Source organism: Streptomyces sp. R818 (assembly GCF_056172735.1).
The window spans coordinates 1,584,052-1,694,359 of record NZ_JAOCNE010000003.1; the positions used below are offsets into that span (position 1 = coordinate 1,584,052).

At 70.6% G+C, this 110,308-nt stretch carries 118 protein-coding genes, 1 tRNA gene and 2 pseudogenes; 88 read left to right on the forward strand and 33 right to left on the reverse strand.

Going from position 1 to position 110,308, the window contains the following annotated elements:
• Window positions 1–488, reverse strand: a 488-nt coding sequence (locus tag N5I75_RS12290; protein WP_476676743.1) for a PfkB family carbohydrate kinase, incomplete at its 3' end; no start/stop codon positions are given.
• Window positions 489–640: 152 nt separating this feature from the next.
• On the opposite strand from N5I75_RS12290, the gene N5I75_RS12295 reads away from it, so the two are divergent.
• The 3 genes from N5I75_RS12295 (at window position 641) to N5I75_RS12305 (ending at window position 3,248) form a co-directional block, all read left to right on the forward strand.
• On the forward strand, window positions 641–1,567 hold the full coding sequence (locus N5I75_RS12295; RefSeq protein ID WP_476676744.1) for a sugar phosphate isomerase/epimerase family protein: 927 nt from the start codon (window positions 641–643) through the stop codon (window positions 1,565–1,567).
• A gap of 12 nt (window positions 1,568–1,579) precedes the next feature.
• Window positions 1,580–2,614 carry a helix-turn-helix domain-containing protein gene (locus tag N5I75_RS12300; RefSeq protein WP_476676745.1) on the forward strand — a complete coding sequence of 345 codons (1,035 nt, stop codon included), beginning with the start codon at window positions 1,580–1,582 and terminating at the stop codon, window positions 2,612–2,614.
• A gap of 433 nt (window positions 2,615–3,047) precedes the next feature.
• Window positions 3,048–3,248, forward strand: coding sequence for a helix-turn-helix transcriptional regulator (locus N5I75_RS12305; protein WP_476676746.1), 201 nt, complete (start codon window positions 3,048–3,050; stop codon window positions 3,246–3,248).
• Between the two features lie 124 nt (window positions 3,249–3,372).
• On the opposite strand, the gene N5I75_RS12310 is transcribed toward N5I75_RS12305, so the two are convergent.
• On the reverse strand, window positions 3,373–4,413 hold the full coding sequence (locus tag N5I75_RS12310; RefSeq protein WP_476677031.1) for a zinc-binding dehydrogenase: 1,041 nt from the start codon (window positions 4,411–4,413) through the stop codon (window positions 3,373–3,375).
• Window positions 4,414–4,543: 130 nt separating this feature from the next.
• Between N5I75_RS12310 and N5I75_RS12315 the strand changes: the two genes are divergently transcribed.
• From N5I75_RS12315 to N5I75_RS12325, 3 genes are all read left to right on the forward strand, one after another.
• A complete protein-coding gene (locus N5I75_RS12315; RefSeq protein ID WP_476676747.1) occupies window positions 4,544–5,494 on the forward strand; it encodes a PrsW family intramembrane metalloprotease in 951 nt (316 codons plus the stop codon).
• Between the two features lie 88 nt (window positions 5,495–5,582).
• Complete coding sequence (locus N5I75_RS12320; protein ID WP_476676748.1) at window positions 5,583–5,861, forward strand: heavy-metal-associated domain-containing protein; 279 nt, start codon at window positions 5,583–5,585, stop codon at window positions 5,859–5,861.
• Window positions 5,862–5,938: 77 nt separating this feature from the next.
• Window positions 5,939–8,233 carry a heavy metal translocating P-type ATPase gene (locus N5I75_RS12325; RefSeq protein WP_476676749.1) on the forward strand — a complete coding sequence of 765 codons (2,295 nt, stop codon included), beginning with the start codon at window positions 5,939–5,941 and terminating at the stop codon, window positions 8,231–8,233.
• A 479-nt stretch (window positions 8,234–8,712) separates the two neighbouring features.
• On the opposite strand, the gene N5I75_RS12330 is transcribed toward N5I75_RS12325, so the two are convergent.
• Window positions 8,713–10,014, reverse strand: coding sequence for a citrate synthase (locus N5I75_RS12330; protein WP_476676750.1), 1,302 nt, complete (start codon window positions 10,012–10,014; stop codon window positions 8,713–8,715).
• 199 nt (window positions 10,015–10,213) lie between these two features.
• A complete protein-coding gene (gene recD2, locus N5I75_RS12335; RefSeq protein WP_476676751.1) occupies window positions 10,214–12,511 on the reverse strand; it encodes an SF1B family DNA helicase RecD2 in 2,298 nt (765 codons plus the stop codon).
• Between the two features lie 73 nt (window positions 12,512–12,584).
• Here recD2 and N5I75_RS12340 point away from each other — a divergent pair, with 73 nt between their 5' ends.
• From N5I75_RS12340 to N5I75_RS12350, 3 genes are all read left to right on the forward strand, one after another.
• Entirely contained in the window at window positions 12,585–13,394 is an 810-nt protein-coding gene (locus tag N5I75_RS12340; protein WP_476676752.1) for an aminoglycoside adenylyltransferase domain-containing protein, read from the forward strand.
• A gap of 196 nt (window positions 13,395–13,590) precedes the next feature.
• A complete protein-coding gene (locus tag N5I75_RS12345) occupies window positions 13,591–13,866 on the forward strand; it encodes a hypothetical protein (protein ID WP_476676753.1) in 276 nt (91 codons plus the stop codon).
• A gap of 42 nt (window positions 13,867–13,908) precedes the next feature.
• Window positions 13,909–14,613 (forward strand): hypothetical protein, encoded by a 705-nt coding sequence (locus N5I75_RS12350; RefSeq protein ID WP_476676754.1) that lies wholly within the window; start codon window positions 13,909–13,911, stop codon window positions 14,611–14,613.
• 198 nt (window positions 14,614–14,811) lie between these two features.
• Here the strand turns inward: N5I75_RS12350 and N5I75_RS12355 are convergent, their stop codons facing one another.
• Window positions 14,812–15,573, reverse strand: coding sequence for a GntR family transcriptional regulator (locus N5I75_RS12355; protein WP_476676755.1), 762 nt, complete (start codon window positions 15,571–15,573; stop codon window positions 14,812–14,814).
• A 77-nt stretch (window positions 15,574–15,650) separates the two neighbouring features.
• On the opposite strand from N5I75_RS12355, the pseudogene N5I75_RS12360 reads away from it, so the two are divergent.
• From N5I75_RS12360 to N5I75_RS12370, 3 genes and pseudogenes are all read left to right on the forward strand, one after another.
• Window positions 15,651–15,925, forward strand: a pseudogene (locus N5I75_RS12360) (hypothetical protein); the annotation flags it as partial.
• Between the two features lie 609 nt (window positions 15,926–16,534).
• On the forward strand, window positions 16,535–16,837 hold the full coding sequence (locus tag N5I75_RS12365) for a hypothetical protein (RefSeq protein WP_476677033.1): 303 nt from the start codon (window positions 16,535–16,537) through the stop codon (window positions 16,835–16,837).
• 252 nt (window positions 16,838–17,089) lie between these two features.
• Window positions 17,090–17,302 (forward strand): DUF4287 domain-containing protein, encoded by a 213-nt coding sequence (locus N5I75_RS12370; RefSeq protein ID WP_476676756.1) that lies wholly within the window; start codon window positions 17,090–17,092, stop codon window positions 17,300–17,302.
• Between the two features lie 4 nt (window positions 17,303–17,306).
• On the opposite strand, the gene N5I75_RS12375 is transcribed toward N5I75_RS12370, so the two are convergent.
• Entirely contained in the window at window positions 17,307–17,879 is a 573-nt protein-coding gene (locus tag N5I75_RS12375) for a hypothetical protein (RefSeq protein ID WP_394433926.1), read from the reverse strand.
• Between the two features lie 248 nt (window positions 17,880–18,127).
• Here N5I75_RS12375 and N5I75_RS12380 point away from each other — a divergent pair, with 248 nt between their 5' ends.
• From N5I75_RS12380 to rbsD, 5 genes are read left to right on the forward strand one after another with little or no spacing between them, the layout of a single operon-like run.
• Window positions 18,128–19,171, forward strand: coding sequence for a LacI family DNA-binding transcriptional regulator (locus tag N5I75_RS12380; RefSeq protein ID WP_476676757.1), 1,044 nt, complete (start codon window positions 18,128–18,130; stop codon window positions 19,169–19,171).
• Entirely contained in the window at window positions 19,168–20,697 is a 1,530-nt protein-coding gene (locus tag N5I75_RS12385) for a sugar ABC transporter ATP-binding protein (RefSeq protein WP_476676758.1), read from the forward strand. Before N5I75_RS12380 ends, N5I75_RS12385 begins: the two co-directional genes overlap by 4 nt.
• The gene (locus N5I75_RS12390; protein WP_476676759.1) at window positions 20,687–22,633 is read left to right on the forward strand and encodes an ABC transporter permease/substrate-binding protein; all 1,947 of its coding nucleotides are present in this window, start codon (window positions 20,687–20,689) and stop codon (window positions 22,631–22,633) included. The genes N5I75_RS12385 and N5I75_RS12390 overlap by 11 nt, the downstream gene beginning before the upstream one ends.
• A gap of 49 nt (window positions 22,634–22,682) precedes the next feature.
• On the forward strand, window positions 22,683–23,627 hold the full coding sequence (locus N5I75_RS12395) for a ribokinase (protein ID WP_476676760.1): 945 nt from the start codon (window positions 22,683–22,685) through the stop codon (window positions 23,625–23,627).
• Window positions 23,624–24,013 carry a D-ribose pyranase gene (gene rbsD, locus N5I75_RS12400; protein WP_476676762.1) on the forward strand — a complete coding sequence of 130 codons (390 nt, stop codon included), beginning with the start codon at window positions 23,624–23,626 and terminating at the stop codon, window positions 24,011–24,013. Before N5I75_RS12395 ends, rbsD begins: the two co-directional genes overlap by 4 nt.
• Before the next feature lie 216 nt (window positions 24,014–24,229).
• On the opposite strand, the gene N5I75_RS12405 is transcribed toward rbsD, so the two are convergent.
• From N5I75_RS12405 to N5I75_RS12415, 3 genes are read right to left on the reverse strand one after another with little or no spacing between them, the layout of a single operon-like run.
• Window positions 24,230–25,075: a sugar phosphate isomerase/epimerase family protein gene (locus tag N5I75_RS12405; protein ID WP_476676764.1), complete on the reverse strand. Its 846-nt coding sequence runs from the start codon at window positions 25,073–25,075 to the stop codon at window positions 24,230–24,232.
• Window positions 25,072–26,229: a dihydrodipicolinate synthase family protein gene (locus N5I75_RS12410; protein WP_476676766.1), complete on the reverse strand. Its 1,158-nt coding sequence runs from the start codon at window positions 26,227–26,229 to the stop codon at window positions 25,072–25,074. The genes N5I75_RS12405 and N5I75_RS12410 overlap by 4 nt, the downstream gene beginning before the upstream one ends.
• Entirely contained in the window at window positions 26,226–27,383 is a 1,158-nt protein-coding gene (locus tag N5I75_RS12415) for a Gfo/Idh/MocA family protein (protein ID WP_476676768.1), read from the reverse strand. The genes N5I75_RS12410 and N5I75_RS12415 overlap by 4 nt, the downstream gene beginning before the upstream one ends.
• 196 nt (window positions 27,384–27,579) lie before the next feature.
• On the opposite strand from N5I75_RS12415, the gene N5I75_RS12420 reads away from it, so the two are divergent.
• Window positions 27,580–28,629: a LacI family DNA-binding transcriptional regulator gene (locus N5I75_RS12420; protein WP_476676769.1), complete on the forward strand. Its 1,050-nt coding sequence runs from the start codon at window positions 27,580–27,582 to the stop codon at window positions 28,627–28,629.
• A complete protein-coding gene (locus tag N5I75_RS12425) occupies window positions 28,619–28,993 on the forward strand; it encodes a hypothetical protein (protein WP_476676771.1) in 375 nt (124 codons plus the stop codon). Before N5I75_RS12420 ends, N5I75_RS12425 begins: the two co-directional genes overlap by 11 nt.
• A gap of 479 nt (window positions 28,994–29,472) precedes the next feature.
• Here the strand turns inward: N5I75_RS12425 and N5I75_RS12430 are convergent, their stop codons facing one another.
• Window positions 29,473–30,900, reverse strand: coding sequence for an alkaline phosphatase family protein (locus N5I75_RS12430; RefSeq protein ID WP_476676773.1), 1,428 nt, complete (start codon window positions 30,898–30,900; stop codon window positions 29,473–29,475).
• A 464-nt stretch (window positions 30,901–31,364) separates the two neighbouring features.
• Here N5I75_RS12430 and N5I75_RS12435 point away from each other — a divergent pair, with 464 nt between their 5' ends.
• The 4 genes from N5I75_RS12435 (at window position 31,365) to N5I75_RS12450 (ending at window position 36,244) form a co-directional block, all read left to right on the forward strand.
• Window positions 31,365–32,312 (forward strand): bifunctional helix-turn-helix transcriptional regulator/GNAT family N-acetyltransferase, encoded by a 948-nt coding sequence (locus N5I75_RS12435; RefSeq protein ID WP_476676775.1) that lies wholly within the window; start codon window positions 31,365–31,367, stop codon window positions 32,310–32,312.
• Window positions 32,313–32,341: 29 nt separating this feature from the next.
• Window positions 32,342–33,151: a sugar phosphate isomerase/epimerase family protein gene (locus N5I75_RS12440; protein WP_476676777.1), complete on the forward strand. Its 810-nt coding sequence runs from the start codon at window positions 32,342–32,344 to the stop codon at window positions 33,149–33,151.
• 463 nt (window positions 33,152–33,614) lie between these two features.
• Window positions 33,615–35,465, forward strand: a complete 1,851-nt coding sequence (locus N5I75_RS12445) for a glycoside hydrolase family 3 protein (protein ID WP_476676779.1) — start codon at window positions 33,615–33,617, stop codon at window positions 35,463–35,465.
• Between the two features lie 158 nt (window positions 35,466–35,623).
• Window positions 35,624–36,244: a hypothetical protein gene (locus N5I75_RS12450; RefSeq protein WP_476676781.1), complete on the forward strand. Its 621-nt coding sequence runs from the start codon at window positions 35,624–35,626 to the stop codon at window positions 36,242–36,244.
• A 51-nt stretch (window positions 36,245–36,295) separates the two neighbouring features.
• On the opposite strand, the gene N5I75_RS12455 is transcribed toward N5I75_RS12450, so the two are convergent.
• The 3 genes from N5I75_RS12455 to N5I75_RS12465 form a co-directional block, all read right to left on the reverse strand.
• Window positions 36,296–37,690 carry a S28 family serine protease gene (locus tag N5I75_RS12455; protein WP_476676782.1) on the reverse strand — a complete coding sequence of 465 codons (1,395 nt, stop codon included), beginning with the start codon at window positions 37,688–37,690 and terminating at the stop codon, window positions 36,296–36,298.
• A 115-nt stretch (window positions 37,691–37,805) separates the two neighbouring features.
• Window positions 37,806–38,225: a hypothetical protein gene (locus N5I75_RS12460; protein ID WP_476676784.1), complete on the reverse strand. Its 420-nt coding sequence runs from the start codon at window positions 38,223–38,225 to the stop codon at window positions 37,806–37,808.
• A 123-nt stretch (window positions 38,226–38,348) separates the two neighbouring features.
• Window positions 38,349–42,062, reverse strand: coding sequence for an ABC transporter ATP-binding protein (locus tag N5I75_RS12465; RefSeq protein WP_476676786.1), 3,714 nt, complete (start codon window positions 42,060–42,062; stop codon window positions 38,349–38,351).
• A 192-nt stretch (window positions 42,063–42,254) separates the two neighbouring features.
• Here N5I75_RS12465 and N5I75_RS12470 point away from each other — a divergent pair, with 192 nt between their 5' ends.
• From N5I75_RS12470 to N5I75_RS12485, 4 genes are all read left to right on the forward strand, one after another.
• Window positions 42,255–44,507 carry an ArnT family glycosyltransferase gene (locus N5I75_RS12470; protein ID WP_476676787.1) on the forward strand — a complete coding sequence of 751 codons (2,253 nt, stop codon included), beginning with the start codon at window positions 42,255–42,257 and terminating at the stop codon, window positions 44,505–44,507.
• 145 nt (window positions 44,508–44,652) lie between these two features.
• Complete coding sequence (locus tag N5I75_RS12475) at window positions 44,653–45,453, forward strand: endonuclease I family protein (RefSeq protein ID WP_476676789.1); 801 nt, start codon at window positions 44,653–44,655, stop codon at window positions 45,451–45,453.
• A gap of 44 nt (window positions 45,454–45,497) precedes the next feature.
• Window positions 45,498–45,743: a type II toxin-antitoxin system Phd/YefM family antitoxin gene (locus tag N5I75_RS12480; RefSeq protein WP_476676790.1), complete on the forward strand. Its 246-nt coding sequence runs from the start codon at window positions 45,498–45,500 to the stop codon at window positions 45,741–45,743.
• Complete coding sequence (locus N5I75_RS12485; RefSeq protein ID WP_476676792.1) at window positions 45,740–46,189, forward strand: PIN domain-containing protein; 450 nt, start codon at window positions 45,740–45,742, stop codon at window positions 46,187–46,189. The genes N5I75_RS12480 and N5I75_RS12485 overlap by 4 nt, the downstream gene beginning before the upstream one ends.
• Window positions 46,190–46,209: 20 nt before the next feature.
• Here N5I75_RS12485 and N5I75_RS12490 read toward each other — a convergent pair whose 3' ends face one another.
• Complete coding sequence (locus tag N5I75_RS12490) at window positions 46,210–46,500, reverse strand: hypothetical protein (RefSeq protein ID WP_476676794.1); 291 nt, start codon at window positions 46,498–46,500, stop codon at window positions 46,210–46,212.
• Window positions 46,501–46,816: 316 nt separating this feature from the next.
• On the opposite strand from N5I75_RS12490, the gene N5I75_RS12495 reads away from it, so the two are divergent.
• From N5I75_RS12495 to N5I75_RS12535, 9 genes are all read left to right on the forward strand, one after another.
• A complete protein-coding gene (locus N5I75_RS12495) occupies window positions 46,817–47,611 on the forward strand; it encodes a helix-turn-helix domain-containing protein (RefSeq protein WP_476676796.1) in 795 nt (264 codons plus the stop codon).
• On the forward strand, window positions 47,604–47,840 hold the full coding sequence (locus tag N5I75_RS12500; RefSeq protein WP_476676798.1) for a DUF397 domain-containing protein: 237 nt from the start codon (window positions 47,604–47,606) through the stop codon (window positions 47,838–47,840). The genes N5I75_RS12495 and N5I75_RS12500 overlap by 8 nt, the downstream gene beginning before the upstream one ends.
• Window positions 47,841–47,931: 91 nt before the next feature.
• A complete protein-coding gene (locus tag N5I75_RS12505; protein ID WP_476676799.1) occupies window positions 47,932–48,486 on the forward strand; it encodes an RICIN domain-containing protein in 555 nt (184 codons plus the stop codon).
• Window positions 48,487–48,657: 171 nt separating this feature from the next.
• Window positions 48,658–49,065 carry a WXG100 family type VII secretion target gene (locus N5I75_RS12510; protein ID WP_476676801.1) on the forward strand — a complete coding sequence of 136 codons (408 nt, stop codon included), beginning with the start codon at window positions 48,658–48,660 and terminating at the stop codon, window positions 49,063–49,065.
• A gap of 62 nt (window positions 49,066–49,127) precedes the next feature.
• Window positions 49,128–49,436, forward strand: a complete 309-nt coding sequence (locus N5I75_RS12515; RefSeq protein ID WP_476676803.1) for a WXG100 family type VII secretion target — start codon at window positions 49,128–49,130, stop codon at window positions 49,434–49,436.
• The gene (locus N5I75_RS12520; protein WP_476676805.1) at window positions 49,436–51,160 is read left to right on the forward strand and encodes an RNase A-like domain-containing protein; all 1,725 of its coding nucleotides are present in this window, start codon (window positions 49,436–49,438) and stop codon (window positions 51,158–51,160) included. Before N5I75_RS12515 ends, N5I75_RS12520 begins: the two co-directional genes overlap by 1 nt.
• Window positions 51,161–51,165: 5 nt before the next feature.
• Window positions 51,166–51,825 carry a hypothetical protein gene (locus tag N5I75_RS12525; protein WP_476676807.1) on the forward strand — a complete coding sequence of 220 codons (660 nt, stop codon included), beginning with the start codon at window positions 51,166–51,168 and terminating at the stop codon, window positions 51,823–51,825.
• Complete coding sequence (locus tag N5I75_RS12530; RefSeq protein WP_476676808.1) at window positions 51,822–52,130, forward strand: RNase A-like domain-containing protein; 309 nt, start codon at window positions 51,822–51,824, stop codon at window positions 52,128–52,130. The genes N5I75_RS12525 and N5I75_RS12530 overlap by 4 nt, the downstream gene beginning before the upstream one ends.
• Window positions 52,131–52,143: 13 nt before the next feature.
• The gene (locus tag N5I75_RS12535) at window positions 52,144–52,836 is read left to right on the forward strand and encodes a contact-dependent growth inhibition system immunity protein (RefSeq protein ID WP_476676810.1); all 693 of its coding nucleotides are present in this window, start codon (window positions 52,144–52,146) and stop codon (window positions 52,834–52,836) included.
• Window positions 52,837–52,872: 36 nt separating this feature from the next.
• Here the strand turns inward: N5I75_RS12535 and N5I75_RS12540 are convergent, their stop codons facing one another.
• Genes N5I75_RS12540 through N5I75_RS12550 form a run of 3 tightly spaced genes read right to left on the reverse strand, consistent with a single transcriptional unit; the run spans window position 52,873 to window position 56,301 of the window.
• Window positions 52,873–54,435, reverse strand: a complete 1,563-nt coding sequence (locus tag N5I75_RS12540) for a thiamine pyrophosphate-binding protein (RefSeq protein ID WP_476676812.1) — start codon at window positions 54,433–54,435, stop codon at window positions 52,873–52,875.
• Between the two features lie 22 nt (window positions 54,436–54,457).
• On the reverse strand, window positions 54,458–55,429 hold the full coding sequence (gene speB / locus N5I75_RS12545) for an agmatinase (protein ID WP_476676814.1): 972 nt from the start codon (window positions 55,427–55,429) through the stop codon (window positions 54,458–54,460).
• A gap of 44 nt (window positions 55,430–55,473) precedes the next feature.
• Entirely contained in the window at window positions 55,474–56,301 is an 828-nt protein-coding gene (locus N5I75_RS12550) for a nitrilase-related carbon-nitrogen hydrolase (RefSeq protein WP_476676815.1), read from the reverse strand.
• Window positions 56,302–56,499: 198 nt separating this feature from the next.
• On the opposite strand from N5I75_RS12550, the gene N5I75_RS12555 reads away from it, so the two are divergent.
• Window positions 56,500–57,303 (forward strand): phosphatase, encoded by an 804-nt coding sequence (locus tag N5I75_RS12555; RefSeq protein ID WP_476676817.1) that lies wholly within the window; start codon window positions 56,500–56,502, stop codon window positions 57,301–57,303.
• 411 nt (window positions 57,304–57,714) lie between these two features.
• Here the strand turns inward: N5I75_RS12555 and N5I75_RS12560 are convergent, their stop codons facing one another.
• The 4 genes and pseudogenes from N5I75_RS12560 to N5I75_RS12575 all read right to left on the reverse strand — a co-directional run bounded on the left by N5I75_RS12560 (window position 57,715) and on the right by N5I75_RS12575 (window position 61,489).
• Window positions 57,715–58,698, reverse strand: a complete 984-nt coding sequence (locus tag N5I75_RS12560; protein WP_476676819.1) for a cation diffusion facilitator family transporter — start codon at window positions 58,696–58,698, stop codon at window positions 57,715–57,717.
• 20 nt (window positions 58,699–58,718) lie between these two features.
• The gene (locus N5I75_RS12565; RefSeq protein WP_476676821.1) at window positions 58,719–59,606 is read right to left on the reverse strand and encodes an acyl-CoA thioesterase; all 888 of its coding nucleotides are present in this window, start codon (window positions 59,604–59,606) and stop codon (window positions 58,719–58,721) included.
• A gap of 35 nt (window positions 59,607–59,641) precedes the next feature.
• Window positions 59,642–60,799 carry an acyl-CoA dehydrogenase family protein gene (locus N5I75_RS12570; protein WP_399059322.1) on the reverse strand — a complete coding sequence of 386 codons (1,158 nt, stop codon included), beginning with the start codon at window positions 60,797–60,799 and terminating at the stop codon, window positions 59,642–59,644.
• Between the two features lie 100 nt (window positions 60,800–60,899).
• Window positions 60,900–61,489: pseudogene (locus N5I75_RS12575) on the reverse strand (SACE_7040 family transcriptional regulator).
• A gap of 160 nt (window positions 61,490–61,649) precedes the next feature.
• On the opposite strand from N5I75_RS12575, the gene N5I75_RS12580 reads away from it, so the two are divergent.
• The 10 genes from N5I75_RS12580 to N5I75_RS12625 all read left to right on the forward strand — a co-directional run bounded on the left by N5I75_RS12580 (window position 61,650) and on the right by N5I75_RS12625 (window position 74,755).
• Window positions 61,650–63,272, forward strand: a complete 1,623-nt coding sequence (locus N5I75_RS12580; RefSeq protein WP_476676823.1) for a carboxyl transferase domain-containing protein — start codon at window positions 61,650–61,652, stop codon at window positions 63,270–63,272.
• A 47-nt stretch (window positions 63,273–63,319) separates the two neighbouring features.
• Window positions 63,320–65,329, forward strand: a complete 2,010-nt coding sequence (locus tag N5I75_RS12585; RefSeq protein WP_476676825.1) for an ATP-binding protein — start codon at window positions 63,320–63,322, stop codon at window positions 65,327–65,329.
• Window positions 65,326–66,273, forward strand: coding sequence for a hydroxymethylglutaryl-CoA lyase (locus tag N5I75_RS12590; protein ID WP_476676827.1), 948 nt, complete (start codon window positions 65,326–65,328; stop codon window positions 66,271–66,273). The genes N5I75_RS12585 and N5I75_RS12590 overlap by 4 nt, the downstream gene beginning before the upstream one ends.
• A gap of 7 nt (window positions 66,274–66,280) precedes the next feature.
• The gene (locus N5I75_RS12595; protein WP_476676829.1) at window positions 66,281–67,435 is read left to right on the forward strand and encodes an acyl-CoA dehydrogenase family protein; all 1,155 of its coding nucleotides are present in this window, start codon (window positions 66,281–66,283) and stop codon (window positions 67,433–67,435) included.
• 162 nt (window positions 67,436–67,597) lie between these two features.
• Window positions 67,598–68,644 carry an ABC transporter substrate-binding protein gene (locus N5I75_RS12600; protein ID WP_476676831.1) on the forward strand — a complete coding sequence of 349 codons (1,047 nt, stop codon included), beginning with the start codon at window positions 67,598–67,600 and terminating at the stop codon, window positions 68,642–68,644.
• Between the two features lie 4 nt (window positions 68,645–68,648).
• On the forward strand, window positions 68,649–69,527 hold the full coding sequence (locus N5I75_RS12605; protein ID WP_476676833.1) for a siderophore-interacting protein: 879 nt from the start codon (window positions 68,649–68,651) through the stop codon (window positions 69,525–69,527).
• Window positions 69,528–69,722: 195 nt separating this feature from the next.
• A complete protein-coding gene (gene desA, locus N5I75_RS12610) occupies window positions 69,723–71,189 on the forward strand; it encodes a lysine decarboxylase DesA (protein WP_476676835.1) in 1,467 nt (488 codons plus the stop codon).
• Window positions 71,173–72,453 (forward strand): lysine N(6)-hydroxylase/L-ornithine N(5)-oxygenase family protein, encoded by a 1,281-nt coding sequence (locus tag N5I75_RS12615; RefSeq protein WP_476676836.1) that lies wholly within the window; start codon window positions 71,173–71,175, stop codon window positions 72,451–72,453. Before desA ends, N5I75_RS12615 begins: the two co-directional genes overlap by 17 nt.
• Window positions 72,450–72,986: a GNAT family N-acetyltransferase gene (locus tag N5I75_RS12620; protein WP_476676838.1), complete on the forward strand. Its 537-nt coding sequence runs from the start codon at window positions 72,450–72,452 to the stop codon at window positions 72,984–72,986. The genes N5I75_RS12615 and N5I75_RS12620 overlap by 4 nt, the downstream gene beginning before the upstream one ends.
• Window positions 72,983–74,755, forward strand: coding sequence for an IucA/IucC family protein (locus N5I75_RS12625; protein ID WP_476676840.1), 1,773 nt, complete (start codon window positions 72,983–72,985; stop codon window positions 74,753–74,755). Before N5I75_RS12620 ends, N5I75_RS12625 begins: the two co-directional genes overlap by 4 nt.
• A gap of 63 nt (window positions 74,756–74,818) precedes the next feature.
• Here N5I75_RS12625 and N5I75_RS12630 read toward each other — a convergent pair whose 3' ends face one another.
• On the reverse strand, window positions 74,819–76,489 hold the full coding sequence (locus N5I75_RS12630; RefSeq protein WP_476676841.1) for a beta-N-acetylhexosaminidase: 1,671 nt from the start codon (window positions 76,487–76,489) through the stop codon (window positions 74,819–74,821).
• A 155-nt stretch (window positions 76,490–76,644) separates the two neighbouring features.
• On the opposite strand from N5I75_RS12630, the gene N5I75_RS12635 reads away from it, so the two are divergent.
• Entirely contained in the window at window positions 76,645–77,535 is an 891-nt protein-coding gene (locus tag N5I75_RS12635; RefSeq protein WP_476676843.1) for a DUF4429 domain-containing protein, read from the forward strand.
• A 124-nt stretch (window positions 77,536–77,659) separates the two neighbouring features.
• Here N5I75_RS12635 and N5I75_RS12640 read toward each other — a convergent pair whose 3' ends face one another.
• A complete protein-coding gene (locus N5I75_RS12640) occupies window positions 77,660–79,234 on the reverse strand; it encodes a purple acid phosphatase family protein (protein WP_476676845.1) in 1,575 nt (524 codons plus the stop codon).
• 211 nt (window positions 79,235–79,445) lie between these two features.
• Between N5I75_RS12640 and N5I75_RS12645 the strand changes: the two genes are divergently transcribed.
• Both N5I75_RS12645 and glmS read left to right on the forward strand, forming a co-directional pair.
• A complete protein-coding gene (locus tag N5I75_RS12645) occupies window positions 79,446–79,703 on the forward strand; it encodes a hypothetical protein (protein WP_476676846.1) in 258 nt (85 codons plus the stop codon).
• A gap of 54 nt (window positions 79,704–79,757) precedes the next feature.
• Complete coding sequence (gene glmS, locus N5I75_RS12650) at window positions 79,758–81,575, forward strand: glutamine--fructose-6-phosphate transaminase (isomerizing) (protein WP_476676848.1); 1,818 nt, start codon at window positions 79,758–79,760, stop codon at window positions 81,573–81,575.
• 281 nt (window positions 81,576–81,856) lie between these two features.
• On the opposite strand, the gene N5I75_RS12655 is transcribed toward glmS, so the two are convergent.
• Window positions 81,857–82,381: a universal stress protein gene (locus tag N5I75_RS12655; RefSeq protein ID WP_398202863.1), complete on the reverse strand. Its 525-nt coding sequence runs from the start codon at window positions 82,379–82,381 to the stop codon at window positions 81,857–81,859.
• Window positions 82,382–83,514: 1,133 nt separating this feature from the next.
• On the opposite strand from N5I75_RS12655, the gene N5I75_RS12660 reads away from it, so the two are divergent.
• The 4 genes from N5I75_RS12660 to N5I75_RS12675 all read left to right on the forward strand — a co-directional run bounded on the left by N5I75_RS12660 (window position 83,515) and on the right by N5I75_RS12675 (window position 87,086).
• Complete coding sequence (locus tag N5I75_RS12660; RefSeq protein ID WP_476676850.1) at window positions 83,515–84,789, forward strand: GlxA family transcriptional regulator; 1,275 nt, start codon at window positions 83,515–83,517, stop codon at window positions 84,787–84,789.
• A gap of 88 nt (window positions 84,790–84,877) precedes the next feature.
• A complete protein-coding gene (gene orn / locus N5I75_RS12665; RefSeq protein ID WP_394433838.1) occupies window positions 84,878–85,480 on the forward strand; it encodes an oligoribonuclease in 603 nt (200 codons plus the stop codon).
• 122 nt (window positions 85,481–85,602) lie between these two features.
• Window positions 85,603–85,675: transfer RNA gene (locus N5I75_RS12670), tRNA-His, on the forward strand.
• Window positions 85,676–85,796: 121 nt separating this feature from the next.
• Window positions 85,797–87,086, forward strand: coding sequence for a site-specific integrase (locus N5I75_RS12675; RefSeq protein WP_476676852.1), 1,290 nt, complete (start codon window positions 85,797–85,799; stop codon window positions 87,084–87,086).
• A gap of 69 nt (window positions 87,087–87,155) precedes the next feature.
• Here N5I75_RS12675 and N5I75_RS12680 read toward each other — a convergent pair whose 3' ends face one another.
• The 6 genes from N5I75_RS12680 to N5I75_RS12705 all read right to left on the reverse strand — a co-directional run bounded on the left by N5I75_RS12680 (window position 87,156) and on the right by N5I75_RS12705 (window position 90,524).
• Window positions 87,156–87,668 carry a hypothetical protein gene (locus N5I75_RS12680; RefSeq protein ID WP_476676854.1) on the reverse strand — a complete coding sequence of 171 codons (513 nt, stop codon included), beginning with the start codon at window positions 87,666–87,668 and terminating at the stop codon, window positions 87,156–87,158.
• 172 nt (window positions 87,669–87,840) lie between these two features.
• Window positions 87,841–88,284: an XRE family transcriptional regulator gene (locus N5I75_RS12685; RefSeq protein WP_476676856.1), complete on the reverse strand. Its 444-nt coding sequence runs from the start codon at window positions 88,282–88,284 to the stop codon at window positions 87,841–87,843.
• 543 nt (window positions 88,285–88,827) lie between these two features.
• Window positions 88,828–89,442: a hypothetical protein gene (locus N5I75_RS12690; RefSeq protein WP_476676858.1), complete on the reverse strand. Its 615-nt coding sequence runs from the start codon at window positions 89,440–89,442 to the stop codon at window positions 88,828–88,830.
• A complete protein-coding gene (locus N5I75_RS12695) occupies window positions 89,439–89,906 on the reverse strand; it encodes a hypothetical protein (protein ID WP_476676860.1) in 468 nt (155 codons plus the stop codon). Before N5I75_RS12695 ends, N5I75_RS12690 begins: the two co-directional genes overlap by 4 nt.
• Window positions 89,907–89,940: 34 nt before the next feature.
• Complete coding sequence (locus N5I75_RS12700) at window positions 89,941–90,234, reverse strand: helix-turn-helix domain-containing protein (RefSeq protein WP_476676862.1); 294 nt, start codon at window positions 90,232–90,234, stop codon at window positions 89,941–89,943.
• Window positions 90,231–90,524 (reverse strand): helix-turn-helix domain-containing protein, encoded by a 294-nt coding sequence (locus tag N5I75_RS12705; RefSeq protein WP_476676864.1) that lies wholly within the window; start codon window positions 90,522–90,524, stop codon window positions 90,231–90,233. Before N5I75_RS12705 ends, N5I75_RS12700 begins: the two co-directional genes overlap by 4 nt.
• Window positions 90,525–90,789: 265 nt before the next feature.
• Between N5I75_RS12705 and N5I75_RS12710 the strand changes: the two genes are divergently transcribed.
• The gene (locus N5I75_RS12710) at window positions 90,790–91,242 is read left to right on the forward strand and encodes an XRE family transcriptional regulator (protein WP_476676865.1); all 453 of its coding nucleotides are present in this window, start codon (window positions 90,790–90,792) and stop codon (window positions 91,240–91,242) included.
• A 21-nt stretch (window positions 91,243–91,263) separates the two neighbouring features.
• On the opposite strand, the gene N5I75_RS12715 is transcribed toward N5I75_RS12710, so the two are convergent.
• Complete coding sequence (locus tag N5I75_RS12715) at window positions 91,264–91,707, reverse strand: XRE family transcriptional regulator (RefSeq protein WP_476676856.1); 444 nt, start codon at window positions 91,705–91,707, stop codon at window positions 91,264–91,266.
• A gap of 265 nt (window positions 91,708–91,972) precedes the next feature.
• On the opposite strand from N5I75_RS12715, the gene N5I75_RS12720 reads away from it, so the two are divergent.
• From N5I75_RS12720 to N5I75_RS12880, 33 genes are all read left to right on the forward strand, one after another.
• Window positions 91,973–92,266 (forward strand): helix-turn-helix domain-containing protein, encoded by a 294-nt coding sequence (locus N5I75_RS12720; protein WP_476676864.1) that lies wholly within the window; start codon window positions 91,973–91,975, stop codon window positions 92,264–92,266.
• Window positions 92,263–92,556: a helix-turn-helix domain-containing protein gene (locus tag N5I75_RS12725; RefSeq protein ID WP_476676862.1), complete on the forward strand. Its 294-nt coding sequence runs from the start codon at window positions 92,263–92,265 to the stop codon at window positions 92,554–92,556. Before N5I75_RS12720 ends, N5I75_RS12725 begins: the two co-directional genes overlap by 4 nt.
• Window positions 92,557–92,590: 34 nt before the next feature.
• Complete coding sequence (locus N5I75_RS12730; RefSeq protein WP_476676860.1) at window positions 92,591–93,058, forward strand: hypothetical protein; 468 nt, start codon at window positions 92,591–92,593, stop codon at window positions 93,056–93,058.
• Window positions 93,055–93,669 carry a hypothetical protein gene (locus N5I75_RS12735; protein ID WP_476676858.1) on the forward strand — a complete coding sequence of 205 codons (615 nt, stop codon included), beginning with the start codon at window positions 93,055–93,057 and terminating at the stop codon, window positions 93,667–93,669. The genes N5I75_RS12730 and N5I75_RS12735 overlap by 4 nt, the downstream gene beginning before the upstream one ends.
• Window positions 93,666–93,938: a hypothetical protein gene (locus tag N5I75_RS12740; protein ID WP_476676867.1), complete on the forward strand. Its 273-nt coding sequence runs from the start codon at window positions 93,666–93,668 to the stop codon at window positions 93,936–93,938. Before N5I75_RS12735 ends, N5I75_RS12740 begins: the two co-directional genes overlap by 4 nt.
• Before the next feature lie 565 nt (window positions 93,939–94,503).
• Complete coding sequence (locus N5I75_RS12745; protein WP_476676869.1) at window positions 94,504–94,875, forward strand: DUF6303 family protein; 372 nt, start codon at window positions 94,504–94,506, stop codon at window positions 94,873–94,875.
• A gap of 119 nt (window positions 94,876–94,994) precedes the next feature.
• Entirely contained in the window at window positions 94,995–95,297 is a 303-nt protein-coding gene (locus N5I75_RS12750; protein ID WP_476676871.1) for a hypothetical protein, read from the forward strand.
• Complete coding sequence (locus N5I75_RS12755) at window positions 95,297–95,830, forward strand: hypothetical protein (protein ID WP_476676873.1); 534 nt, start codon at window positions 95,297–95,299, stop codon at window positions 95,828–95,830. Before N5I75_RS12750 ends, N5I75_RS12755 begins: the two co-directional genes overlap by 1 nt.
• Window positions 95,830–96,147: a hypothetical protein gene (locus N5I75_RS12760; RefSeq protein ID WP_476676875.1), complete on the forward strand. Its 318-nt coding sequence runs from the start codon at window positions 95,830–95,832 to the stop codon at window positions 96,145–96,147. Before N5I75_RS12755 ends, N5I75_RS12760 begins: the two co-directional genes overlap by 1 nt.
• Window positions 96,144–96,419: a hypothetical protein gene (locus N5I75_RS12765; RefSeq protein WP_476676876.1), complete on the forward strand. Its 276-nt coding sequence runs from the start codon at window positions 96,144–96,146 to the stop codon at window positions 96,417–96,419. Before N5I75_RS12760 ends, N5I75_RS12765 begins: the two co-directional genes overlap by 4 nt.
• A complete protein-coding gene (locus N5I75_RS12770) occupies window positions 96,416–97,138 on the forward strand; it encodes a hypothetical protein (RefSeq protein WP_476676878.1) in 723 nt (240 codons plus the stop codon). Before N5I75_RS12765 ends, N5I75_RS12770 begins: the two co-directional genes overlap by 4 nt.
• On the forward strand, window positions 97,135–97,449 hold the full coding sequence (locus tag N5I75_RS12775) for a hypothetical protein (RefSeq protein WP_476676880.1): 315 nt from the start codon (window positions 97,135–97,137) through the stop codon (window positions 97,447–97,449). The genes N5I75_RS12770 and N5I75_RS12775 overlap by 4 nt, the downstream gene beginning before the upstream one ends.
• Window positions 97,446–97,994, forward strand: a complete 549-nt coding sequence (locus N5I75_RS12780; protein ID WP_476676882.1) for a hypothetical protein — start codon at window positions 97,446–97,448, stop codon at window positions 97,992–97,994. Before N5I75_RS12775 ends, N5I75_RS12780 begins: the two co-directional genes overlap by 4 nt.
• 39 nt (window positions 97,995–98,033) lie before the next feature.
• Window positions 98,034–98,723: a VWA domain-containing protein gene (locus N5I75_RS12785; RefSeq protein WP_476676884.1), complete on the forward strand. Its 690-nt coding sequence runs from the start codon at window positions 98,034–98,036 to the stop codon at window positions 98,721–98,723.
• Entirely contained in the window at window positions 98,720–99,010 is a 291-nt protein-coding gene (locus N5I75_RS12790) for a hypothetical protein (protein WP_476676886.1), read from the forward strand. The genes N5I75_RS12785 and N5I75_RS12790 overlap by 4 nt, the downstream gene beginning before the upstream one ends.
• A gap of 1 nt (window position 99,011) precedes the next feature.
• A complete protein-coding gene (locus N5I75_RS12795) occupies window positions 99,012–100,898 on the forward strand; it encodes a zinc finger domain-containing protein (protein WP_476676888.1) in 1,887 nt (628 codons plus the stop codon).
• Window positions 100,888–101,211, forward strand: a complete 324-nt coding sequence (locus tag N5I75_RS12800; protein ID WP_476676890.1) for a hypothetical protein — start codon at window positions 100,888–100,890, stop codon at window positions 101,209–101,211. Before N5I75_RS12795 ends, N5I75_RS12800 begins: the two co-directional genes overlap by 11 nt.
• Window positions 101,208–101,450: a hypothetical protein gene (locus N5I75_RS12805; RefSeq protein WP_476676892.1), complete on the forward strand. Its 243-nt coding sequence runs from the start codon at window positions 101,208–101,210 to the stop codon at window positions 101,448–101,450. Before N5I75_RS12800 ends, N5I75_RS12805 begins: the two co-directional genes overlap by 4 nt.
• Window positions 101,437–101,721, forward strand: a complete 285-nt coding sequence (locus N5I75_RS12810; RefSeq protein WP_476676894.1) for a hypothetical protein — start codon at window positions 101,437–101,439, stop codon at window positions 101,719–101,721. The genes N5I75_RS12805 and N5I75_RS12810 overlap by 14 nt, the downstream gene beginning before the upstream one ends.
• The gene (locus N5I75_RS12815) at window positions 101,718–102,191 is read left to right on the forward strand and encodes a hypothetical protein (protein WP_476676895.1); all 474 of its coding nucleotides are present in this window, start codon (window positions 101,718–101,720) and stop codon (window positions 102,189–102,191) included. The genes N5I75_RS12810 and N5I75_RS12815 overlap by 4 nt, the downstream gene beginning before the upstream one ends.
• Window positions 102,192–102,238: 47 nt before the next feature.
• Entirely contained in the window at window positions 102,239–102,841 is a 603-nt protein-coding gene (locus tag N5I75_RS12820; protein ID WP_476676897.1) for a hypothetical protein, read from the forward strand.
• A 31-nt stretch (window positions 102,842–102,872) separates the two neighbouring features.
• Window positions 102,873–103,202 (forward strand): hypothetical protein, encoded by a 330-nt coding sequence (locus tag N5I75_RS12825; RefSeq protein ID WP_476676898.1) that lies wholly within the window; start codon window positions 102,873–102,875, stop codon window positions 103,200–103,202.
• 56 nt (window positions 103,203–103,258) lie between these two features.
• A complete protein-coding gene (locus N5I75_RS12830; protein ID WP_476676899.1) occupies window positions 103,259–104,281 on the forward strand; it encodes a hypothetical protein in 1,023 nt (340 codons plus the stop codon).
• Between the two features lie 2 nt (window positions 104,282–104,283).
• On the forward strand, window positions 104,284–104,517 hold the full coding sequence (locus tag N5I75_RS12835) for a hypothetical protein (protein ID WP_476676901.1): 234 nt from the start codon (window positions 104,284–104,286) through the stop codon (window positions 104,515–104,517).
• On the forward strand, window positions 104,514–104,810 hold the full coding sequence (locus tag N5I75_RS12840) for a hypothetical protein (protein ID WP_476676903.1): 297 nt from the start codon (window positions 104,514–104,516) through the stop codon (window positions 104,808–104,810). Before N5I75_RS12835 ends, N5I75_RS12840 begins: the two co-directional genes overlap by 4 nt.
• Entirely contained in the window at window positions 104,807–105,253 is a 447-nt protein-coding gene (locus N5I75_RS12845; RefSeq protein WP_476676904.1) for a hypothetical protein, read from the forward strand. Before N5I75_RS12840 ends, N5I75_RS12845 begins: the two co-directional genes overlap by 4 nt.
• Window positions 105,250–105,591, forward strand: a complete 342-nt coding sequence (locus N5I75_RS12850; RefSeq protein WP_476676906.1) for a hypothetical protein — start codon at window positions 105,250–105,252, stop codon at window positions 105,589–105,591. Before N5I75_RS12845 ends, N5I75_RS12850 begins: the two co-directional genes overlap by 4 nt.
• On the forward strand, window positions 105,588–106,865 hold the full coding sequence (locus N5I75_RS12855) for a hypothetical protein (protein ID WP_476676907.1): 1,278 nt from the start codon (window positions 105,588–105,590) through the stop codon (window positions 106,863–106,865). The genes N5I75_RS12850 and N5I75_RS12855 overlap by 4 nt, the downstream gene beginning before the upstream one ends.
• 1 nt (window position 106,866) lies before the next feature.
• Complete coding sequence (locus tag N5I75_RS12860) at window positions 106,867–107,262, forward strand: hypothetical protein (RefSeq protein WP_476676909.1); 396 nt, start codon at window positions 106,867–106,869, stop codon at window positions 107,260–107,262.
• On the forward strand, window positions 107,259–107,471 hold the full coding sequence (locus N5I75_RS12865) for a hypothetical protein (RefSeq protein ID WP_476676910.1): 213 nt from the start codon (window positions 107,259–107,261) through the stop codon (window positions 107,469–107,471). The genes N5I75_RS12860 and N5I75_RS12865 overlap by 4 nt, the downstream gene beginning before the upstream one ends.
• Window positions 107,472–107,483: 12 nt before the next feature.
• Window positions 107,484–108,155, forward strand: coding sequence for a hypothetical protein (locus tag N5I75_RS12870; protein WP_476676912.1), 672 nt, complete (start codon window positions 107,484–107,486; stop codon window positions 108,153–108,155).
• 113 nt (window positions 108,156–108,268) lie between these two features.
• Window positions 108,269–108,763 carry a hypothetical protein gene (locus N5I75_RS12875; protein WP_476676914.1) on the forward strand — a complete coding sequence of 165 codons (495 nt, stop codon included), beginning with the start codon at window positions 108,269–108,271 and terminating at the stop codon, window positions 108,761–108,763.
• 104 nt (window positions 108,764–108,867) lie between these two features.
• Window positions 108,868–109,368, forward strand: a complete 501-nt coding sequence (locus N5I75_RS12880) for a hypothetical protein (RefSeq protein WP_476676916.1) — start codon at window positions 108,868–108,870, stop codon at window positions 109,366–109,368.
• Between the two features lie 8 nt (window positions 109,369–109,376).
• Here the strand turns inward: N5I75_RS12880 and N5I75_RS12885 are convergent, their stop codons facing one another.
• Window positions 109,377–109,589, reverse strand: coding sequence for a hypothetical protein (locus N5I75_RS12885; protein WP_476676918.1), 213 nt, complete (start codon window positions 109,587–109,589; stop codon window positions 109,377–109,379).
• A 116-nt stretch (window positions 109,590–109,705) separates the two neighbouring features.
• Window positions 109,706–110,308 (reverse strand): helix-turn-helix transcriptional regulator (locus N5I75_RS12890; protein WP_476676920.1); only part of this gene is annotated, 603 nt, incomplete at its 5' end.

Here is a 110,308-nt window from a genome sequence, read left to right on the forward strand (position 1 = left end):
GCGGAATCCGCCCGGTGCGCGAGAGCGCCGAGCGTCGCCGAGCGGCTGGGCTCCGCGCTCAGCCCCGTACCGGTCACCCAGAAGATCCGCGCGGAGCGCACCGCGTCGAGGTCCAGTTCGTCCGCCTCGATGGCCAGGTCGGGCGCCTTCGGACGGCGGTAGAAGTAGAGCGGGAAGTCGTCGGGGGGGAAGATTTCGCAGAAGGTGAGGGGGGTCGTCAGTTCCGGCACCGGTGTCACCCAGCGCGCGTCGACACCGAACCGGGCCAGTTCCTCGCGCAGGTAGTCGCCGAACGGGTCCCGCCCCGTACGGCTGATCGTGGCGGTGCGCAGGCCGAGCCGCGCCGCCGCGACCGCCACGTTCGTCGAGGAGCCGCCCACGAACTTGCCGAACGTGTCGACGTCCGCGAGTCTCCGGCCCGCCTGCAACGGATACAGGTCCACCCCGATGCGGCCCATGGTGATCAGATCGAACTCGTCCCGGGCCATGCGGTGTTCCCTCCGTGTCGTGTGCGGCAGAACCTCGGCAGCCTCGTGAGCCTCCTGCCAGATCTAGCCCGTGCCGGAGACCCTGTCAATGTTTTGTCCGGACATTCGGACCACGCCTTGACACCGTTCCGCCGCCCCTCAAGGCTTGCCCCATGACGACCAGGACGAAGAGGACGAACAGGACGACCAACCCCCGTATCCGCGTCGGCTCCGCCCCCGACTCCTGGGGCGTCTGGTTCCCCGACGATCCCCGTCAAGTCCCCTGGCAGCGTTTTCTCGACGAAGTCGCCGAGGCCGGTTACGAGTGGATCGAGCTCGGCCCGTACGGATACCTGCCCAGCGATCCGCGCGTCCTCGTCGAGGAGACCGGGCGGCGCGGGCTCAGCGTCTCCGCCGGCACCGTCTTCACCGGGCTGCACCACGGGCCCGCCGTCTGGGAGCGGACCTGGGAGCACGTCGCGTCCATCGCCGCCCTCACCCGCGACATGGGCGCCGCCCATCTCGTCGTCATCCCCTCCTTCTGGCGCGACGACAAGACCGGGGAGGTTCTCGAAGGGGACACGCTCAGCGCCGAGCAGTGGAGGCATCTCGCCGACGGCACCGAGCGGCTCGCCCGTGAGGTGCGCGAGCGGTACGGGCTCCAGGTCGTCGTCCATCCTCATGCCGACACCCATATCGACACCGAGGAGAACGTCGCCCGCTTCCTCGACGCCACCGACCCCGACCTCGTCTCACTGTGCCTGGACACCGGACATTACGCGTACTGCGGCGGCGACAGCGTCAAGCTGATCCGCACCTACGGAGAGCGCATCGGCTATCTGCATCTCAAGCAGGTGGACCCGGCGGTCCTGGCCGGGGTGCGTGAGCGCGGTACGCCGTTCGGACCGGCCGTGGCCGAGGGCGTGATGTGCGAACCGCCGCGCGGCGTACCAGAGTTGGAGCCCGTGCTCGCCGCCGCCGCCCAGCTCGACGTCGACCTCTTCGCCATCGTCGAGCAGGACATGTATCCCTGCGAACCGGAGCGTCCGCTGCCGATCGCGCGGCGTACGCGGGGCTACCTCAGGTCGTGCGGCGTGTAGCAGTATCGGTGGATGAGTTCTCGCACCACGAGTTCCTCAGCGACCCATGCCCGGATCACGGCCCGGCCGGCCGTCAGTCCCGCCGACCGTCCCGCCGCCCGGCCCGTCGTGCGGCCCCTCCGCTGCCCGGACGGCACCTGGGAGACCGCGTCCGCCCGGCCGCACCCCCGGCTGCGCCCCGGTGTCATCGGCTACCGCGGCTTCCGGCTCGACTTCCCCGGGCCGCGCGCCCGCCTGGAGGCGCCGATCGGCGCGGTGACGCTGATGCTCGGCTTCGAGGGGTCGGTGCGCATCACCGAGGCGACCGGCGGCTGGGTCGGGGTCCGCGACGGCAAGGCCGCCGGCGCCCGGCCCGCCGGGCTGCGCACGGCCGAGCTGTCCACCGTCCTGTCCGGCATGTCCACCACACCCGTACTCGGTGAGCACGACGGCCGGCTCGCCGGGATCGAGGTCCTGCTGACCCCCTGGGCCGCCTTCACGATCTTCCGCACCGCCCTGCACGAACTGTCCGGCTGGCGCGTGCACCCGGACGAGCTGGGCGCTCTCCCCGGCAAGGCGGCCTCCGATGAACTGGCTGAGCGACTAGGCGAGTTGTCCTCCTGGCGGGCGCGGTTCCATGTGCTCGACGAGACGCTCGCGCGCTGGCTGGCGTCCGGGCCGCGGTGCGCGAGCGGCACGGTGCACGCCTGGTACGCGCTCACGCACAGCGGCGGCTCCGCGCCCGTCTCGCAGATCGCCGAGCAGGTCGGCTGGGGCGTACGGCACCTGGAGAACCGGTTCCGCGAGCAGATCGGCCTGACCCCGAAGGCCGCCGCCCGGGTGCTGCGGCTGCAACGGGCCCGGCGCCTGCTCTGCGCCGGCAGCACCCAGGCCGAGACCGCGGCGGCCTGCGGCTACTACGACCAGGCCCATCTGAGCGGCGAGTTCAAAGCCATGACCGGGTGCACGCCCCGCGAGTTCGCCCGCGCGCGCGGCCTCCGTACCGATCCGGGCGGGCCGCCCGCCACGGACCGCCTCGCGGGCGAGGCCACCAGCCTCGTGCTGTGACACCCGAGCCGACCCGTCACGACCGCTCCAGCAGTGCGGTTTTCTCCAAGACCCGCGATCCGTGCTGACGGCACCCTTGTCCCTTCGGGCCACGCAACCGGGGGGATGCGGGGGATGGTGGGCCGGGCCGGATGCAGGGGGCCCGGCCCATCACGCATGATCCGCCCCTGGCCCTGATCAGTCGGGCACAGGGGCTTGTCTTCTGTCCCCTTCCGCGCCCGGGTATGCGCCCGCCGCGTGCCCCGATTGCTTCATTCGCGTAACAAACGCCCCTTTCCTGCTACACATGTCCCGCATACGCAGGTTCTGCGTCACAGGAGTCCCACAGGCCCTCCCCTCACCTCAAGACACCTCGTTCTCGGGTCGAAGGTGGGTGATCGTCGGCGGCCACCCCCGCGCCGCCGTCGCGACACCCGTCAGGGAGGAGCCACTGATGACCGACCGCAGGCTCTGGTCGTACAAGGAGATCGCCGCGCACATCCGGGTCCAGCCCGACACCGTCCGCTCCTACCGCAAACACGGCCTGCTGCCACCCCCCGACCACGTGGAGAACGGCAAGCCCTACTGGTACGCCGACACGGTCCGGGCATGGGTCGCCTCACGCCCCCGGAACCGCGACCGTTCGAGAGAGTGAGCCGATACGAGGAAGGGGCGCCGCTCAGGCGCCCCTTCAGGGGCACGGGGCTGTGTCCATCAGCGGCTTCGCCGCGGGGCGCGAGCCACTACGACGCATCGGAAGAGCCCCACGCTCGAATCCCCTACCGCGCGAACGGCTCGATCACGGTGACCCCGGCGGCCCCACCCCCCGTCCCCATGGACGCAAGCGCAGCCCCCGCCTCCCCCAGCGAAACCGTCGACGTCACCAACAACTCCGGTCGCAACACCCCACCCCGCACCAGCTCCAGCATCCCCGGATACGCGTGCGCCGCCATCCCGTGACTGCCGAGCAACTCCAGCTCCCAGGCGAGCGCCCGCCCCATCGGCACCACCGGGTCCTCGGGCAGCAGACCCACCTGTACGTGCCTCCCCCGACGCCGCAGCCCGTTCACGGACGCCGCGCACGTCGCCGCCGAACCGAGCGCGTCCAGGGAGAGGTGAGCGCCGCCGCCGGTCAACTCCCGTACGGCGTCCGCCACATCCTCCGTCGCGTCCGCGTCCACGCAAGCCGCCGCCCCGAACCTCCTGGCCAGCTCCAGCGCGCCCGGCGCGACGTCCACCGCCACCACCCGCGCCCCGGCCGCCGCCGCGATCATCACGGCCGACAACCCGACGCCGCCACAGCCGTGCACCGCCACCCACTCCTCCGCCGCGACCCGGCCCTGCTGCACGACCGCACGGAACGCGGTCGCGAACCGGCAGCCGAGCGCCGCCGCCGTCGTGAAGGCCATCCTGTCCGGTACGGCCACGAGGTTGACGTCGGCGTGGTCGAGCGCCACGAACTCGGCGAACGAGCCCCAGTGCGTGAACCCGGGCTGCGTCTGCCGCTCGCACACCTGCTGGTCCCCGGCCGCGCACGCCGCGCACCGGCCGCAGGCGCAGACGAACGGCACCGTCACCCGGTCCCCGGCCCGCCACCCGCGCACGTCGGCGCCCACCTCCTGCACCACCCCGGCGAGTTCGTGGCCGGGGACGTGGGGCAGCACGATGTCCGGGTCGTGGCCCTGCCAGCCGTGCCAGTCGCTGCGACACAGGCCCGTCGCCTCCACCCGTACGACGACGCCGTGCGGCGCCGGGGCCGGGTCCGGCACCTCACGCACCCCGGCCGGCCCACCGAACCGTTCGAACACGACGGCGCGCATCATCCACCCACCTGCCTTCCCCGTCGGCCCGCCGGTCCACTGGCCCCATGACATCCAGGGCCGCGACGGGCGACATATCAGTCAATTAACTAAACTTCCGGCACATCGGTACAGGCAGGAGGGAACCGTCTTGACGCGCCCGCAGCCCCCCGGATCACCCAGAGCCCACATCCCCCAACAGCCCCTGCCGCCGGGACCGCAGGTCCGCGCCGGTCTCTGGAAGCGGTGCCTCTGGGGCGGCCTGGGCCTGTGGGTCCTGACAGCGCTCGTCACGTACGCCACGAAGAACACCACCCTCCTCCCGACCCTCATTCTCCTCGGCAGTTTCCTCGTCCCGGCGGTCTTCGTGCTCTGGGCGTACGAGCGGCACGGCCGCGACCTCGGGGTGCATCTGATCCTCGGCTGCTTCCTGGTCGGCGGCGTCCTCGGCGTGCTCGGCGCCTCCGTCATGGAGTACTACCTGCTGCACCCCTCGGTGTGGATGTTCGTCGGGGTCGGTCTCATCGAGGAGGCCGTCAAGCTCCTCGCCCTGATGTACGTGCTGCGCCGCCATCCCCGCATCCGGGGGCTGCGCGCCGGGCTCGTCCTGGGTGCCGCGGTCGGCTTCGGCTTCGCCGCGTTCGAGAGCGCGGGCTACGCGTTCAACGCCGCGGTCACCATGCAGGGCATCGACCTGCGCTCGCTCCTGGAGACCGAGGTGCTGCGCGGGCTGCTCGCCCCGTTCGGGCACGGCCTGTGGACAGCGATCGCCGGTGCGGTGCTCCTCTCGTACCGCAGGCCGGACGGGCGCTTCCGGTTCGCGGGCCCGGTCGTCCTCACGTACGCGGGTGTCGCCCTGCTGCACGCCCTGTGGGACTCGATGCACGGGATCGCGCTGTGGCTGGTGGTCCGCCTGACCAGTACGAGCCTGGGCCTCGACCGCGCCCTGTTCGCCGAGGGGTACCTGCCCGCGCCGACCAGCGCGCAGAAGCATCTCTTCACGCTCTTCTCGGTCGGCGGGCTCGTGCTCGTCTCCCTGCTCGGGATCGTCTGGGCGCGTTCGCTCGCGCGCCGCGATCCTTCTTGGAGTAGTACCCCCTAGGGGTATACAGTCGGGTGGGTCAGCGCGGGTCAGAAGGTGCCGGGGGTACCCGGTCTTCTCACCCCGGCCTTCCAGCTAGGAGAACGACATGAGCGCGCAGACCGAGCTCCACCAGACCGGCACCGACGGCGCGGCCGCACCCGCCGCCGGCGGCTCCGTCACCACCGTCTACGAGGTCAAGGGCATGACGTGCGGGCACTGCGAGGGCGCGGTCGCCAGTGAGCTCGGCGAGCTCGACGGCGTCTCCTCCGTGCAGGCGGTCGCCGCCTCCGGCCAGGTCACGGTGGTCTCCGCGGCCCCGCTCGACGAGGAGGCCGTCCGCGCCGCCGTCGACGAGGCCGGGTACGAGCTCGTCGGCAAGGCCTGACAGCGGCTCGACGCGAACGGTCCTGACCGGGCCGGGCCCCAGCGGGCCGGCCCGGCCGCCGTACCCTCGACAGCACCATGACGGACGCGCCCCTCACCGACGTCGACCTCGCCCTCGGCGGCATGACCTGCGCCGCCTGCTCCGCCCGCATCGAGAAGAAGCTGAACCGCCTCGACGGCGTGACGGCGACGGTCAACCTGGCCACGGAGAAGGCGAAGATCTCCTGCGCCCCCCACGCCGACATCACCGAGCAACTTCTCATCGACACAGTCACCAAGCTGGGCTACACCGCTCACCCCATCAACGAGGCTTCAACCGAGCCGCCCAGGGGCGCGGGGAACTGCGCGACCAGCCACGACGCACCTGCGGTCGGCAACGAAACCGGCACCCCCACGGCGAGTGGCACCCCCGTCGGCCAGCGCCTGAAAATCTCCGCCGCGCTGACCATCCCGGTCATCCTCATGGCCATGACCCCAACGCTCCAGTTCGACAACTGGCAGTGGCTCTCCCTCACCCTGGCCGCCCCGGTCGTCATCTGGGGCGGCCACCCCTTCCACCGCGCCGCGTGGACCAACCTCCGCCACGGCGCCGCGACCATGGACACGCTCGTCTCCCTCGGGACGCTCGCCGCGTTCGGCTGGTCGCTGTGGGCGCTGTTCCTCGGGGACGCGGGGATGCCGGGGATGCGGCACGGGTTCACGTTCGTCACGGAGGGGGCCGACGCGTCCTCCACCATCTATCTGGAGGTGGCGTCGGGCGTCGTCACGTTCATCCTGGTGGGCCGGTACCTGGAGGCGCGGGCCCGGCGCAGTGCGGGCGCCGCGCTGCGGGCGCTGCTCGACCTCGGCGCGAAGGACGTCGCCCTGATCGGCGCGGACGGCGTCGAGGTGCGGGTGCCCGCCGACCGGCTGGCGCCGGGCGACCGGTTCGTCGTACGGCCCGGGGAGAAGATCGCCACGGACGGCACGGTCGTCGAGGGCGCGAGCGCCGTCGACGTCTCCCTCCTCACCGGGGAGTCGATCCCCGTGGAGGTGGGGGTGGGGGACGCCGTGACCGGGGCGACCGTCAACGCGGGTGGGCGGATCGTCGTCGAGGCGACCCGGGTCGGCGCCGACACGCGGCTCGCGCACATGGCCCGGCTCGTGGAGGACGCGCAGACGGGCAAGGCGCGGGTGCAGCGGCTCGCCGACCGGGTGTCCGCCGTCTTCGTTCCGGTCGTCGTCGCGATCGCCCTGGTGACGCTGGTCGTGCGGTGGTCGGTGAGTGGTGACGTCACCGCCGCGTTCAGCTCGGCCGTCGCCGTGCTGATCATCGCCTGCCCGTGCGCCCTCGGGCTCGCCACGCCCACCGCGCTCATGGTCGGTACGGGCAGGGGCGCGCAGCTCGGCATCCTCATCAAGGGGCCCGAGGTCCTGGAGGCGACCCGTGCGGTCGACACCGTCGTCCTCGACAAGACGGGGACGGTCACCACCGGGCACATGTCACTGCTCGCCGTCCGCCCCGCCGAGGGCGTCGACGAGAAGGAGCTGCTGCGGCTCGCCGGTGCCGTGGAGCACGCCTCCGAGCATCCGGTGGGGCGGGCCGTCGCCGCCGGCGCCGTGGAGCGTGCGGGTGAGCTGCCGGCGGTGGAGGGTTTTCGCGGGGTTCCGGGGCTCGGGGTGCGCGGCAGTGTCGAGGGTCATGTCGTCCTCGTCGGGCGGGAGCGCCTCCTTACCGAGCACCGGATCCCCGTGCCGGACGCGCTCGCCGCGGCGCTGCGGGACGCCGAGGCGGAGGGCGGGACGGCCGTCGTGGTCGCCTGGGACGGGGTGGCCCGGGGCGTCCTGACCGTGGCCGACGCCGTGAAGGAGTCCAGTGCGCGGGCCGTCGCCGAACTGCGGGCGCTCGGCCTCACGCCCGTGCTGCTGACCGGGGACAACCGGGCCGCCGCCGAGGCCGTCGCGCGGGCCGTCGGAATCGCGGCCGGTGACGTGATCGCCGAGGTGCTGCCCGAGGAGAAGGTGGAGGTCGTCCGGCGGCTGCGGAGCGAGGGGCGCGGGGTCGCCATGGTGGGTGACGGGGTGAACGACGCCGCCGCCCTGGCCACCGCCGATCTGGGGCTCGCCATGGGGACCGGCACCGACGCGGCGATCGAGGCGGGCGATCTGACGCTCGTACGCGGTGATCTGCGGGTGGCGGCCGACGCGATCCGGCTCTCCCGGCGGACCCTCGCCACGATCAAGGGCAATCTCTTCTGGGCCTTCGGCTACAACTGCGCCGCGCTGCCGCTGGCCGCCGCCGGACTGCTGAATCCGATGATCGCGGGGGCCGCGATGGCCTTCTCCTCGGTCTTCGTGGTCACAAACAGCCTGCGACTTCGGAGATTCACTTAGGAAGTCCTGGACCTCCACACAATCCACACGGCACAATTGCAGCAACCTCACGCGTGAGGTTCGGATCGGCATATCGGACCTCTTGCGTACACACGGGACATAAGCAAGAGACGCAGATCACAGAGATGAGAACGTAACCCTTTGCCGGTCCCGTGAGTCTAAGGAGGCGATGCAGGAACGTCTTGGGGGGCGTTGCCGCATCGACGGGACCGTCTTGGGGGACGGGACCGACTGCGTTGGCCGGGGCACGTGCACCGGGGAGCTTGAGCGGCCACCCGTGCGTACGTGTTCCGGCGGCCACCGCGGCCGACGCAGAACACACAGACGCCCGGCCGGATCCCGTGGGGGGAATCCGAACCGGGAAAAGGAGAGCGCCCCGACTGTCGACCCGTGGGGGGATCGACAGGGGGGCGCTCTCCGCTATCCGCTCTTCGCGGGGCCCGCGGACAACCGCGGGCCCGAGGGGGCCTCAGTGAGGCTCAGCGCTCCTCGACGGGGACGAAGTCCCGCTCGACGACGCCCGTGTAGATCTGGCGCGGGCGGCCGATGCGCGAGCCCGGCTCCTTGATCATTTCCTGCCACTGGGCGATCCAGCCCGGGAGGCGACCGAGGGCGAACAGGACCGTGAACATCTCGGTCGGGAAGCCCATGGCCCGGTAGATCAGGCCGGTGTAGAAGTCGACGTTCGGGTAGAGCTTGCGCTCGACGAAGTAGTCGTCGGCCAGCGCGTGCTCCTCCAGCTTCAGCGCGATGTCGAGCAGCTCGTCGGACTTGCCGAGCGCCGAGAGGACGTCGTGCGCCGCCGCCTTGATGATCTTCGCCCGGGGGTCGAAGTTCTTGTAGACGCGGTGCCCGAAGCCCATGAGCTTCACGCCGTCTTCCTTGTTCTTCACCTTGCGGATGAAGGTGTCGACGTCGCCGCCGGCGGCCTGGATGCCTTCCAGCATCTCCAGGACCGACTGGTTGGCGCCGCCGTGCAGCGGGCCCCAGAGCGCCGAGATGCCCGCTGAGATCGAGGCGAACATGTTGGCCTGCGAGGAGCCGACCAGGCGCACGGTGGACGTCGAACAGTTCTGCTCGTGGTCCGCGTGCAGGATGAGCAGCTTGTCGAGCGCCGAGACGACGACCGGGTCCAGCTCGTACTCCTGGGCCGGCACGGAGAACGTCATGCGCAGGAAGTTCTCGACGTAGCCGAGGTCGTTGCGCGGGTAGACGACCGGGTGGCCCTGCGACTTCTTGTACGCGTAGGCGGCGATCGTCGGAAGCTTGGCGAGCAGGCGGATCGTCGAGAGGTGGCGCTGCTTCTCGTCGAACGGGTTGTGGCTGTCCTGGTAGAAGGTGGACAGCGCGGAGACCACGGACGACAGCATGGCCATCGGGTGGGCGTCGCGCGGGAACCCGTCGTAGAACCGCTTGACGTCCTCGTGCAGCAGGGTGTGCTGCGTGATGTCGTTCTTGAAGGTGGAGAGCTCGTCGACGGTGGGGAGCTCGCCGTTGATCAGCAGGTACGCCACCTCGGTGAAGGTGGAGCGCTCGGCCAGCTGCTCGATCGGGTAGCCGCGGTAGCGCAGGATGCCCTGCTCGCCGTCCAGATAGGTGATCGCGGATTTGTAGGCGGCGGTGTTGCCGTATCCGCTGTCGAGGGTCACCAGTCCTGTCTGGGCCCGGAGCTTCCCGATGTCGAAGCCCTTGTCGCCGACGGTGCTGTCGATCACCGGGTAGGTGTACTCGCCGTCGCCGTACCGCAGTACTACAGCGTCGTTGTTGGTCTGCTCGCTCACGTCTCGTCCCTCACCGACGTAGTGCCTCTTCTTCGAGGTGCCCTGACTGTCTCTACCATCCCCCACTTGGCCCAGCAGAGTGCACTCGGGGTCGTCCATTGGGCCTATTGACGGCACTGAGTGCCGCCAACCTGCTCATCCTGCCCCCTTCGCCCTGGTTCCGGAAGTGCCGTGTGAGCTTTGCGACGAATTTGATCGATCAAAATTCTTGAAGCGTGGCCCCTGCCAACCGGAAATCGAGTGCGGTACAGCGTCTTCCTGCCGAAACCGTGCGTACCGCCTGCCCTAGAGCCTTGCGCGAACCGACCAGGACCACCAGCTTCTTCGCCCGGGTGACCGCCGTGTAGAGCAGGTTCCGCTGGAGCATCATCCAGGCCCCGGTCGTGACCGGGATCACGACACACGGGTACTCGCTGCCCTGTGAGCGGTGGATCGTGACGGCGTAGGCGTGCGTCAGCTCGTCCAGCTCGTCGAAGTCGTACGGGACCTCCTCGTCCTCGTCGGTGAGCACCGTCAGCGTCTGCTCGTCGGTGTCGAGGGAGGTGACGACACCGACCGTGCCGTTGAAAACGCCGTTGGCACCCTTCTCGTAGTTGTTCCTGATCTGCGTGACCTTGTCCCCCACGCGGAAGACCCGGCCGCCGAACCGCTTCTCGGGCAGCTCCGGGCGGCCCGGGGTGATCACCTGCTGGAGCAGCCCGTTGAGCGTGCCCGCGCCGGCCGGGCCGCGGTGCATCGGGGCGAGCACCTGGACGTCCCGGCGCGGGTCGAGGCCGAACTTGGCGGGGATGCGCCGCGCGGCGACGTCGACGGTCAGCCGCCCGGCCTCCTCGGTGTCCTCCTCGACGAAGAGGAAGAAGTCCTTCAGCCCCTGGGTGAGGGGTGGCGTGCCCGCGTTGATCCGGTGGGCGTTGGTGACGACGCCGGACTCCTGCGCCTGCCGGAAGATGCGGGTCAGGCGAACGGCCGGGATGGGGCTGCCCTCGGCCAGCATGTCGCGCAGCACCTCGCCCGCGCCGACGCTCGGCAGCTGGTCCACGTCGCCGACGAAGAGCAGGTGGGCGCCGGGCGGGACGGCCTTGACCAGCTTGTTGGCGAGGAGCAGGTCGAGCATGGACGCCTCGTCGACCACGACCAGGTCGGCGTCGAGCGGCCGGTCCTTGTCGTACGCGGCGTCGCCGCCCGGCTTCAGCTCCAGGAGGCGGTGGACGGTGGAGGCCTCGGCGCCGGTCAGCTCGGCGAGGCGCTTGGCGGCCCGCCCGGTCGGCGCGGCGAGCACCACTTTCGCCTTCTTGGCGCGGGCCAGCTCGACGATCGAGCGGACGGTGAACGACTTGCCGCAGCCGGGCCCGCCGGTCAGCACGGCGACTTTTCGGGTCAGCGCGAGCTTGACGGCTTCTTTCTGCTCGGGCGCGAGATCGGCGCCCGTACGGTTGGCGAGCCAGGTAAGGGCCTTGTCCCAGACCACGTCGCGGAAGGCGGGCATCCGGTCCTTCTCGGTGCGGAGGAGGCGGTTGAGCTGGGCGGAGAGGGACAGCTCCGCGCGGTGGAAGGGGACGAGGTAGATGGCGGTGACGGGTTCACCGTGCTCGCCGGGGACCTGTTCCCGTACGACGCCGGGCTCGCCGGAGTCCTCGTCGGGAAGGGCGAGTTCGGCGAGGCACTCGATGACGAGCCCGGTGTCGACCTGGAGCAGTTTCACGGCGTCGGCGATGAGCCGCTCCTCGGGGAGGAAGCAGTGCCCTTGATCGGTGGACTGGGAGAGGGCGTACTGCAGCCCGGCTTTGACGCGCTCGGGGCTGTCGTGCGGAATGCCCACGGACTGGGCGATGCGGTCGGCGGTGAGGAAGCCGATGCCCCACACGTCGGAGGCGAGCCGGTAAGGCTGGTTGCGTACGACGCCGATCGACGCGTCCCCGTACTTCTTGTAGATACGCACGGCGATGGAGGTGGAGACGCCGACGCTCTGCAGGAAGACCATCACCTCCTTGATCGCCTTCTGCTCCTCCCACGCGTCGGCGATCTTCTTGGTCCGCTTGGGGCCGAGGCCCGGCACCTCGATGAGCCGCTTCGGCTCCTGCTCGATGATGTCGAGGGTGTCGAGGCCGAAGTGCTGGGTGATGCGGTCGGCGAAAACGGGGCCGATGCCCTTGACCAGGCCGGACCCGAGGTAGCGGCGGATGCCCTGGATGGTGGCGGGCAGGACGGTGGTGTAGTTCTCCACGGTGAACTGCTTGCCGTACTGGGGATGCGAGCCCCAGCGGCCCTCCATCCGCAGCGACTCCCCCGCCTGCGCGCCGAGCAGCGACCCGACGACGGTCAGCAGGTCGCCGCCGCCTCTGCCGGTGTCGACGCGGGCGACGGTGTAGCCCGTGTCCTCGTTGGCGTACGTGATCCGCTCGAGGACCCCTTCAAGTACCGCCAAGGGCCGGGCGCCGCCCTGGCCACTCTGGCCACTCCGGCCGCCCTGGCCGCCCTGCGCCTGCTGGTTCGCCATGATCCGACGGTATCGGTGGGGTACGACAACGGGGCCCTCGCCGGGGTTTTCGGGGCTGGCCTAGGGTGCGGGGATGGTTGAGACGAGCGGGGCTGGTACGACCGGCAGGGTGCCGGTCAGTGTGCGGCGGCTGCTGCCCGACCTGTTGACGGCGGTGGCGCCTGGGGTGGGTGAGCGGCTGGTAGGGGTGTGGCTGTACGGGTCGGCGGTGACGGGTGCGTTCGAGCGGGGCGTGAGCGATGTCGATGTGCTGGTGGGGGTGGACGGCTCCGAACTCGGCTTCGGGGTGGATGAGTTGCGGGCTGTCGAGGCGCGGATCCTTCGGGCGCACCCAGGGTTCCGTGACCGTCTCGACCTGACCTTCGCGCCGACCCCCGCGCTGGGTGGCAGCCTCCTTGAACCCCTGCTCGTGGTCTCCCCCGGCGAACCACCGCACACCGCGCGCGTGCTGCCCCGCTGGGCGCTGAACCGGGCCCTGGTCCGTGAGACGGGCCTGACACTGGCGGGCCGCCCGGCACGGGAGGCGCTGGCCGCTGCGGACCCCGGGGAGCTACGGACGGCCCTGATCGACTCGGTCGCGGGGCTACGGGACTGGGCCCCGCAGGTACGGCACCGGGGCGGCCACGCCTACCTGATCCTGACGGCATGCAGGGCCCTGCGGACGCTGACGACGGGCGAACTGGCGGACAAGGCGCAGGCCGCGCAGTGGACGGCCGAACGGTGGCCTCGGTTCCGTCCCCTCTTGGAGGCGGCGCTGGCGTGGCGCAGGACGCAGGCGGTACGGGACGAGACGCCGGTCCCGGGGGAACTGGTGGCGCTGCGGGACGAGTTGCTGGATCTGGTAGCGGGTGCGGCGGGGTCGGCCGGGCAGGTGGGTGACTGAGGTCTGCGGCCACCGGGTGCGCGGGCCGATGGAGCGCGAGCCGGGCACGTCGTAAGCCCGCTACGTTGCAGGGCGTCCACGAACGGGCATCGTCAGAGCGCTTGCTGTCGAGTCCGGGATTTTTGCTCGATGGGCGTCTCGGGGAGCAGGTACACCGCGAGGTACTTAGGTACTATGGCGGTGGAGGTGGTTAGCGATGACAACGGCGGCGAAGCCGGCACGCCAGTCCCCGCTGAAGGTGGACCCGGCGACGGACAAGTTGATCAGCCAGGGCGCTCATTTTCTCGGGCTGACGAAGAAGGACCTGGTGGCCGAGGCGGTCCGGGCATATCTGGAGCAGCGCCGTGAGGATCTGCGGTCCGGCATGGTGGAGGCGCTCAGTGTGCTGGATGGCTCGCTGAAGTCGGATGTGATGCTGCTGACCGGGCTGACCGCTGAGGAGATCGACGCGGTCGGGGGAATCGAGGAATGAGCGGACCCGGCCCGCTGCGCCCAGCCCGACTTGTGCCTCACGATGCCGCCGGTGACGGTGCCGCTGGACGAGCCGAACCATCCGGTGCTGGCCAAAACGTCCGAGCAATTCGCGGACGAGGACGGTAAGCACGAACGCATTCGGTCCGTGGACGACCAGGTGCTGTTCAAGGTCAAGGTGCAGCGATGGCGCGGCGCGGTGTGGCTGGACGCCGATCTGCCGTGGGTGGTCGCGGCGGGTCGGCGCGAGGACGGCTCGGGCGATGACTTCTATGCAGCCCTGGAAGCCAACGGCCGCGCTGTCCGGGCTCGCTACAACGCGGAACATTCCGAAGGGCTGAAGACCGCGACCCACACCGCTCACCTCTTGCCCGTACGCGAGGATCATGTCCGGTACCGCGCAGAGGCCGGTGTCCGCTTCGTGCGTCGCCTGCGGGCGACTCTGCTGGACTTGGCGCACGCCACGCTGCGCGACGGCCGTGAGCACACGCGCGAGTTCGACACCTTCACCCTGGGCCTCCAGGTGCGTGCGGACGACGGCCACGAAACCTACCTCGCAGTCCGGATCACCGGCTCCGTTCCGCCGAACCTGACCGCGCTGATCCTGCGCAACGTCCCCGGCTGCGAGGCCGAGGGCTGGTATCCGGAGTACGCCCTGCCTGAGCGGGACCTGCTCCCGGCCGAGCAGGCGTGGTCCAACCTCATGGACCCACGCGTGGCTGCCCAGGTACTGGACGAGGAGCGTTAGCCAGGCGTTCGTCGGCGCGAACCTTGACCCCGATGTCGGGGTGTGAATAGCACGATCGTGGACCGTGGGCAGTCAAGGCGCTTGGTCCCGCAGCGATGTGCATCCGGGCCCCAGAACCCTCAGGCGTTTCCGCAAGGGGAGAGTGTGTGCCCCTGGCAGGGCTCGAACCCGCGGACAAGCGCCAAGAAGGCGCAACGCCTATCCGCGGTGGCTAATTGGGATCTCGTAGACGATCTCGCAGTGGGCGGCGGGTACGACGATGTCCGCAGTCTCCACTGGGTGCCCCTGGTCGCTGTAGTAGGTGCGCCGGATGTGAGTGACCAGCCCGGCCTTCTGGATGCCGAGTAGCGAGGCCTCCTCTACGGTGGCCTGGCGTGGTTCGGGCTGTTCGACCGCGTGGCTGACGGTGATTCCGATTGCGGCCATGCGGTTCACGACGCCTGCCCCAGCATGCGGGCCACCTTCGGGCAGGACGACGAGCGTGCCGGCGGTCAGTTCGTAGGACTCCCAACTGGTGGAGAGCTGCACGGGGCGACCGTCGCCGAGGAACTCGTACGACGTACGGACACAAAGGTCGCCGACACCGATGCCCAGCCGCGCCGCGATGTCGGCGGGCGCCGGCACCTTGGCATCGGTCCGGCTTTCCCAGGCGCCCTGCCTGCCGACGGCCTGCATGTCGGCACGGAACGGCGACCCTCCAGGCTGCTCGCGGGCCGATGACCGCACAACCCGCACTCGTTGGCGGGGTTCGGCGACGTAGGTTCCCGAGCCTGCGCGCCCCTCAAGCACTCCCTGGGAGATCAGCAGCTCCTGTGCCCGCCGGACCACGTTCTCCCCGACGCCGCACTCCTGCCCGATCTGCGCTCGGGAGGGCAGACGGTCACCGGGCTCCCACACGCGCTCAGCGATCCGCCGCCGGAGTTCGTCGGCAATACGGAGGTAGGGCGGCTGCTCAGGCATGTGGCAAATCTAGTCCACTAGCTCTAAGCTAGTTAACTAGCTTCACTGAACGTGATTGCTGGCGACGGAGGCTGCCTGTGCCCGCTTCGAGGTTGAGCGCGACGGCCATCGCCGCCCGGCTGTCCGCTGTCGGGCTCCCCACGCGCGTGGACGAGCGCACTCGGTTCACGTCGATCGAGGCGGAAGTACCGGACTCGCTCTCCGCTGATTCATGGAGAGAGGTGCTGGACGTGGTGGCAGAAGCCGACCGCTTCGGGCTCGTGGCCACCAGTGAGAACGACCGCACCTTATGGGCGGTCGTGAGCAAGCCGGTCCGACGACGGGCGATGTCGAGGGACCGGGCCATCAGCGACAGGAGCTGATTCAGCATGCTCAACCGTATCCGCCGCGCCGCCTTGGCCGTGAGGGCGCACTACTTCCCCAGGGGCAGGCACCGCCGCGCCTCACCACCATGCCCGCAACCCGTGCCGACCTTCCCCGCCGCTGGCAACAGACCGACTCTCGTGACGAGCCGCTCCTGCGACTGGGCGAGCCACCGGTACCCGCTCGCCGGTGAGGAGAACGCACTCGTCCGTCCTTACGTCCTGGCGGGGGAATCTCTCGCACAGCGATACAGGTCGGTCTTCATTGCTCCACGCATGTCGTCGGCTGATGCGCGTTCAGCCCTTATGGGGGCGCACTGATGCCCGCACGACGGCGGGTCAACAGCGTGGACGCCTCGACCAATCCTTATCGCTCTACCGCCTGCCGCATTGGCACCCACCCAGCCTGCTCGGAGTCCTCCCCGATCGCTGCCCCGGTCGACGTGCCGGTGATCTACGAGGCATGCGTCTGCCCGTGCCACTTGTTGCCCGCCCAGCCAGCTTCTACCTGCGGAGGTATGACCATGAGCATCCGCGACAGCACCCCCGGCGGTCTGCCGACACCCACCGTCACATTTCACCAAGAGGCAGGTGCAGGGGTGGCCGCACAGAACGTACTGAGGCTGCTTCCATGGGCAGGCCCCGAGGGCAAGCCGTGCTATCTGAGCACAGACGACTCGGTGAGCTATATGTCCCGCCTGGCGGACCATGTTGAGGCGGAGCAGCTTGAGATGGCGTCCGAGTTGCTGGAGAAGGCATTCGAGCTTCTCGACAACGAGGCCGCAGGTCTGAAGCATCCGCACATCTTCGCGGCCCGGTTGGCCGCCGCCCTGCGAGACGTGCTGCGCGTGGCTGTCAGCCGCGGCGACCGTCTGCCGACACCACGTTCCGGAAACGACTGAACGCGTTCCCCGGTGAACGCGTCCCCGCGAACGCGATACGCCTCGCCGCCAGGTCAGCACCGCGGCGGGGGACTCGGCCGAACCTGAACCCCCGCCGCGTCAGCCGACGACCGCCATAAGCCGGAACGCGGACCCACGAAGGCGTAGGGCATGCGCGTGGCGTGCATCACAGCGCCGGCCCGATGAGTCCCGCCCCGGCCGCACGTCATACCCGGTGACACCATCCGCACCCCGGCCGACAGGAACCCCGTCATGACCGCCACCGCCAAGGGCCCCGCCAGTTACTTCCCCTCCATCGAGAAGAAGTACGGGCAGCCCGTATCGCACTGGCTGGAGCTCATTCGGTCCTCGTCGCTGACCAAGCACATGGAGTTGGTCAGCTGGCTCAAGGCTGAGCACGGGCTCGGGCACGGGCACGCCAACGCCCTCGTCGCCCACGCCCTTGCCGAGAGCCGGAACAGCTGAAGCCTCAGATGCCGCCCATCGGCTTCATGTCCACCTTCACCGGCGTACCCCACACCCGTACGACCTCGTAGTCCGTGAACTCGTGCACCAGCCGGTACGCCATCGCCGCGTCCGGGCGGCGGCGCTGGGCCGCCAGGTAAAGGTCCGCCTCGCGGCGGTCGTGGCGCGGGGTGCCGCACAGTTGCCAGACCTGGCCGTTCCACATCTCGGGGATCCAGCGCTGCTGGGGCTGGGGGCGGTCCTCGCGGGTGCCGTAGCGGGAGAGCACCGGCTGCTCGTCGGCGCGGCGGGGAGCGGGGCCGCCCCCGTACTCCGAGCGGCGGGCCTGGCGGCGGCGGGTCTCGCAGAGCAGGCACAGGTCGGGCGCCGACTCGTCCACCGCGCCCTGCGGGTGCTCCGGGCAGCGCGTCGTCGGCGCCGAGCCGGTGACCGTGTCGTCGAGGAGTTCGAGCGCTCGCTTCACGTCGCCGCGCACCTCGTGCAGCTTGGCGTCCGACGTGTCGCCCGTGAGGGCGTCGCCGTGCTCCCCGAGCAGGCGCAGGGCGCGGCCTAGTGCGGTGAGCTGCGCGTGGTTCACGGTCCTGGTCTCCGTTCGTTCGCCGGTCGTCGCCGATGTCGCGGGTGAGTGCGCGTCGTACGTCCTCCACGATCGCACGCCCTACCGACAACACCCGCCCGGCTGGCCCGACCCCATCACGATCCGGTCACGACAACCGGAACCCCCCTTGCCATCCGTCCATGTAATCGATTCCAATCCTTCTCGTACGTCGATGTAATCGATTCCATGCATGTGTATATGCAAGCCACAAGGAGGTGGCCGGCGCGATGGCGAGCATCAAGGATGTCGCGGCTGCGGCCGGGGTTTCCGTTGCCACGGTGTCCCGGGTACTCAACAGCCACCCGTCCGTCAGCCCGGACGCGCGGACCCGCGTCATGGCCGCCGTGGACGCCCTCGGGTACCGGCCCAACGCCGTCGCCCGTTCCCTGCGCACCGATCAGACCCGCACGCTCGGCCTGGTCATCAGCGACGTCCTGAACCCGTACTTCACCGAGCTGGCCCGGTCCGTCGAGGAAGAGGCCCGCGCGCTCGGGTACAGCGTGATCATCGGCAACGCCGACGAGCGGCCCGATCTGCAGGATCATCACGTACGGACCCTGCTCGACCGGCGGATCGACGGGCTGCTCGTCTCCCCCACCGACGGCGGCTCCCCGCTGATGCTGGACGCGGCCAGGAGCGGCACCCCGATGGTCTTCGTCGACCGGTGGATCCAGGGGGTCGACGTGCCCGTCGTGCGGTCGGACGGGCGGGGCGCCATCCGCGACCTCGTCGCGCACCTGCACCGCCTCGGGCACCGGCGGCTCGCCATCATCGCCGGGCCCGCCGCCACCACGACGGGCAGTGAGCGCGTCGCCGCGTTCCGGGAGGCCCTCGCCTCCTACGAGATCGATCTCCCCGACGCCTACATAGGGCAGGGCGACTTCCAGGCGGGCAGCGGGCGCCGCGTCACGGACGGGTTCCTGGACCTGCCCGAGCCGCCGGAGGTCGTGTTCGCCGCCGACAACCTGATGGCGCTCGGCGCGCTCGACGCCATCCGCGCGCGCGGGCTGCGCGTCCCCGATGACATCGCGCTCGCCGCGTTCGACGACATCCCCTGGTTCGTGCACACCGATCCGCCCCTCACGGCGATCGCCCAGCCGACCAAGGAGCTTGGGCGGGCCGCCGTGCGCGCCCTCGTGGACCGCATCGAGGGGCGGGCGGCCGACTCCCTCGCGCTCCCCGCCCACCTCGTCGTGCGGCGCTCGTGCGGAGAGCCACCCACAGGACCCACAGGACAAACGCCCACCTCAACGGAGAGGAGCACCCGGTGAGCAACCCGGACGAGTTGCTGCGTATCGAAGGGATACGGAAGACCTTCCCCGGCGTGGTCGCGCTCGACAGCGTCGACTTCGACCTGCGCCGGGGCGAGGTGCACGTCCTGCTCGGTGAGAACGGGGCCGGGAAGAGCACGCTGATCAAGATGCTCTCCGGTGCCTACACGCCCGACGCGGGCCGTGTCACCGTCGGCGGCGAGCAGGTCCGCATTCATGGTGCGCAGGACGCCGAACGGCTCGGCATCGCCACGATCTACCAGGAGTTCAACCTCGTTCCCGATCTGACCGTGGCCGAGAACATCTTCCTGGGGCGCCAGCCGCGCCGCTTCGGTCTCATCGACCGCAAGAAGATGGACGCCGACGCCGAGGCGCTCCTCGCTCGCGTGGGCGTGAATGTGTCGCCACGCGCGCGTGTCCGCGAACTCGGCATCGCCCGGCTCCAGATGGTGGAGATCGCCAAGGCGCTCAGCCTGGACGCCCGCGTACTGATCATGGACGAGCCGACCGCCGTGCTCACCTCCGAGGAGGTGGAGAAGCTCTTCGCCATCGTGCGCGCCCTGCGCGAGGACGGCGTCGGGATCGTCTTCATCACCCACCACCTCGAAGAGATCGCCGCTCTTGGTGACCGGGTCACCGTCATTCGCGACGGGCGGAGTGTGGGGCAGGTGCCCGCCTCCACCCCCGAGGACGAGCTCGTGCGGCTCATGGTGGGGCGCTCCATCGAGCAGCAGTACCCGCGCGAGCGGCCGGAGACCGGTGCCGCGCTCCTCAAGGTCGAGGGGCTCAGCCGCGACGGTGTCTTCCACGACGTCAGCTTCGAGGTGCGGGCCGGTGAGGTCGTCGGCATCGCCGGGCTCGTCGGCGCGGGGCGGACCGAAGTGGTCCGGGCCGTCTTCGGCGCCGATCCGTACGACAAGGGCAGTGTCGAGGTCGGCGGGGCCCGTCTGCCCCGGCACGACGTCAACGCCGCCATGGCCGCCGGGGTCGGGCTCGTGCCCGAGGACCGCAAGGGGCAGGGGCTCGTCCTCGATCAGTCGGTCGAGGAGAACCTCGGGCTCGTCACCATGCGGACCACCTCGCGCGGCGGATTCGTCGACCTCAAGGGGCAGCACACCGCCGCCGAGCGGATCGCCGGGCAGCTGGGTGTCCGGATGGCCGGGCTCGGCCAGCACGTGCGGACCCTGTCCGGCGGCAACCAGCAGAAGGTCGTCATCGGCAAGTGGCTGCTCGCCGACATCAAGGTGCTGATCCTCGACGAGCCGACGCGCGGCATCGACGTCGGCGCCAAGGTCGAGATCTACCAGCTCATCAACGAGCTGACCGCCGCCGGGCACGCCGTCCTCATGATCTCCAGCGATCTGCCGGAAGTCCTCGGCATGAGCGACCGCGTCCTCGTCATGGCGCAGGGGCGCATCGCCGGTGAGCTCGCCGCCGAGGACGCCACCCAGGACTCCGTGATGGCGCTCGCCGTCAGCAACCAGCAGCACAGCGCCTTCGAGGAGGAGGGCTCCCGTGACCACTGACACGCTCAAGAAGACACAGGCCAAGAACAACGGGGGTCTGCTGCGGCTGCTCCTCGACAACGGCGCGCTGACCGCGCTCGTCGTCCTCGTCATCGTGATGTCGCTGCTCTCCGGCGACTTCCTGACCACCACCAACCTGCTGAACGTCGGCGTGCAGGCGGCCGTGACCGCCATCCTCGCCTTCGGTGTCACCTTCGTCATCGTCTCGGCGGGCATCGACCTGTCCGTCGGCTCGGTGGCCGCGCTGTCCGCGACCGTCCTCGCCTGGGCCGCCACGAACGAGGGGGTGCCGGTCGTCATAGCCGTGCTCCTCGCCGTCGTGACCGGCGTGGCCTGCGGACTCGTCAACGGCGCCCTCATCTCGTACGGGAAGCTGCCGCCGTTCATCGCGACGCTCGCGATGCTGTCGGTCGGGCGCGGGCTCTCGCTCGTGATCTCGCAGGGCAGCCCGATCCCGTTCCCCGACTCGGTCTCGCACCTCGGTGACACGCTCGGCGGCTGGCTGCCGGTGCCGGTCATCGTGATGGTCGTCGTCGGGCTGATCACTGCCGTGGTCCTCGGGCGTACGTTCATCGGGCGCTCCATGTACGCGATCGGCGGCAACGAGGAAGCGGCCCGTCTCTCCGGGCTGCGCGTCAAGCGGCAGAAGCTCGTCATCTACGGGCTGTCCGGGCTCTTCGCGGCCGTCGCCGGTATCGTCCTCGCCTCCCGTCTCTCCTCCGCCCAGCCGCAGGCCGCGCAGGGGTACGAGCTGGACGCCATCGCCGCCGTCGTCATCGGCGGCGCCTCCCTCGCCGGTGGCACGGGCAAGGCGTCGGGCACCTTCATCGGCGCGCTGATCCTCGCCGTGCTCCGCAACGGCCTCAACCTGCTCTCCGTCTCCGCGTTCTGGCAGCAGGTCGTCATCGGTGTCGTCATCGCGCTCGCGGTGCTGCTCGACACGGTGCGCCGCAAGGCCGGGGCCACGCCCACGGCCGCCGGTGCCGGTTCTCAAGGGCCCAAGCAGCGCATGCAGTACCTGATCGCGGCCGTCGTCGCCGCCGCCATCGTCGGCGGGCTGGCGCTGTGGAACAACGGCTCGTCGTCCGACTCCAAGAAGGACCTGAAGCTGGGCATGGCCGTCTCCACGCTCAACAACCCGTTCTTCACCGAGATGCGGGCGGGTGCGCAGGCCGAGGCCAAGAAGCAGGGCGTGAAGCTGACCGTCACCGACGCGCAGAACGACGCCTCGCAGCAGGCCAACCAGGTGCAGAACTTCACCAGCACCGGCCTTGGCGCCGTCATCGTCAACCCGGTCGACTCCGACGCGATCGGCCCCGCCGTGCGCGGCGCCAACGACGCCGGCATCCCCGTCGTCGCCGCCGACCGTGGCGTGAACAAGGCGAAGACGGCGACGCTCGTCGCCTCCGACAACGTCGCGGGCGGCAAGCAGGCCGCGCGGACCCTCGCCGAGAAGCTCGGCGGCAAGGGCACCATCGTGATCCTCCAGGGCCAGGCCGGTACGTCCGCCAGCCGTGAGCGCGGCGCGGGCTTCGCCGCCGGGCTCAAGGAGTTCCCGGGCATCAAGGTCGCCGCCAAGCAGCCCGCGGACTTCGACCGCACCAAGGGCCTGGACGTCATGACGAACCTGCTCCAGTCGCACCCCGACATCGACGGGGTCTTCGCCGAGAACGACGAGATGGCGCTCGGCGCGGTCAAGGCGCTCGGCTCCAAGGCCGGCAAGTCCGTCGCCGTCGTCGGCTTCGACGGCACCCCGGACGGCTTCAAGGCGGTGAAGGCGGGCACCCTGTACGCCTCCGTCGCCCAGCAGCCGCGCGAGCTGGGCAGGATGGCCGTGCAGAACGCGGTCCGCGCCGCCCAGGACAAGAAGATCTCGGACGCGGTGAAGGTGCCGGTGAAGGTCGTCACGGCGAAGAACGTCGCCGACTTCGAGTAACACACCCCCTTCGGCATATCTTCGGGTGACGTACGAAGAAAGGCACAGCATGAACACGTACGACCTGCTCGTCGTCGGGTCGGCCAACGCCGACCTGGTGGTGGGCGTCGACCGCCGCCCGGCCGCCGGGGAGACCGTCCTCGGCTCCGACCTGGTCACCCACCCGGGCGGCAAGGGCGCCAACCAGGCGGTCGCCGCCGCCAAGCTCGGCGCCCGTACGGCGCTGCTCGGGCGGGTCGGCGACGACGGGCACGGCACGCTGCTGCGCGAGTCGATGGAGTCGGCGGGCGTCGACACGTCCGGTGTGCTCGTCGGCGGGGCCCCGACCGGGGTCGCGCTGATCACCGTCGACCCGTCCGGGGACAACAGCATCGTGGTGTCGCCGGGCGCGAACGGGCGGCTCACGCCGGACGACGTACGGGCGGCGGGCGAGCTGTTCGCCGGGGCCAAGGTCGTCTCGACGCTCCTGGAGATCCCGCTGGAGACGGTCGCGGAGGTCGCGCGGAGTGTGGCGGAGGGGGCGCGGCTCGTGCTCAACCCGTCGCCGCCCGCGCCGCTCCCGGCCGAGGTCCTCGCGGCCTGCGACCCGCTCATCGTCAACGAGCACGAGGCCCGCGTCGTCCTCGGCAAGGACACCGAGGACACGGAGACCGAGGGCAAGGACACCGAGGGCGACGACACCGAGGGCGGGCCCGAGGACTGGGCGCGGGCGCTGCTCGCGCTCGGCCCGCGCTCGGTCGTGATCACGCTCGGCGCGGAGGGCGCGCTCGTCGCGGACGCGTCGGGCTCGACCCGGGTCGCCTCCGTGAAGGTGAAGGCCGTGGACACGACGGGCGCCGGTGACGCGTTCACCGCCGCGCTCGCCTGGCGCCTCGGCACCGGGGAGTCGCTGGCCGAGGCCGCCGCCTACGCGGCCCGCGTCGGCGCCGCCGCCGTCACCAAGCAGGGCGCGCAGGTGTCATACCCGACGGCCGAAGAGGTCGCCGCGCTGTGAAGAAGTCCGGCATCCTCAACCGCCATCTGGCGGGCGCCATAGCGGAGTTGGGCCACGGGGACGGCGTGCTCATATGCGACGCCGGGATGCCGATCCCGGCCGGGCCGCGCGTCGTCGACCTCGCCTTCCGGGCCGGGGTGCCGTCCTTCGCGGAGGTCCTCGACGGGCTCCTCGACGATCTTGTGGTCGAGGCGGGCACGGCGGCGCACGAGGTGCGGTCCGCGAACCCGGCGGCGGCCGGGCTGCTCAGCGAGCGGGTGCCGGACCTCGGCTTCGTCTCGCACGAGGAGCTGAAGTCGCTCTCGGGCGGCGCGCGCCTGATCGTCCGGACCGGGGAGGCGCGGCCGTACGCGAACGTGCTGCTGCGCTGCGGCGTCTTCTTCTGACCCCCGCCGGGAAACGCGCGAGGTCAAATGCCCGAGGGGCCCGGTACGAACGACCGGGCCCCTCGGGCCTTCCCCTCCTGCGCCGGAACGTCCTCGATCCCCCCGGATCCCCCTCCGGACATCCCGACGCACGCTAGACCCGCGATGGGCGCGGATGGTTGTACGGATGCGGAGCGTTTTCTTCCCGGGATTTTCCCGGCGCCCCGAAAACGCAGCTCAGCAGGCGTGTTCCGTGAACCGGCGCGCCGTCTCCGCGAGAACCTCGCGCCCGTCCCGCGCCCACAGCCCGTCGTTGAACAGCTCGACCTCGATGGGTCCGGCGTAGCCCTGCTGCTCGACGAGGCCGCGCCAGTACCGCATGTCGACCGACCCGTCGCCGATCTGGCCGCGCCCGTTGAGCACGCCCTCGGGCAGCGGCGTCACCCAGTCGGCGAGCTGGAACGTCGCGATCCGGCCCTGCGCCCCGGCCCGCGCGATCTGCGCGGGCCCCCGGTCGTCCCACCAGATGTGGTACGTGTCCACGCAGACGCCGACCTGGTGTGCGGGGAAGCGTTCGGCGATGTCCAGGGCCTGCGCGAGCGTCGAGACGACGCAGCGGTCGGCCGCGAACATCGGGTGCAGCGGTTCGATGGCGAGCCGCACCCCGTGGTCGGCGGCGCAGGGGGCGAGGTCGGCGAGCGCGTCGGCGATCCGTTCCCGGGCGCCGGCGAGATCGCGGGAACCGGCCGGGAGGCCGCCGGAGACGAGGACGAGGACGTCCGTGCCGAGGGTCGCCGCCTCGGCGACAGCCCGTTTGTTGTCCTCGATCGCGGCCTTGCGGTCGGCCTCCTCGACCGCGGTGAGGAAGCCGCCGCGGCAGTGCGTGGAGACGGTGAGACCGGCGTCCTTGAGGAGCTTGGCCGCCGCCTCGACGCCGTACGCCTGGACGGGCTCGCGCCAGGTGCCGACGTACTGGACGCCCAAGTCCGCGCAGGCGGCGACCAGTTCGGGCAGGGCGAGCTGCTTGACCGTCATCTGGTTGATCGAGAAGCGGGGGTCGGCCGTGCTGTCGGCGGCGCTCATGAGGTCACTCCGTACAGGGCGAGCAGGTTCTTCATACGGGCCTCGGCCAGCTGCGGGTCCGGGAAGAGGCCCAGGCCGTCCGCGAGTTCGTAGGCGCGCGCGAAGTGCGGGAGCGAGCGGGCCGACTGGAGGCCGCCGACCATCGCGAAGTGGTCCTGGTGTCCCGCGAGCCAGGCGAGGAGGACGACGCCGGTCTTGTAGAAGCGGGTCGGGGCCTGGAAGAGATGGCGGGAGAGTTCCACGGTCGGGTCGAGGAGCGCGCGGAAGCCCTTCTCGTCGCCGGTGTCGAGGACACGGACGGCCTGCGCGGCGAGCGGGCCCAGCGGGTCGAAGATGCCGAGCAGCGCGTGGCTGAAGCCCCGGTCGTCGCCCGCGATCAGCTCGGGGTAGTTGAAGTCGTCACCGGTGTAGCAGCGCACGCCCTTCGGGAGGCGGCGGCGCAGCTCGACCTCGCGGCGGGCATCGAGCAGGGACACCTTGATGCCGTCGACCTTGTCCGGGTGGGCGGCGATGACCTCCAGGAACGTCTCGGTCGCGGCGTCCAGGTCGGCGGAGCCCCAGTAGCCGTCGAGCGCCGGGTCGAACATCGGGCCGAGCCAGTGCAGGACGACGGGTTCGGCGGCTTGGCGCAGGAGGTGTCCGTAGACGTCGAGGTAGTCCTCGGGGCCCTTGGCCACGGCGGCCAGCGCGCGGGACGCCATGAGGATGGCCTGCGCGTCCGTGCTCTCGACGAGCGCGAGCTGCTCCTCGTACGCGGCCCGTACGGTTGCCAAGTCGGCTGAGGCAGAGGTCAGTTGATCGGTGCCGACGCCGCACGCGATGCGGCCGCCGACCGCCTTCGCGTCGGCGGCCGAGCGCCGGATGAGTTCGGCGGCGCCCGCCCAGTCCAGGCCCATGCCGCGTTGCGCGGTGTCCATCGCCTCGGCGACGCCGAGCCCGTGCGACCACAGGTGGCGGCGGAAGGCGAGGGTGGCGTCCCAGTCGACGGCGGCCGGGGAGTCGGGCGTCGTGTCGGCGAACGGGTCGGCGACGACGTGCGCGGCGGAGAAGACGACGCGGGAGGCGAGCGGCGCGCCCGTGTCGACGGCGAGGGGCGTGGCGCGGGGTTCGTACGCGCGCAGGGCGCCGGTCGCGTCGGGCAGGTGGATCGTCACAGCGTGATCTCCGGAACCTCGACGCGGCGGCCCTCGGCGGAGGACTTCAGGCCCAGCTCGGCGAGTTGCACGCCGCGCGCTCCGGCGAGGAGGTCCCAGTGGTAGGGCGCGTCGGCGTAGACGTGCTTGAGGAACAGCTCCCACTGCGCCTTGAAGCCGTTGTCGAACTCGGCGTTGTCGGGTACTTCCTGCCACTGGTCGCGGAAGGAGTAGGTGGCCGGGATGTCCGGGTTCCAGACGGGCTTGGGGGTCGCGCTGCGGTGCTGGACGCGGCAGTTGCGCAGGCCCGCGACGGCGGAGCCCTCCGTGCCGTCGACCTGGAACTCCACGAGTTCGTCGCGGTTGACGCGGACCGCCCAGGAGGAGTTGATCTGGGCGACGGCGCCGCCGTCCAGCTCGAAGACGCCGTACGCGGCGTCGTCGGCGGTGGCGTCGTAGGGCTTGCCGTTCTCGTCCCAGCGCTGCGGGATGTGCGTGGTGATCAGTGCCTGGACGGAGGTGACGCGGCCGAACAGCTCGTGGAGCACGTACTCCCAGTGCGGGAACATGTCGACGGCGATGCCGCCGCCGTCCTCGGCGCGGTAGTTCCAGGACGGGCGCTGGGCCTCCTGCCAGTCGCCCTCGAAGACCCAGTAGCCGAACTCGCCGCGCACGGACAGGATGCGGCCGAAGAAGCCGCCGTCGATGAGGCGCTTCAGCTTGAGCAGGCCCGGCAGGAAGATCTTGTCCTGGACGACGCCGGACTTGATTCCCGCGTCCTTGGCGAGCCGCGCCAGGTCGAGGGCGCCCGCGAGATCGGTGGCGGTCGGCTTCTCGGTGTAGAGGTGCTTGCCCGCGGCGATCGCCTTCTTCAGCGCCTCCTCGCGGGCGGAGGTGACCTGCGCGTCGAAGTAGATGTCGACCGAGTCGTCGGCGAGGACGGCGTCGAGGTCGGTGGAGACGTTCTCCGCCGGGAGGCCGTGGCGCTCGGCGAGCGCGCGCAGGGCGTGTTCGCGGCGGCCGACGAGGACCGGCTCGGGCCACAGCACCGTGCCGTCGCCGAGGTCGAGTCCGCCCTGCTCGCGCAGGGCGAGGAGGGAGCGGACGAGGTGCTGGCGGTAGCCCATGCGCCCCGTCACACCGTTCATGGCGATGCGCACCGTCTTGCGTGTCACGTGAGTCCCTTCGTCCTTCGCTACGGGTGGCAGGCGGCGCCCACCTCGGAACCAACCGGGTAGCAAGCGCTTTCTACGTAGAAAGAAGCTAGCCTCTGCACAGCCGCTCGGACAAGAGCGGATACGAGACCGGGCGGCCCGACGCGGGCGCTGGGCCCGGCCGTTGCCGGAGGATGGCTGACGGAGGATGGTTTCGATGACCGTGACCCTGGCGGACGTGGCCGCCCGCGCGCAGGTGTCCCCCGCCACCGTGTCGCGCGTGCTGAACGGCAACTATCCGGTCGCCGCCGCCACGCGCGAGCGCGTTCTCAGGGCCGTGGACGAGCTGGACTACGTGCTCAACGGCCCGGCCAGTTCGCTCGCGGCGGCCACGTCGGATCTGGTCGGGGTGCTGGTCAACGACATCGCGGACCCGTTCTTCGGGATCATGGCGTCGGCCGTGCAGTCGGAGATCGTCGGGCCCGGCGGCCGGGCCGGCGGCGAGCGGCTCGCGGTGGTCTGCAACACGGGCGGATCACCCGAACGGGAGCTGACGTACCTGACGCTGCTCCAGCGCCAGCGGGCCGCGGCGGTCGTCCTGACGGGCGGCGCGATCGAGAACGAGACGCACGTCGCCGCCGTCGCGAACAAGCTGCGGCGGCTCTCGGAGGCGGGCACGCGGGTCGTGCTGTGCGGACGCCCTCCGGTGCCGGGTACGGACGCGTCGGCCCTGACCTTCGACAACCGGGGCGGCGCCCGGCAGCTCACCCACCACCTGCTCACCCTGGGCCACCGCCGGATCGCGTACGTGGCCGGCCCCGAGGAGCGCACGACGACGCGCCACCGCCTTGAGGGCCACCGGGAGGCGCTGGCCGAGGCCGGGGTCACGGAGTCGGACGGGCTGGTGGCGCACGGCCCGTACGACCGCGCGGCCGGGTACGAGGCGACGGCTCAACTGCTGCGCCGGGACCCGGAGTTGACAGCTGTGGTCGCGGCGAACGACACCATCGCGCTCGGCGCGTGCGCGGCGCTGCGCGAGGCCGGTCTGCGCATCCCCGAGGACGTGTCGGTGGCGGGCTTCGACGACCTGCCCTTCAGCGTGGACGCGGTTCCGGCGCTGACGACCGTGCGCCTCCCGCTGGCGGAGGCGGCGGCGCGGGCGGGCCGCATCGCGATGGGCCGCGAGGCGGAGCCGCCCGGCGGGGTGGACGTGGTGCGCGGCGAGCTGATGGTGCGCGGGTCGACGGGGGCGCCGCGTGGCCGGTGACGTGGTCGCGCCCCGGGGTCCCTTGCGGTGGACGGCCCCGGTCCTGGTGAACCTGCTGCTCGGACTGCCCGCGCTCGCGCCGCTCGGGTGTGCGTGGTGGCTGCTCAGCGAGTGGCTGCCGATGGACTGCCGCAGCGTCGCGGAGTCCTACGCGCCCGGGTTCACGGGCAGCTGCGACTACCACACGCTGGACCAGGGCCCGGTGATCATGTGGCTCGGGGCGGTGTCCGGGGCGATCGTCCTGCTCCTGGTCGTCCTCACCAATCGGGGTTTCGCCCGCAAGGCAGACATCGGCCGACCGGTGTGGACCCGGGCGGCACCGTTCGTGTTGCTGCCGTTCGCGGTGCTTTGGACGCTGGTGTGAACCCGGGAGCCTGATCGGCACGGGGCACCGCAAAGGGCCGGGGCCCTGGTGCGCCCGCGCGGGACTGCGCCGCGCGGCGGCAAGCTCGGGCCGCCACCCGCGCGGCCATGGGGCTGCGGCACAGCCGCACGCGCAGGCGGCGCGGGGGCACCCGCACGGGCCCGGCACTCTGTCGGCACGGGGACACCCGCACGGCCCCGAGGGCCAGTCGGCGCGGAGGCACGCACCCGCACAGCCAGGGGCCCGGTCGGCACGGAGGCACCCGCAGGCCCCGAGGGCCGGTCGGCGCGGAGGCACCCGCACAGCCAGGGGCCCTGTCGACACGGGGACACCCGCACGGCCTCGAAGGCCAGTCGGCGCGGAGGCACCCGCACGGCCAGGGGCCCGGTCGGCGCGGAGGCACCCGCAGGCCCCGAGGGCCGGTCGGCGCGGGGACCGTGCGGAGCGGGGGCGGTGCCCCGCGCCACGGGCGCATGGCGTCACACGTGCGGCCGTCGCCCGCGCTCCTGGTGGGGGAACTGCTGGTCCGCGCCGGGGAGGGTGGGCTTCGGCAGGGTTGCCACCTCCTCCTTCGCCTGCTCCAGCTGGGCCGCCGTGTCGTGGGGCAGGTGCGGCGGCCGGGGCGCGGCGTGGCGGAAGCGGAACGCCGAGGTCAGGTCGCCGAAGGTGGACCGGCGCCAGTCGGTGATGTTGGGCTCCTCCACGCCCGTGAACTTCTCCAGGAACTGCAGCGCCGACGTGTGGTCGAACGCCTCCGTGGCCACCCAGCCGCCGACCGTCCACGGCGAGACGATGATCGCCGGGACGCGGAAGCCGCCGCCGATGGGCAGGCCGCCCACGAACTCGTCGGCGGTGCCCGCCGGGGGCGTCGGCGGCGGCACGTGGTCGAAGAGGCCGTCGTTCTCGTCGTAGTTGAGGATGAAGGCGGTCTTCGCCCAGACCTTCGGGTTGGCGGCGATCGCCTCGATCTTGCGGGCCACGAAGTCGGCCCCGGCGGCGGGCAGGTAGTCGGGGTGCTCGGACTGGTGGCCCGTCGGGATGATCCAGCTGACCGCCGGGAGCCGGTCGCCCCGCGCGTCGTCCTCGAAGGTCCCCTCGGGCTGCGGCCGCATGCCACGCTCGTAGAGGTCGGAGCCGGGCTGCGCGTTCTTGAAGCTGGCGAACTGTTCGAGGAGGTTGCAGCCGTAGTCGTCGTCCTGCTGGTACACCTTCCAGCTCACCCCGGCGGCCTGGAGCCGCTCGGCGTACGTCGTCCAGCGGTACGGGGTCGGCGCCGTGTTGTTGAGGACGGGGCCGCCCTGGGTGCCGGAGGGGTCGATGGTGCCGGTCATCCAGTAGAGCCGGTTCGGCCAGGTCGGGCCGAAGACGGAGCAGAAGTAGTTGTCGCAGATGGTGAAGGTCTCGGCCAGCGCGAACTGGAACGGTATGTCCTTGCGCGTGTAGTACCCCATGACGTACGGGCCGTTGACGCCGTCGGCCTTGCGGTGCGCGGGGAGCCACTGGTCCATCGCCCCGTTGTTCCACGCCTCGTGCTGGACGGACCAGGCGTGGCTGGTGGAGGGGATGGCCTGGGCGCTGGTGGAGCGCGTGTCCAGGTGGAACGGGAGCAGGTAGCCCTTGGGGTTCTCGGGGTCGGGCTGGAAGAACACCGAGCGGCCGTTGCTCAGCTTGAGCGCGTTCGGGTCGTCGAAGCCGCGTACGCCCTTGAGCGTGCCGAAGTAGTGGTCGAAGGACCGGTTCTCCTGCATGAGCATGACGACGTGTTCGATGTCGCGCAGCGAACCCTTGCGGGGCGGCCCGGCGGCCACCGCCTTCTGCACGCTGGGCGGCAGCAGCGAGAGCGCGGCGGCGCCCCCGACCGCGCCTGCCGCGGAACCGAGGAGTCTGCGTCGGGTCAGTTCGGCCATGGAAAGAGCCCCCTTGAGCTGGCTGGCTGGCTGGTTGGACGGGCGGACGGACGAGCGGATCGGACATGCCAACGGCCCGTGTCCGACGGGCCGTTGGCACCACTGTGCGGGCCGTTCACCGTGGGGCGGAGGGGGCGAACGGTGAAATCACGGCCAACGGGCGGGAAGGGGTTGGCCAACCCATGGGCCGCTCTTGAACCGCTATACCTGCCATATGCACGGTCTTGACTTCAGGAGGACGCGCCAGGCCCCCGCCAGATGGGGGTCCGAGGTTCACCGGATGGCGGCCGACGTCCGGGCGTCACGGGCCTCGGCCAGGTGTGGTCGGGGACTCGTCCGGGCCATGGACGCCGCCCGTGGTGCGGCGTAGCGTGGCGGGCACCCCCGGACCTCTGACTGAGTCAACGATTCGGGACCGTCGCGGGGGTCATGAACGTCGTGAGTTCCGTGAGGTGAGCCGAACCATGACCGTGCAGGACATCCGGTCCTTCAACCGCTTCTACACGAACGTCATCGGCGCGCTGGACTACAGCCGCCACCTGTACGCCCCGTACACCCTCACCGAGTCGCGCGTGCTGTACGAGCTGGCGCACCCCGAGCGCGGGCGGCGGCGGCTCGACGCGGCCGATCTGCGGGCCCGGCTGCACCTCGACGCCGGGTACCTGAGCCGCATCCTCGGCAAGTTCGAACGGGACGGGCTCGTCGAGCGCGGGACGTCCGAGCGGGACTCGCGGCGCCGCAGCATCACCCTCACCCCGCGCGGGCGCAACGCCGCGGAGCTGCTCGACGAGCGGTCCCGGGAACAGGTCGGGGCGCTCCTCGACACCGTGCCCGCGGCCGAGCGGGCCCGGCTCGCGGAGGCGCTGCGCACGGTCCGTTCGGTCCTCGGCGACGGCCGCGCCGCGCCGCGCGCCGAGGACGTCGCCCTGCGCGACCCCGGCCCCGGCGACCTCGGCTGGATCGTGGCCCGCAACGGAGCGGTGTACGCCGCCGAGTTCGGCTGGAACGCGGAGTACGAGGGCCTGGTCGCCCGGATCGTCGCCGACTTCGCCCAGGACCACGACCCGTACCTGGAGCGCGTGTGGATCGCCGAGCTCGACGGCCGGCCGGTCGGGTGCGTCATGTGCGTACGGGACGAGGCGCCGGGCACGGCGCGCCTTCGGCTGCTCCTCGTGGAGCCGGAGGCGCGCGGTCTCGGCATCGGCGACCGGCTGGTGCGCGCGGTGATCGACTTCGCGCGCGGCGTCGGCTACCGCGAGCTCGTGCTGTGGACGAACGACGTGCTGAAGGCCGCCCGTTCGCTCTACCAGCGGCACGGGTTCGTGCTGGTCGGCGAGGTCCCGCACCGCTCCTTCGGCGCCGATCTGACCGGGCAGGACTGGCGGCTCCCGCTGCACGGCACGCCTGAGTGAGCGACGGCAGCGCGGGTATGGTCCGCCCCATGAAACTGGCGTTCTCCACTCTCGGTGTCCCCGGCCAGCCGCTGGCCGAAGTCCTCCGCCTCGCGACCGCGCACGGCTACCACGGCGTGGAGCTGCGCGCGCACCCCGAGGAGCCGGTCCACCCGGGCCTCGACGCGGCGGCCCGCGCCGACGTGGCCGACACGTTCAAGGCGGCGGGTGTCGAGATCCTGGGTGTCGCCGGGTACGCGCGGGTGGCCGCGGCCGGTGACGACACCGCCGTCCTGGACGACGTACGCGCCCTGATCGATCTCGCGCGCGACCTCGGCGCCCCGTACGTCCGCGTCTTCCCCGGCGGCGGGGACGATCTCGACGAGGCGGGTCGCGCGGAGGCCGATGCCACGGCCGCCCGGCGTCTCGGTGTCGCCGCCGAGTACGCGGCGGAGCGCGGGGTCCGCGTCCTCCTGGAGACCCACGACTCGCACCGGACGGGTGCGGACGCGTCGCGTGTCGTCGGGCCCGTCGGTCACCGGAACGTGGGTGTGCTCTGGGACGTCATGCACACCTGGCTCGGCGGTGAGCAGCCTTCTGTGTCGTACGCGGCGCTCTCCCCGTACCTCGGGTACGTGCAGGTGAAGGACATCGCGGGGCCTGAGGACACGACGCCGCTGGCCCTCGGGGCGGGGGCGCTGCCGCTGGGTGAGTGTGTGGAGGTGCTCAGCCGGGAGGGGTGGGACGGGTGGTTGTGCTGGGAGTACGAGGCACGCTGGTACGAGTCGGCTGCGCCGCTTCCGGGGATTCTCGGTGCGGGGCGGGAGTATCTGGCCCGGCTGCTCAACGAGTCGGCCTGAGTCCTCGCTCCCGTCGCTGAGTGCGGCTTTCGTCGTGGTTGCCCGCGCAGTTCCCCGCGCCCCTGAAATGCGCACTACGTGCGCCATTCCAGGGCCGCGTCCCCCATGAGGCCGCGGCGAAGCCGCATGCCGCAGGGGCGCGGGGAACTGCGCCCTATGTGGCCGCGGCGAAGCCGTGTGCCTCAGGGGCGCGGGGAACTGCGCGACCAGCCACGACGGCGTCGCGCACGAGAACAGGGGGATGCCGCACGCAGTGCGCATCCCGGGGGCGCGGGGAACTGCGCGACCGGCCACGACGCAAGCCGCACCCGGGGACGGTGCAAGCCCGGCAGACGCGAGGGAATCGCACCGCTTCCGCGCCGATTCCCTTGACCGGCAGAAACTTTCCGGGTAACCGTGACGCGCGGAAGAAATTTTCAGCCGCGCTCGTGCCAGCCCCGCCCCTCCCCCGGAAGGAGCGCAAGTGCACCACCGCCACACCACCCCCCGCAGCAGGGGTCTCTCCAGACGGACGCTGCTCGCCGCCACCACGGCCGGCATCGCCGCCGCAGGCCTGAGCACCGCACCCGCCGCCCAGGCCGCCACCGCAGGCCACCGCTCGGCCAAGAGCGACGCGAAGCTGAAGCGGATCATCTCCGGGATGTCCCTGGAGGAGAAGGTCGGCCAGCTCTTCGTCATGCGGGTCTACGGCCACTCGGCCACCGCCCCGGACCAGGCCGACATCGACGCCAACCTCAAGGAGATCGGCGTCCGCACAGCCGCGGAGATGATCGACAAGTACAAGCTCGGCGGCATCATCTACTTCGCGTGGGCGCACAACGTCCGCGACCCGCACCAGATCGCCGATCTCAGCAACGGCATCCAGGAGGCCGGCCGCCGCCTGCCCTCCAAGATTCCGCTGATCGTCTCGACCGACCAGGAGCACGGCATAGTGGCCCGGGTCGGCAAGCCCGCCACGCTCCTCCCAGGCGCGATGGCGCTCGGCGCGGGCGGCTCCCGTTCCGACGCGCGCCAGGCGGCCGCGATCGCCGGCGCCGAGCTGCGCGCGCTCGGCATCAACCAGGACTACGCCCCGGACGCGGACGTCAACATCAACCCGGCCAACCCGGTCATCGGCGTACGCTCCTTCGGCGCGGAACCGGCGGCGGTGGCGAGGATGGCCGCGGCGCAGGTCGAGGGGTACCAGTCGGCCGGTGTCGCCGCGACGGCCAAGCACTTCCCCGGTCACGGCGACACCGCCACCGACAGCCACACAGGCCTCCCCGTGATCACGCACACCCGCGAGCAGTGGGAGAAGCTGGACGCCCCGCCGTTCAAGGCCGTGATCGCCGCCGGGATCGACTCGATCATGACGGCGCACCTCGTCGTCCCTGCGCTCGACCCGGCCGAGGACCCCGCGACCCTCTCCCGCCCCATCCTCACCGGCATCCTGCGCGAGAAGCTCGGCTACGACGGTGTCGTGATCACCGACTCGCTCGGCATGGAGGGCGTCCGCACGAAGTACGGCGACGACCGCGTGCCGGTGCTCGCCCTGAAGGCGGGCGTCGACCAGCTCCTCAACCCGCCCTCCCTGGACGTCGCGTGGAACGGTGTCCTGAAGGCCGTGCAGAGCGGGGAGCTGACCGAACAGCGGCTCGACGAATCGATCCTGCGCATCCTGCGGCTCAAGACGAAGCTGGGGCTCTTCAAGGACCCGTACGTCACCCGGCGCGGTGTCGACCACGCCGTGGGCACCCGCGCCCACCTGGCGGCGGCCGACAAGATCGCCGAGCGCACGACGACGCTCCTGGTCAACAAGGACCGGCTGCTCCCCCTGAACCGGCGCACCCACAAGAACGTCCTCGTGCTCGGCGCGAACCCCGCGTCCCCCTCGCTCAGCGACGGCCCGCCCACGACCGTGCTGGGCGCCGCCCTGACCGAACTCGGCTTCTCGGCGTCGGTCCTTGCGACCGGCACCGCGCCGGGCCAGGCCGTCATCGACCAGGCGGTGGCCGCCGCAGCGGGCAAGGACGCCGTGCTCGTCGGCACGTACAACGTCGCCGCGGGCAGCGCCCAGCAGAAGCTGGTGAACGCCGTCGCCGCGACCGGCGTCCCGGTGATCACCCTGTCGATGCGCAACCCCTACGACGTGGCCCAGCTGGGCGCGGCGCGGGCGCACGTGGCCGCGTACTCCTGGATCGACGTCGAACTGCGGGCGGCGGTACGGGTCCTGGCGGGCCGCGCCGCACCCCGCGGCAAGCTGCCGGTGCCGGTGCAGCGGGCCGACGACCCGGCGCAGGTCCTGTACCCGGTCGGACACGGCCTGCGGTACTGACGTCAGCACGTTCAGTACGGGAACGGTACGCGGCCGGGCGTACAGGGGCGTACGGCGCACCAAGGACGCACCGCCCCTGAACGTCGCAAAGCACCCCCGCGCGTCTGGCGTGCGCCCGGTCCCCGGGCCACGCTGGACGGGTGTCTCGGGGGGCTGCCATGGACGCGCGGACGGTGGGGGCGGTGTGTGCGGCGCCGTTCCTCGCGCTCGCGCTGGCCGGGTGCCAGGCCCTGTCCGGGTCGGGCGACGACCCACCGAGGAAACCGTCCCCCTCCGGCACGGCGGCGGTGTTCCTCGCGGCCGGTGAGTGCGGGGCGCGCGGGTCCACGGGGTTCGGCGAGGTGGGGTGCGGCAGCGGGCGCGCCGTCGCCCGGGTCACCGCGCGGCACGAGGGCAGCGCCGTGAACGGTCCCGCGTGCCCGGCCCGTACCGACTTCGTCCTGCACATCAGCGAGACGCACGCGACGCCGGACGGGCACGACGCCGACGAGAACGGCGACGGGAAGGTCACCCGCGGCTACGCCTGCATGCGCAACCTCCGGCCGCCGCACCCCGGCGACCCGGGCGCGGGCGGCGGTCCCCGCACGATCGTCGGCGACTGCGTGTACTCCACGGGGCGGGGGCAGGTCAGGGAGACGGCCTGCGACGGTTCGGGCGAGCACGCGCCGCAGTACCGCGTCGGCTCCTCGGTGCCGGACCGCATCGACTGCCCCGCGGCGACCACCCTCTACGTGACGCTCAGCGGGACGGACAGGGTGGGCTGCGCGACGAAGACGTAGGCAGGAGAGAAGGGGGCCGCATGAGCGGCCCCCTTCTTCAACCTGCCGATGTCACGGGCGCAGCGTGAACTGCCGCGCGCCGTCGACCCGGTCGAGCTTCGCGTCGTGCGGTGCCTTGGCCGTCGTACCGGACAGGCCCGCCCAGTCGAGGATCCGCTCGGTGGCGAGCGCCTTGTCGTCGGCGTTCAGAGCGGCCACGTTCGCGCCGTGGTTGGCGTGCGGCGCCGACATGACGTAGCTGTCACGGGCTCCGGCGCCGAGCCGGAAGGGCTCGGCACCCCACGGGTCGTTGTCGCCGTAGACGTACAGCATGCGGGTGGCGTGGTGGCGCACCCACGTGTCGACGTCGCGCATCGCGTGCTTCTGGAACGTCATCGGGATGGTGCGCGGGACGAAGTTGCGCGGCGGCTGGTAGCCGTAGCGGGAGAGCTTGCCGAGCCAGGGCTGCTTGATGTCGGGCGAGCCGAGCTGGGTGCCTGCCTGGTAGTAGTACGGGGTGTACTGCTCCAGGCCCTGGTCGGCGTAGGAGGACCAGCCGCCGACGGCGTCGACGTAGTCGAAGAGCGCCTGGTCGGTGACGGTCTTCGCGTCAGGGACGTCCGCGCAGGCCGACTCGGGCTGGTACTGCCAGAAGCCCCACACGAGGTCGAGGACGGTCGCCTCGTACGCCTTGTCGAGCGAACCCACCGTGTTCACGGTGTAGTTGTTCGCGGCGAGGTACTCCTTGTACTTCTTCTCCAGGGCGGTGCGGCGCACGAGCGTCTCGCGCTGCACCTTCTGCAGGGCGACGCGACAGTCCTTCGGGCCGACGCCGGCGAGGAAGCGGTCGTAGGCGGAGTCCTCGTCGTTGACGACGTCGTTCGGGGCGACGTAGGCGACGACACCGTCCATGTCACGCGGGTAGAAGCGCTCGTAGTAGGTGGCGGTCATGCCGCCCTTCGAGCCGCCCGTGGTCAGCCAGTTCTGGCCGTAGACGGACTTGAGCGCCCGGTAGATGCGGTGCTGGTCGCTGGCGGCCTGCCAGATGTCGAGCTTCGACCAGTCGGCGGGCTGCGGCCGGGACGGCGTGAAGAAGCGGTACTCGACGGAGACCTGGTTGCCGTCGACGATGCGGGTCGGCTCGCTGCGCGACGGGTTCGTCGAGACGTTGTAGCCGCTGGTGAACATGACCGTCGGGCGGCTGACGTCCTTGTGCAGCACGGTGATGCGCTGCTGGAAGGTGCCCTTCGACGGGTGCCGGTGGTCGACCGGCTGGGTGTAGTTGAGGACGAAGTAGCGGTAGCCGGTGTACGGCTTCTCCTCGACGAGGCTCATGCCGGATACGGCGAGGAGCCGGTCCTTGATGTCGGCTGTGTCCGTGGCGGCGGTCGCCGTGGACATTCCGGCGGCGCTCACCGTGCCTATGAGCACCACGAGCGACAACAGCCATCTGAGCGCTTTGCGCATACACCCTCCCCTGGAGTTACACGGGTCGCTCCGGAAACTATCGGAGGGTTTCGCGTACCACCAGGGGTACTTGGTGTCCGCTCAGCACGACATGCGTGGACGCACGCCGGTCAGGTCAGCACAGAATCCAGCCCGTACCGACCGATTTCGCACCGACCCGGCCCTTGATCCGTACGCAGCGGTGCCCGGCGTGGACGGTGACCGGGCCCGCGTGGTGGGTGAAGCGGCCCTGGTCGACGACGGCGCGGCTGCCGCGGGCCTGGACGCTGACCGACATGGTCTGGCGGACGCCGGTGCGCTTGGCGAGGGTGACGGCGCAGACGTAGCCGCCGGTGCGGTACACGACGGCCTTGCCGGTGGCGAACGACAGGGTGCGGACCTTGTGCCCGGCGCAGAGCGCGGCGGCGTGCGCGCCGCCGGTCCCGGGACCGGCCACGACGAGCAGCGCGGCGGAGACGAGCGCGGCCAGCGCGAGCGCGAGCAGGCGGCGTGGCCCGTGGGCCCCCGCTATGCCGCTTTCGTCACCTCTTCGCACCGCTGTCCCCTCCTGCCACGATTCGCCGCTCCCGTCACCTCGGCATCAGCGTACTGAGGTACGGACGCGAGAGACGGCCCGCACGGTTGCACAGCACAGCACAGCACAGCTGCACCGGCGCCGTCAGGCCGCCGTCGTGCTGACGTCCTCCCCTATGAAGGTCCGCCACAGCGCGGCGTACTTCCCGCCCCGCGCGAGCAGCTCGTCGTGCGTGCCGTCCTCGGCGACGCGGCCGTGGTCCATCACCACGACCCGGTCGGCGCGGGCCGCCGTCGTCAGCCGGTGGGCGACGACGAGGGTGGTGCGCCGGCCCGCGATGCGGTCGGTGGCCTGGTTGACCTGCGCCTCCGTGGCGAGGTCGAGGGCGGCCGTCGCCTCGTCGAGCAGGAGGATGTCCGGGTCGACGAGTTCGGCGCGGGCCAGGGCGATGAGCTGGCGCTGGCCCGCGGAGAGGTTGCGGCCCCGCTCGGCGACCGCGTGGAGGTAGCCGCCGTCGAGGGTGGCGATCATGTCGTGCGCGCCGACCGCGCGGGCCGCCGCCTCGACCTGCGCGTCGCTCGCGTCGGGCCGCCCGTAGGCGATGGCGTCGCGGATCGTGCCGGGGAAGAGGTAGGCCTCCTGCGGGACGACGCCGAGCCGGTGGCGGTAGGCGGTGAGGTCGAGGTCGCGCAGGTCGGTGCCGTCGACGGTGACCCGTCCCCCGGTCGGGTCGTAGAACCGGGCGACCAGCTTGACCAGCGTCGACTTGCCCGCGCCCGTCTCGCCGACGAAGGCGACGGTCTGCCCGGCGGGGATGCGCAGGGTCACGTCGGTGAGCGCCGCCTCCTCCGTGCCGTACGCGAAGTCGACGTCCTCGAAGGCGATCTCGCCGCGCAGGGCCGGCACGTCGCGGGGCGCGCGCGGGTTCTCCGTCGAGGCCGGCTCGCGCAGCAGCTCCTGGATGCGGCCGAGGGAGACGGTGGCCTGCTGGTAGCCGTCGAAGACCTGGGACAGCTGCTGCACGGGGGCGAAGAACAGGTCGATGTAGAGGAGGTAGGCGACGAGCGCGCCGGTCGTGAGGGTGCCCGCGTCGACCCGGTGCGCGCCGACCATAAGGACGGCGGCAGCGGCGACGGACGACAGGAGCTGCACGAACGGGAAGTAGACGGAGATCAGCCACTGCCCGCGGATACGGGCCTTGCGGTACGCCTGGCTGCCCGCGGCGAACCGCTCCGCGCCGTCCTTCTCGCGCCGGAACGCCTGCACGATCCGCAGCCCGGCGACGGACTCCTGGAGGTCGGCGTTGACGACGGAGACGCGCTCGCGCGCCAGCTCGTACGCCTTGACGCTGGAGCGGCGGAAGAAGAACGTGCCGACGATCAGCGGCGGCAGCGTCGCGAAGACGACGAGGGCGAGCTGGACGTCGATGACGAGCAGGGCGACCATGATGCCGAAGAACGTGACGACGGAGACGAACGCGGTGACGAGCCCGGTCTGCAGGAACGTCGACAACGCGTCGACATCGGTCGTCATCCGCGTCATGATCCGGCCGGTCAGCTCGCGCTCGTAGTAGTCGAGTCCGAGCCGCTGGAGCTGGGCGAAGATCTTCAGCCGGAGCGAGTAGAGGACGCGCTCGCCGGTGCGTCCGGTCATCCGGGTCTCGCCGATCTGCGCGGCCCACTGCACGAGCACGGCGACCAGGGCGAGCGCGGCGGCCGTCCACACGGCGCCGAGCGCCATCCGTGAGACGCCCTCGTCGATGCCGTGCCGGATGAGGACGGGCAGGAGCAGGCCGACGCCCGCGTCCACCGCGACGAGCGCGAGGCTGATGAGCAGCGGCCTGCCGAATCCGCCGAGGAGGCGGCGGAGCCCGTACGACTTCTCGGGCGTGACGGCCCGCGCCTCGTCGATGTCCGGGGTGTCGGCGGCGGGCGGCAGGGCGTCGACCTGCGCGAGCAGCTCGGGTGTGGCCGGCATCCCGGACAGGGCGGTGTCCTTGGGCTCGCGGTCGCCCGTCCACAGCCTGGGGGTGACGCCCCGCTCGGCGTCGAACTCGGCGTCCAGTTCGTCCCGTACGGAGGTGTCCTCCGGCTGCCCGGCGGCGGGCAGGGCGTGTCCGGGCGAGACGCCGCCCAGCTCGTCGGGGTCGGTGAGCAGGCGGCGGTAGAGCGGGGAGTGCGCCTCCAGCTCCTCGTGGGTGCCGAGGGCGGCGAGGCGGCCCCCGTCGAGGACGGCGATGCGGTCGGCGAGGCCGAGCGTGGAGCGGCGGTGGGCGATGAGCAGGGTGGTGCGGCCCGCCATGACACCGCGCAGCGCCTCGTGGATCTCGTGCTCCACGCGCGCGTCCACGGCCGAGGTGGCGTCGTCGAGGACGAGGAGGCGGGGGTCGGTGAGGATGGCGCGGGCGAGCGCGAGGCGCTGGCGCTGGCCGCCGGAGAGGGTGAGCCCATGCTCGCCGACCTTGGTGTCGTAGCCGTCGGGCAGCTCGGCGATGAACCGGTCGGCCTGGGCGGCGCGCACGGCCGCCTCGATCTGCTCGTCGGTGGCGTCCGGGGCGCCGTAGGCGAGGTTGGCGCGCACGGTGTCGGAGAAGAGGAACGAGTCCTCGGGGACGAGGCCGATCGCGGCGCGCAGCGAGTCCAGGGTCAGCTCGCGCACGTCGTGGCCCCCGATGATGACGGCGCCGTGCGTGACGTCGTAGAAGCGCGGGAGCAGCAGCGAGACGGTGGACTTGCCGGACCCCGAGGAGCCGACGACGGCGAGGGTCTCGCCCGCGCGGATCTCGAAGGAGAGGCCATTGAGGACAGGGCGGTCACCGCCCGCGTACTCGAACGACACGTCGTCGAACTCGACGGTCGCGGGCGCGTCGGCGGGCAGCTCCTTCTTCCCGTCCTGGAGGGAGGGCTCGGTGTCGATGAGTTCGAGGACGCGCTCGACGCCCGCGCGGGCCTGCTGGCCGACGGTGAGCACCATGGCGAGCATCCGGACCGGGCCGACGAGCTGGGCGAGGTAGGAGGAGAAGGCGACGAACGTGCCGAGGGTGATCTGCCCGCGCACGGCCAGCCAGCCGCCGAGGGCGAGCATGGCGACCTGCCCGAGGGCGGGCACGGCTTGCAGGGCGGGCGTGAACTTGCTGTTCAGCCGGATGGTGCGCAGCCGCCCGGCGAACAGCCGCCGCCCGACCTCGCGCAGCTTCCCGGTCTCCTGCTCCTCCTGCCCGAAGCCCTTGACGACGCGGACGCCGCTGACGGCGCCGTCGACGACCCCGGCGACGGCGGCGGCCTGCGCCTGCGCGTACCAGGTCGCCGGGTGCAGCCGGGAGCGGCTGCGCTTGGCGATGAACCAGAGGGCGGGCGCGACGGCGAGCGCGACCAGGGTCAGCGGCAGCGAGAGCCACGCCATGATCACGAGCGAGATGACGAAGAGGAGGACGTTCCCGATGGTCATCGGGAGCATGAAGAGCAGGCCCTGGATGAGCTGGAGGTCGCTGGTGGCGCGGCCGACGACCTGCCCGGTGGACAGCTCGTCCTGGCGCCGCCCGTCGAGCTTCGTGATCGTCCCGAACATCTCGGTGCGCAGGTCGTGCTGGACGTCGAGGGCGAGGCGCCCGCCGTAGTAGCGGCGGATGTAGGTCATCACGTACACGACGACGGCGGCGCCGATCAGCACGCCGACCCAGGTCCCCATGGACCGGGAGTGATCCCCGATGACGTCATCGATGATGACCTTGGTGATCAGCGGGACGAGCGCCATGACGGCCATCCCGCCGAGCGAGGCCCCGAGCGCGAGCAGCACGTCCTTGGGGTACCGCCACGCGTACCCCGCGAGCCTGCGCGCCCAGCCCCGTTTCTCCGCCACGCCGTGCACCTTCCGCTCTCGCCCGCTGTCGATCGTTCCGCCGAAGGGCCAACACGGGGGCATACGGATTTCATCCCTCCGCAACAATTCCCCTCCGGGCGAGCACGTGCGTGCCGAGCGGCGGGGCTGATCCACAGGCAACCCTCAGGTCGACCACAGTGCGCGCCCAAACGGCCCCGGCACTGTGGTCCGGTGACCTCAGCCACCGATTCCACCGATCCCCACGCGCCCGTGCCCCTGCCCCCGGACCAGTCGAGCTGGCCGCCACCGGAGCCGCCCGGAACCGCTCCGCCCCCGGCCAGGGCCCCGCGCTGGTCGCTGCCCGCGCTCCTCGCCGTCCTCGCGCTGGCCGGGGTCCTGTACTCCTGGAACCTGTCCTCCTCGGGCCTGAACAGCTTCTACAGCGCGGCCGTGCTCAGCGGCACGGAGAGCTGGAAGGCGTGGTTCTTCGGCTCGCTGGACGCGGGCAACTTCCTGACCGTGGACAAGCCGCCGTTCGTCCTGATGGTGATGGGCCTGTCCTGCCGGGTCTTCGGCTTCGGCACGTGGCAGATGATGCTGCCGCTGATCGCGGCGGCGCTCGGCACCATCTGGATCCTCCACTCCTCCGTCAAGCGGGTGTGGGGCCACGGCGCGGCGGCGATCGCCGCGCTCGTCCTCGCGCTCACCCCGATCACGGTCGCCATCAACCGCGACAACAACCCGGACGCGCTGCTCGTCCTGCTGATGGTGGCGGGCGCGGCACTGGCCCTGCGGGCGACGCGCGACGGCCGGCTCCTGCCGCTCATCGGCTCGGCCGTGTGCTTCGGACTCGCCTTCAACACCAAGATGCTCCAGGGCTACATCGCGCTGCCCGCCGTCTTCGCCGTGTACCTGTACGCGGCCCAGGGCGGCCTGTGGCGACGGGTGCGGCACCTGCTGATCGCGGGGGTCGCCCTCGCGGTGGCCAGTTTCTGGTGGGCGGCGGCCGTGTCGTTCGTCCCCGCGTCCGAGCGCCCGTACATCGGCGGCTCCACGGACGGCACCGCCTGGGACCTGATCATGGGCTACAACGGCCTCGGCCGGGTCTTCGGCGGCGACGGCAACATGGGAGGCGGCGGAGGCGGCGGAGGCGGCTTCTCCGGGACCGCGGGCATCGGCCGCCTCTTCAACGACGTGCTCGGCGGCCAGATCTCCTGGCTCCTCCCCTTCGCGGGCATCGCGCTCGTCGGCGGCCTGGTCCTGCGCGGCCGCGCCCCGCGCACGGACCCGGCGAGGGCCGCGCTGATCCTTTGGGGCGGCTGGACGGTCCTGCACTACCTGACGTTCGCCCTGGCCGAGGGCACGATGCACCCCTACTACACGACCGCGCTCGCCCCCGGCATCGCGGCGCTGTGCGGAGGCGGCGGCCTGATGTTGCTGCGCGCCTTCCGCGCCGACAAGCGCTGGGCGTGGGTGCTGCCCGTCGCGCTCGGCGTCACCGGAATCTGGGCGATCGTGCTGCTGCGGCGGGCCTCGGGCTGGAACGGCTGGCTGTGGCCGGCGATCGCGCTGGTCATGGCGGCGGCCATCGCGGGCCTGCTCCTCTTCCGTACGGCCTCCGGCCACCGGCTGCGCCTCCTCGCGGTGTCCGTCGCGGCGGCCGTGGTCGCGGCGGTCGCGGGCCCGGCGGCGTACGCGTGGTCGGTCCCGTCGTCCTCGGGCGGCGCGGGCGGCATGGGCGGAACGAATCCGACGGCGGGTCCGACGACGGGCAGCGGCGGTATGGGCGGGCCCGGTGGCGGGGGCGGCGGCGGCCGGGGCGGCTTCCCGGGCGACGGACAGCAGCGGCAGGGGGACGGTGACGCGGACGGGGCTCAGCAGGGCGGGATGCCTGGGGGCGGGGAGATGCCCGGTGGCGGGGAGATGCCGGACGGCCAGTCCGGCGGTGGGTTCCCCGGCGGGGGCGAGATGCCTGGTGGCGGCGGAATGCCGGGCGGGGGCGAGATGCCTGGCGGGGGCGAGATGGGCACCCCGCCGGGCGGCACCGGCACCGGAAGCGGCCGTTCGGGCGGCGGCGCCATGGGGGGCGGCGCGGACAGCCAGCTCACCTCCTACCTGAAGAAGCACCGCGACGGAGCCAAGTGGCTCGTGGCGGTGTCGAGTTCACAGTCCGCCGCGCAACTGATCGTCGCCACGAAGCAGCCGGTCATCTCGATGTGGGGCTGGTCGGGCAGCGACAAGGCGATGACGCTCGCGAAGCTCAAGGAGCTGGTGAAGAAGGGCGAGCTGCACTACATCCAGCTCGGCGGCGGCATGGGCGGGGGCGGCATGGGCGGCGGCAACGACGCCTCGTCCGAGGTCACCGCGTGGGTGAAGAAGCACGGGACGGCGGTGAAGGCGAGCGAGTACAGCAAGTCGACGGACTCGGCGTCCGGATCGGACTCGGCGTCGCTGTACAGGCTGGACGCACAGGACGTCGACTGACAGCCCTGCGCACACCGGCCCCTGACGTAACGTCAGGGGCCGGTTCCGACACACAACCGACGCCGCAGGTTCACCCAATCTCTACGTGTTCATGTCACGCTCCGGTCTACCCAGTCAACCCGCGTAGATCGGACGGACACCCCCCATGCCCGGAACCCGAACCCGCATACGCACCATCGCTCTGACGACCGCGGGCCTGCTCGCCGCCGTCACGCTCCCCGCGGTCACCGCGAGCCCGGCCGCCGCGACGACGACCGCGTACGACTCCACGTACTACAAGAACGCGATCGGCAAGACCGGCGCGAGCCTCAAGTCCTCGCTGCACACGATCATCAGCAGCCAGACGAAGATCTCGTACTCGGCCGTCTGGGACGCGCTGAAGGTCACCGACCAGGACCCGAACAACAGCAACAACGTGATCCTGCTGTACAGCGGCGTCTCCCGCGCCAAGTCCCTCAACGGCGGCGACGTCGGCGACTGGAACCGCGAGCACACCTGGGCCAAGTCCCACGGCGACTTCGGCGAGGTGACGGGCCCCGGCACCGACCTGCACCACCTGCGCCCGGCCGACGTCCAGGTGAACAGCATCCGCGGCAACAAGGACTTCGACAACGGCGGCAGCACCGTCACCAATGGCGGCGGCAGCCTCACCGACTCCGACTCCTTCGAGCCGCGCGACGCGGACAAGGGCGACGTGGCCCGCATGATCCTCTACATGGCCGTGCGCTACGACGGCGGCGACGGCTTCGCCGACCTGGAGCCCAACGAGAAGGTCAACAACGGCAGCGCCGCCTACATGGGCAAGCTCTCGGTCCTCAAGCAGTGGAGCGACGAGGACCCGCCGAGCGCCTTCGAGGAGAAGCGTAACCAGGCCATCTACGACAAGTACCAGCACAACCGCAACCCGTTCATCGACCACCCGGAGTGGGTCGAGTCGATCTGGTAGCCACCTGTCGGCCATCCCGGCTTCCATGTATTACCATGTAGTACATGGAAGCCAGCGCGCGTGAACTCAACCAGCAGTCCTCCATGCTGCTCGACCGCGTCGAGAGCGGCGAGGAGATCACCGTGACCCGCAACGGCCGCGCCGTCGCACGACTCGTCCCTGTCGACCACACCGACGTCCCGCCGCACCCTGTCACGCCCATAGGCGACATCGAGCTGCCGGAGATCGACCTCGGCGAGCCCATGACCAACGAGGACATGGACGAGATTCTGCGGGGCATGAGCCAGTGACGTTTCCGGTCGTCATCGCGGACACCAACGCACTCATCCGCCTTCTGGCGCCACGCGAGACAGGACATACAGCGCACAAGGCGGCCTTCGCGCAGATGGCACACCTGGTCGTCTCGCCGCTCGTTCTGGCGGAGCTGGACCACATCGTCACCACGCGCTCAGGCCCGCAGCAGGCACTCGCGACCGCTCGGTTCATCGACACCCAGCGCAACCTGAACCGCTTCACCGTCGCGGACACCGCCCCACACCTGTCGACCGCTATCGCCGTGGCGGAGGGCTACACCGACGCGCGCGGCGGCAAGGGCATCGGCCTGACGGACGCCATGAACGTCGCGCTCGCGAAGGCCTATAGGACGGACGCCCTGTTCACGACGGACAAGGACTTCCGCATCATTCAACCGCTCACTGGCCACACGGCGTTCCGCCTACTGCCCGAGGACATGTAGCCGCGTACCACTGACGACACTCAGCACTCCGGGGCGGAGAGGCGGGCGCCCCGGCTGCGTGCGACGCGGTGCACGTCGTGCAGCGACTCCGTCAACCGCGCCGCCAGGTACCGCAACTGGGGCGCGGTTGCGCTGCTGTCGCCGATGAGGTCGACGGCGTGACCGAGCAGCTCGTCGGCCATGTCGAGCTGGACGGCCTCGATGTCGTCCGCGAGCCGGGACAGGTGACTGGTCCCGGTGGGGTCGGTGACGAGGTAGCAAGGGTGGCCGTCGAGATTGGCCCAGGGCAGAAGCCGTGGCCGACCGGACATCACGGAGTCACCTCCATCCCGAGCACGTAGGCCCGGACGAGCCGCGAGTCCTCTCCCCGCAGCGGAGCCAAGTGCGGGGACGGGCGGCACGGCGGGTCCGGCTCCGCGGGTTCGGCGGGCGGGGCGCTCGGCGGCGGGTTCCCTGCGCATCGGGGACAACCGCCGAACAGGCGGGCAATGAGGTTGAACACGTCTTCAACTCCTGTGTGGTGCACGGACATCGCTGTGTAGCGATCCGCTCACAGAGTGAGACCGCGAGAGCTAGGCTCGCCAGAGGGTCGGATGTGACAAAGCATCTGTCACACGGGAGCTGACGTTGAGTAATACCTATGGGGAGTGGCTGCGGGCAGCGCGCGAAGCGGCCGGCCTGACGCAGCAGGAGCTTGCGGTGGCGGCCGTGATGACGCGTTCGCACATCGCGCATATCGAGGCGGGGCGTCGATTGCCGTCCAAGGAGGACGCGCGACGCTTGGACAAGGCCCTGAACACCGGCGATGTGCTGAGTAGCTTCCTCCCGGAGGAGGAGTTGGCAGTCGCGGAGTACTTCGAGGCGGCCCTCCTACTCGAACAACAAGCAACGGTGATCCGTGAGTTCGCCTTGACGTTCGTGCCCGGCATTCTGCAGACGAAGAGGTACGCACGTGCGGTTCTGGGCATGCCATTCCCTCCCCTGAGTGAACAGGAACGTGACCGGCGACTTGTCACACGCCTGGGGCGCGCAAAGCTCCTGACCGACCCGGTGACGCCCGTAGTGTGGGCGCTGCTGGACGAGGCAGTGCTACGGCGCCAGATCGGCGGGCCAGAGGTCATGACCGAGCAAATCAACCACCTGGTCGGGCTCGCTGAATGCGGACGCATTCAACTACACGTGTTGCCCTTCGCACTGGGCAACCACCCACTCCTGAGCAACATGCTCACGCTGATGTGGTTCGAGGACCAACCACCAGTGGCCTATGGCGAGGCCCTGCGCCTTGGGAAGGTGCATGAGAATCCGTCCGTGGTCCAAGAGTTTCAGCATCGCTACGATTTCGCCCTGGGCAATGCTCTGCCGCTCAGGGAATCGCTGGCTCTACTCCGCTCAACAGCAAGGAGTTACGAAGACCATGACTGACCAAACCGCGTTCGGCCAAGGGTCTCCTACGGGCTGGCGCAAGTCCTCCTACAGCAACGACGAGGGCGGCAGCTGCCTGGAAGTCCTGGACGGCTACCGCACCGGCGTCCCCGTCCGCGACTCCAAGACCCCGAACGGGCCCGCCCTGCTCGTCTCCGCACCGCACTGGACGGCGTTCATCGACGCGCTCAAGACACGCGGCGAACGCTGGCCATCGCGTCGGGTTTAGGCGGAGTTGGCTGGTCCCGCCCATCGCGGAGCGCCAGCGTGGTGACTCGTTGCGGCACCGCTGGGGTGCCGTACGCAACGAGGAGGCACCCATGGCCACCGCCCGCAAGGCAACAACACTGACCGCCCTGGCCCTGGCCGGCCTCGCGCTGACCGGGCTGTCCACGCCCGCCGCGAGCGCCGTAGAGGGACCCGGTCTCCAGGGAGTCGTCACGATCCGCGCGGCGTACCAGCCGGGCATGGTCGTGGACCTGGACCACGGCAGCGCTCCGCACGGAACACCGGTGATCCTGCATCCCGAGCACGGCGGCGCCAACCAGAAGTGGGAGGTCGTCCCGGTCGAGGGTGACTGGTTCCAGCTCAAGAACGTGGCGTCGGGCACCTGCCTGGTCAACGCCTACAGCCGCATGGAGAACGGCTACACGCTGGTCGGTTCTCCGTGCGTCACGTCGTTCCAGGACCAGCGGTGGACGAGCGTGCCGACCGACAAGGGGGACGAGTTCGCCCTGGTCAACGCGGTCAGCGGCAAGTGCATGGACCAGAGCGGGTTCGACCCCGTCAAGCACCCGCAGCTCGAACAGTGGACGTGCCGCGGCGACTACCGCCAACACTGGCTCGCCACGAGCAACGGCAACGGCCCTTCCTGACCCGACACCGCTCAGCGCGGGCGGCTCCCGAAGCCGCCCGCTCGACGACGCGCGGGGAAACCCTTGCTGCTGTCCGTCCGCCGTTGGATAGGCTCGCTTGTGCGAACAGTGGGCAGCACGAGCAGCCTGTGCACCGCGCGAAGGAAGTGGCAGCCAACCGGGGGGTGGGCAGTGGGCGACCACAAGGCTCCGAAGGACCTGCGGGCCAAGCACGAGGACTTGACCAGACTCGCGGACGACCTCGACGACATGCAGGAACACCTGACCCGTCAGGTGCAGCGGATGGACGGCATCGTCGATGCCATCGAAGCGGGATGGCAGGGGCCGGCGGGTTCGGCGTACAGGGATTTCCACCGGGCCGCGGCCGAGGACGCGGTGCGCATCCGTGAAGTCATGAAAGTCATCGAGTCAGCGGTACGCATGAGCCGTGACGGCTTCACGGAACGGGAGCTGGAGGTGCTGTCGCAGATGCGCAGCATCGTGGTGGACGTCGACAGCGAGGTCGACCGCCTGTCCTCGCCGGACCCGGCCGCGGCCGAGCCCGCCGCTCGCCCGCGCAGCAGCCTCGACGGGCTGTGATCCGCGGACGGCTGTAGGCGTCCATGCACTGCAAGGCAATGGCTCGAAGTCAGGGGGACCCCATGCCGCCCAGCACCGACGACCACATAACCGTCAAGCTGGCGACGCTTCAGCACCTGTCCGAAGAGTTGGAGGACATACTCAAACAGCTCAACGGGAAGCTCGACGACCTGTACGAGCGCGTTGAGCCCGTCGTCCTGTCGTGGAGCGGCGAGGCTCGTGAGGCGTTCATCGACAAGCTCGACGAATGGAGCCGGTCGGCCGAGGACCTCCGGGCGTCGCAGAAGTGGCTGCACGAAGTCGTGACCACCGGCCACGGCAATTACGCGGCGGCTCACCGTGCGGTGCTGCGCGGCTGGGGAGGCGCCTGATGGCGGGCCCGTCCTCCTCGCCGTCGCAAGGCGGCACCATAGACGTCAAGCCCTCCACCTTGCATCAGGTGGCGGGCGGTTTCGCCGGTCAGCAGACGCCTTTCGACAAGGGCGCCAAAGATTTGCTCACCGCGCTCAAGGAGTATCCGGACGCAGGCGGGTACGGCACCGCACCGCAGGCGTTCGCGGCCGCATACGTGCGGGCCGGAAATCGCTACCTTGAGGTACGGGCCAGGTCGGTCGCCAGTGTCGGCGGTGCGGCGGTCGGCTTCGCGACGACGGCCAACAATTACTCCAAAGCGGAGGCCGCGAACGACCCGTCGGGACAGACCCAGGCTCAGGTACAACAGCCGCCTGTCGTCATTGACAAGCCGCCGAAGTACGAATCCGTCCCCAATCTCAAGTGGGGTGACGACGACGGCGGAGACGACTTCATCCGTTCCCTGCTGGAGTGGATTCCGGACGTCGTCTGGCACATCATCCGCCCGCTGCTGGAGCACGCGTTCCGCTGGGGCAAGGTCGCCGAGGTCTACCCGTTTCCGCAGCAGCACTACCTGCAGTCGCTGTCCGAGGCATGGAGGAACTCCACCACGCCGCTCGGGATGGCGATGGGCAACCTGGACGGGCTGGTCGGCAGCATCACTCAGCAGAGCAACAGTGAGTGGCACGACGCCATGCGTCAGTTCTGCAGTTCGCTGTGGGGCAGCACAGCATGGGGACAGTCCACCGCCGGCTACCAGTGGAAACACGACAGCTCCTCCAGTCAGACCGCCACGCACCCGGTGATGGCGGTGCTCCATGACTCCGCCATGAAGATCAGCGACCTGCTGCACGACTATGCCGAAGCCGCCGTCGATCTGAACGGCGATGTGTGGGACATCTACTACAAGGCCGTGAAGCAGGCCGTGGGCGACATCGACCTCAGCGACGGTGTCGACCTCAAGGACCTCAAGGAGGGCGCCAAGGGCGTCGGCCGTTTCCTGAAGGGGGTGGTCACGGGAGGCGCGGAACTCGGCGCCGAGATCACGCTGAACATCGACACGGCCGCTCTGAATGCCGTGGTGGAGAAGTACAACGGCCGCGTCAACGCCCTCACACCACAGCTGACCGATCTCATGGGAGCACTGGACGAGGCACATCGCAGCGCTCCCGAATACGCGGCAGAGGAGGCCCGGGCGGAGGCGTTCGGGGCACGCGCGCTCAACGAGTTCAAGAAAGAGCACCAGTACACCGTTCCTGGGCAAGACCCGGACAACATGTTCTTCCCTCTGGATCTGGCGGGCCAGGAAGGGCTTTACGGAGCTCACGCCATCGACAAGCATGTCGGACTCTCGGACGACCAGCTGAGAACGCGACTGCGGGATCAGAGCGGTGCCCCTGCCGCCTCCTCCTTCACCGACCTTGCTTCCGCTCAGAGGTACACCTCGGCGACGATCGAGGACATCGACAACGCTGACCGCATCGACAGGTGGATCAAAAGCGTTGAGCATAAGATCCAGACCATCCCGAACTACGATCCCAACAGATCGGAGATACAGCCGCCGCTCTACAAAGAGTTCCCCGGCCAGACCACCGGTCGCAGCGTCTCGCGCGACGACTATGCTGCAGACGGCATGAACGCCCAGGTCAGCGACAAGCACTGGGCCCAGGTCCGGTTGATCTACAAGGAGGGCCTGGAGCCCCCCTTCATCGTGCTGACCGCCATGCCTCACAAGGGACCATGAGACAGATGCACACCCTGAGTTTTCCCGCTTCACTCCTCTCGGGCGGTCCGGCCGTCCGAATCCTCGACCTGGCGATCGCCGCCCAGGAGTCGAAGGGTGAGCTGGTCCTCGACGACGAGCTCCGGCGTTACGGGCGGATGGTGGCGAGCGACCCGATTGCCCACTGGAGTTGTTCTTCGTACGCGGCGACCGGCGTCCTGGACCTGCTCGCCGAATCGATCGATCTGAGCGCAGGCACGGAACACTTTCCGGCTGACTTCCAGGAAAAGCTGAACCGCGCCTGCGACGGCACGGACCCTGCGGAATATCTGCGCATTCTCGCGGAAATCATGCGCTCGGTGGACCGCGGCGTGGTCGCTGATTACGAGCAGCTACCCATGGGCAGTTGGGAGTTCCTCCATACTTTCCCTCATCTTTTCGGGCTCGACGCAATTCTCGCGGACGAGAGCGACCGGGATTTCACGGAAGTGGTGCGGACGGCCGTCACCAACGAGCACCCGTGCTGTCACGGACTCGCCGTCGCTTACACCACGGAAGCGCAACGGGCTCTCATGCTCTTCCCCGGCCCGAACGGCTTGAGCGGACGACTCGTCTGGGCCACCAGAGAGCGACTCCAAGCACTCATCGACACCATCAGCGAACACATGCAGCGAGACCATTCATGACCGCCCAGCCGAACCGCTCCGCCTCCTACCCCGATCGCGAAACCGCTCAGTGGGCCACCCAGCAGGTCGTCACCGCCAACGAGCAGGCGATCCACCGTTGGCTCGCCCAGGGGACGCGTCCTCGACTGACGGTCGAGGCGGCCTGGCCGTCGCGTCCCGACCCGGTGGGCCGGGTTCTGTTGCAGGCGATGATGTTGGCCGGTCGCGAGCCTGTGGATGTACGGGCGGCCAGGGTGATTCTGAGGCGGGAGCCGTCCAGCCCGCACGGCTTCGTCGTGCACGCCTCCTTCCCCATCTACGTATAGAGGTCCGTCCACCATGCCGATGAGCCCCCTCGAGCACGATCACCGTTACGGCGAGTTGGATCAGGTGCTGCGTGCGTACGTGGGTCAGCCCGCTGACGACACCGAGGACAAGCCGAGCGCCGCCCTGACCGCATATCTGCGCCATACCTGGCACACACGTCCTTGGGCGCTGGCCGTGGCGGAGTCCCAGGTACGCGAGTACGCCCGTAATCCGCCGGGCCCCCTTCGCCTCAGGCTCGGGGAGTTCTACCCGGTGCCCGACATCGGCCTGGACGAAGCGAATGTTCGGGACTGGCTTCTCGTCATCGCCGACCACATCCGGCGCAGCGTCGAGAACGGTGAGGTACCGCCCCCCGCCGTACCGGCGACCCGCTGGGAGTGGCACGCCCGCTTCCCGGAACTGGGCCAGTTCCTCGGGGGCTGGTTCTCCCAGGACGCGCCGGACGAGTTCGACACCCATGACGCGGCGATCGCCGACTACGTCGCCGGTACACAGCCGAGTGTTGTCGCCCGCCTCTCCGGAGAACTCGGCGAACTGCTCGCGCTCGATCTCGACGAGGCCGTCTACGCACAGGCCGTCGCTGAACTGGGCATGGAGGTCGACCCACCGGAGCCGTACACACCGGGCGGCTGGCTGGCCGAGGTCTCGGCGCGGTTGAGCGTGCCGGCGGCGGTGTACGGTCCGCGCCCGGCAGCCGACGGCTGAGCCGACGTGGACATCTGGCGCCCGCATCGCCCCCGGTCAGTGGGTTTCGGACCCCACATGCGACCCGGCGAACGCCCTCAACCGGACCGGCAGCACGACCACCCGCGGCCCGGGTGACTTCAGTGCCGTCGTCAGGTCGTCCCGGAGCGCTTCCGGTGACGTACGTAGCGCGGGGACGCCGAAGGAGTTCGACAGGGCTACGAAGTCCGGGCCGTTGCCGTCGTCGGTGATCAGCCACGTCACGTTCGCGGATTCCTGCTGCGCCGTGGCCAGTTCGGCCAGCGCGTACAGGGCGCCCTCGTCGCCCGAGACCGCCAGGACCGGGGTCGTCGGGTCGGCCGCTGCCGCGCCGAGGGCGGCCGGGAAGGCGTGACCAGGGCCGCCCGCGCCCTGCGCCGAGTGCATGGGGCCGGACCAGGCTCGCCAGGCCCCATACGTCAGAGGCGTGAGGTCCCAGAATGAGGGCGCGCGGGCGGGCAGGGCATCACGTACCGCCGTCAACACGTCGCGCGTCACCGCGAGTTCGTCACCGACCCACCGGCGTCGTACGGCGGTCAGGACCTCGGCGACTCTGTCCGGCGCCGCCTCGTCGACACGATCCTCCTCGATCGTCTCCAGCAGCGCCTGGAGGGCGAGGCGGGCGTCCGCGTGGATACCGAGAGCCGGATACCTGGACTCCAGCTTGGCCGCGTCGGCCTCGACTTGGATCACCCGGCCACGCGGAGCGAACGCACAGTCGCCGAGCCCGGATCCCACGACCAGCAGGACATCCGCGTCCTCCAAGAGCTCCGTCACCTCCCGCTCGCCCAGCCAGGACTGGAGGGACAACGGGTGCTCCCACGGGAACGCGCCCTTGCCGCCGGACGTGCAGACCACCGGCGCGGACACCCTCTCCGCAAGGGCACGCAGCTTGCCGGACGCGTCCGCGCGGATCACGCCGCCGCCCGCGACGATCACCGGCCGCTCCGCCCGCGCCAGCAGATCCGCCGCCAGGGCCGTGAGTTCGGGCAGCGGAGCGAGTTCGTGCGGGAACGCGTCCGCCGCCGTCAGGACGGGCAGTGTCGCCGGGGCCGCGAGGACGTCCTGCGGGATCTCCACATACACCGGGCCGTGCGGCACGCTCAGCGCCGACTCCCACGCCTCCGCGATCGCGGACGGAATCTGGGACTGCGTACGCGCCGTGTGGACGGACTTCACCACGTCCGCGAACGCCGCCGACCGCTGCAGCCCGCTCGACACCACGAGCACCGGCGCCGACCCCGACGCCGCCTCCTCCAGCGCGGGCAGCGTCAGCAGAGCGGCCGGCCCCGCCGGGACGAGGAGCGGGGCGACCTCCCCCGTCGTCCGGCCGTACGCGTCCGCCGCGAACCCCGCGCCCAGCTCCGTACGCAGGCGCACGTACCGCAGCGGACCGCAGCGGAGAACCGCGTCGACGAGGGCGGGGGCGTGCTCACCCGGCGCGCCGAAGACGGTGGACGCGCCGAGTCCCGCGAGCGCCTCCACGACGAGGTCGCCGCCCGTGCGCCCCGGCGGCGGGTTGAGCGCCGCCTCGCTCTGGCGGGGCGTGGGGCGCAGGACCAGGTCGTGGTCGTGGGTCATCGGGTGTGTCCCTCCGAAAAGGTCAGGAGGCCGTACGGGACTCCGCGATCTGCCTCGACATGATCGTCGTCAGCTCGTACGCGGTGTGCGAGGCGGCGACGGCGGTGATCTCCGCGTGATCGTACGCGGGCGCCACCTCGACCACGTCGGCCGAAACGAGGTTGCAGGAGGCCAGGCCGCGCAGGATCTCAAGGAGCTCGCGCGAGGTCATGCCGCCCGCCTCGGGGGTGCCCGTGCCGGGGGCGTGGGCGGGGTCGAGGCAGTCGATGTCGATGGAGATGTAGAGCGGGCGGTCGCCGATGCGCTGGCGGAGCTGGTCGGCGACCTCGTCGGCACCGCGGCGGTAGATGTCCGCCGAGGTGACGATGCCGAAGCCCATCTTCTCGTCGTCGGTGAGGTCCTGCTTGCCGTACAAGGGGCCGCGCGTGCCCACGTGCGACAGCGCCGACGTGTCGAGGATGCCCTCCTCCACCGCGCGGCGGAACGGCGTGCCGTGCGTGTACTCGGCGCCGAAGTAGGTGTCCCAGGTGTCGAGGTGCGCGTCGAAGTGGAGCAGGGCGACCGGGCCGTGCTTCTTGGCCACCGAACGCAGCAGCGGGAGCGCGATGGTGTGGTCGCCGCCGAGCGTCATCATGCGGGCGCCGGTGGAGAGGAGGTCGTCGGCCGCCGCCTCGATCGTCTCGACGGCCTCGTTGATGTTGAACGGGTTGGCGGCGATGTCACCCGCGTCCGCCACCTGGGCGAGCGCGAACGGCGACGCGTCCTGCGCCGGGTTGTAGGGGCGGAGGAGGCGGGAGGCCTCCCGGATCGCGTTGCCGCCGAAGCGGGCGCCCGGCCGGTAGGAGACACCCGTGTCGAAGGGGACGCCGACCACGGCCACGTCCGCCGTGCCGACCTCGTCGAGACGCGGCAGCCGGGCGAAGGTCGCGGGGCCCGCGTAGCGCGGGACGCGGGAGGAGTCGGTGGGGCCGACGAAGTTGTTCTCGCTGGTCACGGGGTGCCTTTCGAATGCGTACGAGGTGAGGGGGCCGGCGTAGGTCAGTCGCCGTACAGCTCGGGGCGGCGGTCCCCGAACACGTCGTTGTGCTCGCCGAGCCGCTTGTCGCGGGCGGTCGCCAGGTCGCAGGCGGCGAGCAGCAGGGCGGGGCCCTCGGTGGGGGTGTGCCCGGCGAGCGGGAAGCCGTCCGGGTCGACGATCACGGAGCCGCCGGTCCAGGGGACGCCGCGCTCCTCCCCGGCCCGGTCGCAGGCGGCGACGTACATGCGGTTGACGGCGGCGTCGGCCTGGACGCGGACGACCTCGCCGGGGCGCTCGCCCTCCGGGCGCGGGAAGAGCGGCCAGTTCACGGGGGCGCAGAGCAGGTCGGCGCCGGCCAGGGCGGTGCGCCGCACCCACTCGGGGAACTCGACGTCGTAGCAGACCATGACGCCGATCCGGCCGACGCCCTCGACGTCGACGACGGGCGGGGCGGCGTCACCGGGTACGAAGAAGTTCTTCTCGGTGCCGAAGAGGTGGGCCTTGCGGTAGACGGCGCCGACGGCGCCGGACGGGTCGATGAGCACGGCCGAGTTGCGGACCAGGCCGTCCTCGTCCAGCTCCGCCAGGCCCGCTACGAGCGTCACGCCGTGGCGCCGGGCTGCCTCCCGCCAGGCGGTGACGGTCGGTCCCTCGACCGGTTCGGCGAGGGCGCGGGCCTCCGCCGGGTCGGCGAAGACGTAACCGCTGTTGGCCAGCTCCGGCAGCACGACGACGCGCGCACCGGCGTCGGCCGCGGCGCGGATCGCCTCCTCGGCGGCGGCGAGGTTGCCGGCGGTGTCGCCCACCGCGAGGGCGAGCTGCGCACAGGCCACGGTCGTCGTCGTCACGCTTCAGTACCTTCGCCTTGCCGTCCGGATCCGTATCCGCCGTCGAACTTAGCCGCGCGCGAGCGTCCCTCCACTCGCCTTCGGGGCGTATTGCGCCGCCCCACATGGACATCGCGTACAGCCGCGGTCGCGTCCCCCGCCTCGTCCACCTTACGGAACCGATCAACGCCGCCCGGCGGCCCTGGGCACAATGGACCCATGCCGATACCCGGGATACCCAGCGACAGTCCGACCCGTGCCGCCCTGATCGAGCACCTCGTCCGTACCCGTATCGCGGGCGATGTGGCCACCCCTCGCGAGAACAACCTCTCCCACTACCGCAAGCTCGCGAACGGCGACCGGCACTACTGGCTGGGCCTGGAACTGGGCGACCGCTGGAGCGACGAGCAGGACGTGCTCGCCGTGATGGCCGAGCGCTGCGGGGTCGTCGACGATCCGGAGCACCGGTACGGGCAGGACACCATCGATCCCGAGCTGACCGTCGACGCGCTGGAGCGGATGGCGGCCCGTCTTCGCAAGGCGGCGCAGGACCGGCAGCGGGTGCTTCTCGCCACCGGGCATCCCGGGGGGCTGCTCGACGTCCACCGGGCGACCGCCGTCGCGCTGCGTGCCGCCGGCTGCGAGATCGTCGTGATCCCCGAAGGGCTCGCCACGGACGAGGGCATGGTCTTCCAGTTCGCCGACATCGCCATGCTGGAGCGCGGGGCCACCTTGTGGCACACGCATGCGCCCGAGCCGATGACCCGCATCCTCGACGGGCTGCTCCGCGAGGGGCGTCCGCTGCCCGATCTGGTCGTCGCCGATCATGGCTGGGCCGGGTGCGCGGCCCAGCGCGGAGTCGACTCCGTCGGGTACGCGGACTGCAACGACCCGGCGCTCTTCCTCGCGGAGGCGGAGGGCACGATGCAGGTCACGGTTCCCCTGGACGACCATGTGACCAGCCCGCGCCACTATGACCCGATGACGGCGTACCTACTGGACTGCGCGGGCCTGCTGGACTGACCCCGCTGTCCCGCCGTGGGCGGTTCCGGTGGTGTGCGACCGCTGCGCCGTCGTGCCGGCTGACGCCTGTTCGCCGTAGGGCATCCGTGCGTGCGCGACCGCTGCGCCGTCGTGGCCGGTCGCGCCGTTCCCCGCGCCCCTGAAGGCCTGCGGCTGCGCCGCGCCTTCCCCATCCCCGAGACCGCGCCTCCCCGACGGACCCATGAGATGGCGCACGAAGTGCGCATCTCAGGGGCGCGGGGAACTGCGCGAGCAACCACGCCGCGCCCGCGGTCGCACACCAACCGCCCGCCCAAACGGCGGTCCAGCGCACGCAGTGCGCATCGAAGGGGCGCGGGGAACTGCGCGACCAGCCACGGCGAACCCGCACCCGCGCACCACCCCACGCCCCCACGGCGCACCCGCGCACCCCTAGAACGGCCGCAACCCTTCCTCCCGCCGCTGCGCGAACCCTGGCGTCGGATCCAGATACACCCGCCGCACCGAAGGAAACCGCTCCCGAACCCGCCGAGCCGCCTCCTCACAAGCCCACTCCACCTGCGCAGCAGTAGACGCATCGCGGAAATCGACCTTCGCCGCGACCAGCGCCTCCCGGGGCCCCTGCACCAGGGTGGTCAGCTCCAGGACGGCCTCGACATGCTCCCCGGCCAGGAGCAGCTCCCGGATCTCCGCCCGGACGGACCTCGGCAGGGGCCGCCCCACCAGCAACTGCACGTTGGACCGCCCCAGAACCCACGCGACCCAGAGCAGCAGAACCCCGATGCACAGCGAAGCGATGCCGTCCCAGACCCCGGACCCCGTGAGCTGCCCGCCCAGCAACCCACCCGCCGCGAGCAGCAGCCCGACAAGCGCCGCACTGTCCTCCAGGACAACGGCCTTCACGGCGGTGTCGGGCGTGTGCCGCAAATACGTACGGAACGGCGCCCGCACCCGGTGCGCCTCACCCCGCGCCTGCTTGACGGCGGTCCGCAGCGAGAACCCCTCCAGGACGAAGGCCACGGCAAGGACGATGTACGACACCAGCGGGTCGCCCAGGTCCTCCCCCGCCACCAGCGTGTGGATGCCGTCGTACAGCGAGAACACCGCACCGCCCACGAACGTGGCGACCGCCGCGAGCAGCGCCCACACGTAGCGTTCGCCCCCGTACCCGAGCGGATGCTCCTCGTCGGCGGGTTTCTCGCTGCGCTTCAGCGCCGTGAGGAGCAGCAGTTCGGTGACGGTGTCGGCGAAGGAGTGCGCGGCCTCGGAGAGCATGGCGCTGGAGCCGCTGATGACCCCGGCGACCGCTTTGGCGAGCGCGATCCCGAGGTTCGCCCCGGCGGCGACAAGGACGGTGAGGACGCTCTCCCCACCCGCGTCTTCTCGTTGCTCATCCCGTACATCCCGTACATCCATGTACCGGACGTTATGTCCGATCAGCGCGGGACGCGAACGACGCCCTCCTGGATGACGGTGATCGCGAGCCGCCCGTCCTGGGTGTAGATACGGGCCTGGCCGAGCCCGCGCCCGCCGGACGCGGACGGTGACTCCTGGTCGTAGAGGAGCCATTCGTCGGCGCGGAAGGGCCGGTGGAACCACATGGCGTGGTCGAGCGAGGCGCCGACCACGTCGCCGACGGCCCAGCCGCCGCGCCCGTGCGCGAGCAGGACGGAGTCGAGCAGCGTCATGTCGGAGACGTACGTGGCGAGGCAGACGTGCAGCAGGTGCGCGGAGTCCTCGGTCGCGCCGTCGAGCTTGCCGTTGGTGCGGAACCACACCTGGGAGCGCGGCGGCTGCGGATCGCCCACGAAGGCGAACGGGGGCGCCCCCACGTACCGCAGGTCCACCGCCTCGCGCGCTTCGAGGAGCCGTTCGACGACACCGGGGTCGGTGAGGACGTCCGCGTGGCGCGGCAGCATCTCGGCCGCGGTGGGCAGCGTCTCGGGGTCGGGCGCGGGCGGCATCGCGGCCTGGTGGTCGAGCCCTTCCTCGTACGTCTGGAAGGACGCGGAGAGGTGGAAGATCGGCTGGCCGTGCTGGATGGCGACGACGCGGCGCGTGGTGAAGGAGCGGCCGTCCCTGATCCGGTCGACGGTGTAGACGATGGGCGCGCCCGGATCGCCCGCGACGAGGAAGTACGCGTGCAGGGAGTGCGCGAACCGGTCCGCCGGGACGGTGCGTCCCGCGGCGACGAGGGCCTGCGCGGCCACCTGCCCGCCGAAGACGCGAGGAACGACGGCGGACCGGGATTGGCCGCGGAAGACGTCCTGCTCGATCCGCTCCAGGTCGAGCAGATCGAGCAGGGACTCAAGTGCCTGGTTCATACAGGTAGGTGTACGTGAGGTGCTTGTCGGCCGGGTTACAGGCCCATGTTCTTCGCGATGATCATCTTCATGACCTCGCTGGTGCCGCCGTAGATGCGGTTGACGCGGTTGTCCGCGTACAGGCGGGCGATCGGGTACTCGTTCATGAAGCCGTAGCCGCCGTGCAGCTGGAGGCAGCGGTCGATGACGCGGTGGGCGACCTCGGTGCAGAACAGCTTCGCGGACGCGGCCTCGGCGGCGGTCAGCTCACCGGCGTCGAGCGCTTCGAGGGCGCGGTCGGCGACGGCCTCGGCGGCGTCGACCTCGGCCTGGCAGGCGGCCAGCTCGAACTTGGTGTTCTGGAAGGACGCGACCGGCTTGCCGAAGACGGTGCGCTCCTGGACGTACTCCTTGGCGAACCGCACGGCGGCCTTGGCCTGCGCGTACGCGCCGTAGGCGATGCCCCAGCGCTCGGAGGCGAGGTTGGTGCCGAGGTAGCCGAAGCCCTTGTTCTCCTCGCCGAGCAGGTCCTCGGCGGGCACCTTCACGTCGACGAACGCCAGCTCGGCGGTGTCGGAGGTGCGCAGGCCGAGCTTGTCGAGCTTGCGGCCGATGGAGTAGCCCTCGGACTTGGTGTCGACGGCGAAGAGGGAGATGCCGAAGCGGCGGTCGTCCTCGCGCGGCGCGGAGGTGCGGGCGCAGACGATGACGCGGTCGGCGTGGACGCCACCGGTGATGAAGGTCTTGGCGCCGTTCAGCACGTAGTGCGTGCCGTCGTCGGAGAGCTTGGCGGTGGTCTTCATGCCCGCGACGTCGGAGCCGGTGCCCGGCTCGGTCATCGCGAGGGCCCACATCTCCTCACCGGAGACGAAGTTCGGCAGGTAGCGCTTCTTCTGCTCGTCGGTGGCGAGCATCTTGATGTAGGGCAGGGCGAGCAGGACGTGGACGCCGGAGCCGCCGAAGGAGACGCCCGCGCGCGCGGTCTCCTCGTACTGGATGGCCTCGAACTTGTGGGTGTCCAGGCCGGCGCCGTCGTACTCCTCGGGCACGTTGATGCCGAACAGGCCGAGCTCCGCCATCTTGGCGTACAGCTCGCGCGGCACGACGCCCTGCTGGAACCACTCGTCGTAGTGCGGGACGACCTCGGCCTCGATGAAGGCGCGCAGGGTCTCCCGGAACGCCTCGTGGTCCTCATTGAAAACGGTACGGCGCACGGAGAACTCTCCCTCTACGACGACTAAGCGCTTGCTCAGGGCAGGTTACCGGTCGGTCACCAACGCGTCCAGAGATGCACGTCACGTAGAGGGATACACGTCATTCCGCGGCGGCCGCGAACGCACCGCGCGCCAGCTTGTGCAACATGGCGGCGGCCGCCGCGCGGCCGGGCAGCCCGGCCGGGCGGCTGAGGTGCGGCGTGGAGTTCAGCAGGCCGAAGACCGCGTGCACGGCCACGCGCGCGTGGGGCTCGAGAAGGTCCGGGTAGACCTTGCGGACGGCGTCCACCCACAGCTCCACGTACTGGCGCTGCAGCTGCCGCACCAGCTTGCGGTCGCTGTCGCGCAGCCGGTCCAGCTCCCGGTCGTGCAGCGTGATCAGGTCGCGGTCGTCGAGCGCGAAGTCGATGTGGCCCTCGATGAGCGAGTCGAGCAGCGCGTCGGGCCCGGAGTGCGCCTCCGCGACGCGGCGCTTGCCGCCGGTCAGGAGCTGCCCGCTGATCCCGACGAGCAGCTCGGCGAGCATCGCGTCCTTGCCCGAAGTGGCGGTACAGGCCGGGGGCCGCTGATGCCGACCGCGGCTCCTATCTCGTCGACCCCGACCCCGTGGAACCCACGCTCGGCGAAGAGCCGCGCGGCCTCTTTGAGGATCTGCTCGCGGCGGGTGGGGGCGTCGGTTCTGGTGGCCATGGAAGCAATTCTAGACAGGGGAGTTAGCGACCGTTAACCTGACGGCACGAGGTTAACGGTCATTAACGTATTCGGCGGCCTCCCCGGACATGCGTCCGTGCACGCATCATGCGTGCCGTGGGGGCCGGCACCGCTCATTGCCTGATGAGGAGAGCGCAGGATGCACGAGGCACCGGAGCTGACGAGCGCGGCGGACCCCGCGTCGGAGGCCTGGAGGGCCAACGAGGCGGCCCACCGGGCCCTCGGCGAGGAGCTGCGCGGCAAGCTCGCGGCCGCCCGGCTCGGCGGCGGCGAGCGGGCCAGGGCGCGGCACACCGCGCGCGGCAAGCTGCTGCCGCGCGACCGCGTGGACACGCTGCTCGACCCGGGCTCGCCGTTCCTGGAGCTGGCGCCGCTCGCCGCCGACGGGATGTACGAGGGGCAGGCGCCGGCCGCCGGGGTGATCGCCGGGATCGGCCGGGTCGCGGGCCGCGAGTGCGTGATCGTGGCGAACGACGCGACGGTCAAGGGCGGCACGTACTACCCGATGACGGTCAAGAAGCACCTGCGCGCGCAGGAGGTGGCCCTGGAGAACCGGCTGCCCTGCGTGTACCTGGTGGACTCCGGCGGCGCGTTCCTGCCGATGCAGGACGAGGTCTTCCCCGACCGCGAGCACTTCGGGCGGATCTTCTACAACCAGGCGCGGATGTCGGGCGCGGGCATCCCGCAGATCGCGGCGGTCCTCGGCTCCTGCACGGCGGGCGGCGCGTACGTCCCGGCGATGAGCGACGAAGCGGTGATCGTCCGCAATCAAGGCACGATCTTCCTCGGCGGGCCGCCGCTGGTGAAGGCGGCCACCGGCGAGGTCGTCACCGCCGAGGAGCTGGGCGGCGGCGAGGTGCACTCCCGCGTCTCCGGCGTCACCGACCACCTGGCGGAGGACGACGCGCACGCGCTGCGCATCGTGCGGACCATCGCCTCCACGCTCCCCGAGCGCGGCCCGCTGCCGTGGTCGGTGAAGGCGGCGGTGGAGCCGAAGGTCGACCCGGCGGGTCTGTACGGGGCGGTGCCGGTCGACTCCCGCACCCCCTATGACGTACGCGAGGTCATCGCGCGCGTGGTCGACGGTTCGCGGTTCGCCGAGTTCAAGTCCGAGTACGGGCAGACCCTGGTCACCGGGTTCGCGCACATCCAGGGGCACCCGGTCGGCATCGTCGCCAACAACGGCATCCTGTTCTCCGAGTCCGCCCAGAAGGGCGCCCACTTCATCGAGCTGTGCGACCAGCGCGGCATCCCGCTGGTCTTCCTGCAGAACATCTCGGGCTTCATGGTCGGCAGGGACTACGAGGCGGGCGGGATCGCCAAGCACGGCGCCAAGATGGTCACCGCGGTGGCGTGCACGCGCGTGCCGAAGCTGACCGTTGTCATCGGCGGCTCCTACGGCGCGGGCAACTACTCGATGTGCGGCCGCGCCTACTCCCCCCGTTTCCTGTGGATGTGGCCCGGCGCCAAGATCTCCGTCATGGGCGGCGAACAGGCGGCGTCCGTCCTCGCGACCGTCAAGCGCGACCAGCTGGAGGCGCGCGGCGAGGACTGGTCGGCGCAGGACGAGGAGACGTTCAGGGCCCCGGTCCGCGCCCAGTACGAGACCCAGGGCAGCGCCTACTACGCGACGGCCCGCCTGTGGGACGACGGCGTGATCGACCCGCTCGAGACCCGCCAGGTCCTTGGCCTGGCCCTGACCGCCTGCGCCAACGCGCCCCTGCCGGAGAAGTCCGGCGGCTTCGGCGTCTTCCGGATGTGACGGCCATGACCTCTCCCACCATGACCTCAGCGACCAGGGGAACTCCGTTGTTCGACACCGTACTTGTGGCCAACCGCGGCGAGATCGCCGTCCGCGTCATCCGCACGCTGCGCGAGCTCGGCATCCGTTCGGTCGCGGTGTACAGCGACGCCGACGCGGACGCGCGGCACGTGCGCGAGGCGGACGAGGCGGTACGGATCGGCCCGCCCCCGGCGACCGAGAGCTACCTGTCCATCGACAACCTCATCGAGGCCGCGAGGCGGACCGGCGCGCAGGCGGTGCACCCGGGATACGGGTTCCTCGCGGAGAACGCCGGGTTCGCGCGCGCCTGCGAGGAGGCGGGCCTCGTCTTCATCGGCCCCTCCGCGGAGGCGATCGCGCTGATGGGCGACAAGATCCGCGCCAAGGAGACGGTGTCGGCGGCCGGTGTCCCGGTGGTCCCCGGCGGCCGCGACCCGGAGCTGGCGGAAGCGGCACGCCAGTTGGGCGCGCCCGTCCTCCTCAAACCCTCGGCGGGCGGCGGCGGCAAGGGCATGCGCCTGGTCCGCGACCTGACCACCCTGGAGGACGAGATCGCGGCCGCGCGCCGCGAGGCCCGCGCCTCCTTCGGCGACGACACGCTCCTGGTCGAGCGGTGGATCGACCGCCCCCGGCACATCGAGATCCAGGTCCTCGCCGACGCGCACGGCAATGTCGTGCACCTGGGCGAGCGCGAATGCTCCTTGCAGCGCCGCCACCAGAAGATCGTCGAGGAGGCGCCGAGCGTCCTGCTCGACGAGGCCACGCGCGCGGCGATGGGCGCGGCCGCCGTCGAGGCGGCCCGCTCCTGCGGCTACCGGGGCGCGGGCACGGTCGAGTTCATCGTCCCCGGCGAGGACCCGTCCGCGTACTGCTTCATGGAGATGAACACCCGCCTCCAGGTCGAGCACCCGGTCACCGAGCTGATCACCGGCCTCGATCTGGTGGAGTGGCAGATCAGGGTCGCGGCGGGCGAACCGCTGCCCTTCGCCCAGGACGACATCACGCTGAGCGGCCACGCGGTCGAGGCCCGCCTCTGCGCCGAGGACCCGTCGCGCGGCTTCCTCCCTTCGGGCGGCACGGTCCTGGCCCTGCACGAGCCGACGGGTACCGGCATCCGCACGGACTCGGGCCTGAGCGAGGGCACGGAGGTCTCCTCCCTCTACGACCCGATGCTGGCGAAGGTCATCGCGTACGGCCCCGACCGGGCGACGGCCCTGCGCAGGCTGCGCGCGGCGCTGGCCCGGACGGTGACGCTGGGCGTGCCGACGAACGCGGGTTTCCTGCGCCGCCTCCTGGCCCACCCGGACGTGGTCTCGGGCGAGATGGACACGGGCCTGGTCGAGCGTGCGGCGGACACCCTGGTCGACGCCGAGGTCCCCCCGGCCGTCTACGCGGCGGCGGGCGCCCTGCGCCAACAGCGCCTCGCGCCACCGCAGCGGCCGGGCTGGTCCGACCCGTTCGCCCGCCCCGACGGCTGGCGCCTCGGCGGCGACCCGGCCTGGACGGTCCACCACGTACGCGCCCCGGGCCACGACCCGGTGGAGGTCCGCGTCCGCGGCACGGAGATCCAGGTCTCCGGCACCCCCACCGAACCGGCCCGCCCCACCGCCGCCGCCGCCGACTGGCTCGCCCTCGACGGCGACGCCTGGCACATCCAGGACCACGACCCGGTGGCGGCGAGCCTCACCGGCGCGGGCCCGGGCGGCGCGGGCTCCCTCACCGCCCCCATGCCAGGCACCGTGACGGTGGTGAAGGTGGCGGTGGGCGACGAGGTGACCGCGGGCCAGAGCCTCCTCGTCGTCGAGGCGATGAAGATGGAACACGTCATCGCGTCCCCGCACGCGGGAGTGGTGAGGGAACTGGACGTGTCACCGGGCACGACGGTGGCCATGGACCAGGTCCTGGCGGTGGTGGAAGCGATGAGCGCCGGGGACGAGCCAACCCCGCCGGGGGCGCGGGGAACTGCGCGACCAGCCACGACGAACCCGCAGTCGCCACAGACGAGAACCCCCAACGGCGAGGAGGCGCAGTCATGACGCCGCAACTCCCCATGGTGGCCCCGGCAAATAACCTCCCCACCCACGTCCGGATCCACGAGGTAGGCCCCAGGGACGGCCTCCAGAACGAGAAATCCCTGGTCCCCACGGAGGTCAAGGCCGAGTTCATCCACCGCCTGGCCGAGGCGGGCCTCACCACCATCGAGGCAACCAGCTTCGTCCACCCCAAGTGGGTCCCCCAACTGGCGGACGCGGAGACCCTGTTCCCGGCCCTCCAGGACCTCGACCCCGAAAAAACCCACCTCCCCGTACTCGTACCGAACGAACGCGGCCTGACCCGGGCACTCGCGCTCGGCGCACAGCGCATCGCCGTCTTCGCCAGCGCCACCGAGTCCTTCGCGAAGGCCAACCTGAACCGCACGGTCGCCGAGTCCCTGGACATGTTCGCCCCGGTGGTGACCCGCGCCAAGGAACACGGCGCCCACGTCCGCGGCTACCTCTCGATGTGCTTCGGCGACCCCTGGGAGGGCCCGGTCCCGGTCCCCCAGGTCGTGGCCACCGCCAAGTCCCTCATGGACTTGGGCTGCGACGAACTGAGCCTCGGCGACACGATCGGGGTCGCGACGCCCGGCCACGTCACAGCCCTGCTGACAGCGCTGAACGAGACCGGCGTCGGAACAAGCCGCATCGGCGTCCACTTCCACGACACCTACGGCCAGGCTCTCTCCAACACCCTGGCCGCGCTGCAGCACGGCGTGACCACGGTGGACGCCTCCGCGGGCGGCCTCGGCGGCTGCCCGTACGCGAAAAGCGCCACCGGCAATCTCGCCACCGAGGACCTCGTCTGGATGCTGCGCGGACTCGGCATCGAGACCGGGGTCGATCTCGGCCGCCTCACCGCCACCAGCGCGTGGATGGCCGAACAACTGGGCCGACCGAGCCCGTCCCGCACCGTCCGCGCCCTGACCCACCAGGAGCAGTGAGTACCCGATGGACCACCGTCTGAGCCCCGAGCTGGAAGAGCTGCGCCGCACGGTCGAGGCGTTCGCGCACGACGTCGTCGCGCCGAAGATCGGCGACTACTACGAGCGCCACGAGTTCCCGTACGAGATCGTCCGCGAGATGGGCCGCATGGGTCTGTTCGGTCTGCCGTTCCCCGAGGAGTACGGCGGGATGGGCGGCGACTACTTCGCGCTCGGCATCGCCCTGGAGGAGCTGGCCCGCGTCGACTCCTCGGTGGCGATCACCCTGGAGGCGGGCGTCTCGCTCGGCGCGATGCCGCTGCACCTGTTCGGCACCGAGGAGCAGAAGCGGGAGTGGCTGCCGAAGCTGTGCGCGGGCGAGGTCCTCGGTGCGTTCGGGCTCACCGAGCCGGACGGCGGCTCGGACGCGGGCGGCACCCGTACGACGGCCGTGCGCGACGGCGACGAGTGGGTGATCAACGGCTCCAAGTGCTTCATCACCAACTCGGGGACGGACATCACCGGCCTGGTCACCGTCACCGCCGTGACCGGCCGCAAGCCGGACGGCCGCCCGCTGATCTCGGCCATCATCGTGCCGTCGGGCACGCCAGGGTTCACGGTGGCGGCCCCGTACTCGAAGGTCGGGTGGAACGCGTCGGACACGCGCGAGCTGTCGTTCGCCGACGTCCGGGTGCCCGCGGCGAACCTGCTCGGCGAGGAGGGCCGCGGCTACGCGCAGTTCCTGCGGATCCTCGACGAGGGCCGTGTCGCCATCTCGGCCCTCGCCACCGGCCTCGCGCAGGGCTGCGTCGACGAGTCGGTGAAGTACGCGGCCGAGCGGCACGCGTTCGGCAAGCCGATCGGGACGAACCAGGCGATCCAGTTCAAGCTCGCCGACATGGAGATGCGGGCGCACATGGCCCGCGTCGGCTGGTACGACGCGGCGTCGCGGATGGTCGCCGGTGAGCCGTTCAAGAAGGAGGCGGCGATCGCGAAGCTGTACTCCTCGACGGTGGCGGTGGACAACGCGCGCGAGGCGACGCAGATCCACGGCGGCTACGGCTTCATGAACGAGTACCCGGTGGCCCGGATGTGGCGGGACTCCAAGATCCTGGAGATCGGCGAGGGCACGAGCGAGGTGCAGCGCATGCTGATCGCAAGGGAACTGGGCCTGACCCCATAAAAGCCCCTCCGGCGATTGAGGAGCGGGGTCCGGGGCGGAGCCCCGTGGCCTGAAGCACAATGGGCCCCGCCCCCTGGACATGCCCGGAACTTAGGTTAACCTTCCCTCAGTTCCGCAGAAGCGACCCGCCGCCTGGCCCGGCACGTCCGAAAGCAGCTCCTCATGCCCAACGCCCGACTGTCCCGCCCCACCCGCCGCGGCATCCTCGCCGCAGGCGGCGCCCTCGGCCTCGGTGTCGCACTCGCCGCCTGCGGCAACGACGACGGCGGCAAAGACAGCGGCTCGGGTGCGACGAAGAAGGACACGTCAGGACCCTGGTCGTTCAAGGACGACCGGGGCACCACGGTGAAGCTGGACAAGGTCCCGGCGAACATCGTCGCCTTCACCGGTGTCGGCGCCGCCCTGTGGGACTACGGCGTCCAGGTCAAGGGCGTCTTCGGCCCGACGACGACCAAGGGCGGCAAGCCGGACGTGCAGGCCGGCGACATGGACGTCTCGAAGGTGACGGTCCTCGGCAACGCCTGGGGCCAGTTCAACATCGAGAAGTACGCGGGCCTCGCCCCGGACGTCCTCGTCTCCACGACCTTCGACGACGCGGGCACCCTGTGGTCCGTCCCCGAGGAGTCCAAGGACAAGATCGCCAAGCTCGCCCCGAGCGTCGCGGTCTCCGTCTTCGACCGCCAGATGACGCAGCCGCTCGAGCGCATGTGGGCGCTGGCCGAGTCGCTCGGCGCCGACATGAAGGCCGACAAGGTCGTCGCGGCGAAGAAGCGGTTCGAGGACGCGGCGGCCCGCCTGCGCAAGGCCGCCAAGGCGCACCCCGACATCAAGGTGCTCGCCGGCTCCGCGAGCCAGGACATCTTCTACGTCTCCGGCACGAACCTCTCCATCGACCTGGAGTACTTCAAGGCGCTCGGCGTGAACTTCGTCGAGCCCTCGGAGGCCGCGAAGAAGGCGTCCGGCGGCTGGTTCGAGAACCTGAGCTGGGAGAACGTCGACAAGCACAAGGCCGACATCATCATGATGGACGACCGCAGCCAGACCATCCAGCCGGCCGACATCGACGAGCCGACCTGGAAGCAGCTCCCCGCCGTGAAGGCCGGGCAGGTCATCCCGCGCTCTGCCGAACCGATCCTGTCCTACGACAAGTGCGCCCCGCTCCTGGAGAACCTGGCCAAGGCGATCGAGACCGCGAAGAAGGTGTCCTGACCCCATGACCGTGACGGCCGAAGCCCCCGCTGTAACCCCTTTCCGATTCTTCGATCTGCGAGTGGTGCGCACCCGGCGCCTCGGCCCGTCACTGCTGAGGGTCACCTTCACCGGGGACGAGCTCGCCGCCTTCCACGGCGGCGGCCGCGACCAGTCCCTCTCGCTGTTCCTGCCGCAGCCGGGCCAGCACGCGCCCGTCATGCCGCCCGTGGAGCCCGGTGACGACGGCCGTGCCTGGCACGCCGCCTACCGCGCGATCCCGGCCCACGAGCGCGCGGTGATGCGCTCGTACACGCTGAGCGGCCAGCGCCGGGCGCGCCCCGGGCACGTCGAGGAGATCGACATCGACTTCGTCCTGCACAACGACGGTCCGGCCGCCGCCGGGCCCGCCTGCCGCTGGGCGGAGGGTGCGCGCCCCGGCGACCGGGCCGCCGTGCTCGGCCCGGCGGTCGCCGACAACGCGGCGGTGCGCTGCCGACCGCCGCGGGACTTCGACCACATCGTCATGTGGGGCGACGAGACGGCGCTGCCCGCCGCGCTCGGCGTCCTCGCCTGGCTGCCGTCGGACGTCTCCGCGCACGTGGTCCTCGAGGTCCCGCACCGCGGTGACATCCAGCCGATCGTGACCGCCGCCGATGTGACGGTGGAGTGGCTGGTGCGCGACGAGGACGGCCCCTCGGCTCTCGACGCCCTCAGGAACGCGCACCTCCCGCCGGCCGCACGCCCGTACGCCTGGCTGGCGGGCGAGTGCGGGACGATGAAGGAGCTGCGCCGCCACCTCGTGCGCGAGCGCGGGTACGACAAGCGCGCCGTGACGTTCGTCGGCTACTGGAAGCGCGGGATGAGCGAGGACGCGCTGCGGGAGCAGCCGGCCGCCGCGTAACGCTCAACGTCGGTTGTTGAAACGGCCGTTATCCGGCCAGAGTGGGGCATTCCGGTCAGATACCCGGGGCGGGGTCGCGAACCAAAGTTAGGTTAGGCTAACCTTACTTCCGAGTTCGCGACCTCGCCCTTTCTCCTGCCCCGCCTCTCCCCGTCCCGCCCGGGAACACCCCACCCCCACCCGGAGGAACCGTTCATGCGCTCGCACCTGCTCAATGACACGACCGCGGAGCTCTACCGCAGTTCCGTGACCGAGGGAATCGAGCGGGTGGCGGCCAAACTCGCCACCACCGCACGGCCGTTCACGGGCGTCACCCCGGACGCCCTCGCGCCGACCATCGACGCCGTCGACCTGGACGAGCCGCTCCACGACACGATGGCCGTGCTCGACGAGCTGGAGGACGTCTACCTCCGCGACGCCGTCTACTTCCACCACCCCCGCTACCTGGCGCACCTCAACTGCCCGGTCGTGATCCCCGCCGTGGTCGCCGAGGCCGTCCTCTCCGCCGTCAACTCCTCGCTCGACACCTGGGACCAGTCGGCGGGCGGCACGCTCATCGAGCGCAAACTCATCGACTGGACCGCCGCGCGCATCGGCCTCGGCCCCGCCGCCGACGGCGTCTTCACCTCCGGCGGCTCGCAGTCCAACCTCCAGGCGCTGCTCCTCGCCCGCCAGGAGGCCAAGACCGGCCCGGAGAGCTGGGAGGGCCCCGCCTCGCTCGCCAAGCTCCGGATCTTCGCCTCCGAGGTCAGCCACTTCAGCGTGAAGAAGTCCGCGCAGCTCCTCGGCCTCTCCGCCGACGCGGTCGTCACCATCCCGGTCGACCGGAACAAGCGGATGCAGACCGTGGCGCTCGCCGCCGAGCTGGAGCGCTGCCGCGCCGACGGCCTCGTCCCCATGGCCGTCGTCGCCACCGCAGGCACGACCGACTTCGGCTCCATCGACCCGATGCCGGAGATCGCCGAGCTGTGCGCCCAGTACGACACGTGGATGCACGTCGACGCCGCGTACGGCTGCGGGCTGCTCGTCTCGCCGAGGAACCGTGACCGGCTGACCGGCATCGAGCGCGCCGACTCCGTCACCGTCGACTACCACAAGTCCTTCTTCCAGCCGGTGAGTTCGAGCGCGATCCTGGTCCGCGACGGCGCCACCCTGCGCCACGCCACGTACCACGCGGAGTACCTCAACCCGCGCCGTACGGTCGCCGAGCGCATCCCCAACCAGGTCGACAAGTCCCTGCAGACCACCCGCCGCTTCGACGCGCTGAAGCTGTGGATGACGCTGCGCGTGATGGGCGCCGACGGCATCGGCAACCTCTTCGACGAGGTGTGCGACCTCGCCCATGAGGGCTGGAAGGTGCTCGCCGCCGACCCGCGCTTCGACGTCGTCGTGGAGCCGAGCCTGTCCACACTCGTCTACCGCTACATCCCCGCCGCCGTCACCGACCCCGCCGAGATCGACCGCGCCAACCTCTACGCCCGCAAAGCCCTGTTCGCCTCCGGTGACGCCGTCGTCGCGGGCACCAAGGTGGGCGACCGCCAGTTCCTGAAGTTCACCCTGCTCAACCCCGAGACGACGCTCGCCGACATCTCGGCCGTCCTCGACCTCATCGCCGGCCACGCCGAGCAGTACCTGGGAGACACCCTTGACCGCGCTTCCTGAACCCCGTGACACGTATGACTTCATCGGGATCGGGCTCGGACCGTTCAACCTCGGCCTCGCCTGCCTGACCGAACCCATAGCCGAGCTGAACGGCGTCTTCCTGGAGTCCAAGCCGGACTTCGAGTGGCACTCCGGCATGTTCCTGGAGGGCGCGCACCTCCAGACCCCGTTCATGTCGGACCTCGTCACGCTCGCCGACCCCACCTCCCCGTACTCCTTCCTCAACTACCTGAAGGAGAACGGGCGGCTGTACTCGTTCTACATCCGCGAGAACTTCTATCCGCTGCGCGTCGAGTACAACGACTACTGCCGCTGGGCCGCCGCCAAGGTCTCGTCCATCCGCTTCAACACGACGGTCACCTCCGTCACGTACGACGAGGGCGACGGCCTCTACACCGCCACCACCGAGAGCGGCGCCACCTACCGCGCCCCGCACCTGGTCCTCGGCACCGGCACCCCGCCGCACATCCCCGAGGCCGTCCAGGGCCTCGGCGGCGACTACCTCCACAACTCGCGCTACCTGCAGCACAAGCAGGAGCTGCAGAAGAAGGAGTCGATCACGCTGATCGGCAGCGGCCAGTCCGCCGCCGAGATCTACTACGACCTGCTCAGCGAGATCGACGTCCACGGCTACCGCCTGAACTGGGTCACGCGCTCCCCGCGCTTCTTCCCCCTCGAATACACCAAGCTGACGCTGGAGATGACGTCCCCGGACTACATCGACTACTTCCACGCGCTGCCGGAGACCACCCGGTACGCCCTGGAGGAGCGGCAGAAGGGCCTGTTCAAGGGCATCGACGGCGAGCTGGTCGACGCGATCTTCGACCTGCTCTACCAAAAGAAGCTCGGCGGTCCCGTGCCGACGCGCCTCCTCACCAACTCCGCTCTCGTGAGCGCGCGTTACGAGGACGGCACGTACACCCTCGGCCTGCACCAGGAGGAGCAGGACAAGGCGTACGAGATCCAGACCGAGGGCCTGATCCTCGCGACCGGCTACAAGTACCAGGCCCCCGCCTTCCTGGAGCCGGTCAGGGACCGCATCCGCTACGACGGGCGCGGCCGCTTCGACGTCGCCCGCAACTACGCGATCGACACCACCGGGCGCGGCATCTTCCTCCAGAACGCGGGCGTGCACACGCACAGCATCACCAGCCCCGACCTGGGCATGGGTGCTTACCGCAACAGCTACATCATCGGCGAGCTGCTCGGCACCGAGTACTACCCCGTCGAGAAGACCATCGCCTTCCAGGAGTTCTCCGTATGACCTTCGCGATACGCACCCTCGACCCGACCAAGGACGCGGAACTCGTCCACGGCTGGGTCACCCACCCCAAGGCGTCGTTCTGGCTGATGGGGGACGCCTCGCTGCCGGACGTCGAGCGCGAGTACATGTCCATCGCGGCGGCCGAGCACCACGACGCGTTCATCGGCGAGCGGGACGGTGTCCCCGTCTTCCTGATGGAGCGCTACGACCCGCGGTACGTGGAGCTGGTCGGCCTGTACGAGCCCGAGCCCGGCGACGTCGGCATGCACTTCCTCGTCGCGCCGACCGACACCCCCGAGCACGGCTTCACCCGCGCCGTGATCACCGCCGTGATGGCGCACCTCTTCGCGGACCCCGAGGTGGCGCGCGTCGTCGTCGAGCCCGACGTCCGCAACAAGGCCGTGCACGCGCTCAACGAGGCCGTCGGCTTCGTCCCCGACCGGGAGATCGACAAGCCGGAGAAGAGGGCGCTGCTCAGCTTCTGCACGCGCGCGCAGTTCGAGGCCGCCATCGCCGAGGGGGCCCGCGCATGACCCTCGCCGACGCCGTCTCCCACCTCTCCCCCGAGCGCTGGGCCGAGGCCAACCGCCTCCTCGTCCGCAAGGGCCTCGCCGAGTTCACCCACGAGCGCCTCCTCACCCCCGAACCACTGGAGGACGGCCGCTACGTCGTCCGCAGCGACGACGGCGCCACCCGCTACGAGTTCAGCGCCCGCCGACTGCGCCTGGACCACTGGCAGATCCCCGCCGAGTCGATCACCCGCCACCGCGACGGCACCGAACTCCCGCTCCAGGCGCTTGAGTTCTTCACCGAGCTGAAGGGCGCGCTCGGCCTGTCCGACGCGATCCTGCCGGTCTACCTGGAGGAGATCTCCTCCACCCTCTCCGGCACCTGCTACAAGCTGACGAAGCCCGATGTCACCGCCGCCGAGCTGGCCGCCTCCGGGTCCTTCCAGGACATCGAGACGGGCATGACCGAGGGCCACCCCTGCTTCGTCGCGAACAACGGCCGCCTCGGCTTCGGCATCCACGAGTACCTCTCGTACGCGCCCGAGACCGCGAGCCCCGTACGGCTGATCTGGCTGGCGGCGACGCGCGAGCGGGCCGCGTTCACCTCGGGCATCGGCCTCGACTACGAGTCGCTGCTCCGCGCCGAACTGGGCCGGGGCACGCTCGACCGCTTCGACGCCACCCTCCGCGACCAGGGCCTCGACCCGGCCGACTACCTGCTCATCCCCGTCCACCCGTGGCAGTGGTGGAACAAGCTGTCCGTCACCTTCGCCGCCGAGGTCGCCCAGCGCCGCCTCGTCCTGCTCGGCGAGGGCGACGACGAGTACCTGGCGCAGCAGTCGATCCGGACGTTCTTCAACTCCACCTCCCCGGAGAAGCACTACGTGAAGACGGCCCTGTCCGTCATCAACATGGGCTTCATGCGCGGCCTCTCGGCGGCGTACATGGAGGCGACCCCGGCCATCAACGACTGGCTGGCCCACCTCATCGAGAGCGACGAGGTCCTCAGCGGCACGGGCCTGACGATCATCCGCGAGCGCGCGGCCGTCGGCTACCGGCACCTGGAGTACGAGGCCGCCACCGACCGCTACTCGCCCTACCGCAAGATGCTGGCGGCCCTGTGGCGCGAGTCGCCGGTCCCGTCCCTCGCCGAGGGCGAGCGGCTCGCCACGATGGCGTCGCTGCTTCACGTGGACCGCGCGGGCCGCTCCTTCGCGGGCGCGCTCATCGAGCGCTCGGGCCTGACGCCGCGCGAGTGGCTGAAGCCGTACCTGAACGCGTACCTGACCCCGCTCCTCCACAGCTTCTACGCCTACGACCTGGTGTTCATGCCGCACGGCGAGAACGTCATCCTGGTCCTGGACGAGCGCGGCGTGGTCACGCGGGCGGTGTTCAAGGACATCGCCGAGGAGATCGCGGTGATGGACACGGACGCGGTGCTCCCGCCGAAGGTGGACCGCATCCGGGTCGACGTCCCCGACGACATGAAGCTGCTGTCGATCTTCACGGACGTCTTCGACTGCTTCTTCCGCTTCCTGGCGGCGAACCTCGTCGAGGACGGCGTCCTGGACGAGGACACGTTCTGGGCGGCGGTCGCCGACTGCGTCCGCGACTACCAGGACTCCGCGCCGCACCTGGCGGACAAGTTCAAGCAGTACGACATGTTCGCCCCGACGTTCGCGCTGTCCGCCCTCAACCGGCTCCAGCTGCGCAACAACGCGCAGATGGTGGACCTGGCGGACCCGTCGGGCGCGCTCCAGCTGGTCGGCGACCTGGAGAACCCGATCGCGTGACGCGGCGCCGAAGACCGGAAGGGGCTCGGGAGACGGTCCTCCCGAGCCCCTTTCACATGCGCCTCACGCGGCAGGCCACGGCACCTGCGGCGACTTGTAGTAGCCGATGCCGAGCGCGTCCCAGCGCGGCGCCTGCGCGGCGAGCCGCACCTTGTACGTGTCCCAGTCGTGCGTGGCCGCGGGCGACCAGCCGAGCTCGGCGACCCCGGGCAGGCGCGGGAACGCCATGTAGTCGAGGTGCGCGGAGGTCGACAGGGTCTCCGACCACAGCGGCGCCTCGACACCCTTCACGGCCGACGCCGGCGCACCGGGCAGGTAGGTGCCCGGGTCCCAGTCGTAGGAGCGCCGCACCTCCACGTACCCGGCCCACGACAGGCCGAGCGGCGTGTCCTTGGTGTACTTCATGTCGAGGTACGTGCGGTCGGCGGGCGAGATGATGATCCCGGTCCCGTTCTTGGCGGCCTCGGCGACCTGCGCCTTCTCCGCCGCACTCGTCCCTTCCGTGCCCCAGTACTGCGCGAGCGCGCCCTTGATCGGCGTGGCGGCGGTCAGCTGGTGCCAGCCGACGACCGTCTTGCCGTACTTGGCGACGATCGGCTGCACCTTGTTCATGAAGGTGACGTAGTCCTCGTGACTGGTGGAGTGCGCCTCGTCGCCGCCGATGTGGAGGTACCGGCCGGGCGTGAGCGCGGCCAGCTCCCGGATGACGTCGTCGACGAACTCGTACGTGACGTCCTTGTTCACGCACAGCGAGCTGAAGCCGACCTCGGTGCCGGTGTAGAGCGGCGGCGCGACGCCGTCGCAGTTCAGCTCGGCGTAGGAGGCGAGGGCCGCGTTCGTGTGGCTCGGCATGTCGATCTCGGGCACGACCTCCAGATAGCGGGAGGCGGCGTACCGGACGATCTCCTTGTACTGCGCCTTGGTGTAGTAGCCGCCCGCGCCGCCGCCGACCTGCGTCGACCCGCCGTACGTGGCGAGGCGCGGCCAGGAGTCGACGGCGATGCGCCAGCCCTGGTCGTCGCTCAGGTGCAGATGCAGCTTGTTGACCTTGTAGAGCGCCAGCTCGTCGATGTACCGCTTGACTTGGTCGACCTGGAAGAAGTGGCGGGACACGTCGAGGTGGGCGCCGCGCCACTCGTAGCGCGGGGTGTCCTCGATGGTGCCGCCCGCGACCAGCCACGGCCCGGACTGCCTGCTGTCGGCCTCCACCTTCGCGGGCAGTTGCTGGCGCAGGGTCTGGACGCCGTGGAAGAGCCCGGCGGCCTCGCGCGCGACGACGGTGACGGACCGCCCGTCGCTGGTCAGCCGGTACCCCTCCGCGCCGAGCGCCTTGTCCTTGCGGTTCAGGTCGAGCCGGATGCCGTCGCGCCCCTCGTCCTCGGTGACGGGCAGCTTGTAGCCGGTGGACGGGCGCAGGACCCCGGCGAGGTAGTCGCCGACCCGGCGCGCCTCGCGCGAGCCGTCCTCGACGCGGATCCGGGTCGCGGCGGTGATCCGGTACGCGGATCCGCCCGCCGTCGCCTTCGCGGGCGCGGGCACGATCTGCCCGAGCGGGGTCGCGGCGGCGGGCGAGGCGGCGGTGGGTGAGGCGGCGGCCGGGACCGCGCCGAGTCCACCGGCTCCGGCGGCGACGAGAAGAAGTGAGCCGAGCACGGCCGCCGCGGGCCTGAGGGCGGCGGGCCGGGGATGCGATCTGCGGTGCGATCCGTGGTGCGATCTGCGGTGCGTCCTCACGAACGGTCCCTTCGACGGTGGTCGTTGGCGGAGTTCGTCGTACGAGCGTGTCGTGCGCGTGTAGGTGCAACCGATCGGTCACCATGCGTACCCTCCGCCCCGCGTCCGGTCAAGGTGTAGACCATTCCCCGGAGGCCTGATGTCAGAATCGCCCCATGGCGGAAATCATCCAGCGCGACGGCACGTGGACGTTCGACGGCGAGGCCCTGCGGCTGACGCCCGGCCGGGACAAGAACGTCGGCCTGCTCCGCAAGACGCTGGGCGAACTCGTCGTCCCCCTGGAGGCGTTGGCCGGGATCTCCTTCGAGCACGGCAAGAAGACGGGCCGCCTGCGGCTGCGGCTGCGCGACGGCGCGGACCCGCTCCTCCAGGCGTCGGGCGGCAAGCTGACGGACTCCTCGGACCCGTACCAGCTCACCGTCGAGTCGGACCGGTACGGGGTCGCCGAGTACCTGGTGGACGAGGTGCGCAACGCGCTGCTGATCGAACAGGTCCCCTCGACGCCCTGCACCGCCTACGTCCTGCCGGGCCCGGCCGTGCCGCTCTCCGTCTCCGCCGGGGACGGCACGGTGAGCTTCGACGGGGAGCACATACGCCTGGAGTGGAACTGGAAGACGGACGACGCCAAGGCCGCCGCGGGGGCACGGATGCTCGCCCTCGGCGACATCGCGGCGGTGGAGTGGCAGCCGGCCGTGGGTCTGGAGAACGGCTGTCTGCGCTTCGTCGTCAGATCGTCGCCGACGAAGGCGCCGCCGAAGTACGACCCGAACTCGGTCGAGCTGTGGGGGTTCAAGAAGGACCCGCTGATGGCGCTGGTCGCGGCGGCCGTCCAGGCCCGCCTCCCGCACCCGGCGGCGCCCGCCGCGCCCGCCGTCGCCCCGCCCGCCCCCGAGGACCCGGCCCCGGCGCCCCGGCCCGCCCCGGCCGAGGACGACCACGACGCGCTGCTGCGGCGCCTGCGGGAGCTCGGCGAGCTGCACCGGGCCGGGGTCCTGACGGAGGAGGAGTTCGCGGCGGCGAAACAGGCCGTGTTGAAGCGGCTCTAGCCGAATCGAGCCGCTCCGCCAGATCAAGCCCCTCCGGCGATTGAGGAGCGGGGTCCGGGGCGGAGCCCCGTGTCGTTCACCGTCTGACCGCCGGTGGGGGCCGGTCGCGCAGTTCCCCGCGCCCCTACCGGCGTACGCGTCGAGCCACGACGAAGCGGTCGATCTCCGCACCCGTCTCGGCGAGCCCCCGTACCGTCAACCGGGCCGTACGGCCCACCGGCGCCGGCTCCACGTCCACCCGCAGGAACGAGTAGTTCGTGTACCGCACCCGCGACCAGTCGACGGTCACCGACTTCTTGGAGCCGTCGGGCTGGACCACGTACGACTGGAAGGGGTCGATCTCCTTCTCGTGGCCCTGGTAGGTGTCCTCGACCGGGAAGGCGTACAGGCTCTTGCCCGCCGCGCCGGCCGTGACGTAGACGACGCCGTCGGTCTCCGGGTAGGCGGTGCCGCCGATCGGCAGCTCCTTGGTGACCTTCTCGCCCTTGAGCACGTCGGAGCGCTCGTAGACGTGGTTGTGGCCGTTGATGACGAGGTCGACCGTGTACTTCTCGAACAGCGGCACCCACTCCTTGCGCACACCCCCCTCCGAGGCGTGCGCGGTAGCGGTGCAGTACGCGCAGTGGTGGAAGAAGACGACGATGAAGTCGATCCCGGAGCCCGAGCGGCGGAACTTCTTCAGCTGCGCCTCGAACCACGTGGTCTGGGTGCCCCCGGAGATGCCGAGGTTGGCCGGGATCTCCCACGACACGTCGTTGGCGTCGAGCGAGATGACCGCCGTGTTGCCGTGCACGAAGGAGTACACGCTCGGCAGGTTCTTCGGGTCCGGGCCGTTGCGCGGCGGCGCGAAGCGGGCCTCCTGGCTGCCGTAGCCGTTCGGCGAGTACCAGGCTTCCATGTCGTGGTTGCCGTAACTGACCATCCACGGCACCGACTTGGCGACGGACTCGGTCTGCGCGAGGAACTGGTCCCAGGTCCGCGCGTCGAACGTGTCCGTGGTGCGGCCCGAACCCGACGGGTCCGCGTACGCGATGTCACCGGCGTGCAGGTGGAAGGCGGGCCCCTGGGCGAGGATCAGGCTGTCGTTGGCGAGCGCGTGGTAGCTGACGCCCTGGTCGCCGAAGGCGGTGAAGGTGAAGGGCTGCGAGCGCGCGGGCGCCGTGGTGAAGGTGCCGATGGTGCCCGCGAACTTCGGCGCCGCCGGGTCGAAGCCCTGGTGGCCGACGCCGTAGTAGTACGTCTTGCCAGGCTTGAGGTGGGTCAGCTCCGCGTGCACGTAGTACTGGGTGTGGTCGGCGCTCGTGCCGACGCCCGCCGGGGTGTACAGCGCGCGGACCTCGGCCGGGATCTTCCGGGAGAGGTCACCGGCGTGCGCGCCGACGCGGATGAACGGGTTCTTCACCGGGACCGGCACCTGCCAGGACACCGTCATCTCGGTGCGCGGGTCGGCGCCGTAGGAGAGGTGGCGGCCGAAGGGGGCGACGAGCGCGCCGTCCACGTGGTCGTGCGAGGGACGCGCGGCGGTGGCCGAGGCGGCGGGGGTCGCGGCGGTCGCGGCGCCCGGGACGAAGACGCCGCCCGCGACCGCGCCGAGGGTGACGGCGCCGCCGCGCATCATCGTGCGGCGGGAGAGCTTGGAGCGCAGGTACTCGTGCTGCTCGGCGAGGCTCCGGCCGGCCAGCTCATCGGGTACGCCCATACGTGGAATGTCCATGGCCTGAAAGTTGCTGGGGGCACCCATCTCGTGCGGATACGCCGGGTGAACGCGGCCGGAACAGACGGCATAAGCCGGTTCAAGCCAAGATCATATCCGCCCGAACCGTTCCCACTCGTACGCCACTCCGACCATCCTTGCCCGATATCGGGCAGATTTCTTGCGAAAGCCACGGCACTACCCCAGGATCGTCCGAGTGCACGAGGAACTCGTCGATCATCTGACCCGCAGCACCCCCCTGGGACGGGGCGAGGCGCTGCGGGTGATCCAGGACGTGCTCGCCTACTTCGACGAGTCGACGGAGGACTACGTCCGTCGCCGCCACCGCGAACTCCAGGCCCAGGGCCTGGTGAACGCGGCGATCTTCGAACAGATCAGGGCGGACCTGCGGTACCGGGCGGTGGCGCCGCCGGAGCTGTCCCTCCGACAGCTCCGCCGGATCGTCTACGGCTGACCGGCGCCGCCCACCATGAGCCACAGCGTGAACTAGAGGGGACCTTTCTTACCTATGTGCGGAATTGTCGGCTACATCGGCAAGCGTGACGTGGCCCCGCTCCTCCTGGAGGGGCTGCAGCGTCTGGAGTACCGCGGCTACGACTCCGCGGGCATCGTCATCACCAGCCCGAAGGCCACGGGCCTGAAGATGGTCAAGGCCAAGGGCCGCGTCCGCGACCTGGAGGCCAAGGTCCCGGCGCGCTTCAAGGGCACCACCGGCATCGCCCACACCCGCTGGGCCACGCACGGCGCCCCCTCCGACGAGAACGCGCACCCGCACATGTCCGGCGACGACAAGGTCGCCGTCGTCCACAACGGCATCATCGACAACGCCGCCGAGCTGCGCGCGAAGCTGGTCGCCGAGGGCGTCGAGTTCCTCTCCGAGACGGACACCGAGGTCCTCACCCACCTCATCGCCCGCTCGCAGGCGACGGACCTGGAGGACAAGGTCCGCGACGCGCTCCGCCTCATCGAGGGCACGTACGGCATCGCGGTCGTCCACGCCGACTTCCCCGACCGCATCGTGGTGGCCCGCAACGGCTCGCCGGTCGTCCTCGGCATCGGCGACAAGGAGATGTTCGTCGCCTCCGACATCGCCGCGCTCGTCTCCCACACCCGCCAGGTCGTCACCCTCGACGACGGCGAGATGGCCACCCTCAAGGCCGACGACTTCCGCACCTACACGACCGAGGGCACGCGCACGACCGCGTCCCCGACGACCGTCGAGTACGAGGCCGCCTCCTACGACATGGGCGGCCACGACACGTACATGCACAAGGAGATCTTCGAGCAGGCAGACGCCGTCGACCGCGTCCTGCGCGGCCGTATCGACGACCGCTTCTCCACCGTGCACCTCGGCGGCCTCAACCTCGACGCCCGCGAGGCCCGCTCCGTGCGCCGCGTGAAGATCCTCGGCTGCGGCACCTCGTACCACGCCGGTCTCATCGGCGCCCAGATGATCGAGGAGCTGGCCCGCATCCCCGCGGACGCCGAGCCCGCCTCCGAGTTCCGCTACCGCAACGCGGTCGTCGACCCCGACACCCTCTACATCGCGGTCTCCCAGTCCGGCGAGACCTACGACGTGCTCGCCGCCGTCCAGGAGCTGAAGCGCAAGGGCGCCCGGGTCTTCGGCGTCGTGAACGTGGTCGGCTCTGCGATCGCCCGCGAGTCGGACGCCGGTGTCTACGTGCACGCGGGCCCCGAGGTCTGCGTCGTCTCCACCAAGTGCTTCACCAACACCACGGTCGCCTTCGCGCTGCTCGCCCTGCACCTGGGCCGCATCCGCGACCTGTCCGTCGCCGACGGCAAGCGGATCATCGAGGGCCTGCGCAAGCTGCCCGCGCAGATCACCGCGATCCTGGAGCAGGAGGCGGAGATCAAGAAGATCGCCGAGGAGTACGCGGACGCCCGCTCGATGATGTTCATCGGGCGTGTCCGGGGCTACCCGGTGGCCCGCGAGGCTTCCCTGAAGCTGAAGGAGGTCTCGTACATCCACGCCGAGGCCTACCCCGCCTCCGAGCTGAAGCACGGCCCGCTCGCCCTCATCGAGCCGGCGCTCCCCACGGTCGCGATCGTCCCCGACGACGACCTCCTGGAGAAGAACCGCGCCGCCATGGAGGAGATCAAGGCCCGCGCGGGCCGCATCCTCGCCGTCGCCCACCAGGAGCAGGAGAAGGCCGACCGCACCATCGTCGTGCCGAAGAACGAGGACGAGCTGGACCCGATCCTCATGGGCATCCCGCTCCAACTCCTCGCCTACCACACGGCGTTGGCGCTCGGCCGGGACATCGACAAGCCGCGCAACCTGGCGAAGTCCGTGACGGTGGAGTAACCACCCCGCTCGCACGCGACAGGCACGCGGACAGACGAACGGGCCCCATGCGCGCCACCCTGCGCATGGAACCCGTTCCCGCATGGCCGGGGTCGCCCATTACCCCGGCCGCAGCCGCCAGTTGGTCGCTCCCCCGCGTTTTCCCGCGTTCTTTCCCGCGTTCTTTCCCGCGTTCGATACGTACCCTTCACAAGGGCACAAGGCACCTCGTACGCGTGAGTAGGTTGGACGGAACCGCCAGGGGCCGCCCGGGGCCTCCGAGGGGCCCTGGACCCGGGCCCCTACGGGATGACGATGACGGGCCGCTGCGCGCGCCGCGCGAGCCGCCCGGCGACCGAGCCGAAGATCCGTCCGACGAGCCCGTGGGTCGAGCCCACGACGATGGCGTCGGCGGAGTACTCGCGGCCGACCTCCTCCAGCTCGTGGCAGATGTCGCCACCGCGCTCGACGAGGATCCAGGGCACCTCGGCCAGATACTCCGCACAGGCCAGCTCGAGCCCGAGCACCTCGGTGCGGTGGTCCGGCACGTCGACGAAGACGGGCGGCTCGCAGCCGGCCCACACCGTGGTCGGCAGCCGGTTGGCGACGTGCACGATGATCAGCCCGGAGCCCGAGCGATGGGCCATGCCGATCGCGTAGGCGAGGGCGCGCTCGCTCGACGTCGAGCCGTCGAAACCGACGACGACCCCGTGCTGGAACGCGGGATCACAGGGGTGACGTGTCTCTTCCGCCGCGAGGGGGGTCTCCGTGGGTTCGGCGACCTGCCGCTTGCGGTCCGCGGGTTCGGGAATCTCGTGACCGGCCATGAGTGTCTCGGCGTGTACTCCGTGGGCCTCTGGAATGAGGGCTGGAATGAGGGACGACAACGGACTCGGCGGAGCTGTGTCCGGGAATCATCTTCCCAACCCCATACCCCCAAGGGTACGGCGGCACTCCTCCTTCGCCCAGACTCCGGCCTGCTGCCAGGCCCGCTCCCCGCTTGCTGAGGGGGTCACGCTCCGCAGCGTTCAGGGGAGCATGCACGAGGCACGCCCGTATGGCAATGGTTGCTGCCCCGTACAGGCGGTTTGCGCACTCTTGTGGCCCCCGCCCCGGCCGCGTCAAGTGACCGTGGCGACGGCCGCGCGTTGAACTCCCGAACCGAAGACACAGGGAGCACTCCGTGCCCGGACCGACCCGCGCGCACCGCGCCGCCCCGACGCACGCCCGCAACGACTCGGCAGCCGCCCCACGAAACGGGGCGGACGGGGCGAACGGAACCGAGGGAGCGGACGCCGTGGTCCGCTGGGCGGCCTTCAGCTGTGTCGTGGTCCCGGTCGTGCTCGTCGGGTACGGCGGCTCGGCCGCCGGGACCGCCGGCGCCGCCCTCGGGCTCGTCGCCGTCACCGCCGTCTGCCGGATACTGCTCCGCCGCTCGGAACGTGGCGCAGAACAGTTGCACAGTGAACAGTGCTGCCGCCATCGTGGCCGTCATGGCAGAAGCCCCTCGGGGGCGCACAGGGGCGGGCATCGGGCGGATCGGAGTGCGCCGGTGGAGTGACCGGCGACCGCACACCACCCCGTATATTTTCAGCCAACTTCACGTCACGGGGCACCCCTTGCCCTGGGGGCCTTCCAACCCCCGTTCCACCAGGGCTGAAAGGACCGCGGAGGCCGCTTGCACCCTACGGGGACCGGCCACTGAGGACAGGCGTACTTCCCAGCAACGCCCGCGAGTGCAACGCTTCGTGATCGACTGCTTCACGCCACGTTGCCATGTCGACAATGTGCCAGGTCCTTAACTGGTCACGACGGCACCACGGGACACAGTAGATTCGATCATGACTGTCTGATCTGTAGGCGGCGGGGGACTTCGTGCAGGACCGAGGGGAAACGTGCAGGAGCGAACAGCCCGTCAAAGTATTGAGGGAGCCGCGATCACCGAGGGGGGCTTAGCAGGATGAGCCACGACTCCATCACCGCGCCGGAGGCGGCGGCTCGCAAGCTGGCGGGGCGCCGCCGACGAGAGATCGTCGCGGTACTCCTGTTCAGCGGCGGACCCATTTTCGAGAGTTCCATTCCGCTCTCCGTGTTCGGAATCGACCGCCAGGACGCGGGAGTTCCCCGGTACCGGTTGCTCGTGTGCGCCGGTGAAGAGGGCCCCCTGCGGACCACAGGGGGACTGGAGCTCACCGCACCACACGGACTCGAGGCGATCTCGCGGGCGGGCACGGTCGTCGTGCCGGCCTGGCGGTCCATCACCTCGCCGCCACCGGAGGAGGCGCTTGACGCGATCCGGCGCGCCCACGAGGAAGGCGCGCGCATCGTCGGCCTGTGCACCGGAGCCTTCGTGCTCGCGGCGGCGGGCCTGCTCGACGGCCGTCCGGCCACCACGCACTGGATGTACGCGCCGACGCTCGCCAAGCGCTACCCGTCGGTCCACGTGGACCCGCGCGAGCTCTTCGTGGACGACGGGGACGTACTGACGAGCGCCGGCACCGCGGCCGGTATCGACCTGTGCCTGCACATCGTGCGCACGGACCACGGCAACGAGGCGGCCGGGGCGCTCGCCCGCCGCCTGGTGGTCCCGCCGCGCCGCAGCGGCGGCCAGGAGCGCTATCTCGACCGGTCGCTGCCGGAGGAGATCGGCGCCGATCCGCTGGCCGAGGTCGTCGCCTGGGCACTGGAGCATTTACACGAGCAGTTCGACGTCGAGACGCTGGCGGCCCGCGCCTATATGAGCCGCCGCACCTTCGACCGGCGGTTCCGTTCCCTGACCGGGAGCGCGCCGCTGCAGTGGCTGATCACCCAGCGGGTGCTTCAGGCACAGCGGCTCCTGGAGACCTCCGACTACTCCGTCGACGAGGTCGCCGGGCGCTGCGGCTTCCGTTCGCCGGTCGCGCTGCGCGGGCACTTCCGCCGCCAGCTCGGCTCGTCCCCGGCCGCGTACCGGACCGCGTACCGCGCGCGCCGGCCGCAGGCGGGCGAGACGGGGGGCGGGAAGCCGGAGAAGCCGGTGGAGCTGGCCCCGGTGGGCGGCCACGAGCCGCCGGGTCACGGACCCGTGCCCGCGCAGTCCCGGCGGACCGCGGCCGCGCACGCGCTCGGGGCGCCGACGACCTCCGTCTCGACGGGTCCGTCGGGGCCGACGGTCCACGCGGAGGGCGGGAAACCCGCGTCCGACGCGTTCGCGCCGGGCCGGGCGAGCCTGCCCGGACAGCGCTCGGCACCGTAGCCGCCACGAGCGGTCACGACAGCCACCGGAACAGGAGCCGACGACCGTCGTCTGCCAGCGGGAAGGTCCGACCCGTAGGGTTGGTCGCATGAACGATCGCATGGTGTGGATCGACTGCGAGATGACCGGACTCTCGCTGGCGAACGACGCGCTCATCGAGGTGGCCGCACTGGTCACCGATTCGGAGCTGAACGTACTCGGCGACGGTGTGGACATCGTGATCCGCCCGCCGGACGAGGCCCTGGAGACCATGCCGGAGGTGGTGCGCACCATGCACACCGCCTCCGGTCTCCTCGACGAGCTGGCGGGCGGCACGACGCTCGCGGACGCCGAGGAGCAGGTTCTCTCCTATGTACGTGAGCACGTCAAGGATGCGGGCAAGGCCCCGCTCTGCGGGAACTCGGTCGGCACCGACCGCGGGTTCCTGCTGCGTGACATGCCGACGCTGGAGGAGTACCTCCACTACCGGATCGTCGATGTGTCCTCGGTCAAGGAACTGGCCCGGCGCTGGTACCCGAGGGCGTACTTCAACAGTCCGGAGAAGAACGGCAACCACCGGGCGCTCGCCGACATCCGCGAGTCCATCGCGGAGCTGCGCTACTACCGCGAGGCGGTCTTCGTGCCGCAGCCCGGACCCGACTCCGACACCGCGAAGTCGATCGCGGCGAAGTACGTCCTGCCTGCGGAGTAGCCCCTTTCCGGGCTGTCCCGTGTCCACTCGTACGGGGTCCGGAAAACGGGTGCGCGAGCACCCCTTCGGACCCTGTACACTTTTTCTCGGCCGGTCGGAAGAGCGACAGAAGACCGGACATGGTGGGTGTAGCTCAGTTGGTAGAGCACCTGGTTGTGGTCCAGGTGGCCGCGGGTTCAAGTCCCGTCACTCACCCTGAATGATCAAGGCCCGACCTGCGAAAACAGGTCGGGCCTTGATCTTTTCCAGATCGCTGGGAACAGAACGGGAACATCACCCCTGCCGTAGCGCCCCGATCAGCCCGTATCTTCCCTCCATGGCGAGCATCGTTCCGCGCCCACGGAAGTCGGGCGAGATCACGTATCAGGTGAAGTGGCGTCAGGACGGCGAATGGCAGGGCGAGAAGTTCGGCGACGAGCCCAGCGCCACCCAGTTCCGGCTCCTGGTCGAGGCGCACGGTAACTGCTGGCCGCCTGGCTGGGTCCGCGGCCAGGGCTTCGTGGAGCCGGAGGTGAACCCCGGGGACCATCCCCTGCTGGACTTCGCGCACGCCTACGTCGACGCGCTCAACACGGCGGACGACCGCAGCAAGGCCGACTACAAGCGCGACATCGAACTGCACTTCGGCGGCGTCCGCTACAAGGACGCGGCCGGCCTCGAGCACCGCCTCGGCGGCCTGGTCCACACCGCCGCGGACGGCACCGAGCACCCGCCGACCGTCTGCACCGTGACCCAGGCCGACGTGAACGCGTGGGTCGGCCGGCAGCGCCACGCCGTGACACACCCTGACGACCCCGAGAAGGTGCTGCGCATCAAGGCGAGCGCCAAGTCCATCGCCAACCGGCACGGGCTGCTGTACTCCATCTTCCAGGCCGCCGTGGAGGCCGAGCCCGCGCTGCGCGAGTCGAACCCCTGCAAGAAGACCGGGCTGCCCAGGACGGACGAGGGCACCGAGGAGGAGATGGTATTCCTCGAGCACGACGAGTACGCGCGCATCAGCCTCGAGCTCCGCAATCTCGACCCGGACGCGGCCGACCTCGCCGACTTCCTCGTGGGCACCGGCATGCGCTGGGGCGAGGCCACCGCGCTGCAGGCCCGCGACATCAACTGGACCACCGGCAAGGTCAGCATCCAGCGCGCGTGGAAGCGCCAGGACGACAACACCTTCAGGATTGGCCCGCCCAAGACCAGGAAGGCCCGGCGCCTGGTGGCGCTGACCGAGGACCAGCTGGCGATGCTGCGCCGTCAGGCGGCCGGCCGCGGGCCCGAGGACTTCATCTTCCGGGGCGGCCTGGGCAAGGCCTGGCGCCACTCGAATTTTTACCACCGCAAGTGGGAGCGGGCGCTCAAGGAGGCCATCAAGAAGGGTCTCACCAAGCGCCCGCGGATCCACGACCTGCGGCACACCCACGTTGCCTGGCTGATCGCGCAGAACATCAGCCCCGCCGCGATCCAGCGGCGCCTCGGACACGAGTCGATCACCACGACGATCGACCGATACGGGCACCTGCTGTCCAACCTCGACGACGAGATCAGCGCCGCAGTCAGCCACGCCATGCGCGGGGCGGCGCCGCACGAGGGGCTGCGCGCCGTCAGCTCTGCCTGAGGAGCGGTCCAGGCGCGCCGGTGCCCGCCGCGCCGGGCCAGGGGCAGGGGTCCGGCGCGGCGGGCACGATCAGATGCCGGGGGCGGCGTCGCCGTCCCAGTTCTGGGTCCATTTGCCGCTGGTGACGATGGCGAGCAGGTAGGCGCGCAGCTCTTCGAAGCACTGCGTGGTCATGGCGCCCCTTCGGACGAGCCATACGAACCGGCCCTCGCGCTCGTCGGGCTTGATCGCTGCGCCGTCAGGCAGCGTGTCGCGCCACTCCATGTCGAAGGTGGCCAGCCGGGGCGAAGACTCGCTGTGGGACTGCTCCCGTGTACTGCTGGCTTCGTTGGGGAGTACGGGCCAGTGCTGGATCCATCTGCCGCCGCCGACGATGGCGCGGAGATGGGCGATCATCTCGTCGAGGCACTGCTTCGTCATGGCTCCGATGGCCACGCCGAATGCGAACGCGCCCTTCGCCTCGAGCGGCGCGATGGCCCGTCCGCCGGCGATCCTGGGGACGAACTCCATGTGGAAGTCGGCCCGTGGCTGGCCCTCTGCCGTTTCCGCCTGCGGCTGAGCCTCGCTGTCTATTGCTGCCATCGTCATGCCCCCTTGCATGGCACACCGGCGCACTCACGCATACGTTCGAGCGCACGGGTGTAGTGCTGTTCCTACTCGCCCCCCAGGCGGATCATTGACGATGCCACACAGTTACAGGTGTGACCAGAGGGTTCAGGGATGTAACTGTTAGTAGTATTACTCTCCGCTTTATTCAGCCCTGAGCATTTCGGCGCCGGCGGTGAAGGATCTCGGCGAGCTCCTCGTACTCGTCGAGATCCTCGTCGCTCAGCTCGTTGATGCGCGCGATGAACACGCGTACACGCTCGCTCTGCTCGGCCCAGCGCTCGGCAACGTGCCCGAAGAACTGAGCGCTGGCCGCACGCTGCAGCGCCAGGAGTGGCAGCTTCAACGCCGTCGCGAGACCTCGCAACTGGGCCTCGCTGGGGGCCTTGACGTTGCGGCCCTTGACCAGGTTTTCAAGGGTGCCGCGCTTGAACTGCGGGCCCGCCTCCGGCGTCTCGGGATCAATGGTGGCGTCCGCGACAGCTCGCAAGCTGACGCCTAGCTCCTCCATACGGTTGCGTACGAGATCGGACAGATCCGTCCGCCCCTGCACGCCGTCTGGCGTCTCTCCCGCCGCATCCTCCGCCGTCATCGTCCTCGTCTCCGCATGGGCTGTGTGGCGCCTGGTGTCCACGTGTCCATCATCCTGCTTCTGGCATATGCGCTGGTCGGCGCACATAGCCATTCACCTGCCTGGTCACAGTGTCCAGGTATCTGGGCGGCGCGCGCCACCCCACCCCGAGGACTTGACCGAATAAGGACTGAAGAACTTGCCTAAAATTCTGGACACAGCGCCCAGGGTTCTGTAATGCTGGCCGTGCCCAAAGATTTAGTCACATTGCCTAAGGAGGCTGACTGTGGCTGCAGAACCCCGTTACGTGCTGGTCAAGCCCCATACCCTGCGCGACTTGATGGGCCGCATCGGGAACGGCACCGACATCAGCGGACGCGAGCTGGCCGCGAAGTCGGCGGCCGACGAGCACCATCGACGCGCTGCTGACGGCACAACCAAGTCACAGCCCGCCAAGATCGCGCGCCGGTCGCCCAGAGAGGACGGCGCCGGCCGAGACGAGGAGCACCCCGCACGACGCGCTGCCGGTCAGGTCCGCACTGGTGGTCGGTGCGGCCGCGCTGGTCACGTGCGCAGCCCGTCGAACATGCGCTGCAGGCGACGGGCGGAGAGCGCCAGGCGGGCCTCGTGGTCCGCGGTGTCCTCGCCGATCAGCCGGACGGTGACCTCGCCGCAGTGCCCGGTCCCGGTGACGGTCTGGCCGTTGGTGTGCAGGCTGTTCGGCCGCGCGTTGACGCGGTCCAGCCACCACTGCCAGGCGGCAGCCGAGACGGGCCGCACCCGCAGGGTGAGCTGGTCGGCGGCCAGGACGTCGGCCTCGACCAGGTCGTGCTGGCGGGTGCGGAGGTCCTGGGCGAGGAGCGCGGCGGGCGAGTCGTGGGAGACGTCGATGCGGGTGCGGATGATGCGGCCCGCGAACTCGCTGACCTCGACGTCGTCCAGGAGGATGCCGGAGCAGTCCTGCGGGGCCGAGTGCTCGGCGAACGGCGTGAGGCTGGCGGCGTACGCGACGGGCGTCTGCTCGAGCGTCTCGGCGCGGGCGGCTGCGATCAGCGCCCGGACCGGGCCGGTCAGCTCGAGGGCCAGCTTCTCCAGGTGGTCCGCGGTCAGAGGCAGATCGTGCAGGACCGCGGCAAGCTCGAGGCGGTGGTGCAGCTCATGCTGCACGGCGCGGCTCACTCGGCGACGCTGACGTGAGACGGGACGGAGACGAGGTCGGGGGCGCTCTCGCCGGAGACCACGGGGATCAGCAGGGTGTTGGCGTCGACGGGTTCGGAGGGCGTCGGTGCCTCGAACGCGGCCGCGGCCTCGACGGAGAGCAGGACCTGCGCGCACACCTCGATGCCGTCGACGATGGCCTTGGCCTCCAGCCAGGCGCTCGCCTTCTCCTGGGCGACGACCGCGTTGACGCCGGCAATGCCGGCGAACTCTCGGACGCTCAGCGGGTCGTTGACGCCGAAGTTCAGGACGACGCGGAAGCCGATCAGGTCGCCGACCACCGCGGCCGATCGGGGCAGCGTCTCCATCTTGGCGACGATGGTGTCCATCACGGCCGACGCGCAGCGGTAGGCCTCGCGCTCGGCGTCGGCGGCCGTGACGCCGGACGGTGCGGTGTGGTCGATGGGGTGGGTAGCCTGTTCCATGTGAACCTCAGTTCTTGGGTATTGAGGTTTGCGTTCAGCTGCGGCCGCGGGATCCGGACAGGGATCGCGCGGCCGTTGTGCGTGCGGGCAGCGGACGCAGGTTGGCCAGCGGATGTGAGTGGTTGGCGGCCGTCGACGGCCGGGCCAGCGGGCCGGTGCTCGGCTCGTGGTGGAACATCGCGTCGATGCGCTCGAGGTCCGCCTCGGTGAACCAGACGGTGCGGCCCACCTTCGTGCGCGGAAGCTGCTTGATGTGCCGGCGCAGCCAGGACTCCGTCACACCGTCGGGAAGCGCGGCAGCCGCCTCGGCGTAGCTGTACCGCTTCATGCCGAGTCCGGGGTGGAGTCGGCCGGGTCCGGCGTGGGGTCGGGCACGGTGCGGCCGCTCGGGCTCCACAGGCACAGCTCGTCGATGCCGATCGTCTGGCAGATCCGGCGCGCGATCTTGGCGGGCTGTGACTTGGTTGTGCCGTTCAGCAGCGCGTCGATGGTGCTCGTCGGCACGCCGACTTTCGCGGCCAGCTCGCGTCCGCTGATGTCGGTGCCGTTCCCGATGCGGCCCATCAAGTCGCGCAGGGTATGGGGCTTGACCAGCACGTAACGGGGTTCTGCAGCCACAGTCAGCCTCCTTAGGCAATGTGACTAAATCTTTGGGCACGGCCAGCATTACAGAACCCTGGGCGCTGTGTCCAGAATTTTAGGCAAGTTCTTCAGTCCTTATTCGGTCAAGTCCTCGGGGTGGGGTGGCGCGCGCCGCCCAGATACCTGGACACTGTGACCAGGCAGGTGAATGGCTATGTGCGCCGACCAGCGCATATGCCAGAAGCAGGATGATGGACACGTGGACACCAGGCGCCACACAGCCCATGCGGAGACGAGGACGATGACGGCGGAGGATGCGGCGGGAGAGACGCCAGACGGCGTGCAGGGGCGGACGGATCTGTCCGATCTCGTACGCAACCGTATGGAGGAGCTAGGCGTCAGCTTGCGAGCTGTCGCGGACGCCACCATTGATCCCGAGACGCCGGAGGCGGGCCCGCAGTTCAAGCGCGGCACCCTTGAAAACCTGGTCAAGGGCCGCAACGTCAAGGCCCCCAGCGAGGCCCAGTTGCGAGGTCTCGCGACGGCGTTGAAGCTGCCACTCCTGGCGCTGCAGCGTGCGGCCAGCGCTCAGTTCTTCGGGCACGTTGCCGAGCGCTGGGCCGAGCAGAGCGAGCGTGTACGCGTGTTCATCGCGCGCATCAACGAGCTGAGCGACGAGGATCTCGACGAGTACGAGGAGCTCGCCGAGATCCTTCACCGCCGGCGCCGAAATGCTCAGGGATGTAACTGTTAGTAGTATTACTCTCCGCTTTATTCAGCCCTGAGCATTTCGGCGCCGGCGGTGAAGGATCTCGGCGAGCTCCTCGTACTCGTCGAGATCCTCGTCGCTCAGCTCGTTGATGCGCGCGATGAACACGCGTACACGCTCGCTCTGCTCGGCCCAGCGCTCGGCAACGTGCCCGAAGAACTGAGCGCTGGCCGCACGCTGCAGCGCCAGGAGTGGCAGCTTCAACGCCGTCGCGAGACCTCGCAACTGGGCCTCGCTGGGGGCCTTGACGTTGCGGCCCTTGACCAGGTTTTCAAGGGTGCCGCGCTTGAACTGCGGGCCCGCCTCCGGCGTCTCGGGATCAATGGTGGCGTCCGCGACAGCTCGCAAGCTGACGCCTAGCTCCTCCATACGGTTGCGTACGAGATCGGACAGATCCGTCCGCCCCTGCACGCCGTCTGGCGTCTCTCCCGCCGCATCCTCCGCCGTCATCGTCCTCGTCTCCGCATGGGCTGTGTGGCGCCTGGTGTCCACGTGTCCATCATCCTGCTTCTGGCATATGCGCTGGTCGGCGCACATAGCCATTCACCTGCCTGGTCACAGTGTCCAGGTATCTGGGCGGCGCGCGCCACCCCACCCCGAGGACTTGACCGAATAAGGACTGAAGAACTTGCCTAAAATTCTGGACACAGCGCCCAGGGTTCTGTAATGCTGGCCGTGCCCAAAGATTTAGTCACATTGCCTAAGGAGGCTGACTGTGGCTGCAGAACCCCGTTACGTGCTGGTCAAGCCCCATACCCTGCGCGACTTGATGGGCCGCATCGGGAACGGCACCGACATCAGCGGACGCGAGCTGGCCGCGAAAGTCGGCGTGCCGACGAGCACCATCGACGCGCTGCTGAACGGCACAACCAAGTCACAGCCCGCCAAGATCGCGCGCCGGATCTGCCAGACGATCGGCATCGACGAGCTGTGCCTGTGGAGCCCGAGCGGCCGCACCGTGCCCGACCCCACGCCGGACCCGGCCGACTCCACCCCGGACTCGGCATGAAGCGGTACAGCTACGCCGAGGCGGCTGCCGCGCTTCCCGACGGTGTGACGGAGTCCTGGCTGCGCCGGCACATCAAGCAGCTTCCGCGCACGAAGGTGGGCCGCACCGTCTGGTTCACCGAGGCGGACCTCGAGCGCATCGACGCGATGTTCCACCACGAGCCGAGCACCGGCCCGCTGGCCCGGCCGTCGACGGCCGCCAACCACTCACATCCGCTGGCCAACCTGCGTCCGCTGCCCGCACGCACAACGGCCGCGCGATCCCTGTCCGGATCCCGCGGCCGCAGCTGAACGCAAACCTCAATACCCAAGAACTGAGGTTCACATGGAACAGGCTACCCACCCCATCGACCACACCGCACCGTCCGGCGTCACGGCCGCCGACGCCGAGCGCGAGGCCTACCGCTGCGCGTCGGCCGTGATGGACACCATCGTCGCCAAGATGGAGACGCTGCCCCGATCGGCCGCGGTGGTCGGCGACCTGATCGGCTTCCGCGTCGTCCTGAACTTCGGCGTCAACGACCCGCTGAGCGTCCGAGAGTTCGCCGGCATTGCCGGCGTCAACGCGGTCGTCGCCCAGGAGAAGGCGAGCGCCTGGCTGGAGGCCAAGGCCATCGTCGACGGCATCGAGGTGTGCGCGCAGGTCCTGCTCTCCGTCGAGGCCGCGGCCGCGTTCGAGGCACCGACGCCCTCCGAACCCGTCGACGCCAACACCCTGCTGATCCCCGTGGTCTCCGGCGAGAGCGCCCCCGACCTCGTCTCCGTCCCGTCTCACGTCAGCGTCGCCGAGTGAGCCGCGCCGTGCAGCATGAGCTGCACCACCGCCTCGAGCTTGCCGCGGTCCTGCACGATCTGCCTCTGACCGCGGACCACCTGGAGAAGCTGGCCCTCGAGCTGACCGGCCCGGTCCGGGCGCTGATCGCAGCCGCCCGCGCCGAGACGCTCGAGCAGACGCCCGTCGCGTACGCCGCCAGCCTCACGCCGTTCGCCGAGCACTCGGCCCCGCAGGACTGCTCCGGCATCCTCCTGGACGACGTCGAGGTCAGCGAGTTCGCGGGCCGCATCATCCGCACCCGCATCGACGTCTCCCACGACTCGCCCGCCGCGCTCCTCGCCCAGGACCTCCGCACCCGCCAGCACGACCTGGTCGAGGCCGACGTCCTGGCCGCCGACCAGCTCACCCTGCGGGTGCGGCCCGTCTCGGCTGCCGCCTGGCAGTGGTGGCTGGACCGCGTCAACGCGCGGCCGAACAGCCTGCACACCAACGGCCAGACCGTCACCGGGACCGGGCACTGCGGCGAGGTCACCGTCCGGCTGATCGGCGAGGACACCGCGGACCACGAGGCCCGCCTGGCGCTCTCCGCCCGTCGCCTGCAGCGCATGTTCGACGGGCTGCGCACGTGACCAGCGCGGCCGCACCGACCACCAGTGCGGACCTGACCGGCAGCGCGTCGTGCGGGGTGCTCCTCGTCTCGGCCGGCGCCGTCCTCCTCCTGGCCGCGCTCACCAAGCTCCTCATCGACGCCACCCAGCAGCACCCGAGCGCCCCCGGCCGCACGCCGCAGGCGCCCACCGCACGCCACGCCCGCCCCACCGCGGCGGACGAAACGGCGCCCATCACCACCGTCCAACTCGTCCGCGCCCGCCACCGCAAGGACCCGCGATGGAACTGATCACCGAGACGTACCTCGGCTGGAACCCCTACACCCACACCGCTGACTGCCCCAACCCCACCTGGGACAGCATCGAGACCCGCCACGACGAAGGCGGGCGCCCACCCCATCGCCACCGGCGCGATCCCCCACGCCTGCGCCAACGACCTGTGCGACCACGCCGCCACGTTCCCGCGGGTGCGGGTGCGGCTGCTGTGCCGCGACTGCGACACCGTGCACCAGCTCACCGGCGAGGGCCTCACCCAGGCCACCACCACGACGGCCGCGACCGGATGGGGCCAGAAGCCCACCCGCACCGCCGGCGTCTGGCTGTGGCCCGGCCGCCCCGCCATCCTGGGCGGCGAGCCGTCCCAGTACCTCGTCACCCGCCAGCCCCAGGCCCTCACCCGCGACACGCTGCACGGGATCATCACCGGCTATCCCGACGCCGACACCTCGGCGTCCACTCGATCGAAACCCTGCGCTGGCGCTACGCCGCGCGTGGCTTCGACACGGTGGCCGAAGCCGCCGAGTGGTTCGACATCACCGAGGCGTCCCTCCCGCGCGGCCTGGAGGTGGCGGTCTGATGTCCCCCACTTCCCTGCCCGTCATCAAGCAGGCCCAGCTGCACCGCGTGTGTTGCGACTACCACACCAGCAGGGTGCTCGGCCGGCCGACCCGTGCCCATTGGGAGCTGTACCTCGTCGTCTTCAACACGACCGAGGAGTGGCCGCGCCACGCGTGGCCCGTCGCCCGCCGCCACCAGGTCCCCACCATCGCGGAGCGGACCAGGGCGCTGGCGTCGCTGGGCTACGCCCCGGCGGCCGACGCCGCCTGGAAGTGGCAGGAGACGACCACCCCCGGCTACCACGGCCACCAGGTCGGGCCCACGTTTCTCGGCACGCTCGACATCGTCCCGCTCGAGCAGGCGCAGGCCGCGGTTGGCGGTGACGCCTGAATGCATGCGCACCTCACCGGACGAGCTGCCGCGAGCCGCAGCCTCTTCGGACCGATAGCCGTGACTGGCCTTTCGGCCGCAGTGCGACGACGTGGCCCCCACGAGATCGCGCGGCGCTCGTGGCACCCCGTGCGCCACTCCGAGCGACCGCACCTGCGGAGGAGGTCCTCGGCCAGCAGTGCATCGGCCGGATCCTCGGCAAGGACGCCGACCGCGGCTGCCAGTACGCCGCTTTCGGCCTGATCCCCGCGCCGTGGCTCGTCGACATTCCCCACCACCGCGAGCTCGCCCCGTGCTTCCCCCTCGGGCCTGCGCCCGAGTTCCCGCCGCGCGGCGGCCACACCCCGACCTGTCCCTACGTCGCGGGGCTCAGCGACTGCACCTGCGCGGCAACCACCCAGGCCCCCGGGGGTGAGCGCTGATGACCAGCCGTCAGGACACCATCGCCGCCGTCCTGCGCCGCCCGACGCTCGCCCGCCCGTTCGTCGCCCGCGAGCTCCGCGAGCGGATCGTGCAGGGCTGCGAGCCGGGCAGCACCGTCACGGCCTGGACGGCGACCGTGCCGCAGCTCGCCGAGGCGATCGACACCGCGCTGCGGATCGACACCGCGCTGCAGAAGGACACCCGCGACGGCCACCAGCCGCCCGTGGGCGAGTCCACCGCACGCGCCGAGATCCTCGCCGTCCTCCTGGCCGCCGGGTACAACGAGCCCGCCGCCCTCGAGCTGATGAAGCGCGCCGACCACGAGCCCCGCGACCCCGACTTCGATCCGGACTTCCGCGAGACCCTCGCGGGCGGCCACGCCCTGGTCGTGGAGTACGGCGACTGCGAGATGCACGCCTCCTGCCAGTGCGGCCGCAGCCTGGGCATGACGCGCCCGGACGCCAGCCTGGACACGTTCGTGTCCGGCTGGGAGCGCCACACCATGACGGAGCTCGACGGCGGTGAGGGCTGATGCCGACCCGAGCCCAGCGCCCCAAGCTGCCCGAGACCAGCGAGGGCCAGAAGAAGGCACGGTACGACTTCAACAAGGGCATGACCGGCAAGGGCAAGCAGCCCGCGGACCACCCGGTCGTCGAGGTCTGCACCGTCGAGGCCTGCGGAAGCCCCGCCAACACCCCGGCCCCTGACCTCTCCATGGTGCAGGTCCGTGGCAGCGCCGACGGTGCGGACGCGCACTGGTACTGCCCCGGCCGGTGCGCCGCGATCGCCCGCGCCCGCGCCGATCTGCGCACCATCCCCTCCTCGCCCCACGCGGGCGGCCGCCCGTGAGCGTCCTCCACGTCCCGCACCCGCTCGCCGCACTCACCCACATCGTGCGCCGCCTGGCCGCCCTCCTCACCCCGCCCCCGGCGCCGCCCGCGCCGCCGGTCCACGGCGTCACCGACGAGAGCGAGCTCGAGCAGCTACTCGCCGACGGCGCGATCGAGGGCGCCGGCCGCGACTACTGCCCGGCCGAGCAACGCCTCACCGCCCACACCCTGCACCCCGACGGCTCGCAGTCCTGCATCGACTGCGGCCACCCCCTGAACGGAGCGTCATGACCCACAACCTCGCCGCGCCGAGTGCTCCCTGGTTCGAGCACCTCGAAGACAGCGTCCGCGCGCTCGGCGAAGCCGCCCGTGAGTGGCAGCTCGCCGACCGCAGGGCTCAACTCCTGGAGACCGGCGTCGAGATGGAGCGCCGCAACCTGCACGAGGGCAAGATCCTCGTGCACGGGCCCGCGGCCCGCGGCTGGGACGCCAAGCCGCGCAAGTTCGGCCCGCACGAGCACGCCGTGATGGACCTGCAGAAGCTGTACATGGAGCACCGGTTCGTCACCCGTCGCCACTACGAGCACGCGGCGCTGCTGTTCGCCTCCGGTGCGGCGCGGGCCATCGCCCAGGTGCAGGCGGGCGAGCAGCCGGAGCGTGTGCCCTTCCCTCTCGATGCCGACCGCAGGCCGGTCATCGGCGGCTACAAGATCAGCGGCCTGGAGAAGTACGTCCACGCGCAGAAGGTCGCCGCGGCGTACGAGCAGGTGCTGCGGATGGACCAGGCCGCCGAGCACGCCGAGGAGATCGCGGGCCGCGAGGACCATGAGGTGAGCGATCGCGACGCCGGGGAGATGTTCGAGGCCTCGGAGTTCGCGCAGGGCTTGCCGGATGCGGCGTACGCCTACGGCTGCCTCGCCGAGAGTGCCCTGCGGTTCGTGCTCCTCGGCCCCAAGGACGCCTGGCGCAAGCAGCAGGCCGGGCAGCGCGCCGGGGCCAACCCCGAGTGAGTGAGGAGCCGGTGCCGGAGTGCTGGCACTGGATCGGATCCGAGCGCCGCCACTGCCGGGTCGTCAAGGACATCCGCCCTTACCTGACCGGCCCCCGCTGCCCCCTGCACACCCCCGCCGCACTCGCCGGACGCCCCGAGCCTCAGCCCGGGCCCGGTCTTCCGGCGGGGGCCTGGACCACACCGAGCCCCATCAGCGACAGCCGCGTCCACGACGCACGCGCGATCGCTTCCGGCAAGCGGCGCTCCAGTCCGCAGGAGTACCGCGCGGCCCAGGCCGCAGTCGACCACCGAACGGAGCTGAACCTATGACCCCGACCCCGGCGGACCTCGCCCGCTTCACCAAGCCCGCACCTGCGCCCGCCACGCCCAGGCCCAAGTCCAAGTCCAAGCGGTTCCGCTCCTCCCGCCCGGCGGCCCCCGCTCCCGCCCCTGCCCCCGTGGCGGAGCCGAAGCCGTACCAGCCGCGGACGTTGACCGCCACCGAATCGATCGCTCCGGGCGAGCTGGACGGGCGTGAGCGCCTGCGGACCTACTTCGAGAAGGGCATCCGCCTCAGCCGGATGCACCCGCACAGCCGCCTGCTCGCCCTCACCCTCCTCGGCTACGCCAACTTCCAGACCGGCACCATCCACCGGCGCTGGCACCCGAGCACCGAGGACCTCGCGGCCGCCACCGGCCTGGGGCCGGAGCAGATCGGCGTGCAGCTGCAGATCCTCCGCGACCGCGGCTGGCTGTACACCCGGCGCCTGTCCCAGGGCCCGAACCTCGGCGACACCGTCTGGCAGCTGTGCGTGCCCGCCGGCTTCCTCGAGCAACTCCGCGTCCTGCGCCACACCAGCGACGCCCCCAACTGACCCACCCGACAGCACCGTTCAACAGGAAGCAGGAAGTCCGTGATCGACCTCGCCAAGATGGAGAAGCAGGCGCCCGGCCTCGTCTCCCTCGCCAAGACCGCCGCCGTCTCCCTTCAGAAGACCGGTCTCACCGGTACGCAGGCCGCCGTCCAGCTCGTCCTGGACCACTCCGGCAGCATGACCCCCTACTACCGCGACGGCTCCGTGCAGCGCCTGGCCGAGCAGGCGCTGGGCCTGTCCGTGAACCTCGACGACGACGGCAGCGTCCCCGTCTCCTTCTTCGGCAGCCGCGTCGACCACACCGTCGACGTCCGCCTGGACAACTACGCCGGGATCATCGACCGCGAACACTCCGCCTCGGCCTGGGGCTCCACCAACTACGTCGCCGCCATGCAGGCCGCCGTCGACGAGCACCTCGCCGGGACCGATCTCCCCGGGCTGGTCATCTTCCAGACCGACGGCGAGCCCGACGACCGGGCCGCCGCCGAGCGCACCCTGCGCACCCTGTCCAACCGGCCCCTGTTTTTCGCGTTCGTCGGGTTCGGGCCCAAGCGCAACATGCGCTTCCTGCAGACCCTCGACACCCTCGACGGCCGCCAGGTCGACAACGCCTCCTTCTTCCACGCCGCCAGCCCGCGCACCGTCACCGACGCCGAGCTCTACGACGGCATCACCCACGAGTTCGCCGCCTGGCTGCAGGCCGCCCGCACCGCCGGGATCGTCCGGTGAAGCGCACCCGCGCCGCGCTCGCGGCGATCGCGCTGGCCGCGACGACGCTCACGCTGACCGCATGTGACCCGCACGAGCAGGGCCCGGCCGGCCGCGTCGTCGGCAAGGAGAAGGACCGGGAGTGCCACCTCACCGGCGCCGGGGCCAAGCGCTACCGCTCCTGCACCACCGACTACGAGCTGACCACCCGCGACAGCGACGGCCAGGACCACGATTTCGAGGTCTCCAGCAGCGTCTACGACGACTGCTACCGCGGCTCCGCCTACCCCAAGTGCAGCACCCGCTGACATGAGCGCCGCGCACGCGTCCGCCGCCGAGCCCCGCCACACCCGTGGCGGGGCCGGTAGTGCTGGCCGCGTGCGCCCGCGCCGCCCCCAGCGCCGCGCCCTGCAGAGCATCGACATCCCCGAACGCATCTACCGCGGCCACCACTACTCGGACGCGTTCATCAAGGCGTGGGCGAAGATGGCCGCCCTCGACGTCGACGGCAACGAAGAGCACTGCAACGCCGGCGTCGAGACGATGGCCCGCTTCTGCGGCCTGTCCGTCCGCGCCTTCGAGCGTGCACTGACCGAGGGCCGCACGCCCGGGCCCGACGGCGGCGCCCCGGAGTTCTCCACCCGCCGCATGACCCGTACCTCCGGTGTCGGCCGCACCGCGATCCGCCAGGTCCGCGACGTCCGCGAGGCCGAGCGGTTCGTCACCGTGTCCGTCGCGATGTGCGACGCCCTCGAGCCGCGCCGCCTGCGCGCCGCCCTGCTGCTGGCGCACACCGCGAAGTACACCCCGGGCTACCAGCCCACCGCCGCCGAGCTCGCCGGGGAACTCTTCCACCACCACGGCAAGACCGCAGGGACGCCGCTGTCGGAGCGCACCGCCCGCCGCGTCCTGCACGACCTGGACGCCACCGGCTGGGTCAGCGTCGACCACCGCGCCGGCCACCAGGGCCGCCACGCCGTCACCGTCCACCACCGCCCCCTCCACATCGAGCAGCTGGCCCTCCCCATCGAGGAGCCCGCCGCGCCGAGCCCGCAGACGGTGGCCACGGCCAGCGAGGCGAGTGCGGACAACCATGGCGGATCCGGTCCGGCCAGCTGCGGCGGATCCCTCGCGACTGAGGAATACCCCCAGGCTGTTACTGACGAGATTGCGCAGGTCGTTGGGGGTTCCCGCCGTAGGCGAGACACCGGTAGTAAGCCTGTGGAAAACCCCGGCGATCTTGGTGAAGGGACGTTCGGGCCGGGCGTCTCTCGCGCTCCGCGCGGCAACCGCCCCACCCCCGAGGCCCCGGCCACTTACACCGGTCCGACCTTGCAGCTACCGCCGAGGGTCTGGCGCGCGCTGGAACCCGTCCACCACGAACTCCCCGCCTTGCGCCCCTTCGTGCTGCGCCGCATCGCCCGCGCCCTCATCCAGCAACTGCGTACCTACGCGACCGAGGAGCGCCTCGCCGCGCGGATCCGCCGCCGCTACGCCGGTGTCCTGCGCGCCGACATCCGCGACATGGGCGCCTGGCTGATCGGCGTCGGCATCCCCCACCGCGGCTGCGGACTGGATTCCTGCGAGGACTCCACTGTGTGGCCCACCGGCGAGGCCTGTGAGATCTGCGTGCAGCAGCGGCAGGTCATCAGCGCCCGGTGGCGCCAGGCCCGCGAGCTCCAGGAGCGCCTGGAGCAGCTGCGCCTCGAGGCCGCCGCCGCAGACGCGCTGCCCAAGAAGGCCAGCTACCGGCAGCGGTCGCAGGCCACCGACGCAGAGATCCGCCGCGCGATCGCCGAGCACGGACCGGCCGGTGCGCTGCACATCTACGGCCAGCTCCGCGTCGGCCCCGTGCTGCGCGCTGACGGCCTGCAAGAGCAGCTACCTACCCCCGCCGGACGCCCGGCCCCAGCGGCGCCCGTACGGCCGGAGCCGGATGTGGAGCGGCCGGTGCCGGGCCGGATGCCCGAGGCGCTGCGCCCTGCCTCCCGGCAGACGGCGGTCCTCGAGCGGTCCGTCGCCTGCCCGGCTCCCGACTGCCGGGCTCCGGCCGGCCAGACGTGCACGACCCCGCGCGGCCGCCGCCGCAACACCTCGCACCAAGCCCGGCTCGAGGCCGCCCGCGCGGCCAGCGAGTACGGGCCCGCCAACCCCAACCAAACGACCGGTAGCGACCGGAGGACACATGCTCAGTGACCACGGAATCGTCCCGTGCGACGGATGCCAGGCCGAGATCCGGTGGGCCATCACCGTCAACGGTCTGCGTCAGGCCATCGACGCACGGCCGAACAGCGACGGGAACCTCGCCGTCCACCGCGACGGCACCGGCACCCTGCGCGTGCGGGTCCTGACCGCCGAGCGGGACCGCCTGGAGGGCATGGAGTGGCAGGCCATGCCGCACGCCGCGACCTGCAAGAGCCCGCAGCCGCGTCCGCCGCGGCGGGCATCGAGGCCCGGGCGGCGCGCGGCGGTTCGGCCCGGGGTGTGGGCGCAGAGGCGGCCCTGGTGAGCGCGGCCGCCGAGGCGGGCGCCTACGAGGAGGACCTGGAGCAGGAGGAGCGGCTCCCGGAGGACGTCCCCGACGGCACCTTCGGCCACGCCCGCCACCGGCTCCCCGCCCACCTCACGCCCTGCACGCCCCAGGAGCAGGCCCGCCACGTCGCCGTCCTCACCGAGGCCCTGTCCGGCCTCCCCATCACCGCCACCATCCGCCGCCATACCCCAGGAGCAGCAGATGCCCGCCAGTGAAGTGAACGGGGAGGTGGAGTGCCAGCTGTGCCACCGGCCCGTACGGTCCGCCACCGCCAAGGCCCGACGGATCGGCTCCGCCTGCTGGCGCAAGCTCGACCGCCACCAGCGCGCCGCCCTGCTGCAGACCGCGCGCCACGGCCGGCCCCTCACCGCCCGCGAGGTCCGCGCCGCCCTTCACCAGCCCCGACCCGTCGCGGAGGGACAACTCCCGCTCAGCGGCGCGGCGTTCGAACCCGCGACCGACACTCCGAGCGAGGCCACCGCGTGAACCACGAGATCCCCACCACCCCACAAGACGATCCCGCCGAAACGATCATGGCCGCGCTCGCTCACGGCATCAACGGCCACCCCGAGAAGGTCGCCGAGTTGTTCAAGCCCTTCATCCTCGGCGGCCCCGCTACCGCCCTCGGACTCTGTGCCGCCCTCGCCGAAACGACGATCGGCAACGGGCGCGAAAACCTCCCCAGGAACGGCGCCTTCGGACTCCTCGTCCTCAACCCGAATACCGGCCAGTACGGCGACATCAACACTCTCCCCGCAGGCGTCCGGTTCGCCGCCCAATTCACCACCGCCTGGGCCAACGACGAACGCGACACCGCCCACGACCTCTTCGACGCATTGACCCACCCCGGCACCGAGCAAGCCGCCAGCGATCTCGCCGACGCCATCCGCGCTCTCTTCACCTGGGCCGTAGAAGCGCTCCGCAAGAAGGTCCGCCCGTCGGGAGACGCCCAGTAATCCGCCCCCACCTCGAAGCCCACAAACGGGACCAACCAAGGAGCCCCATGCTCAGCGAACAGATCCTCGCCCTCATGCGCCTCGCCGAAGCCCTGGACAAGCCGCAAGCCCTCTACCGGCGCGCGGTCTCCGAGGCCGCCCGGACCCTCACCGACAGCCCCGAGAACCTCGCCGCGATCGACCGGGGGAACGCCGCCCTCCGGGAGATCGAGTCCGTGTTCCGCGCCTGGGACGCCAAGTACACCGCCGTCACCGCGCTGCCCGACGGGTTCAAGCGCGCGGCCTGCGTCACCGTGGCCTGCGCCGTGTGCGGCTACAGCTATGACGAGACCGAGTTCGAGCACCACTTCCCGTCCGTCGGCGACGGCGTGGACGCCGCTGTCGGCGCGGGCTGGGACGAGCTGAAGGACGGCCGCGTCCTGTGCGAGACGTTCGACGACGCGCACCAGGAGCTGCGCAGCACGATCGGTGTCGTCGACCCCGACGAGGAGCCGGCCGACACGTGCCGGAAGTGCGCGACGCGGTTCGACCCGACCGACACCCGGTCCGACGGCCGCGCGCAGCACGGCGACACCGCGTTCTGCCGCAGCTGCATCGACTTCTGCCAGGACAACGAGATCGCCGATCACCGCTGCGTCATCTGCGCCTGACCCCGACCGCCCGACACCACGAAGGAGCACCATGCCCACCGTCGAACTCACCACCCCCGACGGAACCGTCACAGTCGACGCCATCGAACCCGCCCCCGGCCTCCGCCTGTACGAACTCCCCGACGCGCCCGCAGGCCTGCCCCGCTGGGTCCTCGCCCACCACGAAGGACGCGCGCTCGGGATCTTCCCGTCCTCCGACGACGCGAATGACGCCGCTGACCTCGTCGCGCCGATGGCCGACTGGACGCGCAGCGTCATGACCGTTGCCAACGAGATCAGCCTCGGAGGGAACGCCGAGCGGTTCGGTCTCGCCACGGCCATGCACGGCGCCGGCCACCCCTCCCAGACCCGGGACGCGTGAGCAGCAGGACGGCCGCTCCTGTTCGAGGCAGGAGCGGCCGCACCACCCAGTCGACCATGACCACCCCGGAGACCGCCATGTACCCCACCCTCTTCGCCACCCCCGGCCTCAAGGCCATCGCCGAGCAGATCGACGCTGAACGACAGCGCCAGATCACCAAGTTCGGCGAGCAGCATCACCCCGACGGCACTGGCCTCCCCGCCTACACCCACGCCGCCCACCGCTACCGCGACACCGCCGACCGCAACACCGCAGCGGGAGCCCTCGCCTGGCGCGACGTCCTCCTCGAGGAGGTCTACGAGGCCCTCGCCGAGAAGGACACCGGTGCGCTGCGCACCGAACTGGTCCAGGTCGCCGCCGTGTGTGCCGCGTGGATCGCCGACATCGACAGCCGCAGTTCCCAGACCATCGACCCCACACCAGCCCCGTCCGTCAACATCTGCCGCGCTCCCCACCACGACTACCCCGAGACGCGTTGCACCCGGCCCCCCGGTCACTACCAGAGGGGCAGCAGCCCGCACGGCGGTCCTCTCATCATCGAAGGCCGAATCGGGGGCAACACCTCGTGGGACGAGCCCCAGACCGACGAGCAGCCGGCCGACGTCGAGGAGCCTGAACAGGCTCACGCCCAGGGCGAGCACACACTCTGCGGCCACACCTGCGAGGTGGCGTTCAGGACCGAGATGCTCCGGGACTGGATCCTCGCCAAGAACTATCCCGGCACCGTGGCCGCGCTCGACGAGCTGCTCCGCCGTGCCCGCGCTGAGGTTGCCGAGTCCTCACCCACGCGCACTGAGACGGAGTGGGTCCTTGAGACCCTGTGGCGCGACGGCGACTGGCGTCCGTTCCGACCTGCCCGCAGCAGCCGGGACGAGGCAGCCATGGACTACAAGCGGGCCACGGACGACGACAGCAGCACGCCGTACCGGATCACCCGCATCACGACCTCCTACGCCGTCGAGAACGAGTACAGCCCTGAACGGCAGGCCGATCAGCCACCAGCGTCGGCGGATCCCCTCATCTCGGAGTTCGCGGCACCGCACGACAACTGGCCCGCCTCGGCCAGCGGCTCGGACTGACCGTGACAACAGCGGCGCAGCGCGCGGCAGCAGCCACCCAGCGAGACTTCGTCCTGGCGGTGCCCCCTGGCGTCACCGAGCAGGAGCAGGTCGATGTCGTCCACGGATGCCCGACCGACAGCTCCGCGATCACCCCCTGCTGCCAGCGCAGCCCCTTCGACCTCCCCAGCGGTCACCGGCTCAGCAGCGGCGCCCCCATCACCTGCACCGGCCCGGCGAAGGAGCGGCAGCAGTGAGGTTCCTCCTCGTCACCGTGGACCCCGTTCAAGAGATCGTCGCCGAGCCCCGCACGCTCGCCGCTTTCACCGACATGCTGCGCGCCAGCGTGCCCCAGGCCAGACCGCGCCCGGGCGTGCTCGAGCCGCTCGGTTCCCTCACTGGCATCGACCTCGTCAGCGATCCGGCCATCCAGCCGGGCTACGTCCACCTCCGCCCCCGCAAGGGCGCGGCACCGCCACCATCCGCTGCCGAACTCTCCGCGCTCAGTGACTGGTTCACCGACCGCATCGATCTGGAGACCACACCGTGACACCCCCAGAGAAGCGCCCCGAGGCCTCCACCGTTGAGACCATCCTGACCGCCCTCCTCTCCATCGCCCACACCCCCGAAAAGGCGCAGCACGCGGCCCGCGAGGTACTGCGCCAGCACGCCGCCTACCTCGCTGCAGCACAGCGCACCCACTTCGGAGTGGCCGGCGCACCCGTGCCAGCCCACTGCCAGCCGCAATGCGACTTCTGCCGCGGCGTCATCGCGGCCGCCGACCACATCGACCCGAAGGCCCAGCCGGTAACCGCCGAGGAGCCTTCCCGCTTCGTGTACGTCCTCTGCCACGCCTGCCACAACCACCTGATCATGCACGGCCTCCCCAGCCTCACCGAACCCAAGATCGAAGCCGCCGCCATCGCGAAGGGCTGGACCCGGCACAACGACAACCGATGGACCTGCCCCATGCACCACGGGAGCCACCTATGACCCCTCACCTGCGCCTCGCCCGCGCCCTCATCCTGGCCACGGCCACGGCCACCGTCGGCGGCATCTACGCCGGCATCACCCTCACGCCGTGGCTCACCGTCCTCGGCCTGTACGTCGCCGCGTTCCTCGCCTGGTGCGCCAACCGCCAGAACATCGCGCACCGCCGAGCCCATGGCCGCGCCGTACTCGCCGAGCAGGCGGCACGCGGCGTCCCGATCGACCCGCGGGTCTTCGACACCATCCCGTGCTGCGAACTGTCCGGGCACGCCGACCGACGCACCCACGGCGCGGACTGCCTGCGCCCGTACGCCACCACTACGAAGGGCAGCGACGCATGATCGACCGCATCCCGCTGGAACAGCTGACCAGCGAGCAACTGCACGCCCTCTACGAGCAACTCGACGCCCACACCGCCGCGGAGACGTACCGCAAGGCAGTCGCCGACAGCCTTATCGGCCGTATGGACGCGATCCGCCGGCAGACCGCCGAGGGCCTCGCCGAGGGCTTCGAGCAGCTGCTCCGGCGCGCCGAGCAGGCCGAGGCCGCCGTCAAGCGGGTTCGTGCCCTGCACCAGGCCCGGATCTACAACGGTGAGGAGATCTGCGGGGAGTGCTCGGCCTATGACGGCAGAGGCTCCACCGACAACCGGGGCGTGCCATACGGCCAGTGCCCTACGCTTCGGGCCCTCGACGAGCCTGCTCCGGGAGCGGCCCAAGCGACCAAGCTCCAGACCACATCGAACGCCATCGTCGTGCAGCGGGAGCGAGGCAAGGGCGTCACCGTCCTTCAAGCTCCGCAGCAGGCCAGCGTGACGCTCGACTGCCTCACCCGCGGCCGCTACCTCCGCGTGCACGACGGCGTCATCGAGATCGCCGACCAGGTCGCCTACCGCATCACCGGCTACGACCCCTGCGCGCGGACCCTCGACCTCGAACTCGTCGAGGACTGGCGGACCGATGTCGACACCGCGCGGATCACCGCCACGCTCGCTCGCATGCCCGAGGCCGACGTCCAACGCGTCATTGCCCTGTACGAGCAGTGGGTGAAGGCCGGTCCGCCCCCGCTCGGTACGCAGATCTCCCGCTGGTGGGACGCCCGCCTCGCCGAGCTGCACAACGCAATCTTCCCGCCCACCGACCAGACGGTGGAGAACCTCGTGGACGAGCTGCAACAGGCTGAGCGCCACGCCGACATCGCCGACGACGACACAGCCCGCGCCAAGGAGCTGATGACCCGGCGTACGGAGACACTGCGCAAGCGCGCCGAGGAAGCCGAGGCTGAGCGTGACGGCGCATACCGCGAGCGCGCCCACCTCATCGCTCTCCTCGCCGCCATGACCGGCGGTGCCGTCATCGCGCCCGCACTCGACAGCCCCGAGCCCGGCTGGCAGATCGTGTACCTGACTATCGGCGGACGGCAGGCCAGCTGGCACATCGCCTGGCGCGACGCCGACCTGTTCAGGGACGTCGAGCACGTCGAGCCCCACGACCCGCGAGCGCAGTGGGACCACCACACCACCGACGAGAAGTACGCCAACATCGCCATGCGTACGGCCGAGCTGTTCGCGAACCGCGGGCCCAAGGGCGCCCAGCAGCCTGCTACGGAGGCGTGACATGAGCCTCTGGATCTCCACGGCCGACAGCAGCGACAGCGGCGGCTGGACCCACCTTGGCGAGGCCGGCGACTTCGAGATCGCATGGGCGGACATCCCGGACGATCACACCGCTGCCGTACGGCTGCCATCCACGATGACGCTTGAGGTTCGCCTCGAGGAGGCGGCACTGCGGTTCTACTCCAGCCTCCTCGCAGACCTGCAGGAGCGCCACGGCTGGCTGATGCGGCTCCTGGCCGACCAGCTTGGCCGCTCCCTCCACCAGGTGTGCCAGGAGTGGGCGGCCGTCGGCCGGGTCCTCGAGGACGCCGGCATCGCCGACGGCTACGGCAACCTCGTCCGCCCGCACCACCGCCAGCCCCAGACCGGCCGCCCCAAGGTGACCGGCTCCTCGTGACCCCACCGAGCCACCGGCCCTTCCGCCTGCACCTGCGCCACCAGGTCCTCGACGGCTGGGAGATGCCCGACGGCCAGGCCGTCGCCATCGACGACGAAACATACGGGCTGACCTCGGCCGCCCCCACCACCGCGGACCTACTGCGCGGCTACGGCGGCGGCCACATCGAGTGGCCCGAGCACAGCAACACACCGCACCACCAGCACTGAAGGGACGCAGCGATGAACTGCACCCTCTGCAAGAAGCACACGCTCACGTACGGCACCCTGTGCACCCCCTGCACCCGCGACACCCTCGACAACCTCACCACCCTGCCCCGCCTATGGGACGCCCTCGAAGCCTGGCTGACGCCCGGCGCCCGCGGCGACGCCCCGTACGGCGGCCGCACCCGCCTCGCCGCAGCACCCCTGCCCCTCAACCAGGAGGTCCTGGACCTCCGCGCCGCCGGCGGAATCGTCGGCGTCCTCGAGGACTGGCACGACGCCGTCTGCGAAACCCGCAACCTGCCCCGCCCGCCACGCACCGGATCACCCGGGCACCGCGTCAGCGTCGCGGCATCCGGCCTGGTCCGCCAGATCCACTTCATCGCCCTGTGGGACCAGGGCGCGCAGCTCGGCAGGGAAGTACGGCGCCTGGTCGACCGGGTCCGCCACGTCGTCCAGCCCGACGAGGACACCGACAAGCCGACCGTCCTCGGCTACTGCATCGCCATCGACACATCCGGCGTCGTCTGCGGCGCGACCCTGCACGCCGACATGGGCAAGCCGGTGCAGTGCGAATGGTGCCTGTGCACCTACCCGCCCGACACATGGCTGGCCCTGCGCCACTTCCAGCCCAGCCGCCGCGGCAACACCGACCCCGGCGCCACCGAAGCCCTGTCACCTGCGGCCTGAACAGCAAGCGGCCCGCCGTCCCCGATGGGTGCGGCGGGCCGCCGCATCTGACCGCCGAGGACCACTAGGCAAAAGCTCAGGACGGAAGCCCCTTGCTCTGTCACGATCAGCTGATGACCAACGGCATAGACAGAGACGACATGGAGTTGTACGCGTGCCTAGGGATCATGGTGCGCGTAGCGGCAGACATGGAGCTCCGCCTTCAGATGATCGCAGTGCACCTCTCCGAGAGTCCCTACGCCTACCTCTGGATACACGGCACCCGAGCAGAAGCTGCAACCAAGCTGGTGGGCGACCTCGCGAAGGCCAACCCTCGGGTCACCGACGAAGCTCAGGAGAAGCTCGACACCCTGCTAAGGCAGATCAAACCTCTACTCGAACGGCGCCACGGGTACGTTCACGGGGCGTGGTCTGAGGACCAGACCAATCCGCTTGAGCCGTCCTATCAAGCTATGCGGTTTACGAAAGGCAAGCAGACGCCCCGCTTCGATCCCCTCTCGAAGGAGGATCTTGGCGACCTCATCGCTAGGTTTTCTGACCTACTCAACTCCCTGATGGCGTGGTTCGTGCAGTACCTAAATCAGGGGAACGTAGCTGACGAAGCGTAAGCCGCAACTTGGGTAGTGCCCCGACGCGCCCTGCGCGTTTCGACAGCACGACGCATGATGGGAGAGGGAAGTACAGCCGTCGCCGCAGTTCCTGGAGGTTGGCGATGGAGCAGCCAATTGAACATCACCATCGGGACCTCAAGGTCCTGAAGCTGGCCATCGAAGATGGCGTGCGCTACATGGAATCCCAAGACTGCGACTTCCGGGCCTTGAGAACACGGGCGATGCAACTGCTTCGCGTCGTCATCCTCGGCGCCTCCATCGTGTTCGGCTTGACACTCAACAAGGGCACCCCGTCTGACAAGTGGGTGATCATCCTGCTGCTTCTAGCAATAGGGTCGTGTCTATGGGGCGTTGGCTACATCGTGCACCCCACGGGTTTTCATGCGCCGGGCCAACTTTCGAAAGGCATCAAGGCTTACCAGGACGGCAAGCCCTTCGGGGAATACCTGGAATGGTTGGCGCACAACCTGGAGGAGGAGCGAGATGCCAACACGGAAGTTCTCGACGCCCGATATCGCGCGTTTGAGAGACTTCTCTGCTGGCTCGGCGCTCTCATTGCGGCGGCGCTACTCTTCTACGTCGAGCAGCACTACTTTCCCTGAAACCATGATCAAGCTGCCTCGTAATGGTGCGCACGCGCTCCCCGCCACGTCACCCACGACGGATCGTCGAGCAGCCCGTCGGCGTCCGGGAGCCCGGCCCGGCGCAGGAACTCGACGACATCGCGGTCGGAGTGCGCGAGGCCGAGGATCTGGTCCCGCGCGGTGACCCGCCGGCCGCCCGACGGGGACGGCGGGTGCACGACTATCGGAGCGGTTGCCATACCTCCAGGGTGCGACGGCCTGCCCAGGTCGGCACGCCGAACGACAGCGTGGGCATGACGAAGCCCCCGGCCCGAGGGCCGGGGGCTCTTCGCGTGCAGCTACAGCAGCCGCGCCTTCACAGGTTCCGCGCCGCGATGATGTCCGGGTCGGCATCCACGAGGGCCTGCGCTTCGGCCCGGATGTCCGCAGGCAGCGCATCGAACGCGCCCTGATACGAGTGCCGCGCGATTCGCCCGCGGATGTCGTCCGGCATGGACGCGAACGCGGCCGACGGCATAGCGCTCGTAAGGTCGCGCATCGTGATCGCCGCGAGCAGCAAAGCGGCTGCGGCATCGACCAGCTCGGCTCGGCTGGCGGTGGACGTGCCTGTCGGCGGCATGGGCGCTCCTTCGTCTGGTTGGGCGAGGTCCGTTCGCTTGCCCGGGGTCGGCGGGTTCGCCGCGAAGAACGCGGCCACCTCGTCCGCCAGGAACCGGGGCCGTGTACTGCCCGCGCCCTCAACAGGCTTCGGGAAGTCGCCGCGCTTCCGGTGCGTGTGCACCGTCTGTCGACTGACCCCGTGCTCCGCCGCGATCTCGCTGGTGGTCATCAAGCGCGGGCTCCCCTCTGTCGGGTTCTTGGGCACGGCAACATCCTTCCCGAACCCCTTGACGTTGTAAAGAGGTTCCTGCCAGTCTGGCACTGCACTAACAAAGAGCCCCCGGCCCGGCGCTGCGAA

Bases quoted from the DNA above. Each gene is read 5' to 3' on its own strand.
- N5I75_RS12870 (WP_476676912.1), top strand. From the start codon at position 107,484: ATGAACTGCACCCTCTGCAAGAAGCACACGCTCACGTACGGCACCCTG.
- N5I75_RS12580 (WP_476676823.1), top strand. From the start codon at position 61,650: ATGCACGAGGCACCGGAGCTGACGAGCGCGGCGGACCCCGCGTCGGAG.
- N5I75_RS12320 (WP_476676748.1), top strand. From the start codon at position 5,583: ATGAGCGCGCAGACCGAGCTCCACCAGACCGGCACCGACGGCGCGGCC.
- N5I75_RS12660 (WP_476676850.1), top strand. From the start codon at position 83,515: ATGAGCCACGACTCCATCACCGCGCCGGAGGCGGCGGCTCGCAAGCTG.
- N5I75_RS12325 (WP_476676749.1), top strand. From the start codon at position 5,939: ATGACGGACGCGCCCCTCACCGACGTCGACCTCGCCCTCGGCGGCATG.
- N5I75_RS12540 (WP_476676812.1), bottom strand. From the start codon at position 54,435: ATGACCCACGACCACGACCTGGTCCTGCGCCCCACGCCCCGCCAGAGC.
- N5I75_RS12600 (WP_476676831.1), top strand. From the start codon at position 67,598: ATGCCCAACGCCCGACTGTCCCGCCCCACCCGCCGCGGCATCCTCGCC.
- N5I75_RS12530 (WP_476676808.1), top strand. From the start codon at position 51,822: ATGACCGCCCAGCCGAACCGCTCCGCCTCCTACCCCGATCGCGAAACC.
- glmS (WP_476676848.1), top strand. From the start codon at position 79,758: ATGTGCGGAATTGTCGGCTACATCGGCAAGCGTGACGTGGCCCCGCTC.
- N5I75_RS12745 (WP_476676869.1), top strand. From the start codon at position 94,504: ATGTCCCCCACTTCCCTGCCCGTCATCAAGCAGGCCCAGCTGCACCGC.
- N5I75_RS12710 (WP_476676865.1), top strand. From the start codon at position 90,790: ATGACGGCGGAGGATGCGGCGGGAGAGACGCCAGACGGCGTGCAGGGG.
- N5I75_RS12885 (WP_476676918.1), bottom strand. From the start codon at position 109,589: ATGGCAACCGCTCCGATAGTCGTGCACCCGCCGTCCCCGTCGGGCGGC.
- N5I75_RS12295 (WP_476676744.1), top strand. From the start codon at position 641: ATGACGACCAGGACGAAGAGGACGAACAGGACGACCAACCCCCGTATC.
- N5I75_RS12430 (WP_476676773.1), bottom strand. From the start codon at position 30,900: ATGGCCGAACTGACCCGACGCAGACTCCTCGGTTCCGCGGCAGGCGCG.
- N5I75_RS12300 (WP_476676745.1), top strand. From the start codon at position 1,580: ATGAGTTCTCGCACCACGAGTTCCTCAGCGACCCATGCCCGGATCACG.
- N5I75_RS12340 (WP_476676752.1), top strand. From the start codon at position 12,585: ATGGTTGAGACGAGCGGGGCTGGTACGACCGGCAGGGTGCCGGTCAGT.
- desA (WP_476676835.1), top strand. From the start codon at position 69,723: ATGCGCTCGCACCTGCTCAATGACACGACCGCGGAGCTCTACCGCAGT.
- orn (WP_394433838.1), top strand. From the start codon at position 84,878: ATGAACGATCGCATGGTGTGGATCGACTGCGAGATGACCGGACTCTCG.
- N5I75_RS12685 (WP_476676856.1), bottom strand. From the start codon at position 88,284: ATGACGGCGGAGGATGCGGCGGGAGAGACGCCAGACGGCGTGCAGGGG.
- N5I75_RS12370 (WP_476676756.1), top strand. From the start codon at position 17,090: ATGACCGCCACCGCCAAGGGCCCCGCCAGTTACTTCCCCTCCATCGAG.
- N5I75_RS12435 (WP_476676775.1), top strand. From the start codon at position 31,365: ATGACCGTGCAGGACATCCGGTCCTTCAACCGCTTCTACACGAACGTC.
- N5I75_RS12590 (WP_476676827.1), top strand. From the start codon at position 65,326: ATGACGCCGCAACTCCCCATGGTGGCCCCGGCAAATAACCTCCCCACC.
- N5I75_RS12480 (WP_476676790.1), top strand. From the start codon at position 45,498: ATGGAAGCCAGCGCGCGTGAACTCAACCAGCAGTCCTCCATGCTGCTC.
- N5I75_RS12555 (WP_476676817.1), top strand. From the start codon at position 56,500: ATGCCGATACCCGGGATACCCAGCGACAGTCCGACCCGTGCCGCCCTG.
- N5I75_RS12875 (WP_476676914.1), top strand. From the start codon at position 108,269: ATGACCAACGGCATAGACAGAGACGACATGGAGTTGTACGCGTGCCTA.
- N5I75_RS12855 (WP_476676907.1), top strand. From the start codon at position 105,588: ATGATCGACCGCATCCCGCTGGAACAGCTGACCAGCGAGCAACTGCAC.
- N5I75_RS12640 (WP_476676845.1), bottom strand. From the start codon at position 79,234: ATGGGCGTACCCGATGAGCTGGCCGGCCGGAGCCTCGCCGAGCAGCAC.
- N5I75_RS12420 (WP_476676769.1), top strand. From the start codon at position 27,580: ATGACCGTGACCCTGGCGGACGTGGCCGCCCGCGCGCAGGTGTCCCCC.
- N5I75_RS12625 (WP_476676840.1), top strand. From the start codon at position 72,983: ATGACCCTCGCCGACGCCGTCTCCCACCTCTCCCCCGAGCGCTGGGCC.
- N5I75_RS12440 (WP_476676777.1), top strand. From the start codon at position 32,342: ATGAAACTGGCGTTCTCCACTCTCGGTGTCCCCGGCCAGCCGCTGGCC.
- N5I75_RS12795 (WP_476676888.1), top strand. From the start codon at position 99,012: ATGAGCGCCGCGCACGCGTCCGCCGCCGAGCCCCGCCACACCCGTGGC.
- N5I75_RS12605 (WP_476676833.1), top strand. From the start codon at position 68,649: ATGACCGTGACGGCCGAAGCCCCCGCTGTAACCCCTTTCCGATTCTTC.
- N5I75_RS12455 (WP_476676782.1), bottom strand. From the start codon at position 37,690: ATGCGCAAAGCGCTCAGATGGCTGTTGTCGCTCGTGGTGCTCATAGGC.
- N5I75_RS12830 (WP_476676899.1), top strand. From the start codon at position 103,259: ATGACCACCCCGGAGACCGCCATGTACCCCACCCTCTTCGCCACCCCC.
- N5I75_RS12655 (WP_398202863.1), bottom strand. From the start codon at position 82,381: ATGGCCGGTCACGAGATTCCCGAACCCGCGGACCGCAAGCGGCAGGTC.
- N5I75_RS12850 (WP_476676906.1), top strand. From the start codon at position 105,250: ATGACCCCTCACCTGCGCCTCGCCCGCGCCCTCATCCTGGCCACGGCC.
- N5I75_RS12405 (WP_476676764.1), bottom strand. From the start codon at position 25,075: ATGAGCGCCGCCGACAGCACGGCCGACCCCCGCTTCTCGATCAACCAG.
- N5I75_RS12305 (WP_476676746.1), top strand. From the start codon at position 3,048: ATGACCGACCGCAGGCTCTGGTCGTACAAGGAGATCGCCGCGCACATC.
- N5I75_RS12310 (WP_476677031.1), bottom strand. From the start codon at position 4,413: ATGCGCGCCGTCGTGTTCGAACGGTTCGGTGGGCCGGCCGGGGTGCGT.
- N5I75_RS12880 (WP_476676916.1), top strand. From the start codon at position 108,868: ATGGAGCAGCCAATTGAACATCACCATCGGGACCTCAAGGTCCTGAAG.
- N5I75_RS12565 (WP_476676821.1), bottom strand. From the start codon at position 59,606: ATGAACCAGGCACTTGAGTCCCTGCTCGATCTGCTCGACCTGGAGCGG.
- N5I75_RS12595 (WP_476676829.1), top strand. From the start codon at position 66,281: ATGGACCACCGTCTGAGCCCCGAGCTGGAAGAGCTGCGCCGCACGGTC.
- N5I75_RS12800 (WP_476676890.1), top strand. From the start codon at position 100,888: ATGCTCAGTGACCACGGAATCGTCCCGTGCGACGGATGCCAGGCCGAG.
- N5I75_RS12500 (WP_476676798.1), top strand. From the start codon at position 47,604: ATGACTGACCAAACCGCGTTCGGCCAAGGGTCTCCTACGGGCTGGCGC.
- N5I75_RS12535 (WP_476676810.1), top strand. From the start codon at position 52,144: ATGCCGATGAGCCCCCTCGAGCACGATCACCGTTACGGCGAGTTGGAT.
- N5I75_RS12525 (WP_476676807.1), top strand. From the start codon at position 51,166: ATGCACACCCTGAGTTTTCCCGCTTCACTCCTCTCGGGCGGTCCGGCC.
- N5I75_RS12825 (WP_476676898.1), top strand. From the start codon at position 102,873: ATGCCCACCGTCGAACTCACCACCCCCGACGGAACCGTCACAGTCGAC.
- N5I75_RS12760 (WP_476676875.1), top strand. From the start codon at position 95,830: ATGCCGACCCGAGCCCAGCGCCCCAAGCTGCCCGAGACCAGCGAGGGC.
- N5I75_RS12770 (WP_476676878.1), top strand. From the start codon at position 96,416: ATGACCCACAACCTCGCCGCGCCGAGTGCTCCCTGGTTCGAGCACCTC.
- N5I75_RS12725 (WP_476676862.1), top strand. From the start codon at position 92,263: ATGAAGCGGTACAGCTACGCCGAGGCGGCTGCCGCGCTTCCCGACGGT.
- N5I75_RS12730 (WP_476676860.1), top strand. From the start codon at position 92,591: ATGGAACAGGCTACCCACCCCATCGACCACACCGCACCGTCCGGCGTC.
- N5I75_RS12820 (WP_476676897.1), top strand. From the start codon at position 102,239: ATGCTCAGCGAACAGATCCTCGCCCTCATGCGCCTCGCCGAAGCCCTG.
- N5I75_RS12620 (WP_476676838.1), top strand. From the start codon at position 72,450: ATGACCTTCGCGATACGCACCCTCGACCCGACCAAGGACGCGGAACTC.
- N5I75_RS12395 (WP_476676760.1), top strand. From the start codon at position 22,683: ATGAACACGTACGACCTGCTCGTCGTCGGGTCGGCCAACGCCGACCTG.
- N5I75_RS12505 (WP_476676799.1), top strand. From the start codon at position 47,932: ATGGCCACCGCCCGCAAGGCAACAACACTGACCGCCCTGGCCCTGGCC.
- N5I75_RS12355 (WP_476676755.1), bottom strand. From the start codon at position 15,573: ATGCCTGAGCAGCCGCCCTACCTCCGTATTGCCGACGAACTCCGGCGG.
- N5I75_RS12675 (WP_476676852.1), top strand. From the start codon at position 85,797: ATGGCGAGCATCGTTCCGCGCCCACGGAAGTCGGGCGAGATCACGTAT.
- N5I75_RS12350 (WP_476676754.1), top strand. From the start codon at position 13,909: ATGCCGCCGGTGACGGTGCCGCTGGACGAGCCGAACCATCCGGTGCTG.
- recD2 (WP_476676751.1), bottom strand. From the start codon at position 12,511: ATGGCGAACCAGCAGGCGCAGGGCGGCCAGGGCGGCCGGAGTGGCCAG.
- N5I75_RS12515 (WP_476676803.1), top strand. From the start codon at position 49,128: ATGCCGCCCAGCACCGACGACCACATAACCGTCAAGCTGGCGACGCTT.
- N5I75_RS12780 (WP_476676882.1), top strand. From the start codon at position 97,446: ATGACCCCGACCCCGGCGGACCTCGCCCGCTTCACCAAGCCCGCACCT.
- N5I75_RS12475 (WP_476676789.1), top strand. From the start codon at position 44,653: ATGCCCGGAACCCGAACCCGCATACGCACCATCGCTCTGACGACCGCG.
- N5I75_RS12695 (WP_476676860.1), bottom strand. From the start codon at position 89,906: ATGGAACAGGCTACCCACCCCATCGACCACACCGCACCGTCCGGCGTC.
- N5I75_RS12680 (WP_476676854.1), bottom strand. From the start codon at position 87,668: ATGGCAGCAATAGACAGCGAGGCTCAGCCGCAGGCGGAAACGGCAGAG.
- N5I75_RS12345 (WP_476676753.1), top strand. From the start codon at position 13,591: ATGACAACGGCGGCGAAGCCGGCACGCCAGTCCCCGCTGAAGGTGGAC.
- N5I75_RS12755 (WP_476676873.1), top strand. From the start codon at position 95,297: ATGACCAGCCGTCAGGACACCATCGCCGCCGTCCTGCGCCGCCCGACG.
- N5I75_RS12380 (WP_476676757.1), top strand. From the start codon at position 18,128: ATGGCGAGCATCAAGGATGTCGCGGCTGCGGCCGGGGTTTCCGTTGCC.
- N5I75_RS12490 (WP_476676794.1), bottom strand. From the start codon at position 46,500: ATGTCCGGTCGGCCACGGCTTCTGCCCTGGGCCAATCTCGACGGCCAC.
- N5I75_RS12520 (WP_476676805.1), top strand. From the start codon at position 49,436: ATGGCGGGCCCGTCCTCCTCGCCGTCGCAAGGCGGCACCATAGACGTC.
- N5I75_RS12635 (WP_476676843.1), top strand. From the start codon at position 76,645: ATGGCGGAAATCATCCAGCGCGACGGCACGTGGACGTTCGACGGCGAG.
- N5I75_RS12810 (WP_476676894.1), top strand. From the start codon at position 101,437: ATGCCCGCCAGTGAAGTGAACGGGGAGGTGGAGTGCCAGCTGTGCCAC.
- N5I75_RS12860 (WP_476676909.1), top strand. From the start codon at position 106,867: ATGAGCCTCTGGATCTCCACGGCCGACAGCAGCGACAGCGGCGGCTGG.
- N5I75_RS12560 (WP_476676819.1), bottom strand. From the start codon at position 58,698: ATGGATGTACGGGATGTACGGGATGAGCAACGAGAAGACGCGGGTGGG.
- N5I75_RS12450 (WP_476676781.1), top strand. From the start codon at position 35,624: ATGGACGCGCGGACGGTGGGGGCGGTGTGTGCGGCGCCGTTCCTCGCG.
- N5I75_RS12715 (WP_476676856.1), bottom strand. From the start codon at position 91,707: ATGACGGCGGAGGATGCGGCGGGAGAGACGCCAGACGGCGTGCAGGGG.
- N5I75_RS12700 (WP_476676862.1), bottom strand. From the start codon at position 90,234: ATGAAGCGGTACAGCTACGCCGAGGCGGCTGCCGCGCTTCCCGACGGT.